This is a genomic window from Desulfonatronum parangueonense (assembly GCF_054656975.1).
This window is the reverse complement of sequence record NZ_BAAHXH010000003.1, coordinates 2,620,028-2,735,370: the sequence shown is the minus strand read 5'-3', so window position 1 is coordinate 2,735,370 and position 115,343 is coordinate 2,620,028. Positions and strand designations below refer to the sequence as shown.

Annotated in this window: 103 protein-coding genes and 4 pseudogenes (2 of these 107 running past the window's edge); 59 read left to right on the top strand and 48 right to left on the bottom strand. The window is 50.1% G+C overall.

Annotation, left to right across the window (positions count from 1 at the left end; all coding sequences use genetic code 11):
• Positions 1–1,655, bottom strand: partial view of an IS1634 family transposase gene (locus ACYQ15_RS12585; protein WP_459937859.1) — the 5' portion only. Its footprint begins 61 nt before the window's first position; only the first 1,655 of its 1,716 coding nucleotides appear in the window; the start codon lies at positions 1,653–1,655; its stop codon lies beyond the left edge, outside the window.
• A 754-nt stretch (positions 1,656–2,409) separates the two neighbouring features.
• Here ACYQ15_RS12585 and ACYQ15_RS12580 point away from each other — a divergent pair.
• The 14 genes from ACYQ15_RS12580 (at position 2,410) to ACYQ15_RS12515 (ending at position 17,402) form a co-directional block, all read left to right on the top strand.
• Positions 2,410–2,727, top strand: a complete 318-nt coding sequence (locus tag ACYQ15_RS12580; RefSeq protein ID WP_459937858.1) for a hypothetical protein — start codon at positions 2,410–2,412, stop codon at positions 2,725–2,727.
• Complete coding sequence (locus ACYQ15_RS12575; RefSeq protein WP_459937857.1) at positions 2,690–3,775, top strand: IS4 family transposase; 1,086 nt, start codon at positions 2,690–2,692, stop codon at positions 3,773–3,775. Before ACYQ15_RS12580 ends, ACYQ15_RS12575 begins: the two co-directional genes overlap by 38 nt.
• Before the next feature lie 601 nt (positions 3,776–4,376).
• Positions 4,377–4,748, top strand: coding sequence for a UDP-glucose 6-dehydrogenase (locus ACYQ15_RS12570; protein WP_459937856.1), 372 nt, complete (start codon positions 4,377–4,379; stop codon positions 4,746–4,748).
• A gap of 90 nt (positions 4,749–4,838) precedes the next feature.
• A complete protein-coding gene (locus ACYQ15_RS12565; protein WP_459937855.1) occupies positions 4,839–6,665 on the top strand; it encodes an IS1634 family transposase in 1,827 nt (608 codons plus the stop codon).
• Between the two features lie 103 nt (positions 6,666–6,768).
• Positions 6,769–7,863: a nucleotide sugar dehydrogenase gene (locus ACYQ15_RS12560; RefSeq protein WP_459937854.1), complete on the top strand. Its 1,095-nt coding sequence runs from the start codon at positions 6,769–6,771 to the stop codon at positions 7,861–7,863.
• Positions 7,864–7,978: 115 nt separating this feature from the next.
• Complete coding sequence (locus ACYQ15_RS12555) at positions 7,979–8,734, top strand: heparin lyase I family protein (protein WP_459937853.1); 756 nt, start codon at positions 7,979–7,981, stop codon at positions 8,732–8,734.
• 62 nt (positions 8,735–8,796) lie between these two features.
• Complete coding sequence (locus ACYQ15_RS12550) at positions 8,797–10,695, top strand: glycosyltransferase (protein ID WP_459937852.1); 1,899 nt, start codon at positions 8,797–8,799, stop codon at positions 10,693–10,695.
• Positions 10,696–10,771: 76 nt separating this feature from the next.
• Entirely contained in the window at positions 10,772–11,746 is a 975-nt protein-coding gene (locus ACYQ15_RS12545; RefSeq protein WP_459937851.1) for an Rpn family recombination-promoting nuclease/putative transposase, read from the top strand.
• 452 nt (positions 11,747–12,198) lie between these two features.
• Positions 12,199–13,350, top strand: coding sequence for a site-specific integrase (locus ACYQ15_RS12540; protein WP_459937850.1), 1,152 nt, complete (start codon positions 12,199–12,201; stop codon positions 13,348–13,350).
• A 295-nt stretch (positions 13,351–13,645) separates the two neighbouring features.
• Positions 13,646–14,710, top strand: coding sequence for a MerR family transcriptional regulator (locus ACYQ15_RS12535; protein WP_459937849.1), 1,065 nt, complete (start codon positions 13,646–13,648; stop codon positions 14,708–14,710).
• A 31-nt stretch (positions 14,711–14,741) separates the two neighbouring features.
• Positions 14,742–14,867, top strand: coding sequence for a hypothetical protein (locus ACYQ15_RS12530; RefSeq protein ID WP_459937848.1), 126 nt, complete (start codon positions 14,742–14,744; stop codon positions 14,865–14,867).
• 204 nt (positions 14,868–15,071) lie between these two features.
• Entirely contained in the window at positions 15,072–15,494 is a 423-nt protein-coding gene (locus ACYQ15_RS12525) for a helix-turn-helix domain-containing protein (protein WP_459937847.1), read from the top strand.
• Positions 15,495–15,520: 26 nt separating this feature from the next.
• Complete coding sequence (locus ACYQ15_RS12520; RefSeq protein ID WP_459937846.1) at positions 15,521–15,907, top strand: hypothetical protein; 387 nt, start codon at positions 15,521–15,523, stop codon at positions 15,905–15,907.
• 166 nt (positions 15,908–16,073) lie between these two features.
• The gene (locus ACYQ15_RS12515) at positions 16,074–17,402 is read left to right on the top strand and encodes a hypothetical protein (RefSeq protein ID WP_459937845.1); all 1,329 of its coding nucleotides are present in this window, start codon (positions 16,074–16,076) and stop codon (positions 17,400–17,402) included.
• A 281-nt stretch (positions 17,403–17,683) separates the two neighbouring features.
• On the opposite strand, the gene ACYQ15_RS12510 is transcribed toward ACYQ15_RS12515, so the two are convergent.
• The 3 genes from ACYQ15_RS12510 to ACYQ15_RS12500 all read right to left on the bottom strand — a co-directional run bounded on the left by ACYQ15_RS12510 (position 17,684) and on the right by ACYQ15_RS12500 (position 19,441).
• Positions 17,684–18,511 (bottom strand): tetratricopeptide repeat protein, encoded by an 828-nt coding sequence (locus tag ACYQ15_RS12510; protein WP_459937844.1) that lies wholly within the window; start codon positions 18,509–18,511, stop codon positions 17,684–17,686.
• Between the two features lie 70 nt (positions 18,512–18,581).
• Positions 18,582–19,214, bottom strand: coding sequence for a hypothetical protein (locus ACYQ15_RS12505; RefSeq protein WP_459937843.1), 633 nt, complete (start codon positions 19,212–19,214; stop codon positions 18,582–18,584).
• Complete coding sequence (locus ACYQ15_RS12500; RefSeq protein WP_459937842.1) at positions 19,211–19,441, bottom strand: hypothetical protein; 231 nt, start codon at positions 19,439–19,441, stop codon at positions 19,211–19,213. The genes ACYQ15_RS12505 and ACYQ15_RS12500 overlap by 4 nt, the downstream gene beginning before the upstream one ends.
• Positions 19,442–20,379: 938 nt before the next feature.
• Here ACYQ15_RS12500 and ACYQ15_RS12495 point away from each other — a divergent pair.
• The 5 genes from ACYQ15_RS12495 to ACYQ15_RS12475 all read left to right on the top strand — a co-directional run bounded on the left by ACYQ15_RS12495 (position 20,380) and on the right by ACYQ15_RS12475 (position 22,579).
• A complete protein-coding gene (locus ACYQ15_RS12495; protein WP_459937841.1) occupies positions 20,380–20,649 on the top strand; it encodes a hypothetical protein in 270 nt (89 codons plus the stop codon).
• A gap of 87 nt (positions 20,650–20,736) precedes the next feature.
• A complete protein-coding gene (locus ACYQ15_RS12490; protein WP_459937840.1) occupies positions 20,737–21,663 on the top strand; it encodes a transposase in 927 nt (308 codons plus the stop codon).
• 123 nt (positions 21,664–21,786) lie between these two features.
• Positions 21,787–21,912, top strand: coding sequence for an Rpn family recombination-promoting nuclease/putative transposase (locus tag ACYQ15_RS12485; protein WP_459937839.1), 126 nt, complete (start codon positions 21,787–21,789; stop codon positions 21,910–21,912).
• Positions 21,913–21,973: 61 nt separating this feature from the next.
• Positions 21,974–22,270, top strand: coding sequence for a type II toxin-antitoxin system RelE/ParE family toxin (locus tag ACYQ15_RS12480; RefSeq protein ID WP_459937838.1), 297 nt, complete (start codon positions 21,974–21,976; stop codon positions 22,268–22,270).
• Between the two features lie 3 nt (positions 22,271–22,273).
• A complete protein-coding gene (locus ACYQ15_RS12475; protein ID WP_459937837.1) occupies positions 22,274–22,579 on the top strand; it encodes an addiction module antidote protein in 306 nt (101 codons plus the stop codon).
• A 208-nt stretch (positions 22,580–22,787) separates the two neighbouring features.
• On the opposite strand, the gene ACYQ15_RS12470 is transcribed toward ACYQ15_RS12475, so the two are convergent.
• Positions 22,788–23,114 carry a helix-turn-helix domain-containing transcriptional regulator gene (locus ACYQ15_RS12470; protein WP_459937836.1) on the bottom strand — a complete coding sequence of 109 codons (327 nt, stop codon included), beginning with the start codon at positions 23,112–23,114 and terminating at the stop codon, positions 22,788–22,790.
• Positions 23,111–23,452: a type II toxin-antitoxin system RelE/ParE family toxin gene (locus tag ACYQ15_RS12465; protein ID WP_459937835.1), complete on the bottom strand. Its 342-nt coding sequence runs from the start codon at positions 23,450–23,452 to the stop codon at positions 23,111–23,113. The genes ACYQ15_RS12470 and ACYQ15_RS12465 overlap by 4 nt, the downstream gene beginning before the upstream one ends.
• A gap of 407 nt (positions 23,453–23,859) precedes the next feature.
• Between ACYQ15_RS12465 and ACYQ15_RS12460 the strand changes: the two genes are divergently transcribed.
• The 7 genes from ACYQ15_RS12460 to ACYQ15_RS12430 all read left to right on the top strand — a co-directional run bounded on the left by ACYQ15_RS12460 (position 23,860) and on the right by ACYQ15_RS12430 (position 28,969).
• The gene (locus ACYQ15_RS12460; protein WP_459937834.1) at positions 23,860–24,105 is read left to right on the top strand and encodes an Arm DNA-binding domain-containing protein; all 246 of its coding nucleotides are present in this window, start codon (positions 23,860–23,862) and stop codon (positions 24,103–24,105) included.
• Positions 24,106–24,108: 3 nt separating this feature from the next.
• The gene (locus ACYQ15_RS12455; RefSeq protein ID WP_459937823.1) at positions 24,109–25,011 is read left to right on the top strand and encodes a tyrosine-type recombinase/integrase; all 903 of its coding nucleotides are present in this window, start codon (positions 24,109–24,111) and stop codon (positions 25,009–25,011) included.
• Positions 25,012–25,305: 294 nt separating this feature from the next.
• Positions 25,306–26,397: a MerR family transcriptional regulator gene (locus ACYQ15_RS12450; RefSeq protein WP_459937833.1), complete on the top strand. Its 1,092-nt coding sequence runs from the start codon at positions 25,306–25,308 to the stop codon at positions 26,395–26,397.
• Positions 26,398–26,883: 486 nt separating this feature from the next.
• Positions 26,884–27,195, top strand: a complete 312-nt coding sequence (locus tag ACYQ15_RS12445) for a transposase (protein ID WP_459937832.1) — start codon at positions 26,884–26,886, stop codon at positions 27,193–27,195.
• A gap of 101 nt (positions 27,196–27,296) precedes the next feature.
• Complete coding sequence (locus ACYQ15_RS12440; RefSeq protein ID WP_459937831.1) at positions 27,297–28,226, top strand: transposase; 930 nt, start codon at positions 27,297–27,299, stop codon at positions 28,224–28,226.
• Positions 28,227–28,434: 208 nt separating this feature from the next.
• Complete coding sequence (locus tag ACYQ15_RS12435) at positions 28,435–28,767, top strand: PIN domain-containing protein (protein ID WP_459937830.1); 333 nt, start codon at positions 28,435–28,437, stop codon at positions 28,765–28,767.
• Positions 28,757–28,969, top strand: a complete 213-nt coding sequence (locus ACYQ15_RS12430) for a hypothetical protein (protein ID WP_459937829.1) — start codon at positions 28,757–28,759, stop codon at positions 28,967–28,969. Before ACYQ15_RS12435 ends, ACYQ15_RS12430 begins: the two co-directional genes overlap by 11 nt.
• An 805-nt stretch (positions 28,970–29,774) precedes the next feature.
• Here ACYQ15_RS12430 and ACYQ15_RS12425 read toward each other — a convergent pair.
• Together ACYQ15_RS12425 and ACYQ15_RS12420 are read right to left on the bottom strand one after the other, a co-directional pair.
• A complete protein-coding gene (locus ACYQ15_RS12425; protein WP_459937828.1) occupies positions 29,775–30,506 on the bottom strand; it encodes a hypothetical protein in 732 nt (243 codons plus the stop codon).
• 1,132 nt (positions 30,507–31,638) lie between these two features.
• Positions 31,639–32,742, bottom strand: a complete 1,104-nt coding sequence (locus tag ACYQ15_RS12420) for an integrase core domain-containing protein (protein ID WP_459937827.1) — start codon at positions 32,740–32,742, stop codon at positions 31,639–31,641.
• Between the two features lie 209 nt (positions 32,743–32,951).
• Here ACYQ15_RS12420 and ACYQ15_RS12415 point away from each other — a divergent pair, with 209 nt between their 5' ends.
• The 6 genes from ACYQ15_RS12415 to ACYQ15_RS12390 all read left to right on the top strand — a co-directional run bounded on the left by ACYQ15_RS12415 (position 32,952) and on the right by ACYQ15_RS12390 (position 39,196).
• Positions 32,952–33,800 carry a hypothetical protein gene (locus ACYQ15_RS12415; protein ID WP_459937826.1) on the top strand — a complete coding sequence of 283 codons (849 nt, stop codon included), beginning with the start codon at positions 32,952–32,954 and terminating at the stop codon, positions 33,798–33,800.
• A gap of 84 nt (positions 33,801–33,884) precedes the next feature.
• Complete coding sequence (locus tag ACYQ15_RS12410) at positions 33,885–34,808, top strand: DUF4351 domain-containing protein (RefSeq protein WP_459937825.1); 924 nt, start codon at positions 33,885–33,887, stop codon at positions 34,806–34,808.
• Positions 34,809–35,263: 455 nt separating this feature from the next.
• Positions 35,264–35,509: an Arm DNA-binding domain-containing protein gene (locus tag ACYQ15_RS12405; RefSeq protein WP_459937824.1), complete on the top strand. Its 246-nt coding sequence runs from the start codon at positions 35,264–35,266 to the stop codon at positions 35,507–35,509.
• A 3-nt stretch (positions 35,510–35,512) separates the two neighbouring features.
• The gene (locus tag ACYQ15_RS12400) at positions 35,513–36,415 is read left to right on the top strand and encodes a tyrosine-type recombinase/integrase (RefSeq protein WP_459937823.1); all 903 of its coding nucleotides are present in this window, start codon (positions 35,513–35,515) and stop codon (positions 36,413–36,415) included.
• 294 nt (positions 36,416–36,709) lie between these two features.
• Positions 36,710–37,795: a MerR family transcriptional regulator gene (locus ACYQ15_RS12395; protein ID WP_459937822.1), complete on the top strand. Its 1,086-nt coding sequence runs from the start codon at positions 36,710–36,712 to the stop codon at positions 37,793–37,795.
• 1,263 nt (positions 37,796–39,058) lie between these two features.
• A complete protein-coding gene (locus ACYQ15_RS12390) occupies positions 39,059–39,196 on the top strand; it encodes a BRO-N domain-containing protein (RefSeq protein WP_459937821.1) in 138 nt (45 codons plus the stop codon).
• A gap of 269 nt (positions 39,197–39,465) precedes the next feature.
• Here the strand turns inward: ACYQ15_RS12390 and ACYQ15_RS12385 are convergent, their stop codons facing one another.
• Positions 39,466–40,755, bottom strand: a complete 1,290-nt coding sequence (locus tag ACYQ15_RS12385) for an IS701 family transposase (RefSeq protein ID WP_459937820.1) — start codon at positions 40,753–40,755, stop codon at positions 39,466–39,468.
• Between the two features lie 1,678 nt (positions 40,756–42,433).
• Positions 42,434–42,841, bottom strand: a complete 408-nt coding sequence (locus ACYQ15_RS12380) for a BRO-N domain-containing protein (RefSeq protein ID WP_459937819.1) — start codon at positions 42,839–42,841, stop codon at positions 42,434–42,436.
• 191 nt (positions 42,842–43,032) lie between these two features.
• Here ACYQ15_RS12380 and ACYQ15_RS12375 point away from each other — a divergent pair, with 191 nt between their 5' ends.
• Positions 43,033–43,590, top strand: a complete 558-nt coding sequence (locus ACYQ15_RS12375; RefSeq protein ID WP_459937818.1) for a MucR family transcriptional regulator — start codon at positions 43,033–43,035, stop codon at positions 43,588–43,590.
• A 254-nt stretch (positions 43,591–43,844) separates the two neighbouring features.
• Here the strand turns inward: ACYQ15_RS12375 and ACYQ15_RS12370 are convergent, their stop codons facing one another.
• The 7 genes and pseudogenes from ACYQ15_RS12370 to ACYQ15_RS12340 all read right to left on the bottom strand — a co-directional run bounded on the left by ACYQ15_RS12370 (position 43,845) and on the right by ACYQ15_RS12340 (position 51,887).
• Entirely contained in the window at positions 43,845–44,492 is a 648-nt protein-coding gene (locus ACYQ15_RS12370; protein ID WP_459937817.1) for a hypothetical protein, read from the bottom strand.
• Complete coding sequence (locus tag ACYQ15_RS12365; RefSeq protein ID WP_459937816.1) at positions 44,492–44,713, bottom strand: hypothetical protein; 222 nt, start codon at positions 44,711–44,713, stop codon at positions 44,492–44,494. The genes ACYQ15_RS12370 and ACYQ15_RS12365 overlap by 1 nt, the downstream gene beginning before the upstream one ends.
• A gap of 253 nt (positions 44,714–44,966) precedes the next feature.
• Positions 44,967–47,435: a DNA polymerase gene (locus tag ACYQ15_RS12360; protein WP_459937815.1), complete on the bottom strand. Its 2,469-nt coding sequence runs from the start codon at positions 47,433–47,435 to the stop codon at positions 44,967–44,969.
• A gap of 313 nt (positions 47,436–47,748) precedes the next feature.
• Positions 47,749–48,393 (bottom strand): hypothetical protein, encoded by a 645-nt coding sequence (locus tag ACYQ15_RS12355; protein WP_459937814.1) that lies wholly within the window; start codon positions 48,391–48,393, stop codon positions 47,749–47,751.
• A gap of 133 nt (positions 48,394–48,526) precedes the next feature.
• Complete coding sequence (locus tag ACYQ15_RS12350) at positions 48,527–49,771, bottom strand: IS4 family transposase (protein WP_459937813.1); 1,245 nt, start codon at positions 49,769–49,771, stop codon at positions 48,527–48,529.
• 125 nt (positions 49,772–49,896) lie between these two features.
• Positions 49,897–50,919, bottom strand: a pseudogene (locus ACYQ15_RS12345) (DUF5906 domain-containing protein); the annotation flags it as partial.
• A gap of 701 nt (positions 50,920–51,620) precedes the next feature.
• Positions 51,621–51,887 (bottom strand): hypothetical protein, encoded by a 267-nt coding sequence (locus ACYQ15_RS12340; protein ID WP_459937812.1) that lies wholly within the window; start codon positions 51,885–51,887, stop codon positions 51,621–51,623.
• 443 nt (positions 51,888–52,330) lie between these two features.
• On the opposite strand from ACYQ15_RS12340, the gene ACYQ15_RS12335 reads away from it, so the two are divergent.
• The 7 genes from ACYQ15_RS12335 to ACYQ15_RS12305 all read left to right on the top strand — a co-directional run bounded on the left by ACYQ15_RS12335 (position 52,331) and on the right by ACYQ15_RS12305 (position 60,068).
• Positions 52,331–53,347 carry a PD-(D/E)XK nuclease family protein gene (locus ACYQ15_RS12335; protein ID WP_459937811.1) on the top strand — a complete coding sequence of 339 codons (1,017 nt, stop codon included), beginning with the start codon at positions 52,331–52,333 and terminating at the stop codon, positions 53,345–53,347.
• A gap of 522 nt (positions 53,348–53,869) precedes the next feature.
• Positions 53,870–54,823, top strand: coding sequence for an AAA family ATPase (locus ACYQ15_RS12330; protein ID WP_459937810.1), 954 nt, complete (start codon positions 53,870–53,872; stop codon positions 54,821–54,823).
• Positions 54,824–54,836: 13 nt separating this feature from the next.
• A complete protein-coding gene (locus tag ACYQ15_RS12325; RefSeq protein ID WP_459937809.1) occupies positions 54,837–55,811 on the top strand; it encodes a DUF3150 domain-containing protein in 975 nt (324 codons plus the stop codon).
• A gap of 12 nt (positions 55,812–55,823) precedes the next feature.
• Complete coding sequence (locus tag ACYQ15_RS12320) at positions 55,824–57,914, top strand: vWA domain-containing protein (protein WP_459937808.1); 2,091 nt, start codon at positions 55,824–55,826, stop codon at positions 57,912–57,914.
• A 5-nt stretch (positions 57,915–57,919) separates the two neighbouring features.
• Positions 57,920–58,522, top strand: coding sequence for a hypothetical protein (locus ACYQ15_RS12315; protein WP_459937807.1), 603 nt, complete (start codon positions 57,920–57,922; stop codon positions 58,520–58,522).
• A 96-nt stretch (positions 58,523–58,618) separates the two neighbouring features.
• Positions 58,619–59,044 (top strand): JAB domain-containing protein, encoded by a 426-nt coding sequence (locus tag ACYQ15_RS12310; protein WP_459937806.1) that lies wholly within the window; start codon positions 58,619–58,621, stop codon positions 59,042–59,044.
• Between the two features lie 22 nt (positions 59,045–59,066).
• Positions 59,067–60,068: an ATP-binding protein gene (locus tag ACYQ15_RS12305; RefSeq protein WP_459937805.1), complete on the top strand. Its 1,002-nt coding sequence runs from the start codon at positions 59,067–59,069 to the stop codon at positions 60,066–60,068.
• 339 nt (positions 60,069–60,407) lie between these two features.
• Here ACYQ15_RS12305 and ACYQ15_RS12300 read toward each other — a convergent pair.
• A pseudogene (locus ACYQ15_RS12300) lies at positions 60,408–61,000 on the bottom strand (site-specific integrase).
• A 235-nt stretch (positions 61,001–61,235) separates the two neighbouring features.
• Between ACYQ15_RS12300 and ACYQ15_RS12295 the strand changes: the two are divergent.
• Positions 61,236–62,291, top strand: coding sequence for an Rpn family recombination-promoting nuclease/putative transposase (locus tag ACYQ15_RS12295; RefSeq protein ID WP_459937804.1), 1,056 nt, complete (start codon positions 61,236–61,238; stop codon positions 62,289–62,291).
• A gap of 307 nt (positions 62,292–62,598) precedes the next feature.
• Positions 62,599–63,408, top strand: a pseudogene (locus ACYQ15_RS12290) (Rpn family recombination-promoting nuclease/putative transposase); the annotation flags it as partial.
• Between the two features lie 229 nt (positions 63,409–63,637).
• Here the strand turns inward: ACYQ15_RS12290 and ACYQ15_RS12285 are convergent.
• Together ACYQ15_RS12285 and ACYQ15_RS12280 are read right to left on the bottom strand one after the other, a co-directional pair.
• Positions 63,638–64,327 carry an integrase core domain-containing protein gene (locus ACYQ15_RS12285; RefSeq protein ID WP_459937803.1) on the bottom strand — a complete coding sequence of 230 codons (690 nt, stop codon included), beginning with the start codon at positions 64,325–64,327 and terminating at the stop codon, positions 63,638–63,640.
• A gap of 11 nt (positions 64,328–64,338) precedes the next feature.
• Positions 64,339–64,740, bottom strand: coding sequence for a hypothetical protein (locus tag ACYQ15_RS12280; protein WP_459937802.1), 402 nt, complete (start codon positions 64,738–64,740; stop codon positions 64,339–64,341).
• Positions 64,741–64,956: 216 nt separating this feature from the next.
• Here ACYQ15_RS12280 and ACYQ15_RS12275 point away from each other — a divergent pair, with 216 nt between their 5' ends.
• On the top strand, positions 64,957–65,181 hold the full coding sequence (locus tag ACYQ15_RS12275) for a hypothetical protein (RefSeq protein ID WP_459937801.1): 225 nt from the start codon (positions 64,957–64,959) through the stop codon (positions 65,179–65,181).
• Between the two features lie 230 nt (positions 65,182–65,411).
• On the opposite strand, the gene istB is transcribed toward ACYQ15_RS12275, so the two are convergent.
• From istB to ACYQ15_RS12245, 6 genes are all read right to left on the bottom strand, one after another.
• The gene (istB, locus tag ACYQ15_RS12270; RefSeq protein WP_459937800.1) at positions 65,412–66,182 is read right to left on the bottom strand and encodes an IS21-like element helper ATPase IstB; all 771 of its coding nucleotides are present in this window, start codon (positions 66,180–66,182) and stop codon (positions 65,412–65,414) included.
• On the bottom strand, positions 66,163–67,671 hold the full coding sequence (gene istA / locus ACYQ15_RS12265; protein ID WP_459937799.1) for an IS21 family transposase: 1,509 nt from the start codon (positions 67,669–67,671) through the stop codon (positions 66,163–66,165). Before istA ends, istB begins: the two co-directional genes overlap by 20 nt.
• Positions 67,668–68,459, bottom strand: coding sequence for a ParB/RepB/Spo0J family partition protein (locus ACYQ15_RS12260; protein ID WP_459937798.1), 792 nt, complete (start codon positions 68,457–68,459; stop codon positions 67,668–67,670). Before ACYQ15_RS12260 ends, istA begins: the two co-directional genes overlap by 4 nt.
• Positions 68,456–68,863, bottom strand: coding sequence for a hypothetical protein (locus tag ACYQ15_RS12255; protein WP_459937797.1), 408 nt, complete (start codon positions 68,861–68,863; stop codon positions 68,456–68,458). The genes ACYQ15_RS12260 and ACYQ15_RS12255 overlap by 4 nt, the downstream gene beginning before the upstream one ends.
• 770 nt (positions 68,864–69,633) lie before the next feature.
• Positions 69,634–70,545, bottom strand: coding sequence for a 7TM-DISM domain-containing protein (locus ACYQ15_RS12250; RefSeq protein ID WP_459937796.1), 912 nt, complete (start codon positions 70,543–70,545; stop codon positions 69,634–69,636).
• Positions 70,542–71,249 (bottom strand): response regulator transcription factor, encoded by a 708-nt coding sequence (locus ACYQ15_RS12245; RefSeq protein ID WP_459937795.1) that lies wholly within the window; start codon positions 71,247–71,249, stop codon positions 70,542–70,544. Before ACYQ15_RS12245 ends, ACYQ15_RS12250 begins: the two co-directional genes overlap by 4 nt.
• A gap of 720 nt (positions 71,250–71,969) precedes the next feature.
• On the opposite strand from ACYQ15_RS12245, the gene alr reads away from it, so the two are divergent.
• The 3 genes from alr to ACYQ15_RS12230 are packed head-to-tail and all read left to right on the top strand — an operon-like array spanning position 71,970 to position 77,051.
• A complete protein-coding gene (gene alr / locus ACYQ15_RS12240; RefSeq protein WP_459937794.1) occupies positions 71,970–73,109 on the top strand; it encodes an alanine racemase in 1,140 nt (379 codons plus the stop codon).
• Positions 73,110–73,116: 7 nt separating this feature from the next.
• Entirely contained in the window at positions 73,117–75,528 is a 2,412-nt protein-coding gene (locus ACYQ15_RS12235) for an MFS transporter (protein ID WP_459937793.1), read from the top strand.
• Positions 75,525–77,051, top strand: coding sequence for a glutamate-cysteine ligase family protein (locus tag ACYQ15_RS12230; RefSeq protein WP_459937792.1), 1,527 nt, complete (start codon positions 75,525–75,527; stop codon positions 77,049–77,051). Before ACYQ15_RS12235 ends, ACYQ15_RS12230 begins: the two co-directional genes overlap by 4 nt.
• 26 nt (positions 77,052–77,077) lie before the next feature.
• Here ACYQ15_RS12230 and ACYQ15_RS12225 read toward each other — a convergent pair whose 3' ends face one another.
• The 11 genes from ACYQ15_RS12225 to ACYQ15_RS12175 all read right to left on the bottom strand — a co-directional run bounded on the left by ACYQ15_RS12225 (position 77,078) and on the right by ACYQ15_RS12175 (position 88,056).
• Entirely contained in the window at positions 77,078–78,232 is a 1,155-nt protein-coding gene (locus ACYQ15_RS12225; protein ID WP_459937791.1) for an ABC transporter substrate binding protein, read from the bottom strand.
• 300 nt (positions 78,233–78,532) lie between these two features.
• Entirely contained in the window at positions 78,533–78,664 is a 132-nt protein-coding gene (locus ACYQ15_RS12220) for a hypothetical protein (protein ID WP_459937790.1), read from the bottom strand.
• 56 nt (positions 78,665–78,720) lie between these two features.
• Positions 78,721–79,344 carry a serine hydrolase domain-containing protein gene (locus tag ACYQ15_RS12215; protein WP_459937789.1) on the bottom strand — a complete coding sequence of 208 codons (624 nt, stop codon included), beginning with the start codon at positions 79,342–79,344 and terminating at the stop codon, positions 78,721–78,723.
• Positions 79,345–79,351: 7 nt separating this feature from the next.
• Positions 79,352–80,170, bottom strand: coding sequence for a GNAT family N-acetyltransferase (locus ACYQ15_RS12210; protein ID WP_459937788.1), 819 nt, complete (start codon positions 80,168–80,170; stop codon positions 79,352–79,354).
• A 119-nt stretch (positions 80,171–80,289) separates the two neighbouring features.
• Positions 80,290–81,036 carry a M15 family metallopeptidase gene (locus ACYQ15_RS12205; RefSeq protein WP_459937787.1) on the bottom strand — a complete coding sequence of 249 codons (747 nt, stop codon included), beginning with the start codon at positions 81,034–81,036 and terminating at the stop codon, positions 80,290–80,292.
• A 161-nt stretch (positions 81,037–81,197) separates the two neighbouring features.
• The gene (locus ACYQ15_RS12200; RefSeq protein WP_459937786.1) at positions 81,198–82,457 is read right to left on the bottom strand and encodes an ABC transporter permease; all 1,260 of its coding nucleotides are present in this window, start codon (positions 82,455–82,457) and stop codon (positions 81,198–81,200) included.
• Positions 82,385–83,083 (bottom strand): ABC transporter ATP-binding protein, encoded by a 699-nt coding sequence (locus ACYQ15_RS12195; protein WP_459937785.1) that lies wholly within the window; start codon positions 83,081–83,083, stop codon positions 82,385–82,387. Before ACYQ15_RS12195 ends, ACYQ15_RS12200 begins: the two co-directional genes overlap by 73 nt.
• Before the next feature lie 2 nt (positions 83,084–83,085).
• Positions 83,086–84,834: a PAS domain-containing protein gene (locus ACYQ15_RS12190; RefSeq protein ID WP_459937784.1), complete on the bottom strand. Its 1,749-nt coding sequence runs from the start codon at positions 84,832–84,834 to the stop codon at positions 83,086–83,088.
• 12 nt (positions 84,835–84,846) lie between these two features.
• Positions 84,847–86,424 (bottom strand): TolC family protein, encoded by a 1,578-nt coding sequence (locus ACYQ15_RS12185; protein WP_459937783.1) that lies wholly within the window; start codon positions 86,422–86,424, stop codon positions 84,847–84,849.
• 719 nt (positions 86,425–87,143) lie between these two features.
• Positions 87,144–87,779, bottom strand: a complete 636-nt coding sequence (locus ACYQ15_RS12180) for an outer membrane protein (RefSeq protein WP_459937782.1) — start codon at positions 87,777–87,779, stop codon at positions 87,144–87,146.
• A 130-nt stretch (positions 87,780–87,909) separates the two neighbouring features.
• Entirely contained in the window at positions 87,910–88,056 is a 147-nt protein-coding gene (locus ACYQ15_RS12175) for a hypothetical protein (RefSeq protein WP_459937781.1), read from the bottom strand.
• Positions 88,057–88,615: 559 nt separating this feature from the next.
• Here ACYQ15_RS12175 and ACYQ15_RS12170 point away from each other — a divergent pair.
• The gene (locus ACYQ15_RS12170; RefSeq protein WP_459937780.1) at positions 88,616–89,101 is read left to right on the top strand and encodes a FlxA-like family protein; all 486 of its coding nucleotides are present in this window, start codon (positions 88,616–88,618) and stop codon (positions 89,099–89,101) included.
• Positions 89,102–89,310: 209 nt separating this feature from the next.
• Here ACYQ15_RS12170 and ACYQ15_RS12165 read toward each other — a convergent pair whose 3' ends face one another.
• The 3 genes from ACYQ15_RS12165 to ACYQ15_RS12155 are packed head-to-tail and all read right to left on the bottom strand — an operon-like array spanning position 89,311 to position 93,238.
• Positions 89,311–91,248 carry a DNA topoisomerase 3 gene (locus tag ACYQ15_RS12165; RefSeq protein WP_459937779.1) on the bottom strand — a complete coding sequence of 646 codons (1,938 nt, stop codon included), beginning with the start codon at positions 91,246–91,248 and terminating at the stop codon, positions 89,311–89,313.
• Positions 91,249–91,261: 13 nt separating this feature from the next.
• Positions 91,262–92,791, bottom strand: a complete 1,530-nt coding sequence (locus ACYQ15_RS12160; protein WP_459937778.1) for a GNAT family N-acetyltransferase — start codon at positions 92,789–92,791, stop codon at positions 91,262–91,264.
• A gap of 42 nt (positions 92,792–92,833) precedes the next feature.
• Entirely contained in the window at positions 92,834–93,238 is a 405-nt protein-coding gene (locus ACYQ15_RS12155) for a DUF4214 domain-containing protein (protein WP_459937777.1), read from the bottom strand.
• A gap of 314 nt (positions 93,239–93,552) precedes the next feature.
• Here ACYQ15_RS12155 and ACYQ15_RS12150 point away from each other — a divergent pair, with 314 nt between their 5' ends.
• Positions 93,553–94,416, top strand: a complete 864-nt coding sequence (locus ACYQ15_RS12150) for a YitT family protein (RefSeq protein ID WP_459937776.1) — start codon at positions 93,553–93,555, stop codon at positions 94,414–94,416.
• 802 nt (positions 94,417–95,218) lie between these two features.
• Positions 95,219–95,617 carry a response regulator gene (locus ACYQ15_RS12145; RefSeq protein ID WP_459937775.1) on the top strand — a complete coding sequence of 133 codons (399 nt, stop codon included), beginning with the start codon at positions 95,219–95,221 and terminating at the stop codon, positions 95,615–95,617.
• 153 nt (positions 95,618–95,770) lie between these two features.
• Here ACYQ15_RS12145 and ACYQ15_RS12140 read toward each other — a convergent pair.
• Positions 95,771–96,451: pseudogene (locus ACYQ15_RS12140) on the bottom strand (ATP-binding protein); the annotation flags it as partial.
• Between the two features lie 231 nt (positions 96,452–96,682).
• On the opposite strand from ACYQ15_RS12140, the gene ACYQ15_RS12135 reads away from it, so the two are divergent.
• The 10 genes from ACYQ15_RS12135 (at position 96,683) to ACYQ15_RS12090 (ending at position 107,697) form a co-directional block, all read left to right on the top strand.
• Positions 96,683–97,297 carry a TnsA endonuclease N-terminal domain-containing protein gene (locus ACYQ15_RS12135; protein ID WP_459937774.1) on the top strand — a complete coding sequence of 205 codons (615 nt, stop codon included), beginning with the start codon at positions 96,683–96,685 and terminating at the stop codon, positions 97,295–97,297.
• Positions 97,290–99,215: a transposase gene (locus ACYQ15_RS12130; RefSeq protein WP_459937773.1), complete on the top strand. Its 1,926-nt coding sequence runs from the start codon at positions 97,290–97,292 to the stop codon at positions 99,213–99,215. The genes ACYQ15_RS12135 and ACYQ15_RS12130 overlap by 8 nt, the downstream gene beginning before the upstream one ends.
• Positions 99,212–100,102, top strand: coding sequence for a TniB family NTP-binding protein (locus ACYQ15_RS12125; RefSeq protein ID WP_459937772.1), 891 nt, complete (start codon positions 99,212–99,214; stop codon positions 100,100–100,102). Before ACYQ15_RS12130 ends, ACYQ15_RS12125 begins: the two co-directional genes overlap by 4 nt.
• Positions 100,102–101,184, top strand: a complete 1,083-nt coding sequence (locus ACYQ15_RS12120) for a TniQ family protein (protein ID WP_459937771.1) — start codon at positions 100,102–100,104, stop codon at positions 101,182–101,184. Before ACYQ15_RS12125 ends, ACYQ15_RS12120 begins: the two co-directional genes overlap by 1 nt.
• Positions 101,185–101,765: 581 nt before the next feature.
• Positions 101,766–102,605 (top strand): hypothetical protein, encoded by an 840-nt coding sequence (locus ACYQ15_RS12115; RefSeq protein WP_459937770.1) that lies wholly within the window; start codon positions 101,766–101,768, stop codon positions 102,603–102,605.
• Positions 102,606–103,401: 796 nt separating this feature from the next.
• Positions 103,402–104,514, top strand: coding sequence for a helix-turn-helix domain-containing protein (locus ACYQ15_RS12110; protein WP_459937769.1), 1,113 nt, complete (start codon positions 103,402–103,404; stop codon positions 104,512–104,514).
• Positions 104,515–104,517: 3 nt separating this feature from the next.
• The gene (locus ACYQ15_RS12105; RefSeq protein ID WP_459937768.1) at positions 104,518–105,099 is read left to right on the top strand and encodes a hypothetical protein; all 582 of its coding nucleotides are present in this window, start codon (positions 104,518–104,520) and stop codon (positions 105,097–105,099) included.
• Between the two features lie 403 nt (positions 105,100–105,502).
• Positions 105,503–106,081: a hypothetical protein gene (locus ACYQ15_RS12100; protein WP_459937767.1), complete on the top strand. Its 579-nt coding sequence runs from the start codon at positions 105,503–105,505 to the stop codon at positions 106,079–106,081.
• A 122-nt stretch (positions 106,082–106,203) separates the two neighbouring features.
• A complete protein-coding gene (locus ACYQ15_RS12095; protein ID WP_459937766.1) occupies positions 106,204–106,926 on the top strand; it encodes an adenylate/guanylate cyclase domain-containing protein in 723 nt (240 codons plus the stop codon).
• 42 nt (positions 106,927–106,968) lie between these two features.
• Entirely contained in the window at positions 106,969–107,697 is a 729-nt protein-coding gene (locus tag ACYQ15_RS12090; protein WP_459937765.1) for an adenylate/guanylate cyclase, read from the top strand.
• 183 nt (positions 107,698–107,880) lie between these two features.
• Here the strand turns inward: ACYQ15_RS12090 and ACYQ15_RS12085 are convergent, their stop codons facing one another.
• From ACYQ15_RS12085 to lepB (ACYQ15_RS12055), 7 genes are all read right to left on the bottom strand, one after another.
• Positions 107,881–108,789 (bottom strand): hypothetical protein, encoded by a 909-nt coding sequence (locus ACYQ15_RS12085; RefSeq protein ID WP_459937764.1) that lies wholly within the window; start codon positions 108,787–108,789, stop codon positions 107,881–107,883.
• 2 nt (positions 108,790–108,791) lie between these two features.
• Positions 108,792–110,390 carry an HsdM family class I SAM-dependent methyltransferase gene (locus ACYQ15_RS12080; RefSeq protein WP_459937763.1) on the bottom strand — a complete coding sequence of 533 codons (1,599 nt, stop codon included), beginning with the start codon at positions 110,388–110,390 and terminating at the stop codon, positions 108,792–108,794.
• 29 nt (positions 110,391–110,419) lie between these two features.
• A complete protein-coding gene (locus tag ACYQ15_RS12075; RefSeq protein WP_459937762.1) occupies positions 110,420–111,478 on the bottom strand; it encodes a DUF4238 domain-containing protein in 1,059 nt (352 codons plus the stop codon).
• A gap of 95 nt (positions 111,479–111,573) precedes the next feature.
• Complete coding sequence (locus ACYQ15_RS12070) at positions 111,574–113,394, bottom strand: hypothetical protein (protein ID WP_459937761.1); 1,821 nt, start codon at positions 113,392–113,394, stop codon at positions 111,574–111,576.
• Positions 113,391–114,338: a YifB family Mg chelatase-like AAA ATPase gene (locus ACYQ15_RS12065; protein WP_459937760.1), complete on the bottom strand. Its 948-nt coding sequence runs from the start codon at positions 114,336–114,338 to the stop codon at positions 113,391–113,393. Before ACYQ15_RS12065 ends, ACYQ15_RS12070 begins: the two co-directional genes overlap by 4 nt.
• An 85-nt stretch (positions 114,339–114,423) precedes the next feature.
• Positions 114,424–115,098 (bottom strand): signal peptidase I, encoded by a 675-nt coding sequence (gene lepB / locus ACYQ15_RS12060; RefSeq protein WP_459937759.1) that lies wholly within the window; start codon positions 115,096–115,098, stop codon positions 114,424–114,426.
• A gap of 82 nt (positions 115,099–115,180) precedes the next feature.
• Positions 115,181–115,343, bottom strand: the end of a protein-coding gene (lepB, locus tag ACYQ15_RS12055; protein WP_459937758.1) for a signal peptidase I. 437 nt of this gene lie beyond the right edge of the window; 163 of the gene's 600 nt are visible here — the last part of the coding sequence; its start codon lies beyond the right edge, outside the window; the stop codon is at positions 115,181–115,183.

Here is a 115,343-nt window from a genome sequence, read left to right as displayed (position 1 = left end):
TGGGCCTGGGCTTGGTTTGGTTCCTCAAGTTTACGGATCGCCTTTCGGGCGCCGGCATTCCAACAAAGACATGAATGGAGTGCGCGCATCTGCTGCATTATCGTGGCCGCGGAGAGCTTCAGTCCGGCTTTTGTCAAGCGCAATTCCAAGAGGCGCAGGTAGGAGAGGGCAACAATGCAGCACAGGATGTGGCAGCGGATCTTGCTGTCTGTCCAGTGCCGCATAGGTCTCATGTTGACCAAGTCATTGTCCTTGGTTTGGCGAAAGCTTTGCTCCACCATGTACCTATCCAGGCTGGCCCTGACAATCTCATCAGTACTCCAATCCATTCTGTCCGTGATCAGCACATTCTTTCCGAACCTATCGATATGTCGCTCGATTCGATAATAGTTTTTGCGAAAGCTCATGACCAAGCCTCCACTTTTCACGGCGAAACTCAGATCGTAAAGACTGTCTGGAAGATACAGATCCCGGCAAATATTTCGGTAGCGCTCCCTGATCGTGTCTTCGTCGCGCCACTGGGCAGCCCTGGAACGAACCTTTGATCGGATTTCGTATAAAGCCGATTGGAGTGTTCGCATTTTCTTTTCGAATTTATACCGTTGCTTGGAGGCGGTCCGGGGGTTGTAGGTCACGATCACCGTGCGCGTCTGACCCCAATACTCCCCGGTGCTTCGCCAAGCAGTCAATTGATCGTCCTCTCTGCCGAGTTCACGAAGTCGCCGATTTTTTTCGGTATCCGCGACGATAAACTTTTTCCTGTCGACATGGATAAGCTCCTCGACAAAGTACGTCGAGTAGCTGGTCACGAAATGCACGCCGTCCATGGCGTCAATGACGTCCATGGCGTCTTCGGAATTCATGCCCTTGTCCAAAACCACAGTCACGTCTTGCCGACCATATTTGCGCATGGCATCCACAACGTTCTCTAGAACGCACTGAAACACCTTGGAATCATGGCAGTTGCCCTGATACTCTCGATAGAAAAAAGGCAGGCCGGTATCCCTGGCCACCAATAAGGCAAGCCCTACCTGGCGAAGCCAGTAGCGGCCCTCTTTGCTTTTCCCCGTCTGAGCGAGATCAGACTCGGTATTGCCGGCCAAGTAAGTGTAGTAGTTGGTGGTGTCGAAAAGAAAGCAGTCGGATTGGGATATCTCAATTTGCGCCAGCTTTGCGAAGAACTTCCTTGCGATAGACTCAATCTGGCCTTGACTGACCCTATCCCATTTCTTCCAGAATTTCTCCGAGGATAATGCCTTGATGTCCACCGGCCTGATCTGCTGGACGGCAGTCTTGTCGTACCAACCCGTCAGAGCTCTTTTGGACTGAGCGTGAATCATCCTGTTGAAGACTGCGTAAAGGAAGTACTCGCCAACAGATGGTCCGGTCTCGTTCTTTGCCCTGGGAACCACCTCGTCCACGATCTTGGCAATCCCGACACCTTGGTCGATCAAATTGGCCAGCCACAGCGATCCATACTCCTGGGTCTGAATTTTTTCTAACGTAGCGCCAGCGCCTTTTGCCAATTCCATGATTCTCTCTGGCGAACCAAGATAGACTTGGTTGGTGACTTTCGGCTTGCCATCGATCCGTGCCATCTCCCGTACATAGTAGTAGGGTCTACCCTTTTTGATCTTTTTGTGCAGGTGAGCCATGCGCAAGGCATATCAGTAGGGTCTAACAATGTCAACACAAAACTCGATAAAACATTAAAATATTGAATCTTATTCATTAAGTTTGGAGAGGGAAGAAGGGTCTTACGCAGACGAGAAGGCTAACAACCTGAAATTACGACAAAAAAAGGTGGGAAGGCGATGATTCGGCTAAAGTCCTGTTAAAGGCGATAACGGCATTTTTTTTGGTGAATTTACACCTAGAAGTGGAAATTATCATAATTTTAACCAAAACACAATTATCTGCTTGGACGTATGTTCAATGATGCAAATGCAAGACTTTATACCGATCTTTTACTCGGAAAAAAATTTTCTAAATTTATGCATCATTGGAGTTAATGATGTTAATCTTGTCATCACTGGTGTCCCAACGTTGCCAACGGAAAGGCATATATTATTATGAAATTAATGAATTAAAGGCCTTGCCCGCTTGTAACGACTTGAAAGGCTTTCGAAAACTCGACAATTTTATTCGTGGTAATAATGTAAAGGGAACACAAAATTGAAGCTTCTCTCTACACAATTCTACATTTTTTGAGTGTGAACAACTTTGAGCGAGTACCATTATTACAGGTGGTTGGATGCACTGTCTACCTCAACTTTCGGGGTTGATAATACAGTTTGGCTAACAGCCAACTATTTGAAAATTAAATAATTTTTTTTCTTGAAAGATCCTTTCTCACTGTTTATACTGTAAATTCTCACGGTAACAATACGAAACAGGAGAAAGGATCAAATGAAAATTAATTATTTTCAAATTGAAGGTCAAGAAGATACACAATATTCAAATCGGATTAAGAATTTTTGCTCAAAATTCAAAATACCAACAATTTTAAACAGATCTCGAATACGTAAAACTAAAGAAATTGCCGCAAAAGATATATTCTTTACATTGCTAACTTTGCCATTCCTTGGAATAGATATTTTTCAAGGTGTTATACAAAACAAGGATGCTCCATATGGAAAAGACGTCGTTTATAATTTTTTAAAGTGCGAAACTTTTAACTGGCGAAAATTTGTTCTCTTTAGCTGTACAACTAACATTGTTCTTTGAAAAGCTGACTAATAAAAATAGAGAAAAGGTCCTGATCATTGATGACTCAAGCATTGAACGTCCCAGATCCAAAATGGTCGAACTCCTAGCTAGGCTATATGATCACAGCGAAAAGAGATACTATAAAGGGTTCAGGCTCCTCTCTGTATGTTGGTCTGATGGAGCAAGTTCTTTGCCATTGGATTTCGCACTCATGTCTTCTGCTAACTCTAAAACTCGGCTGCAAGGCATTACCAAGAACCTGGACAAAAGATCTTCAGGATACAAGAGACGAATGGAAGCTGTGAACAAGTCCACTGAACTTCTGGAGCCCATGGTCAAACGTATATTGAAAATCGGCATTAAGGCCAAGTATGCCCTTATGGACAGCTGGTTCGGAATGCCGAGCATAATTAAGAGTCTAAGCCAGCATATCCATGTGATCTGCATGATCAAAAGAACGCCCACAATCCATTACCTGTTTCGAGACAGGCTATGCTCCGTGGATGACATATATCGCCAAATCAAGAAACGCCCAGGACGAGCCAGGATACTGGCCAGCGCTCTGGTTGGCATGAAGTATGGCGGACAAGCCAAAATTGTATTTGTCAGGAACCGGCACAACAAGGACTGGCTGGCCCTTTTGACCACGGATATCGATTTGCCGGACACAGAAGTTGTGCGCATCTACGGAAAACGCTGGGACATCGAGGTCTTCTTCAAAATGTGCAAACAATACCTTGGCTTGCAAAAAGGCGTACAGACCTGGTATTTTGACAGTCAAATCGCTCATACTTCCATCGTGATGATCAGATACATGTTCGTGTCCTTGGAACAAAGACGCCAGGATGATCCCAGAACCTTTGGGTCATTGTTCAGAGCCTGTTGCGAAGAAATGAAGGACCTGGACTTCATGGCCGTCCTGAAGCGCATACTTGAGCTTGCGGTCGAAAAATTACGCAGAGCTGGAGAGTACGCGGAGCAGATCTACCGCTCCTTGATATCCGCAGTATTCGGGTTAGCAATTGAGTTCTTCGGCTTGGATCGACAATTAGGTAAAAGATCATAGACACTTATTGGATAAATCGTAACTCCGAAAGTTGAGTGACTACGAAAGGGAACAGGCCCCGAACAGCAAAGTGGCTATGTTTATTTGATTAATTGTTGGGACACTAGTGTCTTGTCATATACATTAATATAAAACAAATACTCGCAATGCCCTGTAAAACGTAACACATTTTCAGCTGTCAATCTGCATAATTTCATAAAAAATCATGTTATTGGCTTCCAGTAGACTGCGCTTATTCCCGCTACATGATCAAAGGTCTTCCCGATCCAGAACCGCTTTCAGTTCAAATACCAGCACCCAAGCTATTCAAGCAGGCCATTGGACACAACAAGCCCTCAGCTGCCGTGCGCCGATCCGAAATCCGAAGACTTCCAACCCTTTAGGATTTTGCCTCAAGCACAGGTGTAGCGGTGATGCAGACTTCTTCTTGAAGCGTTCGTTTGAATGCTCTACAATCCCGTTCTGCTAAGGGTAACTTGTGGCCAATGCGCCGAACCTTGACGCCCATGTTTGGAAGAGTTTGGTTGACCACCGAAACGTAACCTCACTGTTCTCAACCCTTACCAAATCAACCACAACATTTTAATTTTACACATTAATTATGACAACACCATCACAAATCAAAAACATTCTTTGCATCGGTGCCGGATATGTCGGCGGGCCGACCATGGCTATGATTGCACTAAAGTGCCCTAATTGTCGTGTTACTGTGGTTGATATCAACCATGAACGTATCGCTGCCTGGAATTCCGACCTGCTGCCTATCTATGAACCAGGCTTGGACGAGGTAGTCAGGGCGGTACGTGGAAAGAATCTTTTCTTCTCCACGGATATCGACCAAGGGATTCGAGAGGCCGACATCATTTTCGTCAGTGTGAACACGCCTACTAACCCAAGTTTACTAATTGCTGGGCCCAAAACCATTTTTTCGGGTCATTTTCAGGCAGACTCCGAATGTAAGCATTTAATATAATTAACATGAGCTTCCAGGAAAGGTCGTTGTAGTGCCCATATGGATAGCCTTGGGGGTTGCCAAGCCTCGTGAGTATGCTACAATGGCCCGATGTTTATCCGCGAAAAAGTCAAACAAAACAAAAACCCGAAGAAAGTTTATCATGCTCACTTTCTCGTAGAGTCCATCAGAACGGTCAATGGCCCAAGGCAGCGAACAATTCTCAAGCTGGGAACGCTCTCGTTGCCCAAGGAGAAATGGAAAGCTCTGGCCAATCGGATCGAGGAGATTTACCTCGGATCCCAAAACTTTTTACAAGTCGATCCTGAGGTTGAACCACTGGCGAGCCACTTTGCCAGGCTCCTGATCCAACAAAAAATCGCCGAGAAACAGCAGGCTCCGCAAGAAGATAAGGGAGGCCCGGATTATTTGACCGTAGATGTCAGTGAACTCTCCTCTTCACCGGCGAAGTCGGTCGGGGCGGAACATGTCGGCGTGCATGCCATGCAACAGCTCGGTTTTTTTGATCTCTTCAAAGAACTTGATTTAACGAGAAGGCAGTCCGACTTGGCGACCCTGTCCATCGTAGGCCGACTTGTTCATCCCTGCAGCGAGAACGAACTCAAACGCTTTGCAAAAGAAAACAGCGCGTTAGACCTGATCCTGAATACCGATTTTTCAAGAATCGGCCAAAATGAACTCTACAATGTTTCGGATCTGCTCTTTGAAAACAAAGAGCACATTGAATCCTTTTTGCGCAATCGCGCCAAGAAAGTGTTCTGTCTTAAGGAAACCATCATCTTATACGACTTGACGAACACGCATTTTGAAGGCGCGGTCAAGCAATGCTCCAAGGCTCATCGAGGACGATCCAAGCAAAAGCAGCATCAAAGGCCGCTGGTGACGCTCGGCCTGGTCATGGATGAACTTGGTTTCCTCAAGTCCAGCAAAACCTTCGACGGTAACGTCGTCGAAGCTCATACTTTCCAGGAAATGATCAAGGATCTTCATCAACAATCCCAAGGACTACGACCGGTTTTACCGCTTTACAAGCCTACGGTGGTCATGGATGCCGGAATCGCCACCGAAGAGAACCTTGCTTTCCTCAAGGAACAAAATTTTGCGTATATTGTCGTATCTCGCAAGAAATACAAAGAAATTCCTGAAGGAGAGGCCGTCTCCGTTAAAGACGGCGTCACGGTCAAATCCTTCACTCAGGATGATGAGGTGATCCTGCATTGTCAAAGTCAATCCAAAGAACAAAAAGAACAGGGTATCGTCACAAAAGCTAAAGACAAGATGGAAGCCGAACTCAAGGCGTTGCGCGAGGGCCTGAGTCAGAAAAACAAGCTCAAAAAATACGTCAAGGTCCTGGAAAAGATCGGTAAGCTTCGCAAACAGTATTCGCGAGTCTCCAAAGCCTTTGAAATCAACGTCACACAAGATGAAGACTTGGCCGTGGATCTCGTATGGACCTATGATCCGAAAAAACTGGGCAAACCCTACGACGGCAGCTACTTTCTGCGTACAAGTCGCACCGACCTCGATCCGGCCCGGATATGGGAGGTCTACATCATGCTGACGATTCTGGAGGGAGCCTTCCGTCACATGAAGAGCGAACTTGGCCTGCGTCCGAACTTCCACCGAAAAGAGGACCGCATCGAGGGTCACATGTTCATAACCGTGCTGGCCTACCACCTCCTGCATTGGATCGGGTACAGGCTCAAAAAGGCGGGCATGTGCAGTTCGTGGACAGGGATCAGGGAAACCCTTGATACCCATCGTCTTCTGACCACCAGCATGCCCGTCAAGGATGGTGGAATTGTGAGTATTCTGCACTGCACAACTCCAACGGTCGAACAAGCGAAAATCTACAACGTCTTGGGCGCTTCGGGGATGCCCATCAAAAAAACGAAGGTGGTCACGAAACAAAAGTAGTGCCTACGAGATGCCGCAAATCCAACGTAACACGCTAAAATAAAATGAATAATCTTCAACGCATTAGTAAACTTGGGCTAAGACTTTCGGGGTAGGCGCGGGCATGGCATCGGACCTTCAATATTGGGAGAAAACCGCGCGGCGCATTTTGGAATGCACTCAAGACGATGATGCGTCGCGGCCTCCAAGAATCATCGTGGAAAAAAGCACGCTTCCAGTGAAAACTGCCTTGGCCATGGAGCGAATTCTCCACTCCAATAACGGTGGCAGCCGCAGTCGGTATCAGGTTCTCTCCAACCCTGAGTTCCTGGCCGAAGGCACGGCCATCAAGGACCTTGAAAACCCGGATCGGGTGGTAATTGGTTCCCGTCTCACCCCGGAAGGGATCAAGGCCCGCAACGAACTGGTGGCTATTTACGCTCAGTGGGTCGAGCCGGAGCGGATTATCACTTCGGACATCTGGAGCAGCGAACTGTCCAAACTTGTGGCCAATGCTTTTCTGGCCCAGCGTATATCTTCCATCAATTCCATTTCGGCTTTATGCGAACAAACCGACGCCGATATCAGCCATGTCGCACGTGCGGTAGGCACGGATACCCGCATCGGCCCCAAATTTCTCAATGCCAGCATCGGTTTTGGCGGCTCCTGCTTCAAGAAGGACATCCTCAATCTGGTCTACATCTGCCGCAGCTATGGTCTGGATGTCGTGGCCGATTACTGGGAAGGGGTTATCCGGATCAATGACTACCAGAAAGACCGTTTCGTCCATAAGATGATAGCCACCATGTTCAACACTTTGGCCGGAAAACGTATCTGCCTGATGGGCTTCGCCTTCAAGGCGGATACCGGCGATACACGTGAAAGCCCGGCCATTCACGTGACCCAAAAACTGGTTGAGGAGCATGCTGAAGTGGTGATCACAGACCCCAAAGCACTGGTCAACGCCAGTCAGGATCTCGCGGATCTGCCCGGAGTCAGCCTAGTCGAAGATGTGTACGAGGCAGTGCAGGGCTGTCACGCCTTGGCCGTGATGACTGAATGGAACCTATACCAGGACCTGGATTATCAGCGAATTCACAAATCCATGGGCCATCCCGCCTTTATCTTCGATGGCCGCAACATTCTGAACCACAATCAGCTCCACTCCATTGGTTTCAATGTGTTCCCGCTGGGCAAACCTGCCTTGACGCATTTGTGAGCGAGGAGGACAAGCATCAAAGTAAGCGTTCCTATCCTGTGCTTGCGCTATATTCCGTCCTGGCTGAATGATGGAAGGCCATCCAATGACGCAATGCTGAGCACACACACACTACATGAGTACTTACCGAGTAATCGTTGGAACGGTATGCCTCCTGGCCCTGCTTTTGGCAGGGCTTTCTTTCGGGGGCACATGGCCGGTTTTCATTGTTGATTTTGAAGACCCGGCACTGGCGAACCGTTTTTTTGAACATCGCCCCCAGGCTGACGACGCCTTGACCATCGACTGTTCCGTATCTCGTATCGGCAACTGTTCCCAGCGCTCCCATGTTGCCCCGAATGCTGAATACGTCAGCGCCAATGCATTTCGCTCGGAGGCGGATGCCATGAACCTTCGCTCCGGACGGTACGGGGAAGGGGACCGGTTCGTATATCGCTTCAGTCTGCGCCTTGAAGAAGACTGGACGTTCGATACTTCGGACCGGATTGACATTGTCTGGCAGTTCAAGCGATTCAGCGCCAGGCCGGACGCGTTTCTCGCGGTGAAGGGAGAAGCCCTGGTTCTGCGTGTCGGGCCAAGCCATCAGCAAACGCTGCTGCCGTCCACCGTCACAGGGGAATGGATGGATATCGAGCTGGACGTGACATGGTCCATGACCCCGAGTGGCCGGATCAACGGTGTTGTCACCCTGTCGGATGACCACCACCCCTTCGAGTACCTTGGCCCCACCATGGGGCAAGCCGAATCCACGGCAGGGTATCTGAAGTGGGGACTGTACAAGCCCGGTTCCACCGACGACACATTTACCTTCGCCCCACGGACTGTCTGGCACGATGAGGTATCCGTCGTGCTGATGGAACACCCTTTTTGAGCATCTGTCGCCGGCTCTTAGCAGCCCCCTGATCTTGAACATTTATCCCACCGGATAAACGCGTGACCGTATCGTTTTTTAAGCAGGCCCATACGGCTTTTGACGCCGGAAACTATGAACGTGCCGCGAACTTGTACGAACAGGCAATGTTCGAGCGACCGGAACTGGCCGCTGCGTACCGCATCAACCTGGAACGCGCCTGGGCCAAAATGGGGCGTACCATCGCCGAGGACATGCCTGCTCCGGTGCGGGAAGGTGCCGTGGTACTCGATGATTTGTACCGCGAGGTGGCCCAAGCCGTTGAACGACTGCCGACTTCCCCTGCTGCCCAGCCAGACATTTTGGCCACCGTGGTGATGACCGCGCACAATGTTGCCCCGTACATTGAGCAATCCGTGACCTCGGTCATGCGGCAGACCCATCACCCCTTGGAAATTATTGTCGTTGACGATGCCAGCACGGACGACACCTATCGGATCTTGCGGCGCTTGGCCTCTGAATATCCTATCGTATTGCGACGCTTGAACGCCAACCTGGGAACGTATTTCGCCAAGAACGTCGGAGTGCGTCTTGCCCAGGGGCAATTCGTATTTTTTCAGGACGGCGACGACCTTTGCCATCCGGAGAGAATCCGGCTGGGTTTGCGTGAACTGCTGCAACCGGGAACAGTCTGCGTACAGGGCAGTTATTCGCGTGTTCTGTTCCCATCGGGCCGGGTTCTCCCGGTAAACGGCCTGGTTAAAAAAGCCGGGTTGATCACCCTGGGTGTCAGCAGAACGGTGTTTGACGAGATCGGCTATTTCAACTGCACGACCAAGGCTTCGGACGATGAGTTCTTCCAACGCCTACAAGCATTCTACGGCAAGCGCCCAGGAGCCGTGCGAGGGCTGGATCTGCCTCTGTATTACAACACATTGCGCGAGGGTTCGCTTTTTGCCGACATGATCGCCAACAATCCCGAGACGGATGGATGCATCGAGCAACGCCCGTCTCCTGTTCGCCAGCAGTATGTTGATACGTTCCAGCGCCTGCACCAGGACAAGCCCAGCCACGAATTTCGGTCTTATTTTCAATTTCCCGTAACCCGGGACCTGATCAAGGTCGCCCCGGAAATGACCCGTCTGGCCAATCCTGACATTCCGGTAGTTGCGAGCCTGTGCTCGATTCCCGAGCGACGCGATAAGCTGGAACGAGTTCTGATAAGCATGGCCCCCCAGGTGGATGAACTGCACGTTTACCTGGACCGCTACGAGTCGCCACCTGATTTTTTGCGTGATTGCCATCCTCGGGTAACGATTCGTCTTTCCAGACAGCTGCCCGGATTGCGTGACAACGGCAAATTCGTGCCGCTTTTGGAGAGAGAGCAGGAATGCTACTTTTTCACCGTTGACGACGATATTGAATACCCACCGGACTATGTGAACGCACTTGTTAAAAAAATCGAGTGGTATGGACGGCTGGCGGTTGTGGGTGTGCATGGGGTTCTGATACCTGAACGCCCAGCAGGCTATTTCTCAGGGTTCAGGCGCGTACACTGGTTCGGTGCTGAACTGGAACAGGACCAGTTGGTGAACAACCTGGGAACCGGGACAACGGCATTCCACTCGTCCCTATTGACAGGACTTGACTATCGCCAGTTCAAGCACGCCGGAATGGTAGATTTGTACCTGGCGGCCTTGTGCAAGACCCGCGCAGTTCCAATGATCGCGGTATCAAGACCACCCAGATGGCTGATGGAAATCGAGACGCCACATGATCCCCAGCATCCCGTAACACCAACCTTGTTCACAGAAGGTTGTTCGAATGACGCAAAACAAGCACAGCTAGTGTGCCAACATGCACCATGGGGATATAAGGCAATCATCCAGGCCGTTGAAAAAGCAACACGCCGGGATGCTTCTGAAGAAGCAAAGGCACGGCTACGTTCTTTGCTTCCTCGACTGCCGCAATGTTTGTGGTAAGGAAAGCCTTGGTTGTTTGGGAGGTGAGTGGGGTGCGATCTTGCAACGGCGCTTTCGATTCAGTACGTAACCTTCCATGAGCGAGATCAACAAAAAGCACGATACCTTCTTCCGGGAAACCATGAGCCACAAGGAAGTTGCCGCCGACTTCCTGGCGAATTACCTTCCGGCCAAGGTGTTGAAGCATGTCAGGTTGGACACGCTGACCATCACCAAGGACAGCTTCGTGGACGCGAAACAGGCCGAGCATTATTCCGACCTGCTCTATCAGGTCATGCTGAGCAACGGCTTGCCCGGATTCGTGTATTTCCTCTTTGAGCACAAAAGCTATCCGGACCGGTTCGTGGTTCTCCAGCTGCTCCGGTATATCATCGAAATCTGGGAACTGTATCTCAGACAGAGGCCGCAAGCCAAAACACTGCCTCTGATCATCCCGATCATTGTCTATCACGGCAAACCCAAGGGCCAGGCCGTACGGCTTTCCGAACTGGTGGACACTCCCGACCCGGAACTGTCCGCCTACGTGCCGGACTTCGACCTCGCCTTCTACGACTTCTCCCCGGAAACCGACGAGGCCATCAAAGGCGTGATTCTTAACAAACTGTTCCTGCTCTGCCTCCAGGTCAAGAACACCCCGGAGGACGTAGAGAAAGTATGGGAGATCATCGCTCTGGTGGCTCAAATGGACGAGAACGCCACGTCCATGCACTGGCTGGAAAAGATTTTCCGATACGTGCTTTCGGTTATGGACATTGAGTACAAAGAAATGCAGGATATGTTCACGAAAAGCCTTTCAGCAGGAAAAGGAGGCATGTTTATGACAGTAGCAGAAAGACTTGAACTACGTGGTGAAACGAGAGGGTTGCAGAAGGGGCAAATCGAAGGTCGCCAAGCCATCCTTCAACGCCTCGTCACCAAACGCTTCGGCCAGAATATCCTTGACAGCCAATTCCAGGATCGACTCCACAAAGCCACGCCGGAGCAGCTCGACCTCTGGGCCGAGAAACTTCTGGACGCCAAGAGCATCGACGAGGTGTTCAGGGACAACTGAACCGTTCGGACATTTGGAACTTTAGGGAAGGGGAGGCCATCTTGGCTTCCCTTTCTTTTTACAGACTAACTGAGAACGCCCATCGCCTTCATTTATGTTCCGGACTTCCAGCCAAGGGGAAGCCATCGAATATTGTTGCCAACAAATACTGCTTTTCCTCGTAAATACATTCCCCAGATTCGCCATTTAAGGCATCCAATCTTCAATTGGCACGCTCAGCATGTCAAAAGGTACAGTTGCCGTAAAACCGATCCTCGAGCCCTCTGCCTGTATGTGACTGATTGCGGCCACTTTCGATCACCAATCTGCCTCACTTCTCTTCACTTTTTCAAAAATACCTGCCTGAAGTTGTTATAAGCTCCAAAGGGACCTCTTTAGCATCCCAAGGAAACCATCCCCAAGCCGCTCTGGAACCATCCAGGGCGGCTTTAACTTTTTCAGGAGGTAATCTCATGCCCAAGGTACACTTGCGTCCGGCATTTGTTGCTGATCCGCCGTTACCGGAAAATAAAGCCAAGATCGATTACTTTGACACTCAACTTCAGGGCTTTCTGCTGGAAGTGCGCAGTACCGGCACGTCCACATTTTATTTGAGGTACAGAGACAATTCCGGAAATCTGAAACAGATCAAAATCGGCACACCGCAAACAATCGGGGTTGAAGATGCTCGCAATATCGCAAAGACAATGAAAAGCCAGTCAGTGATCGGCTTTGATCCCCACCAGGCCCAGACAAAGCTGAAGGCGATCCCGACATTTCGTGACTTCGTGAAGAATAATTACATTCCGTACATCAAAACCTACAAGCGGACCTGGGAGTACGATCAGACTGCCATCGAGCAACGCATGATGAAGCTGTGGGGCCAGAAAAAGCTGAGCGACATCAGCAAACATGACCTGGTGGACCTACAGAACAAGCTTTCCGCTGGAGGCCTGAAACCGGGTTCGGTAAATCGCAACATGGCCATCGTGAAATACATTTTCAGCCTGGCCGAACGCTGGGAGATTATCGACAAGTCCCCGGCCCGGCACATCCCAAAGTTGGCGGAGAACAATCAAAAGGAGCGGTTTCTCACCGTCGAGGAGATGCAGCGCCTTTTGACCGCGCTCAAGGAATGCAACAGTGACGTTGTGCCGGATATTGTTGAGTTACTGATGGTTACCGGGGCCAGAAAATCCGAGGTTGTCGAACTGGAGTGGAAAGAGTTGAACCTGGAGAAGGCCACATGGACGCTTCCCGCATCACGCAACAAAACCAAAAGGCCCAAAACCATTCCCTTGTCAGACAGAGCGGTGGAAGTGCTGACACGGAGGCAAAACAACGGCTCCAAGTATGTTTTCCCGAACCCTAAAACCGGCAAGCCCTTGCTGTACTTCTTCTCCACTTGGAATCGGATCAGAAAGGCAGCCGGAATCCCCGACGTTCGCCTGCATGATCTCCGGCACAGCTACGCTTCTTTTCTGGTGAATAGCGGCAGATCCCTCTACGAAGTGCAGAAGCTACTGGGGCATTCGCAGATATCAACCACGCAAAGATATGCACATCTGACACACGGCACATTGTCCGAAGCAACGAAGATTATGGACACGCTGGTGGGTATATGATGGGTGAAAATTTGGGGTGAACTATACGAGATAATTCACTTTCGTTTGTTAATACCCACCCTACGCTGGTGGGTATATGGTGGGTGGAGATCGTGCTACTGAAAGGGTAGGGTAAATATTATTAAAATCCGATAGGTTATGATTTTGCAGTGAAAGTATGTGCCCATATTTGGTGGGTCGAGCAGAGGGTGATGAAGGTGAATATCTACGATACCAGCCGGCATCACCCTTATTTGTTAACAAATCGATGGCGGGCCGGGTTGTATTTGGGTCCGCTAACAAGGAGGTTGATGATATGAACGAGAAAAGTCTGTTGTCGTTGCGGGAAATTGCCAGGGAGTTGAACCTGAATTATCGAATCGTGGTCAACTACAAGAACCAGATTCAAAGCCTTCTCCCAGGAAGAAACGGAGGCCAGTTCAACAAATACCCGCCCGAGTGCAAGGATTTATTCAGCCTCGTCGCTATGTTGCGTGAGGAAGGGTACACCTTTGAGATGATCAGGAAAATATTGACCGGCCAGGAACCAGTTCCAGATGACGACGATATAAAGGAGTGGGTCGCGTCCTGGGTCAGCAATCTGAGACAGATCAATCCAGATCAATCTGGACTGATCCAGACCGATCCAGACCAATCCAGATTGATCCAAACCAATCTGGAGCAGCTTGGATTAATCCAGATCAATCCAGATCAATCCGAACTAGTTTATGCCGATCCAGACCACTCCAGACCGATCCAGATCAATCCGGATCAATCCGGATCGATCCAGACCGATCCAAACCTTCTCGAAACCATCCAGAACCAGACCGACCAATCCATCTCCCGCCTCGAATCCCGACTCCTCTCCCAGATCTCCGGGATCATCCCTCAGATCAATTCCGCGCTGACGCAGTATTATAAGGTTGCCGTCGAGCTTCAGGCCAGAATCAAGAAGCTGGAGTCAGACCTCGGCGTGGGAGGCGAACACTTTATGGGAACAGAACTGGACCTCGAAAAAATTCAGGTCAAGATGGAGCATGTCGATTTTGACGATGTCGATAATGCCGGCAACGCCGAGCATAATGCCAGGGATGCCGGTCCAAAACGCAAAAGGACCAGAACCTTCAAAGACCCAAAGGACTATTCCGACAGCCCAGACCTGGACCCTGTGAAGAAATCAATCCACGAGGGCAAACCCGAGAGGGAAGCCGTAACTCACTGGATACAGGCCATGCAGGCCAAGCACCCCGAGTTGAGCTTTTCGGATATGGCCAGAATACTCGACCATGCCGGGGTGCCGACGCTGAGTGCCAGGAAAGGCTGGAATCGGGGAACCCTGAGGAGCCTGCTTATGGAGCAACAGCAGTCAGAACCAGACTGACCAGCGGAGTTGGGGCCGGGGACAATAAAGGATGCCCTGGCTTCGGAGTGGTGAGGTGCGGAACGGACTGGAAGGGGATGCCGGGGTGGTTTATCTGCCCCGGCTTTTTTTTAGCAGTCGTCATTACCGCGCCGTGGAAGGGCCTCTCGGGATGTGATGAAAGCAGCCGGGCATCTGATGGGAACGCTCAACTTGGTAATTTTAAAGCATATTGGATGGACAGGGGGGCGGCTCAGCGACAAGTTCTGCCCGACTATCGAAAAAAATACACGAAATTTTTGCCCCCACTCTTGACATCAACCACGAAAGTTCGTAGTTGTTCATCGCTGTGTTGTTCGTACTCACTCCAAGGAGGGCTCTATTGGATCAAGAAGCAAAAGACAAGCACAAAGAAAAGCAAAAAGCGGCAATGGCGTTGAAGATCAAGGAAATACGGGGAAAGCTTGACCATACTCAAGAACAATTCGCAAGACTCCTGCAGGTTCAGACGAGCACCGTTGCGGGATGGGAACAGGAGAGAAATCTTCCAGGCAAGGACTCTATCAAGGCGATCGAAGACATAGAAGAAATGACTCATGACGAAGATTTTGTTCGAGTCGTTCAAGACTCAATTTGGAAGAAAGATGGGTTTGAGGCAGTGGCAGTACTTATCGGAATGATCTTGGGCCTAACGAAGATCACGAAACTGCGGTACGACGTGGCCAAGAACATGCTCCGGCCTGGTTCAACCTACCTTGCAGCGGCGGAAGCCTATTTGGATCGGGCGGGAAATTATTACAGATAGAAACACTCAACCGGAAAAGGAGATTTATGAAAGAAATCGGCGGAGGGACTATTTTTCACGGTGGGTTGGACATCCACTCGACATCTAACAAGGAGGGAAGAGTGCAAATAGTCGCAGAAGAAAGGGAGGTGCTCACAATGGAACACATCTTGTGGAGCTGGCTTATCTATAATCTGCAGGATTTGGCCATGAAGAAACACAGCTTCTACTTTTTCGAATGTTCACCTGACACCGCCGACTTGTATATTACGCGTGCCCTTTTGAAGAATATGCGAGGTATCGATGTCGGTGGTACATTGGACTACTTAAGGGAAAAAGGATGGTACTGCGACTGTGAGTTGTTGAGAGGACAGGGAATTGGTCCATATGGTAGGTTCACAGACTTGATTGATCGCGGAAATATTCGAAAGTAATTCGAGCTCTATGGTGAAGGGGTGGAAGACGGTTTGAGGCTCACTGGACAGCTTTTGCAAAAGACCGGGGGGAGGAAATGCTCCCCCCCACAGAGGGCCTCGGAGTAATGGCCGATTGAGTCGCGTTGAAGAAATCAGATAAACATTAACCATGACAGGAGATTGTATGCTCGAAGAATCGACTAAGGACATCATGCCAATGAACAACTCGCGGGAGGTATGCTTTCAGAAGGCTCTGGAGTTCAACGAAGAAGTAATCAGGTTGGATGGGATCGCGGGTGATCCCAAATTACTGAGGAAGAAGATTGACGTAATCTGTAGTCAGTGCTCTCCCGGCTCGAGAAGGGCAGTTGCTATGTACAACCTCGGAATGGATAGCCGTCTTGTTGATTCCGGAGGGAACCCGCCAGAGAACGTCCATGTGAAGAATTCTGGGGGACCAGGCAAAGGAAAATCGTTTCCCTTGGAGATAACGCTGAAGCTGTACCCGGAAAGTGCCTATTTCCAATTGTACAGCATGTCCCCAAAGGCCCTTATATACATGGGGGACGATCTCAGTTTCCGAGTGCTGATCATTACCGAGGCTGATTATCTGGCCAAGAACAAAGAAGCTGCCGGAATTGTTCGGTCTTTGATCTCGGAAGGTTACTACACCCATATCACCACAGCTGGCTCTAATGGAGAAAGATGCTTGGTCAGGCACACAGTCAGAGGTCCCATTTCCTTCATCACGACAACCACGGCCCCTGAACTTGAGTACCAGCTTGAAGACCGATTGTTCACCATCCACCCGAATGACTCGGTGGAAGCCACCTACGACGCACTGAAGCAAATGGCGGCCTCAGCAACAAATCGGAAAAAGAAGATCAGCGAAGAAAAGTTGAATGAATGGCGGAACTTTCATGCATGGCTAGTACCAAAGCAAGTAGAAATCCCGTTTATCAGCGAAATACTGGAAAAATATTTGGAGTTGAACACTATACCTACTGACGGAGCACTCCGAAACTTCAAACGGATAATATCTTCGATTATGACCATCACTGTCCTCTACCAAGGTCAGCGATGGGAAAATAATGAGGGTGTCCTGACTGCTGAGTTGCCGGACTATGCGATGGCGTACCAACTGATCAACAACTCGGTCATTGAACGGCTTCAGGGCGGTCCCACCAAGCCTGACGTGTACATTGACACTGTCCGCGAGGAAGGTCCGATGTCACTGACGGACTTGGCCAGGAAACTTGGGATTCCCAAGTCAACGGTATCGGACAATGTGATTAAGCGGGTCAAATCCGGCGCTCTGCTCTGGACCGATAAAAATGGGAACCAGTTTAGTAATGAAGCACGTGCCAGACGTGCGAAGCAGGGCAATGGTGGAGGAGCCTATATTCGAGTCCATGAAGCAAAAGGACTTCCAAGTCCTTTCGAGCTTACCGGCGACATGGCTTGGCTACCGGGCGGAGAGCATTTCAACATGTATAACTTGGGGTTGGAATAAGCTGTCCGGGTATCCGGCATTTTTTGGGCATATGCTCCTGCTTGGCAGGGGCTATGCCTGGCAGGGGCCTCACCATGAGTCGCCAGAAAGACAGGGCTGCTAGGCGGGCATCACCTTAAAATCGCCGGATACACGGACAGCTATCTATATCTCCCGTAATTATTGGTGATCTGTGTCCGGATGGTGGCCAGATCAAAGCCATGAAACTGTAAAAGCCATGGCACGTATTCCCATGGTCCAGTCCGGGCACCAAAGGCTGGCGATCACAGCTCCTTGCAGGTCTAAGCCGCCAGTCGCGATGCCTCCTCAACATGCCTCTTCAGAAACGTGGGAACAAACACGCCGTCAATTCTACCCAAGTTGATATTCCTGCTGTTGTTGACTTGGTCGTAAACAAAATCAATGTCGTCAAAGCTGTGAATAGGATGCGAGTTGATGTATAGTTGGTCACATTCCATTCCTCTCGACCTCCTTACGTAACGACACAGGTAAGGCTTGGCTTCAAGAATATCACACTTACGCGCAACCACTTGGCTGAACCTAGCCAAGATTTCAAGTAATTTCGTTTTTTCAGAATACGAATATTCGTGCATTCTAAAGCCAGTTTCGAAACTCTGCCTCCCTCTATAGAAGTCGTTTTGCTCGACAAGAGCCACTGCCCAATCGATATAGATATCCGCTTTTGCGGAACAGTAGCATCCTGAACGAGAAATAATTCTAGCTGCTCGCTCCAACTTCACGGAAGCCAAAGTAAAATTACCCTGATCAATAAGTACTTTCCCCAAATCATACCAAATCATGGCACATTCTTCCGAATCGTTTTCACCACAAGTGCTTTCAATCAATTCGAGAAGTTCGGTGAAGTACGCCCTGGCTTCATTCAGCTTTCCCATTTTATGATAGGTCTTTCCATGCAAATGTATTGCCTCATGAACATAATGATGCCCATTTCCAAAATTTCGAGAAGCGTACCTGGACACCTTTTTAGAGATGTACAGAGCATCTTCATATTTTCCGGTCTCTATTTTCTGCCGAACTTTATCAAGCACTTTAGAGCAGTCTATCTGATTTTGCTGCTTATCTGATGCAACGGTCTCTTTGTCGGACATTTCGCCAACCCTCATGAACGCGTTAAATGTGCTTTGAATCTGCCACTGTGGCGTTAAACCTTAGTCTAGATTACCGTACAACGTCACCTACGATGGCTTGGTTCGCCATCACGTTCACGTGCTTAACGATAACCTCCTGTTTCCCATGCTGTCCTTTCAGCCTCTGCAAGGACTTCAAGGTATCCGAAAACTGCTTCAGCAGCCTCTGTCCGGCCTTGTTGTACCTATCCGCACTTTCCTGAGACGAGACACTATTGGCGCTTCTGAACTGCTGCATTGCCTGTAAGTGAAGCACAAGCAGCTGAGCGACTACAATGCCCTCCAACGCCGATTCCGGAGCAACCTCCTTCACAAAAGCAAAATACTGGCTTTGTTTATCGTCTGCCGTCTGGTGAGAAGCCGCAGAGAAAACCGGCCACGCTGAATTCAAAATGAACATATCGACAAGGTTAGACTTTGCTCCAGCCAAGCTTGACCTTGTATTTCCAGCGAGGTTTGCCGATGGCGTTTGCTGCTGCGGCACTACACGCGGGATGTATTCCACAAGCTCACCGTCTTCGGGCTCTTCCACGCCTAAAGCCTTGGCCAGAGATTCCTCCGGTTCGGGCGATTCGGGGAAGGCCGGAGCAAATCGCGGCTGAGTAAAATAGTCGAACAGCGCACCGAGCGAAAGCGAACCATCGAACGCGGCTTCGGTACTCATGACGTGTGCGCCTGTCCGGAAAACTGCAATTCACCAGACTCAATTTTCTGCAGCAGCCGGTGACACTCCCGTATCAGGGAATCCATCTCCTCCCAGTCTTTTTTAGCCCCCTTGCTATAGAAGCCATGCTTCTTTGCGTTGGTATTGCCGGCGGGCGCACCCACCTTCCGCATCCCACGGTGCTCTCTCGTAGCGCCAACTTGGTTGTCCAACTCCTGAATTTCCATAGCTGTGTCCTTTGACTTGTGTGTGTTTCATTTCTTTCCCTAACCTATAGTAAATAATGCGCCCAAAAAACGTATTTGTTAACTAGATTCAAAAAATTATTTTTAGGATTCAATGATGCAGATATGCTGATGACTTCCGTAAGGCACCTTTGCAAAGGTTTGCACTGTATGTACGGCATGGCCCTATTTGGCCCTATGATACCCCTGCAACGCGTTTTTCTTGTTTGTATGCATTAATCCAGGTGACAAAGATACAGCTGCGCGTAATGGCTATATTACACGGTAGTAATGCAAAGAAGTATAAGACGAGGGTATATAGCTGTAGCAGAGAACTAACACTTCCTGAATAAGTCGTACATGACCGAAAAATAATTACCCCCCGTCATCATTGCTGTAACGGCACCGAGAGTCGAAGTAACACTCACTGTAACATAAGCGCACGCGAGTATCAGCATTTTCTACTTAGGTGTGCTCAAACCAGTGGTAGCGCAAACTATTTTTTCGTAAAATTAAACATAATATCAAATAGTTACTTCACATAAAAATACAAAATCAAAAAAACTTTCGCCAAGACAGTTAAATTCCGCATTCAACTTGAGCATTGTTTAATATGAACAATTTGCTGCGGGAAAAAACTGGCCATAGAAGCCCCCACTCCATCACTCACTCCGTAAGGCCGTCCCAATCCGCGAATTCTATTCAGCATCGCTGCCAACAAGTTTTGTGCGCAGGACGGTTCTGCATTCAAAATTCCTCTTCTTTCAGCTTTGCCGAGCAAGGGCAAAGCAGAGACGTATCACTATTGAATGGAGTACAGATTAAAATTCGCAAGGCTTTAAAGCCATGGTACTTTTTCGGACATGTGTAACTACGTCGGCTCAGTTTATCGTGTTAAGAAAATTCCTACCAACATTCAAAATAATTGAGGTTTAAAACATATGAACACTACGGCAAAGGCTACAATCATAACGGCTATAATCCCCACTCGTCTTTCCAAGATGTTTTATATTGATGATGAGAATATGCTGGCCAAAGATTCTGGCGGTGTGTTGTGCAAGGGCCACTTTGAAGTCAAAGAGGTGTCTACCCCGGAAGCTTTGGCTCAATTGCTTTCTGGTCTTGAACCAAGTCAGGCTGTGACATGGGGATTACCAGTTGGTGACGACACGCAGGGTACGATCGCCAGCAGCGGAAATGGGGACAGTTAAATTATTGACAACTTCCTCAAACTTCGGCAATCATCCTTCCCATCACCCTCAGCTCAACCTCTTCGCCCTTCACCACGGAGGTAAATCATGGCCCGAACATCCCGCATGCTCCGACCCGACAAGCCAACCGTTTACCATGTAATCTCCCGTTCGACACTGCCCGGCTTTCCTCTGTCCGACGCGGACAAGGACCACCTTGTACACTTGCTGCAAAAATACGCGGCCATGTTCTTCGTGGACATCCTCGGCTACTGTATGATGGGCAACCACATTCACTTGGCCTTGCGGGTGCATCCGGAAACCGGCGTTGATGATCACGATGTGCGAGAACGCTATCATGCTGAACGCGGCGAAGCGGCTCATCTTTCCGAAGCCGACCTACCGGCTTATCGCAAGCGGCTGTGCTCGCTTTCTGAATTCATGCGTATGTTCAAGCAAAGCTTTGGCCGATACTACAACAAGAAGCACAGGAGAAAAGGCTATTTCTGGGGAGACCGCTACAAGAGCGTAATCGTGCAGCAGGGTGAGACGCTGGTAAACCTGTTGGCCTACATCGACCTGAATCCGGTTCGAGCCGGCATCGTGGACAAGCCCGAGAACTACCGATGGTCCGGCCTTGGGTATCTGGTGCAGACCGGCAACAGGCATGGGCTGCTTGATCTGGACCTGGGCCTGAAGGAGTGGAACGAACTTGATCCGAAAGAGATCATCCGGAAGTACCGGGAGTTCGTCTATGAAACTGGAGCCATGGACACCGGCAAAGGCAAGCAGATGAAGAAGGAAGTGGTCGAAAAGGAGCGTAAGAAAGGCTATCGCCTCAGCCGTGTGGACGTTTTCCGCCACCGCTGCCGGTATTTTACTGATTCAGGGATTATCGGCTCTAAGGAGTTCGTGGCCGAGGTGTTCGACGGCGTGAAGCACTTGCTGGATTCAAAGGATGAGCGGAGGTTTACGCCGGTTGGGGGAGTGGAGGGTGTGTATTCGATGAAACGCCTATCGGCTGTTATTGGTTAATTGTTATTTGTTATCAGGTTGTTATGGCCTCTCGCTCGCTCGAAGACTCGCTAGAGTCCGTTGTGCGTATTCCGGTGAGTGGCGATCTTGCATCGGCTCTTTTGATCCACTACGTTGCCTCCCATGAGCGAGATAAACAAAAAGCACGACACCTTCTTCCGGGAAACCATGAGCCACAAGGAGGTCGCTGCCGACTTCCTGGCCAACTACCTTCCGGCCAAGGTATTGAAGCATGTCCTGTCCGCCTAGTTACGTGAACGTGTTTCCGGTCCTTCTTGCTTTGGTGTAGCTAATTGACTACACTTTCGTCATGTATTTGATCAAATGCACCGATGCCTTTTCTGCTTGGCTCGAAGGTTTGAAAGATCGTACAACCCGGCAACGCCTCAGTGCTCGCTTGCGCAAGGTATCCTTGGGCAACCTTGGAGATGTCAAGCAACTGAGTGAAGGTGTTTTTGAGTTGCGGGAACATTTCGGCCCTGGATGGCGAATGTACGCTGTGCAGCGTGGCCAGATGATAATTGTGATGCTCGGCGGCGGCGACAAATCAACTCAAGCAGCCGACATTGCCAAGGCGATAAAACTCGCCGCGAGACTGGAGGATTGAGCCATGACCGAACGAATTAAGGTGTCGGAACTGCCGGATTTCGACCCAGCCGAGTATTTGCGGGACGAAGAGGACATTGCGGCGTACTTGACGGCTATACTTGAAGAGAACGACCCAGGTTTGTTGGCCGCTGCCTTGGGAGACGTAGCCCGTGCTCGTGGAATGACCGAGATCGCCAAGACAGCAGGATTATCTCGGGAGGCGCTATATAAGTCGCTGCGGCCCAATGCCCATCCGCGCTTCGAGACTGTGGCCAAGGTCTGCTCGGCCCTTGGGGTGAAGCTGGTGGCGCAACCGATGCATACGTGAAGACTTGAAAAGTTGAATTAGTGAATAGGGGAGCCATTGAGCTTCCCTTTCTTTTTGGTGAGAACCTGAAAAAGGCAATCACCATCACCTTTCATTTTGCCTTTCTCACTGGCCACTGAAAAATCTGACCAGAAATCAGCCTTCACTAATTCCCTATCCGCTCAGAACCTTGTCCCATGTTTGCTCTGCCAAACCATATCTGCATCGCCTACGCGTGATGAATTGTATTTGTCTGAAATCGCACGTTCAGGACTTTTCGGGTGGCGGCAAAAACTGCAGAAAGGCTTTCCATCGTAGGATTGCCACGCGCCGATAGCATTCGATGAACGCTTTTGCTAGGGCGCTTTGTTTCTGCCGCGATTTGCTCGAACCCCACAGTTGCGCTGACCACCTCCCGCAACAGCAGTCTGGCAGCTTCGGCTTCACCATTGAGGAACATGTCGGCGGCTTCTCGCAACAAGGCTTCGGCAAAGGCACGATCTTTCTTGATCCGCGCCTGGACGGTTTCAGCTGAATCAACGGTTATCTGGATCATGGTGTTCTCTTTTGTTGCTGTTTGAATTCGGCTTTGCGCCTCGCGTATTCATCTCTCAGTCTTTTGGCCTTTTGGATATCCGCGTTTTGCCCTGACTTCACACCACCGCATAACAGAACAATCAATGTATTTCTCTCCTGCACAAGATAGATACGAATTCCCGGTCCCCAGTCAATTTTGAACTCCTTGAGGGAGCCATCAACTGTTTTCAGGTTCGACAGATTTCCAGCCATCATCCGGGAGCGAGCAGCTGTGACTTTTGCCGCATATTCGACCGCCAAGTCATCGAACCATTCCCTGAAGTGATTTCGGCCAGTCTCGTCTACGTATTCCCGCACTACTATTGCCATGCCAAACAAGTAACATATATGGTACCATCAGGCAAGCCCTAGTCCGCTTCAAGCCACGACTTCCTGATGCTTATTACTATCCATAAATACTGCTTTTCCTCGTAAAAACGTTCCTCAGATTTGCCATTTACAGCCTTCAGGCCTCTCTCGGCACAGATCGGTATGCCAGATGGTATAGGTTGCTGTAAAATCGATCCTCGAGCCCTCTGCCTGCATGTGACTGATTGCGGCCACTTTCGATCACCAATCTGCCTCACTTCTCTTCTCTTTTTCAAAAATACCTGCCTGAAGTTGTTATAAGCTCCAAAGGGACCTCTCTAGCATCCCAAGGAAACCATCACCAAGCCGCTCTGGAAGCATCCAGGGTGGCTTTAACTTTTTCAGGAGGTTATTTTATGCCCAAGGTACACTTGCGTCCGGCGTTTGTTGCTGATCCGCCGTTGCCGGAAAATAAAGCCAAGATCGATTACTTTGACACTCAACTTCAGGGCTTTCTGCTGGAAGTGCGTAGTACAGGCACGTCCACATTCTATCTGAGGTACAGAGACAATTCCGGGAATCTGAAACAGATCAAGATTGGCACACCGCAAACCATCGGTGTTGAAGATGCTCGCAATATCGCAAAAACAATGAAAAGCTAGTCAGTGATCGGCTTTGATCCCCACCAGGCCCAGACAAAGCTGAAGGCGATCCCGACATTTCGTGACTTCGTGAAGAATAATTACATCCCATACATCAAAACCTACAAGCGGACCTGGGAGTACGATCAGACTGCCATTGAGCAACGCATGATGAAGCTGTGGGGCCAGAAGAAGCTCAGCGACATCAGCAAACATGACCTGGTGGACCTACAGAACAAGCTTTCCGCTGGAGGTCTGAAACCGGGTTCGGTAAATCGCAACATGGCCATAGTGAAATACATTTTCAGCCTGGCCGAACGCTGGGAGATTATCGACAAGTCACCGGCCCGGCACATCCCAAAGTTGGCGGACAACAATCAAAAGGAGCGGTTTCTTACCGTCGAGGAGATGCAGCGCCTGCTGACCGCGCTCAAGGAATGTAGCAGTGACGTTGTGCCGGACATTGTTGAGTTACTCATGGTTACTGGGGCCAGAAAATCCGAAGTTGTCGAACTGGAATGGAAGGAGCTGAACCTGGAAAAAGCCACATGGACGCTTCCCGCATCACGCAACAAAGCCAAAAGACCCAAAACCATTCCCTTGTCAGACAGAGCGGTGGAAGTGCTGACACGGAGGCAAAACAACGGCTCCAAGTATGTTTTCCCGAACCCCAAAACGGGCAAGCCCTTGCTGTACTTCTTCTCCACCTGGAATCGGATCAGAAAGGCAGCTGGAATCCCAGACGTTCGCCTGCACGATCTCCGGCACAGCTACGCATCTTTTCTGGTGAACAGTGGCAGATCCCTCTACGAAGTGCAGAAGCTACTGGGGCATTCGCAGATATCAACTACGCAAAGATATGCACATCTGACACACGGCACCTTGTCTGAAGCAACGAAGATTATGGACACGCTGGTGGGTATATGATGGGTGAAAATTTGGGGTGAACTATACGAGATAATTCACTTTCGTTTGTTAATACCCACCCTGCGCTGGTGGGTATATAGTGGGTGGAGATCGTGCCACTGAAGAGGCAGAATAAATATTATTAAATTCCGATAGGTTATGATTTTGCAGTGAAAGTATGTGCCCATATTTGGTGGGTCGAGCAGTGGGTGATGAAGGTGGATATCTACGATACCAGCCGACATCACCCTTATTTGTTAACAAATTGATGGCGGGCCGGTTGTAAATGGGTCCGTTAACAAGGAGGTTGATGATATGAACGAGAAGCAGTTGTATACGCTCACTGATATTGCCCAGAAATTGGGCGTCAATTACAAGACGCTCTACAACTATAAAGACGTTTTCAAGGAATTCTTGGTCGTTCAAGACCAAGGCAGACAGACACGATATTTGCCAATCAACATTGAAATATTTAACAAAATTCTTGAGTTGAAATCCGATGGCGTCGCCAATGAAGATGTCTATAGCCTCCTAGACAATTGGCGCAGGCAGCATCCGGAGCATTACACAAGAGATGTTCCTTCTTTCTCTCCTTCCGTCTTTCCTTCTGTCGGTCCTTCTTTCTCTCGTTCTTTCGGTTCTTCTTTCTTACCTTCCTTCGATCTTTCTATCTTTCCTTCTGTCCTTCTTGATGTACTTCCTTCTGGCTTTCCTTCTTTCTCTCCTTCTTTCCTTCTTTCAGGCACAGACACTCCGACCGTAGGAACGGAAAAGATAGATAATACGGCCAGACCTAGTCACCCTGCGGTAGCCGAGAAGACGAAAGACTTACATGAATTAGAGGGTCAAGCCTTGAAAAATCTTGAGAACAGACTGCGCGACGAGGTAGACCAATCCCTCTCACACCTCGAATCCCGACTCCTCTCCCAAATTTCCGGGATCATCCCGCAGATCAACTCCGCGCTGACGCAGTACTATAAGGTTGCCGTCGAGCTACAGGCCCGAACTGCGAAGCTGGAATCCGATCTCGGTATCGAGGCCCCGGCTGCGGGAACGGAGCTGGACCTCGAAAAGATCCAGGTGAAACTGGAGCATGTCAATTTTGACGACGCCGGTGATGCTGGTGATGCCGTTCCAAAACGCAAAAGGATCAGAACCTTCAAAGACCCAAAGGAATATTCCGATAGCCCTGACCTGGACCTTGTGAAAAAATCAATCCACGAGGGCAAGCCCGAAAAGGAAGCCATAACGCTCTGGATACAGACCATGCAGGCCAAGCACCCCGAACTGACCTTTGCCGACATGGTCAGGATTCTCGACAGTGCGGGGGTGCCGACATTGACTGCCAGGAAAGGTTGGAATCGAGGAACCTTGCGCAGCTTTATTCAGGACAGCGGCTCACCTTGAGGTTAGAATTTGGACACCGGAAGTCGCCCTGGAAATGGAAAGTCAACCAAGGGCTGCTGAGCTCGGCCTGTGGACTTCCAGTCCAGGTCAAAATGAGACCGGCCTAGTCCCGTGCCAGTTTGGGATTTGTGTGGAACGCAATGCGAGAGGTTCAGACAGGATCGAGAAGGCTGTTCGGTAATAGGTGCCGGGGTGGCTCAGCTGCCCCGGTTTTTTCTTTTTTAGGTTGACGCGAGGGCACAGCTTGAAGGTCCAGCGAACCGACGTGGCCAGACCCTCCGAAACCACTTAAATGCTTAACATGATCCATATCCATCGGAATCATTGGCTTTGTTGCCAGAGATCATGTTAAGGAGCAGCGAAACGCGGCCCGAAATCTATAGAATTGGGGACAGTTAAATTATTGACAACTTTCTCATGCTCCGACAATCATCCTTCCTGTCATCCTCAGCTCAACCTCTTCGCCCTTCACCACGGAGGTAAACCATGGCCCGAACATCCCGCATGCTCCGACCCGACAAGCCCACCGTTTACCATGTAATCTCCCGCTCCACACTGCCCGGCTTCCCTCTGTCCGATGCGGACAAGGACCATCTTGTTCACCTGCTGCAAAAATATGCGGCCATGTTCTTCGTGGACATTCTCGGCTATTGCATGATGGGCAACCACATCCATCTGGCATTGCGGGTGCATCCGGAAACCGGCGTGGATGATCACGATGTGCGAGAACGCTATCATGCTGAACGCGGCGAAGCGGCGCATCTTTCGGAAGCCGATTTGCCTGCGTACCACTACTAATTGGGGACAGTTAAATTATTGACAACTTTCTCAAGCTCCGGCAATCATCCTTCTCATCACCCTCAGCTCAACTTCTTCGCCCTTCACCACGGAGGTAAACCATGGCTCGAACATCCCGCATGCTCCGACCCGATAAGCCCACCGTTTACCATGTAATCTCCCGTTCCACCTTGCCCGGCTTCCCTTTGTCCGATGCGGACAAGGACTACCTTGTTCACTTGCTGCAAAAATACGCGGTCATGTTCTTCGTGGACATTCTCGGCTATTGCATGATGGGCAACCACATTCACTTGGCCTTGCGTGTACATCCGGAAACCGGCGTTGATGATCACGATGTGCGGGAGCGTTATCATGCCGAGCGCGGCGAAGCGGCGCATCTTTCGGAAGCCGATTTGCCTGCGTACCGCAAGCGTTTGTGTTCGCTGTCGGAATTCATGCGGATGTTCAAGCAGAGCTTTGGCAGGTACTACAACAAGAAGCACCGGAGAAAGGGCTATTTCTGGGGAGACCGCTATAAGAGCGTAATCGTGCAGCAGGGTGAAACGCTGGTGAATCTCTTAGCTTACATCGATCTGAATCCAGTTCGGGCCGGCATCGTGGACAAGCCCGAGAACTACCGCTGGTCCGGCCTGGGCTATCTGGTACAGACCGGAAACCGACACGGCTTCTTGGATCTGGACCTTGGCCTGAAGGAGTGGAACGAACTTGATCCGAAAGAGATCATCCGCAAGTACCGACAATTCGTGTATGAAACCGGCGCAATGGACACCGGGAAGGGCAAACAGATGAAGAAGGAAGTGGTCGAAAAGGAGCGCAAGAAGAACTACCGCCTGAGCCGAGTAGATGTTTTCCGCCACCGCTGCCGGTATTTTACTGATTCAGGGATCATCGGCTCAAAAGAATTCGTATCCGAGGTGTTCAACGGCGTGAAGCACCTGCTGGATTCCAAGGATGAGCGGAGGTTTACGCCGGTTGGGGGAGTGGAGGGGGTGTATTCGATGAAAAGGCTTGCGGGTGCGGTTGGCGGATAGCTTGCCGATCTTGCCTTGGCTCCGATACTTCCTTACGATCTAATCTTATGTCCAAACGTAAAACACAAGATTTCCTGAAAGAGGTTAGTGAAACATGCTGGTATACTTGGACATGTGTTGTTTTAACCGGCCTTACGATGCACAGACGCAGCTTCGGATACGCCTAGAAACAGAAGCCAAGTTGCGTATCCAGGAGTTGATCAGAAATATGGAGATTTCTCTGGTTTGGTCGTACATTTTGGATTATGAAGCATCTTTCAACCCTTTTGAAGAACGTAGGCAAGTAATTGAATCATGGAGATATTTCTCGAAAGTTCGTATTATGGAAGATGATTCAGTTATTGCCCTTGCCGAACCTTACATTCAACGCGGAGTCAAATCATTCGACGCTCTCCATGTTGCTTGTGCCAAGTTCGCAAATGCAACACAATTTATCACAACTGACGACAGACTTTTGAGCAAGATCAGAGATGATAAAACAATAAGGGCAGTTAATCCTCTGGATGCACTGGCTTACTTGGAGAAATGGTATGAGGACTGAAACCGAAATTCGCATAGCCGGATTACAGACCCTCGTGGCAAACTTGGGTCTCGTTGAGGCTGAACGATTTATCGCATTACTTTCCCGCGAGCCATTCGATTACACAGAATGGCGCAAAACAGGGCTGCCTGATATGGACCTGCGAGAGTTAAGCAAAGCCGCTAATCAATACGCTCGCCTCCATGGAAATATAAAAACATAATTTTTGATCACACTACAACAGTAATTGAAAAGACGCAGGCACGGTTCGCGTCACTGACATAGCTGATCACATCATGAATGCAAAATGCGATCAGTCTCGCAACTGATTGAAACCTGTCACAGGCGTCCATGCCTATGCTCATCAACCGAATACTTGTTCCAGAAAATCTGCAAAACGTATATTTACGTTCTAATCCTCCCGGCAATAATATTTCCGGCTGACCTGGTATCTCAAAGAATCCAACAACTGCGGCACTATCCAAAGATGGTGGCACATGCTGAAAGGCGCTAAGCCCTGGATGATTGCGTATTTTGCAGTCAAGATAGGGTTTCCTTATGAAGATATCATTCGCAGAAAGTACAGCCTTCCTCTTTTGAATCTCAAAAATAAAGGTTGATTTCCCAAAAGTATTTGACTGACTATTGGTTCTATTGAAATACGACAAAGACCGACCGAAATACGGAAACTCAGTGAAGGGGAAGCCATCGAGCTTCCCTTTCTTTTTGGTGAGAACCTGAGAAGGGGAGTCATCCTATCCCGGCATCCTTCAGCTCCGGCTTCAAAATCTCATCTCTTAGCTTTATTTTCTATCTCCGAAGATGGTGACTGAGAAATTTCTTGGCTCTGGTCCTCTGTAAAGAAATACCGAACATAACTGAACATGATAAACCAAAAACTGGACCTGTTGCTGAACAAAAAAAGAAAAGCTCGCCAACCATATTGACGAGCTTTTCAACCAAAGTGTGGTGGTGCAACGTTTATCCAGTTTTTGGAATTTTATTCATTTTGTTGCAACGCTATAGCATTAATAACAAATATAAGGCTGCATAAAATCCATAAACCTCTCAAGTTCTTCATATTCAAAAGGACCTTTATCAGCAATACTTTGAAGCCTTGTAATTTGATCATCTGTTAAATGAATTACATCATTTCCACTTTCTATATGGTAGATAAAATTATTAATCACATCCTCAACAACAAATCTGTCACCAGGGTATTCGTGACTTCCATTCACAACATACATGGCTTTACTATAGCTCAATAATAATTTTAAACTATTTTCAATATCACAATTGAAACCACTGATAAAAGTTTTGATCTTGTAGTTACGATTAGAAACGACTTCAGCAATTTCAATCAAATCTTCTATTGTTGGGTAGTTCTGGTAAATATCTGAAGTATAAAATTTGACATAACCAGCAAAAATTTGAACATCAACTTCATTATCACCATTATAGTAATCTATCGCTGCTTTAAGCTGATTCTTAACAGTTTCGTTAAGAGTATCGTAAGCTTGTACGCATTTAGTATTCAAGATAAAATCAAAATCGTCATAAGCTTTTTCGTTTTCATAAGTACATTCTCCAAAAAGTTCTGTTAAAATATCAAATTTTAAACTTTCGAACACATCTTTTTGTTTTTCATCCGAAAATAATTTTCTAAAATCGACCAAAGAGAAGGAATCATCGGATTCAAAATAATTCATAAAATACTTATCAACCTCAACATTGCCAATAAAACTTGTGATCGTTGTCATCAATCTTTTCCTCCATGTTAATTGTTTAAACAACAGGTTAAGTATAGGCTAAAATTTTAGACTCACTAAATATTCAAAAAAAAAATCACTTATAGAGTAAAATCATACAGCCATTGTCTCTCATATAAAAATAATCATCAAAAAAACATAAATATCCTTCCTGAAATGTGTTGCTTATTTTATTAACCATATTTTCCCAATGTTACAGTTGATTTTTGTTCGCCTAAGATGTCCATTACCTGCTCTCCTGGTTGAATTGTTAGAAACTTTTATTGTCTACATGCCGATATCCTTATCCAGAATTTGATAATTCTGCGATAATTATTGTGACTGAGAAGACATCTTGTGTTCACATTTCAAAAAAAATTAAAAAAAATTGATTCGCCAGAATTTTATCTTATCATATGTGTATACCTTTGTCAAGCTAATTTTGGGAATTTATTTTCTTAGTAAAAAATTGTTTGGAACTGCTTTGAGCAACGCTCTCCGTGATACGCATAAGATATGCAATTTCGCTACTCACTGGATTGAAAAGCGACAATATACACGCCTTGTAAACCCCTTCGGCTTGATTGCAATATGTTCTTCGACGCATTCCATATTCGATTGTAGCTCTCACGCGAGAAGTTTTCCGAAAGCGTAATTCTCGTTTTGAAATGAAATCCTGCAAACTGGCCAGAAGGGTAGTTAGTGGCGTGGGAGGTATGTAGCACATATTGTATTTGCACATAGAGCGACAACGCATCCTGCTTCCTAAATATTTGCCCACTGTAATGTCCAATAAAACGCCACACTATTTCCAGTGACCAATTCACATAATTTTTTAAAAATAATGACACTTAGGCCAGCATATCGCGCTCATTATCCCTGTTCGGTCACAGATTTTTCCTGTAATGTCCAATAAAACGCCGCACCCTTTCCGGCGACCAGGCCACATAACTTTTTAAAAATCATGTAATCTAAAGCCAGAATTTTGCGTTCACTTTCCCTGCTCGGTCACAGATTTTTTCCGATCCGGGATGCGCTCAGCTCAAAACCCAGCTCTCAAGCTATCCAACCCAGCCATTGGACACAACAAACCCTCGGCTGCCGTGCGCCGATCCGAAGTCTTCAAACAATTTCAGGCGTTGCCCTACGCCCAAGCGTAGCTATGGTGCAGGCCGTTCAGCCAGGAATACGACACCAGCTTGCGGCCAGCAAAGCCTTGCGGCAGAAAGCGACTCGGGCATTTCTCCTGGGCACGTGACTTTACCGGAGGGAAGCCACTCTTGGCCATATGGGGCCGAGCCGTATTGTAGTACACCTTGAAATCGTTCAGAAGCCGGTTGAGATGCGTCTCGCCCAGCGGGATAATGTAATCCAGCAAATCTTCTTGCAGCGTTCGGTTGAAACGCTCCACGATCCCGTTCTGCCACGGACATTTGTAGTCGATGCGCAGAACCTTGACGCCCATGTTTGGAAGGGTTTGGTTGACCACAGGCACGAAGATGCTGTCCCGGTCCACAACCATGAACTTCGGAGCCTTGTCGAACGGAAAGGCTTCCCGTAGCTGCTGAGCAACCCATTCCGCCGTTGGATGGTAGGTTGCAGCCATCCAGATCAACTCGCGTGTGCCATGGTTGATGATGTTCAAAATATACATCGGCTTACAGCAGATATTGAATACCTGCTTGAAATCCATGCCGCACGTGAAATGACAATGCAGGAAGGTTTCCCAGCCTGGGTCTTGCTGGCATTTGGGCGGCTTCCCCAGCGGATTCGGCTTATAGCCTGCTTTTTTCAGGATTTTCCTGACAGTATTTGGGTGAACTGATACTTTCAACTGGCTTTTGATTATATTTGCGATTCTGCGTGGAGAATAGCCAGGATCTTCCTTCTTGAGGCAAAGCACCAGGTTCTTGATATCTTCCGGCACTTCTGGCCTGCCACGCTTGGCGATTGGCTTTGCCGACTTTCGTGCCCAGATCAAAGCTTGGCGTTTCTTCCACCAACTGACCAAGGTCTTGGGCCTGACCTGGATGAACTGCGTCAAACGAGATGATATTCTGTGCAGGAAGGCAAGGATCAGCTTCTGAAAACCAGAGAACGCGGGACGTATTTTCGACAGCTTCACGCTCCACGGTGGCTTGGTTTTCTTGGGGTTCTGGTTCGAAAATAGACGGTTCGTGAAGCCTGCCAGAGCAATCCGCAAGGCATACTTCTCGTATTTCAACCGAACACGCGCAGCCACGTCCATCCGATACCGCCGAGAATGGCACAAGCCAGCAAAATAGCCGCACAGAAATACCACTACCCAGACAATAGACTCCACAGATGCTCCGGAAGGTCAGGTTGATCTTGAAACGCGGTCTTGCGTTGCCCAAAATGCTGGCCTAGTATCGGTATTTATGAGCGAGATCAACAAAAAGCATGACTGCAAATATTGAAACTAAGGAGAGAGTTACAGTGGGCATCCCTCAGGAACGGATAGATGAATTGATTAAGGAAGGTTTTGCCTCAGGCGATGATGAGGTAAAGGAAATAAACTATGAAAACGGTAAGCAGGCTGGCATCATTAAAGTTTTACAAAAAATGCTCGTCGAATCCATTGAAAACATCTATGGTGAAATAGACAGTTTAGCTTCGAAGAAGATAAGATTTATACAAGATAGATATTATTTGAGAACCTTGATTAGTTATGCACACCAGAAGGAAGAATTGCATTTTTTATACAAATCCATAAACACTACTTTACGCGATGAAGACTTTTACAAACTGATAGGGTATCAAAAATCAATAAACAATGCCAAATCTTATTACGAAAATGGTGAGTATTCTGGATATCACACAGAAAAACTTTCGATGGTCTATGATATATTCGAGCAAAGATTCGGCAAGCTTGAATTAGAGATAGAGGCAATTATTAAAACAAGAACTTTTGATGACAAAATAGATGATCTATACAAAATAACGTTCGAGATAAATGACAAGCAAGATTTAATCAAATACCTCAATAGTACTATGAGTTTACATAATAGAATAGCAGCAGCTGGATTCGTTATAGCGCGCAAATCAATTTTACTGAAAAAACTTGTTAAAGATTCATTTTCTTTGACTGATAATTTGATTAAAGATAAAATTGATAAAATTAAATTTATTAAATCAATAGATTATTTAATTGATGTAGTAAATAAATCAAATAACGTAATAGATTTCACTGAAAATCTTGACCGAATTGTAGAACAGGATTTGAATCAGGAAAGGACATTCGAAAATATTGATGTAGTGCACCTCGAAGACCTATTGCAAGAATAAAATAAACATCAAATTAGGCCTAAAATTGTCTCAGTTTCTTTTTGAGATAACTGATAAAATTACTTTCAACCACACAGCCTCACCATGCCCAAAGAATCCCACGACCATAATTTCAAAAACGTCTTCCTGGACTTTCCCCGCGAGTCCCTGGAATTGTTCTACCCGCAGGCTCTGGAACAGTACGGCGAACTCCAGGAGATCACCTTTGTCCGCCAGGAGCCGCGCAAACATCGCTTGGCCGATTCCGCGCTGGCCCTGGACATGCCGATCCTGTTCCGCTTTGCCCGAGGTTCATTGCTTCTATGGCTTGTTGAATTCCAGGAGGACAAGGAAAAATTCTCCATCTACAAGCTGCTGCGCTACGCCACGGACCTGATGGAAGCCCATCCTGACGCAGTGGTCATTCCCACGGTTTTGTTCACTGACCGCAAGGCTTGGCGCAAGGACGTTCCAAGACAATTGGAAAGCAGCTTTGCCGGAACCACCTTTCTCCACTTCGAGTACGTCCACCTGAAACTGTTTGCCCTCCATGCCAAAGACTACTACAATGTGAACAACCCGGTGGCCAAAATCCTTATGCCCAAGATGCAATATCCACAATCTGAACGCCTTGAAGTTTTGCGCCACGCCTACCTGGGCCTCTACCAACTGGCATCACGGGTACATTTTGAAAAATATGTCGATTTCATCGACGTTTACGCCGATGTTCAGCCGGAAGAGCAAAAAGCCCTTTACGACGACATCATCGAACACAAGGAGACAGCCATGCTCGCACAATACATCAAAAATCTTGGTCGTGATGAAGGCCGTGTCGAAGGCGAATTTGTAGGCGAAGTTAAAGGCCGACAAGCCGTTATTCAACGCCAACTCACCAAACGTTTCGGCCAAAACACCCTCGATAGCCAATTCCAGGATCGACTCCACAAAGCCACGCCGGAACAACTCGACCTCTGGGCCGAGAAACTTCTGGACGCCAAGAGCATCGACGAGGTGTTCAGGGACAACTGAACCGTTCGGACATTTGGAAATTTAGGGAAGGGGAGGCCATCTTGGCTTCCCTTTCTTTTTACAGAATAACTGAGAACGCTCATCGTCTTCATTTGTGAGATGGGCTTCAATCCAAGGGGAGGCCCTCGAATATTGTTGCCAACAAATACTGCTTTTTCTCGTAAATACGTTCCTCAGATTTGCCTTTTACGGCATCCAGGCATCTCTTGGCACAGATTGGCATGTCAAATGGTGTGGGTGGCCGTAAAATCGATCCTCCAGCCCTCTGCCTGTATGTGACTGATTGTGGCCACTTTCGATCACCAATCTGCCTCACTTCTCTTCTCTTTTTCGAAAACACCTCCTGTACTTTGTTATAAGTTTCAAAGGGACCTCTCTAGCATCCCAAGGAAACCATCACCAAGCCGCTCTGGAACCATCCAGGGCGGCTTTAACTTTTTCAGGAGGTAACTCTCATGCCCAAGGTACACTTGCGTCCGGCGTTTGTTGCTGTTCCGCCGTTGCCGGAAAATAAAGCCAAGATCGATTACTTTGACACTCAACTTCAGGGCTTTCTGCTGGAAGTGCGTAGTACAGGCACGTCCACATTCTATCTGAGGTACAGAGACAATTCCGGGAATCTGAAACAGATCAAGATTGGCACACCGCAAACCATCGGTGTTGAAGATGCTCGCAATATCGCAAAAACAATGAAAAGCTAGTCAGTGATCGGCTTTGATCCCCACCAGGCCCAGACAAAGCTGAAGGCGATCCCGACATTTCGTGACTTCGTGAAGAATAATTACATCCCATACATCAAAACCTACAAGCGGACCTGGGAGTACGATCAGACTGCCATTGAGCAACGCATGATGAAGCTGTGGGGCCAGAAGAAGCTCAGCGACATCAGCAAACATGACCTGGTGGACCTACAGAACAAGCTTTCCGCTGGAGGTCTGAAACCGGGTTCGGTAAATCGCAACATGGCCATAGTGAAATACATTTTCAGCCTGGCCGAACGCTGGGAGATTATCGACAAGTCACCGGCCCGGCACATCCCAAAGTTGGCGGACAACAATCAAAAGGAGCGGTTTCTTACCGTCGAGGAGATGCAGCGCCTGCTGACCGCGCTCAAGGAATGTAGCAGTGACGTTGTGCCGGACATTGTTGAGTTACTCATGGTTACTGGGGCCAGAAAATCCGAAGTTGTCGAACTGGAATGGAAGGAGCTGAACCTGGAAAAAGCCACATGGACGCTTCCCGCATCACGCAACAAAGCCAAAAGACCCAAAACCATTCCCTTGTCAGACAGAGCGGTGGAAGTGCTGACACGGAGGCAAAACAACGGCTCCAAGTATGTTTTCCCGAACCCCAAAACGGGCAAGCCCTTGCTGTACTTCTTCTCCACCTGGAATCGGATCAGAAAGGCAGCTGGAATCCCAGACGTTCGCCTGCACGATCTCCGGCACAGCTACGCATCTTTTCTGGTGAACAGTGGCAGATCCCTCTACGAAGTGCAGAAGCTACTGGGGCATTCGCAGATATCAACTACGCAAAGATATGCACATCTGACACACGGCACCTTGTCTGAAGCAACGAAGATTATGGACACGCTGGTGGGTATATGATGGGTGAAAATTTGGGGTGAACTATACGAGATAATTCACTTTCGTTTGTTAATACCCACCCTGCGCTGGTGGGTATATAGTGGGTGGAGATCGTGCCACTGAAGAGGCAGAATAAATATTATTAAATTCCGATAGGTTATGATTTTGCAGTGAAAGTATGTGCCCATATTTGGTGGGTCGAGCAGTGGGTGATGAAGGTGGATATCTACGATACCAGCCGACATCACCCTTATTTGTTAACAAATTGATGGCGGGCCGGTTGTAAATGGGTCCGTTAACAAGGAGGTTGATGATATGAACGAGAAGCAGTTGTATAGGCTCACTGATATTGCCCAGAAATTGGGCGTCAATTACAAGACGCTCTACAACTATAAAGACGTTTTCAAGGAATTCTTGGTCGTTCAAGACCAAGGCAGACAGACACGATATTTGCCAATCAACATTGAAATATTTAACAAAATTCTTGAGTTGAAATCCGATGGCGTCGCCAATGAAGATGTCTATAGCCTCCTAGACAATTGGCGCAGGCAGCATCCGGAGCATTACACAAGAGATGTTCCTTCTTTCTCTCCTTCCGTCTTTCCTTCTGTCGGTCCTTCTTTCTCTCGTTCTTTCGGTTCTTCTTTCTTACCTTCCTTCGATCTTTCTATCTTTCCTTCTGTCCTTCTTGATGTACTTCCTTCTGGCTTTCCTTCTTTCTCTCCTTCTTTCCTTCTTTCAGGCACAGACACTCCGACCGTAGGAACGGAAAAGATAGATAATACGGCCAGACCTAGTCACCCTGCGGTAGCCGAGAAGACGAAAGACTTACATGAATTAGAGGGTCAAGCCTTGAAAAATCTTGAGAACAGACTGCGCGACGAGGTAGACCAATCCCTCTCACACCTCGAATCCCGACTCCTCTCCCAAATTTCCGGGATCATCCCGCAGATCAACTCCGCGCTGACGCAGTACTATAAGGTTGCCGTCGAGCTACAGGCCCGAACTGCGAAGCTGGAATCCGATCTCGGTATCGAGGCCCCGGCTGCGGGAACGGAGCTGGACCTCGAAAAGATCCAGGTGAAACTGGAGCATGTCGATTTTGACGACGCCGGTGAAGCTTTTGGTGCCGGCCCAAAACGCAAAAGGACCAGAACCTTCAAAGACCCAATGTACTATTCCGATAGCCCTGACCTGGACCTTGTGAAAAAATCAATCCACGAGGGCAAACCCGAGAAGGAAGCAGTAACGCACTGGATACAGACCATGCAGGCCAAACACCCCGAACTGACCTTTGCCGACTTGGTCAGGATTCTCGACAGTGCCGGGGTGCCGACATTGACTGCCAGGAAAGGCTGGAATCGGGGGACTTTGCGCAGCTTTATTCAGGACAGCGGCTGAACTTGAGGTTTGAAATGGATACTGGGGAGCCGACCTGGAAATGGAAAGCCGACTAATGGCCGCTGAGAAATATTGTTGCTGAGCGGTAGTACTCCGATCAGGCATTTGGTAAAAACAACAGATGGATAGGATAGGCTGTTCGGGTATCCGGCTGTTTTTTAATGTATAGGCACCCAACCCGTGGCACTGAGAGGCAATCGGCATTGCCTGATACCTCTGAAAAGTGCCGGATACCCGGACAGATGTCGATATCCCCCCGTGATTATTACTGATCTATGTTCGTTGGTTGTCCGGAAAGAAGCCTTGCAGTGTAAAAGCAACGGCAAGTATTCCAATCTTCCCCGCCGTCATCAAACCAAGGAGGATTCTTGAAAGTGACCGGGGAGATCTGGGAAGATTCCGGCCTCTCACCAAGCACAACCATGCTGCTTACGCTCCGATTTTAAATCCGATTGTTTTTAGGGGATAACCGAAAGTACTGCTTTCCGTGGTCACCAAAGTATCTTGCAACCGGCCAAGCGCTTCCAGGATTGGGTGCATTGTATGCACCCAATCGGTATCTCCTGAACCGGCCAAACGAATCCGGGAGGGGGTAGATTAAATCTACCCCCTACACAACCATCTTATTTTTATGTACTTCTTCGGAAATCTATTCGGCATGGCTTTTATAGGCGGATTTCTCTTCCGGCTATGAATGAGATGCTGGCATCTGATCTCTATTTTTGTGAGCATCTATGGCCTGCATCCGGGGAGGTAAATACCTGCCCCAAGAAGCCGATCTCTAAACAGACAAGACCGGATTTGCCGGTCGCAACAGAAAGTTCTTGTATATCTATGACATATGCAGGGGGTTTGTTTTAAACACCCCCCTACAGGACAGCAAAGGCGTGATGCTGGAGTCTAAAACCATCCAGGGCAGCTCCTTCTTTTACCTAATCATGCAGATGTCGGAAACGAATCGGGTTCGACTCTCGCTTGAGGGCCTGGCGAGACAAGGTCCTTCGGAGCAGGGGAAACGGTGACTGCTGTTTGGGAAATCTCAGGGTTCTGAAGAAAGATCCGGACTTTTTTTCTGTCTCAAGGATGCCGGGCGTATGTTGGGATTGAAGAAACCAAAAACCTCGTTTAACGCTCTTGTTGAAAAAAATATGAAGAAAATGGGGCAGATACCGATGGTGTACATACTATGTACCCCATCCAGGATGCTATGGGGCGTGACCAAGACACCCTGATGGTCCGCGAAGATGTATTTTACGACTTCCTTTGCAATCAGACAAGCCCATCGGATTCAAGGCAAAGCTGTGGATCAGCAGGGACATCATCCCGGCAATCAGGAAGCATGGCCTCTATACCCCGGAGGGAATGTCCGTCCATATCCTGAGCATTCGGATGTACACCTGACATCGTACCCTGCTCAAAAAATTAGTACGCCTGCCCGACAAAACGAATATGAACTTCTGCCACTGGATGCGATTATTTCGCGCTGCCCGAACCTGAACACAATCCATGATTATCCCTACAACGCAACTTATTCAATTTGGTCTATGCCTTGCTTCTTTCGCCTGTGTGATAGTCGAGCCCTATGGTTCCTTTTTTGGATCCAGGCAACCTGATCCAGCAAGGCTTGTAAATCAAGTCTCCTCAATTTCAGTAGGCCTTTGAACAAAAACCTAAGCAACGAGAGCGTAATGGATGGTGCTTTTTTTTTCCAAAATGAGTTTAAGATGCCAGAGAAAGAAATGCCCCAACATGCAAGTTATTATATGGTGGTGCCACCCTGGAAATTTTCTGACCTCATAGTGGTCCATTCCAAGGTCGGACTTGGCTTCTTCAAAACACTGTTCGATAGCCCAGCGTAATCCACTCAGCCATACAAATGTTGACAACCTTACGCTGATGGACGCATTGCTGATATAGTAGCTATAAATGGGATTGTTCCCGAGTGATCTTCGGATCACCAGCCAAACATTTTTTTTGGGCAAGCTTGAATTAGCGATTGTGACCTTGCACCTGGAAAATTCATATATGATTGGCCCTTTTGTCCCTTCAGAAACTGTACGCCTATACCAATGGTAGGGGTTGATGCTCTTTGCTAAATCGGAAAGTTTGATTGGTTTATTTTTCTCATCAGCAAGTTTTAATTTAGTTTTGATTTCACCTTTGTATTTGTATTGTTTTTTAATTGTTATCGGAACCTTTGGCCAGCACAGCGTGTCTTCTGGAACTGATACAAAATATGTGACTCCGGGCAAATCTGAAACGGTCTCAATAAATACAGGGCTATTTCCGTAAACGGAATCACCTAGAACATATTTAAACGGCAGGATCTGTTCAGCTGTCAACTTGTTCAACATATCAGCGGCAAGCTGAGGTTTGGTTTTGAAGGATATCTCATCTGGGAGATTACATTTTTTTCTGCGCTCAGCGTACTCTTCTGTGAACCACTTTTCCGGAATAAAAAGACGTTTATCTACCAGTGAATATCCGATATCAGAGGCATAAGCGGCAAAAACACCAACCTGGCAGCTGTCTACCTTGCCGATAGACCCGCAATATTGCCTCGCAACACCTACGGAATCCTCCCCTTTTTTGGGAAAGCTGGTTTCATCAAAAATTAAGGCTCCGTTAGGACTGCCAAGATCAGATTTTAACAAACTACGATACTTGAGCATTATTTTTTCGTCATCCCAGGGGGCATCACTTACAAAGCGCTGCATTGCTCGAACATTCCCGTCTTCGACGCTTAAGGCAATGGGTTCAATTGATTTACGCTCAAGTCCACTGAACTGGCCGCTCATATAGCGAAAAAAATTGGCTCTGGACTCGCTCCTGAGAAAGCAGTCATGAAAATGTTCGTGGAAGCCTTCGAGCTTATCCTTGAAACCTTCAATCTCTGCAAGGCTTAAATCAAATTTTGGAACTGGGTAACAATGTTCATTTCTTCGACAATCTGGTAGCATAGCCTGCCTCCTTTGCTGATGTAAGGTAAATGGCATAGTGGCAGACTTTGATTGAACAATCAAGCTTTTTTATCTAAATTGCGTTGTAGGGTTATAATTCCAGGCAAATTTATAGGGGGTGCATTCAATGCAGCCCCTCCAGGATGCGCTTGAGTGCTTAATAGGACACCATGATGATCCTGAGTCTTTGTTCTTTCAATGACCGATACTGGGCGGGTATTGGGAATTATGTTCCCAAAGAACGCAGTGTACGACTTGATCACAATAGTGCTATTATTTCATTTGGATATGGAAGGGGTTGTTTTAACCAACCCCTTGCCTGACAACCATGGGATCATTCGGACTCGAAAAATGATCCGGGATGGATAGATATCGATTGGATAAATACTATTTACCCAATCAAAGATACGCTTGGGCGTATGCGGGACACCCTGATATCCGGGAAGACAGATTCTACGACTTCCTGTCGTAGTCATCCAGAGTGCCGGAGAGCTACAGGTTATGATCCGCAGGGATCAGACATCTTCTTCCGGGCAGTAAGATTGCTTGGGCTGAATGCTTGGGCTGAAAATTCAGGACAAGATGCTAGCGAGGGCTGAAAAATTATGTGCAAATTCAAGAGGATCAATGTACGTTTTTAAAACGTACATTAAATGACGCCAACGGACGCCCCGTTAAATCAATTACCCACTCAAAGATGGTCGTGGTCTGCTCAGAGACACATTGATGATCCCAGATGACCTGTTCTTCGATATCTTGTTGTACAATCCGGAGCTTGGGGGAGCTTCAGGTTATGAATGACGAGTCAGACATTTTTCTTCATGGTCGCGGACATGATCAGAATGCTCGGGATAGAATTCACCGACGACGCATTGAAAAATTGCAGAAAAGCATCAATTCAAATCAGAAGGATCAATGTGTCACTTCAAGTTACACCTTGAATGATGCTAATGGGCGTGCCCAAACTTGGGTTCGATAAATTCTCAAGATATAAAGGGGGTACAAATTTTGTACACCCTTGAGGAGTAGGAGGTCTGCGATCAAGCATTCGGGACAACCTTGCTCCGTAAGAAACAGAGCAATGTGAGGAGTAGGTGCGGGTCAAGGACGTGTAGAAAAACTACGAAAAAATTCAGCTGGATCAAGGTATACGTTCAACGAACACCTTAAATGTTGCCAATGGGCGTGCTCAGACTTGGGTTTGTTTTTTCGCTTAAGAGACGCTGGCAATGCAGTCGGATTGAAGAACATCCACGCGTCGAAACCTTCTCGCAAATAGTACGAATAATTTTCGATTGTTACGATGGGGTAGAAATTTTCTACCCCATCGAGGAGGAGGGTAGCCTGCTCTTATGCTTTCGGGACAACCTTGCCCCGTAAGAAACAGAGCAATGTGAGAATAGAAACCACGTCCTGCCAACTTGGACGGGATGATCCAGTCCCCAAAACGTTTGCCTTCGTCATTCCCGAGTTTTTTACCAGCCGGAAAAGATCTGAACGATTATGAGATTGTCCCTAAGCGAGGAATTTTAAAGCACGGCGTATCGCCGTCCTTACTATATAACCTCTCGATATGTTATGGCTTATGCAACACTCGGTTCTTACGATAATCAATATTCGCAGTAGTTGGATCTTTGTATCGCCATCGATCAAGAGAATGGTCAGATCGCCAAACTGCTTATGCCAGAAATTCTGGACAATGTGTTCGGCGTCGCTCTGCTCCTTGGACGGTGTCGGCGGAGCCACGTGGTTGTGCTGGTTGATAATTGCAGGGGCATGGTTCTGGGTCCTCGATGGCAGGAAGAACATGGCGATTCAGCCATTCTTTCATAACTTTGGCTTCCGGCTTGGTTGATCCGTCAATAAGCGCGAACACATCTGCCCTGGAAATAATCAGGCAACCCTTCTTGAATCTGGAAATATCTAGAACCGGGTTTGATGCGGTTCTAGTCAGTAACCCATTTAAATACTTATGAGTTACCTTTCTGCGATCAGGACAAAGAGTCTTGATTGCATCGTGGGCTTCTGGGTACTCAAGCTTGTCGGTCAGCTCTTTGGCGATGAACCAAGGCTCATTATCAATCATCAGAACTGTCAGATCTCCAAACAGGTCGTTGGAAAAACTGTGGACTTTGTTTTCGGCTTGGATCTGGGCCTATAAAGTGTGATGTGTCGGAAACAGCTAAATGCCTCTCTCTTACAATCCATTGACAGCCTTTCATTTGTCTCATATCGGTCATACCATTACTTCGAAATTCATTAACAGGAGACAAGCAAATGGATGTGGAAAAGCTGTTGATAACGGTAATGGATAAGTACCCAGGCAAAGATCCAGATGAGATTCTCACCATCGTTGAAAGGCTGAGGTTGGGCATCAAGGCCATTGAAAAGAAAGCCATGAATCTTGGCGAGCGGGAGATTATTGACGTAGAGGTGAAGCAAACACCAGCCTTAACGGCGTCTGCTCCAACTGAAGAACTTGCCCCCAAAGAAGTAGACAGGATGGCTGATCTGAAAGCTCAGTACAAAGGCAACTGGGCCAAGGCTCCCAAAAAATGTATTGATGAAGAAAAGATTTACTGCGCTATTTGCGGAAAAGGTTACGATATCTTGACGAAGACGCATATCAACACCCATAGCAACATGAGCGTCGATGAGTACAAGCAGCTTTGCGGATACAAGCCTGGGGACAAACTTATGTCCAAAGACTATCTTGAGAGATCAAGGCACAAGATGAGAAAAGGCGGGGAAGTATACGAGAAGCGGCAGGAAGCTATGGCCGAAAAGAAAAAGCAGAAAGAAGATGCTTCTTCTGGAGCTGGTTCAGAAGCCTAGGCAGCCGATCTAACATCGGATCAAAATTCCAGGCTGCGAAAATAATCATGCCTGGAATCCCATAGAAAAAATACATGTTCAAAGTGTTGAAAAACAGCAGTCCTATGCGTTCTCTTATCATTTCCTCATATTGAAAAATCGTACCTTGATAACGTGAAAGCCAGTTGTTTTTGTTTTTCATTGAAATACCTCATTATGATAAAGCCTCGCTGGTCGAGGCTTTTTATTGTTGATGAGAATTCCGTACCCTGTCATTACCGAACAACGTCACCCACGATGGCTTGGTTCGCCATCACGTTCACATGTTTCACCGTAACCTCCTGTTTCCCATGCTGTCCTTTCAACCGCTGCAAGGACTTCAAGGTATCCGAAAACTGCTTCAGCAGCCCCTGTCCGGCCTTGTTGTACCTGTCCGCACTTTCCTGAGACGAGACACTATTGGCGCTTCTGAATTGCTGCATTGCCTGTAAGTGCAAAACGAGCAACTGGACGACAACGATCCCTTCCAGCGGCGACTCCGGAGCAACCTCCTCAACAAAAGCAAAATACTGGCTTTGTTTGTCGTCCGCAGTCTGATGAGAAGCCGCAGAGAAAACCGGCCATGCTGAATTCAAAATAAACATATCAACAAGATCAGACTTTGCTCCGGCCAAGCTTGACCTTGTATTTCCAGCGAGGTTTGCCAAAGGCGTCTGCTGCTGCGGCACAACACGCGGGATGTATTCCACAAGCTCACCGTCTTCGGGCTCTTCCACGCCTAAAGCCTTGGCCAGAGATTCCTCCGGTTCGAGTGGTGGGTCAGCATTAAAAGCAGCATTTCGTGGCTGTCGCGGTTCACTGAAAAACTCCAGCAATGAACCCAGCGAAAACGGTGAATCCTGGTGTGCGTCTATCGTATTCATTACGACTTCACCTGATCAGTAATATGTAGTTCGCCTGACTCGATTTTTTTTAAAAGCCGATGGCAGTCACGAATCAATGAATCCATAGCCTCCCAGTCCTTTTTAGCGCCTTGACTATAAAATCCATGCTTCTTCGCGTTAGTATTGCCAACTGGTGCCCCTGCTTTCCGAATACCACAAGTTTCGATTTCTGCTGTCTCTAACTGTGAACAAGTCATCATATCTCTCCTTGACTATAATTATTCTGACAAAACATTTTAATTTAAACCTATATTATATAATGCATTCAATTACTTTATTTGTTAACTAATTCAATTTTTTCACTGGGCATAAACATAAGTCATACTTTATATCAAAAACAACTTATCGATTGAAATAATTACCCCCCCCTCCTGTCAGCATCTACGGCGGTTTGAAGTTGGGAGTATTCTGCTTCATCAAAAGCTTATCCAGTGTTAACATGGTTACCTCTGATTATTTCTGCCAGTCTTTTCGAATGCGAATATCGACTAGGCCTGTGGTATCTGCCGAAGGGAATATTCTCAGCATGCCGGCAATCATAGACTGCTCAAGAATGTCTTTAGCCTTTTCGGCATCCTTTTCGGCAGCTTCCAGAATTATCTCATCATGAATTACATGCACCAGCTTGGCATCCACTCCATCCAAGCGGGAATATAGCTCAATAAGAGTTGCCAGAAGAACTTCGGCCTCGCCACCCTGGATGGGCGTATTCAATATCAGGCTGCTACGGTCTCCTCCGTACCATCCGAGGTTGCGTATGCGGCCTGACGGAGTTTTCACAAGAGTCGGACGAATGCTGAGCAAGGCCTGACGTTTGGTATCGGCCATCCACTTCGCAAGGCCAGCATAATGTTCTTGAAACGACATCTGGTGTTCCGCTGCTTCCTCGACTGATGTTTCGATTCCATAATCTTCGGTAAGACATTTCGCCAATCCCATCGCAGTTTGTTGAAAAACAAATCCAAAATTAGTCGCCTTTCCAATGCCTCGATAAGGCATAGCCTGTTCAGGCCCTTTACCTGATACTGCCATGGCAGTTTGTAAATGCAGGTCCTGCCCCTCAGCAAACACACGCTTCATCACTTCGTCTCCGCTGATTTCAGCTGCAATGCGCAACTGGACCTGATTTGCATCGCCAATTACAAACTTACGGCCTTGTGGAGCGTAGAACCTGCTACGAGTCACGGCGTCCTTGGGTACCGAGTGCAAGCCTGGTTTGGAACACGAGAAGCGACCAGTGACAGTGCCTGCAATATGGTATTGCGGGTGAAGCCGTTTTGTTTCCGGATCTCGGAACGAGACATACGAATCATAGCCTTTGGTGTTTTCACGGTAGAGTATACCGTTTTTCTGCATCTCGCTTACGGCAAATTGCGCATCCCTCATGAGTTCATATAAGTTTTCCCTGCCGCTGAGTGTCAGTTGGGAGTGCAGGTACCCATATAGTTTGTGAACTATCTGAACCTTCTCCAGCTCTGAAAATATAACCTCCTGCGAATTTGAAATCGACGGAATTCTTAATGGTTTCAAGCCTAATAAAGGGACCAGCTTGTCTAAGGTTATGGCTTTTGTAGGTATATTGTGGAGAGCGTTGTACATGAGCTGAATAGACTCTATATTCCGCGCAACATTCTGTTTCACATTAATTCGAGCAAGTACATCTACACCGTTAAAGCAAACTACCGTTTTTGATAAAATCGGTTTTAAGACCTTCATTGGCAGATAGTTCATATTAAAAAGAGCCAATTGATTATTATCAAAACACATGGCAGCATATTTATCTTTAAAGCCTACCTTGCTCGAGGGATTAGTAAAAATATTAAGAGCAACGAGTGCGCATTGAGATACTGATTCTAAGTATGCTTTTGCACTCTCCTCTGAACGGATAACTTGCACCTGACTTTTAGATGTAGAGGTTGATTCACAAGGCGAACCATGTAAAATTGATTGTACCCAGTCACGAATATTGCCACCCATTGAAAAGTAATCGCCTGGGTCTTTGCCAAAAGGCGGGATAATAATCCTGCTTTGATCATAAACCTTGGCGTGAAATTGAGCAGCTTGTTGCCCTGGCTCATCGTTATCAAGGCATAAAAGAACTAGGTCTGAATTCTTGAGAAGATCGTGAACATGTTTGTCAATGAGATTGTTTGTACTTCCAAGAGCTATCGGTCTGATCAAATCGCCAGCATGCTGATACATCATGATCGCATCCAAGGCACTTTCGACAATCATGAACTTGTTTAAAGAAGCATTATTGTTTGGCAATAGATATGGATGAGCATTGCCTCCTGAAAGATTGGAATATTTCTTGCCGTCTTCCTCAAAGAAGTGCCTGACCTGCACATGATAGAGCTGATTGTCACGAAAATAGGGGATGATGATGCCGGGTTCCAACACCTGACTGTTTTCAACAGATTCATAGTTGAAGAACCTGGTGTTATTCTTACAATTAATTCCGATCTTGAATAGCTTGGCTGTTTGCTCGTTGATGCCACGATGTTCAAATATAGCCTTGTTGAAACCATTAACTGCTTCGAGACCATTTTCGAGGTAGAACAGTGCCTTTTTCTGCCACTGAGGATCGATGGCTTTAAATATAGGAATAGGTGGGGCTTTCTTGGATATGGCCTGAATAGGTCTAGCCTCTTGGGACTTGCTTGGAGATTTTTGACCCCTGAGAATATCGAATAAATAGTTTCCGTGACCTTTAAAGCCGCATTGACGGCAGTAAAATAGCCCATTCACTTGTATCGCATCCGGTTTATTATCAGGAGTTGGGCTATAACAGAACCTGTCAGTCCCACCACAAAGTGGACATGGGCACACATATGAGTTGGAACTATTGATATGCCTGACATCGGAAATCTGATTCAGCATTTGAACGATGGCTTCGCTCTTATCGGCAACTTCGACTAACATGATTATATTTCCTCCGGTTAAGTTATGAAAATGAGTATTAGTAGCCTGGCCCTGGATGGCGGCCTGTATGTTTCTGCAGAGTTGCAGGGTGCAGGGTAGTTTATAATTTCCGCCGAAATTTCGTTAAGGCTATATAGCCTTTTTTAAAAAATTAAATTAATTATAAGATAACTATGCAGACCCTGCAGAATGGCCTCAGAGGCCCCTGGATTTCGTTGATAATACTCGGTTTATAGGTTCTGCAGGGTAGAGGGACGATCCTGCAATGTCCCTGCATACCCTGCAAAAACAATGTTGATATTAAGATGATTTCCTAAAAATCAGGTATAGATTTCTCATCTTCCTCCATACATTTTGCAAATTCCTCAAGACCACTTACACATTCCTGTTTGACTTGCTCTCGAGGAATTTCTTCATGATCATTGTGATTGTTGATTGCACATTTAAAACGATCAAAAAAAGACCATTGTTCAAGTGAATCTGCCTTTAAAGGTGCTAAATCATATATAATAGACTCTTCAGCCATGATATTTACATAACAAAAACAATTTCTAATTCTTTTGTCATGTTTTTCCAAGCCAAGCCTTTTCATGTTTGTCGCAAATATCTTTTCAGATGCTCCTTTATATCCATGATATCTGCTCCACAGAGTATATAACTCATATAACTTTCGAGCAGGATAATATACCCTTTTCTCGACACGCACTAGCTGAACACAATCCTCAACGAATAACTTGTAGTTATCAGTAGACTCCTTATATTCACGAACGTTATCGTAAATACAATCAGGAATATCAAGGGTGTTAATCCTCTGGTACTCCAGCGCTCCCTCAACTAGCCATTTCAAAATTTCAGGCAACTCCTTAAGCAGACGATCCCCGAGATTTTTGTCAATAGGCTTTTCATGAGGCTTTTGGGGATTTTCGACATAGCTCCACTTAAAGTCAATACTGTTCATTTAAACAATTTTAATGCAACTATTATAACTTGGTACGGGCACAGGCTTAGAATTTCTCGGTCTCACTAAGTAGCTGCTCATCTTACGTTTTACGCCCCGTGGACATTTACAATTTCGACTCGAGACAACACGTTCATCCAAGATTTCCCTCAGCATTGGCTTGTGAAACTCCATCCACTGTTGAGGGGGGAAAAGCGCCGAAAAGCGGAAGCTTCCGGCGCACAACCTTTACTGAATGAGCAAACGACAATTGATCAGGATCAATGTCCTCGCTCAAAGCCGCTTCATGCATCAAGCCACGAATTGCAAAATGAGTCATCAAGAGCCCGTAAAATTCTTGTCTGCACAAATCCGGAGTCTTGCTCCGAAGAACCACCCTGGCTCCTCTCAAATGTGTCTTGAGTTCATCAAGGGCCGTCTCAATCTCCCAACGTTCATGGTACAGTGCTGCCAATTCTTGCGCCGGTGCCTTGGCCGGATCCAAAATCGTGGTCATGAGTCGATACAATGGCTCCGCATCCGTAATTCCGACAAGTTGATATTCAATTACTCTCACCTTCGTTCCAACCCCATGACGGCGGTCCTTGGCGGTTTTGAATACCATGCTGAGGTAGGAACCGTCGGACAAGCGTTCCAAGATGGGCAAATCCAAGTTCTTCTTTACTCGCCACAGCAAGTCAGCCCCGGTGGCATGGGAAGAATTCCAGAGATCATATCCAAAGAAACCACGGTCGGCCAAGCAGAGCATCCCTGGCTGCAAGTGCTCTATCACCTGCGCCGCCAGCTTTCGTTCACTCGTTCCGTAGGAACCCATCTTCGTGCCAAACAACACGTGCGTTCCGTTTTCCACAAGCGAAACAAATCGCATTTGTGGAAAGCCGCTTACGCCTTTCTTCGAGGCAGGACGACCAAACTCCTCAGCATTCACGCTTTCGTCCGCTACGTCCATGCAGCTCCCATCGATGCTGACCACGCGCCACGATCGATACCAAGCCCCGCGGGTCGCTTCGGTTGCAATCGGCTTGACCAGTTCGTCATGCAACCGCATCATTGGCTCCACTCCCAGGCGAGTACGTGCTTGGGATATGCCCGACTTCCCTGTAATCTTCAGGTTGACGTCTTCTCCCCTCAACCATTGAACTCCCTCAAGCAAACACCGAAGAACTTCTCGGTAAGAGGACTGCATATACAAAGCCAGGGCCATGACATAGTAAATAACAACATGAGCCGGAAGCTCCCTTTCGCGGATGCTTTTCTTTCCGGTATCGGAAAGAATCTGCTTGACCTTGTCCAGGGGGAAAGTAGTGGCCAATACTCCAAATCCAATATAATCTGTAATCCGACTCCCCTTGGGAAGTTCTGCAACCGTGCGTGCCATCTCGCCACCTCCTCTGGTTGAGATGGCTCATTGTAGACATTTTTTTGATCAAAGTGAACAGTATTGCACTTAAAGTGGATTGGTATAATCCTGTTCCAAGTAGCTGGGTCCTGAGCTACGTGGGGAAGATTGTTGGTCAGAAGAAATATTGTAAAAGTAGGATAGAATCGTATGTGGTTAGCCGAGTGAGCAGCCCTTGCGGAAATTTGTCCATTTCCAGTGAGCCTTTTAACTGTGCCACTATCCAGCTTCTTACCCTCTTCAATCTCATCAGCGATAGCCAACAGTTTTTCACATAAGTCAACCAAGTGACTACTATGCCCTGATGCTGTGCTGTCGGCCCTCGAACTCAACAATATTTTTGGGTCGATATTTCCTGCATACTCTTGAAGCAGTTTAACAAGTAACGTCATTAACGTAGTTTTGCCATTAGCTCCTTCCGGGCCATAAAGAATGATGAACTTCCTTTCTTTGCAGGTACCAAGCAAGACATATCCGAGAAGTCTCTGGATAAACTTGACCATGGTCCTCTCATGAATCTTCTTGGCCTTCACATAATTCCTGTAATTTCTTCTGAACGTTATGATTAGCTTTTTATAATCAGGAGAAGACTTATCTGGCAAAGTTGGTTTCTCGCCATCATACTCAAAGATATCTTTGAGAAACTTCAGAAACTCCTTTGGTGTGCCAGCATTAGGATCATAATCCATATCGCAGTACTTGAAGATATAGTCTTCCGGCCTCCCTTCTCGGAACTCTCCAGTTCTTAAGTCTATAACACCATTTCTACAGGCGAACACACTTTTCCAGACATTATCCTTATCTATGAATGTCAATCCATTTCTACCTGTTGCAGCCAACTCTAAAATTCTCTTCATTGAAGTTGATATGTTGAGCTTCCTTTTCTTTTTCAAAAGGAGGTCTCCTGTCTTATCAAATCCACCATAATTGTTATGGTGATTTTCATACTGCTGATACAAATCTGAAACAGCAGACAGAGCTTCATTTTTTTCATCAACTTCCCAATGAGGCCCTACGTACCTGTACCATTTTCTATGCAAGGCTCGATAAACAAACATATCTGCATAAAGATGCTTGTATAAATTTGCATCACCAACATCATCATTGAAAAACGACTCTTGAATCATTTCATTTACCGCTTGAGCGATCAAGTCTTTGGAATCATAATCACTCAGTTCAAATTCAACGTTTCCATTATTAACAGTAGTAGTATTCATGACAAGCTCCAAATGGTTAAAGTGTTAAAGGTTAAAATTTTAATTTCTGGTCAATAAGGTCATTCACGATAAATGACGGCTCCACATCCAAGGCATTTCCTATTCGTATAGCTTTGAGTATCTTCTCCTGGTCGAGGTTCATATAAATGCTCATAGCGTTCTTAATGAATTTTGAAGTAGACATATTCGAACGCACGGCTGCCTTAGTAATTTTGTCCTTAAGTTCCTTGTTGGCAACAAAAGTATGTAAATGTTGAGACGGCATTATTTACTCCTATGATATATAACTGGTTACAACTTTTTCTCCTGTTAAAAGGCGCTAGAGCCAATCCCTAGCACCTTCTAACGGGAGATTTTCATGAACCTATACCTACTAATAAATAATGCGCCTGTTTCCGGATTTTGTTAACTGCACCAGGACATATTTATAACATCGGCCAATTCTTCATGTCCTCTAGTAACTCTGAGTCCTGTTCGTCGTTTGGCTTTACGTGCTCAAGCCTACTATCACCTTCAATTATGTATTCAGGACGATGTAAAAACTCTAAATCTTCTTTCTCGTACATCTCAAAGCACAATATGAACTTTTCGCACATAATCATCTCCTATGGTTAATTGTTAACAACATAGTATCTTCGTGATTGAATCGCATCCAACTTCCTCTTGTACATATCGTTGATCAAGTCAGTTGGCTTAAAATCCATCAGCTCTCCAAATTGCCTCAGTTCATTATGCTTCTCCCAATCGACCTCCATGAATGTTTGAATGAAGTCAGATGTGAACTTGGAAACACTTTTCCCTTCCAATGAAGCTAGCTCTTTCAATCTTCTTTCGGTATCTTTGTCAGTGACAAATGTAACCCTATAGCTCTCAGACATCGTCGATCTCTCCTTGAAAAAGTTTACGATTGAATAACTACTATTATATAATGCTCGCCATTTTTCACTTTGTTAATAACTCGATGCAAATTTTTTGAAACTTTTTTTCCATAGATCAACCGGAGCATTCTTCTACCCATTATTAGATCATGCAATTCTGAATCTGGTTTGTTAACTAAATTTGTGGATAATTTTTAAATTTCTTTTTATGCTGAATATTATTCAAATATCACAGTCATTTATTGTTATAAGAAGGTACTATGCTCTCCCCAGCTATCATTGTTGGCCAACGGAATAGCAAGGAAGTGTTTTGAAGGGGGTTCTATGGCAGGAGGGATATGGAAGGTAATAACCCTTGGATGTTCCAAGAGCTGATCATGAAGTTGGCAGGAGCACACACAATTTCACTGGTGCTATAAGCAACCATATAAAGGAGGCATACCGTGCTGATGACATCGCAGGAATTTCAAGCTGGCCTTGAAGAGGCAAGACAGGCCCAAACAGTTTCAACATTGGGCAATCGGGCGGAATATGTAGGATCGTCAGATATTGGCGGCTGCCCAAGACAGGCAGTTCTCCGGAAAGTGATCCCGCAGAAACATGATCTCCAAACGTTGATCCGTTTCAAGCGAGGTCACCTTGCTGAAGACATTGTGGCAGAGGCTTTGAGGGACTTTCGGCCTCAGAGGCAAGCAGAGCTGAACTACTATCTGCCTTATTGTACTTTGTGCGAATGGTTGGCCCCATCCGGCAAGGTTTCCCATTGTTCACGTTGCCAGGAGCCATTGGTCGTGGTTCCTCTACGTGCCCACCTGGACTTTTTATTGCCAGGCAACAGAATTCTGGAGGTGAAGTCCTCGAATCAGCTGGAGATTCGGGAGGCCTGGGAGCACCAAGTACACTTTCAAATGCTGCTGCTCCACAAAAGCACTGGCAAACATGTCGAAGCGGCAATCATGGTTCTGGACGTGAATAAGGGCCTGATGAACATGCAAAATGACTACGTCTACGATCCCGAAAGATCATATGGGTTGCTGCTTCGGGCAATCAAGATCTGGGAAGGAGTAAAGACGGCTTCCCAATCAGAAGCTCCAGAAAACCTGCCCCTCACATGCGAGCCCTCAGCTCTCTGTGGCTACTGCCCGTACTTAGCTACATGCCCAGCACACTCAGGCCCGGAGCTTCCTCAAGAAGTATCGGCCTTGCTTGAACAGTATCACCAGGCCTCGGAAGCAGAGAAGGCCGCCAAAGCCAGGAAAGAAACCTTGCGCGACTACGTTTTAAAGCTGATCAAACCGGGAACCTACCAATCCGGCAACTTACGCATACGCCTTTCAGAACGCTCCCGGACCACCACCGATCTGAAGCAGTTGGAGTTGCTGCTCGGTGAACTCGGACAAGATATTTCCGAGTACCAGAAAACCTCGAAATACGCCGTACTGGATGTAAAAGCCGCCTAAGCCCGCCTCGCCTATTGCTGAGTATCACGGGATCAGCCCGTAATACGCTACTCAGCCTCTCTCTCATTCCCACAATCATTTCAGACAAGCCTGGCTCTGAACCCGACTCAGAGACACGGCACAGCTGCGTCCAAAGGAGGCAATCAGCATGAATGCGCCTGCAAACATTCTGCACCTGCGCCATTCAAACAGCGGCAGGCCGAAGGATTGGATCGCGATCCCTGGCAGTAACCATTTAGACATCTACTTCGGCAGAACCGGCAGAGGAATAACCGGCCCGAGAGAGTTCGGGATATTGCCGGCCTGACCAAGAAAACTATCCAGACAATCCGCCCTATCAGAGAAGCCAACAGCAGGGCCAAGGCAAAGTTGGCCAGGGGCTATAGGCAACTTTTCCCGGACAGGTCACAGGCCCCAACTCAACAGCCCTCACAGCCAGACCCGGTACCTGATCCGGTTGCGATTTGGCAGGAAGGCATAATCGAATTCAATAACAGTCACGAAAATGGAGGCATAATCACCATGAATATCCAAGCACCGCCTTCAAACGCTCCAACAGTTCAGTCACTGTTCCACCCATCATTCCCGCCTGTTCCCTGGCCAATAAGGGAGCAGCATGAATGGCAGGCATACGTTCCCGCACCGACCAACTATCATTTCCGACCAGAAGTAACGGCTGACTTCCTGGGCTGGTGGCAGTTCGGCGGCTTGTCCTGCTTGATTTCAGGTCCCACTGGTTCAGGAAAGTCCTCTCTGGTTAACGAGGTAGCCGCAAGGAGCAATCAGCCTGTCTTCTCTGCCACGGGCCACAACCGGCTGGAGCTGATCGATCTGATCGGCCAGTACATCCCCAACGCTGGCGGAGGGTTCACGTTTGAGTACGGACCATTGCCCATGGCCATGAAGTCTGGCGGCGTATTCCTGTTCGACGAGATCGATTTGGTGGACCCTTCAACCCTGGTCGGTCTGAACTCGATCCTGGATGGCAGCCCCCTCACCCTTTCGGCCAACGGTGGCGAAGTGATTCATCCTGAACCTGGCTTCAGATTCATCGCCACGGCCAACACCACGGGCCAAGGCGACGGAGAAGCCAACGGTTATTCCGGCACCTTGAAAATGTCCAAAGCGTTCATGAATCGGCTGAAGTGGACGTTCCTTCTGGATTATCCTGAGCCCAACGTGGAAATTGATATTTTGGAGCAGCTGCTGGGCAACCGAGACATCTCCGAAAAGATGGTTTCCTTCGCCGGAGAGATCAGAAAAATCCACACGGCTGAAGAGAACCCCATTCAGGATACGCTCTCAACTCGCGAGCTGGTGGAATGGGCGAAGGCCGCGCTCTTCTTCAGGCAAGTACCCCGCGTAAAGCACCCCATCGCGCACGCCCTTAAGTACACGGTCCTCAACAGGGCTTCCCAGGACGGCAAGCCGATCCTCCGGGAAGTGTACCAACGTATTTTCAATCAAGAACTGTAAAGGAGACACCAACATGACTACTACTCAATCCCACATTTTCGAGCATTCAACCGGCCTGATCTTGGACATCTCCATCTGGTCCGGTTCCAAGAATCTGAAGCCTGAAGACTTCGCCGGGATCGATCTTCCTCCAGATACTCTCGTAAGTTTGGGCTCCAAGCGCATCCACAACAAGGAAGCGTTTAAGCCCATCCAGGCGGTGCGGACCAAGGCAGTCACATATCTCGAAGGCGTGGCCGTATCGTTGTACGGCGGAAAAATCTGGATCGCTCCAGAAATCAGAAAGGACGAAATCGACGCCACCCTGATGGACCTGGCTCGCGAGTTTCATGCCGAAAAGGACAAGTTTCTGGCTGACTTTTACCAGCAGCAGGAAGCGTGGCTTGAACAAAATGCCCGCTGGGCCAGCATCCTGCGTCCGTACCTGGAAACCCCGAACAGCATCGAGAAGAAGTTCGGCTTCAAGTGGAGAGCTTTCCGAATGTCCTCTTCAGACAACGATCCCGGCTTTGCCCAGACGCTTACCAATGATCTGACCGGCACCATGCTCCGGGAGATCAGCATCCTGGCCGGTGAGACATACAACAGCCTCAAGGACCGGGACCGGGCCACCTTCAAGAACCTGAACCGTTTAGACAGGCTTGCCGACAAGCTGCGCGGGTTGTCCTTCGTAAATCCCGGTGTGAGCATAATAGAGGCCGAGCTTCAGACCTTCCTGGACCAAAGAGATGCAGGCGGAGCACTGACCGGCGCGGCGCTCTTCAATCTGACCCGGCTACTGGTTCAACTGAAAAGCCCGGATGTGCTGCAAGATATCCTTGCCGCAGCCGAAGCGGGAGACGCATATCAGTTCGTTTACCCCCCGATCCCGCAACCAACCACAATCGCGGTACCAGCCCAGCCATCACAACCCCCGACCACATCCAATGGCTTCGTACCGCCAACCCCATCCAATCCTCAGCCCAGGTTGCCTACAGCCTGGTTCTGACAGGAGAACAATGTGATCCCACACCAATCAATTCAATCAGAATTGAAAAATATGGCCGCCTCACAAACGGCCATTTCTGTTTATGGAACCTTGCCGAAGCTGACTCCGGCACAGATGGCAGCCCTGGCAAGCGGCCTTGGCCGGAAGAACGGCGTGAAGGTGATCTTCGATAACCACTCGACCGCCAGCACAGATGGGAATGTGATCATCATGCCCCTTACTTCAAGGGAAAACTCCTGGATATGCAGAGGCTATTTGGATCACGAGTTGGGCCATGTCCGGTTTACAGACTTGGACCTGATTCCCAAATCAACTCCGTTCGAACGATCCTTATGGAACATCATTGAGGACATTCGGATCGAAAAAGCCCTCGGAGACGCCTATCCAGGAATGGTAACGAACCTCAGCACCCTCGTATCGGAGTTACGCAGAACGAAGGCTGGAGTTTTTGAAATTCAGCCCGACAGTCAGCCCGAAGCCGTAATATGCGGGTATGTCGGCCTGACCCTTCGGACTCTGTATCTGAAGCAGCACATGCTGGCAGACTTGGCGCTGAAAACTCGGGATCAGTTCCTGAATACGTTCAGCCCTGAACTGGAACGAGACCTGTTCGAGATCATAACCCAGATTGGCTCGGTGTCAGATACGGCAGGAGTAGTTGCCATGGTTAAAGAAATCGTAGCCCTGCTGGAGAAGCATAGGGACGCTGCCGATAACTCTGAGTCGGATTCGAAGGATGAGCAGGAAGAGGAACAGCTAAGTTCTGACGATCAGGATACTCCGGATAATCCCGGACAATCACAGCAAGGCCCTGACCAGCCAGATAATCCCATCCAATCACAACCCGACCCCGCAGATCAGGACGATCCAGATAATCCAGATAATCCTGGATCATCTGAACAAGTCCCTGCTGATCGAGATCAGAACTCAAACTGCTCTGCCGATCCTGATCAGCACGAACAGAGCCAGACCAAAGATCCAACCAACCAACCTTTCGATCAACAAGGAGCACAAGACGATGCAAATCTTCCAATTAATACTGACTCTGATCCAGCAGATAATGACGATCACCCAACCGGTTCAGAAGCCGGAGAACAAGCAGATCAGTCCGAAGCCGAGGCCGAAGTCGAAGTATCCGACACTGCATCCGTGGGCATAGGTGGCAACGCATCTACAGATCCCACCCCGCTGCAAGCAGCAATAACCCAGGCCCTGGAATCCCAGGAGGAGATCAGCGACTTCGGCCAACAACTCAAAGAGATGGCCCTGAAGTCGGAGGTACTCAGCGGCAATAATACCAGAGCATTCGGGATAGCCGAGGCAACTCCACAATCCCAATTGCAGAGTTACGGCTATATCCCACAGCAGATCACGGCTTCTTCCGGCGTGGTGGCAAAACTATCTGCCAATCTCAAAGGCTTACTACAGGCTCAAGGGTTAGCCAGGATCAGACCCAGCGCAGCAGGAACCCGCATAGCCAGGTCTCGCTTACACCGGATCAGAACCGGTGAGAGCAAACTGTTCCTCAGAAACGCCAGCCACAAGCAAGTTAACACTGCCATTCACATTCTACTCGACATTTCTGGGAGTATGGATGGGCGGCGTCTGGCAATCGCAAAGGACGTAGTTTTCGCCCTGGTAAAAGCCCTGGCAAACCAACGCGGCATCAATCTGGCTTTAACGCTCTTCCCGGCATTTTATCCCTATAACGCCAATCCTTCAAAGGACCACGCAGTTTATCCTGTGGCTCCGCTAATCGCTCACGGGCAACAGCCAACCAGCACGTTGCCATGGCCTTCCAGTAACTATGGCTGCACGCCAGTAGCCGAGTCTCTGCGATACGTGCTTTCGGCAATGGTGCCTCTTACGGAACCCAGGAAGCTGGTTGTCCTTATCACTGACGGTGAACCCAATGATTCCAGAACCACAAAGACCGGCCTGGACGAGGCCGAAACCCTGGGAATCGAAGTAGCCACAATCGGCATTGAAGGGCTCGCTTACGCGGACCTGTTCCCCATCTGTGAAGTGGTCAACCGGGTTGAGGACCTGCCACAAAAAGCCTTCAAGCTGCTTGAATCGTTATTAACCCCGAACAAGGAGTAACTGCCATGACAACCACTATCAGAACATCCACGATCCGTACCTATCTGAAGAAGAAACCAGGCCCCGTAATGGTAATCAACAATTGGGGTCTTATCATTGCTGGAACCGTGGCCGTTCACTTGAGCCTACTGGAACCTGACCTGGCCATGATGTTCAACCTGACAGACGAGGATTTGCGGAAACAAGTGATCAACGCGGCCCTGAAGGTTGAAACCCATTCCATCACCTTTCACGACGAGATTCCCAAAGCCATCGCCACCATGGACCACCCGGCGAACGTAGTGCCCTGCACCAAAACTCCGCTGCTGTTCCAGATCGGTGAGAGCAAGAAATCACCGACCAATCTGCACGTATTCAAGAGCGAGTCGGCACCGGACGAATCACGGCGTGTACTGTTGATCGACCAGACGGACATGGACCTGCTGGGATTTCCATCCAACGTGACGGCACCCAGAAACGGTATGATGCCACTAATTGCCGATTCCACGCCAGCCCCCAAGCGGATAGCCGCTGTTTACTCACAAGAGGCCGTTGAGGAAATGGCCCAGCACCTTGGTAGCCTGCTTTCGCTGATCCCAAAGCAGAACGGAATGGGCTTGGCGGCGTAGGGCTGATTACTGACCAATCAAAAAGAACCACGGAAGATAGAAGCCGGTTCCTCAAAGAGAGGGATCGGCTTTTCCATTTTCAAAAGGGGAAAATCAATGAATCGAGTGAAAGAGCTGCTTTCGGAGCTGTACGAGGCAAGACAGAACTGCACGAATCTGAGTCATCCTGAGTACGTGGCTGCTCACATGCTGCCATATCGGAACAAAAAAATTGAGTATTTCATACTGTTCCTGCTCGACAACAAGAACAACGTCATGGCCAGGAAAACCATCTCACGAGGCACCGTCGATCAGACGCCCGTCTACATTCGTGAGATCATGCGCCAAATCCTAATCAAGCAGGCCAGCGGGATCATCGTGGCCCATAACCATCCTGGTGGCGACCCAAAGCCTTCGGTTCAGGACCAGGAGCTGACCACCAGAATTCAAAAAGCTGCCGATACTCTGGACGTGCGTTTCTTGGACCACGTTATCGTTGCTCGTGACGGGCATTATTCATTTCAGGCTCAGGGTCTGCTGTAACCGCAAAACCAAAGGAGGAACCATGTTCCAACCAGCACAAAGAACACAGTCAAAACTACGTCTGGGTTTAATTGGTCCCAGCGGCTCTGGGAAAACATACTCAGCCTTACGGATCGCCCGAGGCCTGGGAGGGAAGATCGCCCTTTTAGATTCAGAGCGCGGCAGCGGCTCCCTGTACGCGGACCTCTGCCACTATGACGTAGCCGAGTTGGTCCCGCCATTCACGCCTGAGAAATACGTTCAGGCAATCAAGCAGGCAGCCCAAGCCGGATACGAAGTTCTGATTATCGACAGCCTGACTCACGCCTGGGCAGGCGAAGGCGGCATCCTGGAATTTGTAGACAAGGCTTCGCAGGCAACCAAGAACAACTTCGCGGCATGGCGGGAGGCCAGCCCCAAACACAACGCCCTGGTGGACGCGCTGCTCGGAGCGCCCCTGCACATCATTGCGACCATCCGAAGTAAGACGGCCTGGGATGTCCAGAAGGATGAACGCACGGGCAAGACCCGGCCCGTCAAGATCGGACTGGCCCCGGTCCAGAGGGACGGGCTCGAGTATGAATTCACGACGGTTCTGGAGCTGTCCGTTGACGGTCACATCGCAACAGCTACGAAAGACCGAACCGGACTGTTTGATGGATCGTATTTCACGCCATCAGAGGAAACCGGCAAGATGCTCAAAGACTGGCTGTCGGGCAGCCAGACAATTCCAGACGTATCTCCACAGCAGACTCAGCAGGAAATCTCCGAGCCCAGCAAACCGTCAGCCGCCACCAGACCCCGAAAGCCCAATGGCGATGGTCGCGCTGGGGCGTCACAGTCATTCTTCCAGCCCGACGAGAACGAAACTCAACCGCGGCTCACTGACCCTCAGAGACAGGCAATCTTCAGCCTCGCAAAACGCCAGGGCTACGACGAGGACTACCTGGACGTGATCTCCATAAATACGTTCGGCAAGGGCGTGAACTCGCTGACGGTAAAAGACGCAAGCTCATTCATCCAGCAATTGCAGAAAGCGGCATAGAATTTTTCGCGCCAGCAATTTCAACCCGACGCGGCAACCTCAACCCAGGAGAAGTCATGAGCATAGACAGCGGAAAGGATCAGTCCGGTGAAAACTGGCCAGTTCTGATTGGTAACTTGATTGGCATCGGCATCGTGTTGCTGATCGAGTTTTTATCGAAATCCAAACGGTAACCACACCAAAACCAAAGAGGCCGCATTATGCGACCTCTTTTTTAGCTATTCGTGAAAGGCCCACAGCAATTTCCGGCATAGTAAACCCTGCCGAACAGAGTTTAAAGGCCTTAAAAGGCAAATATGAGCGCCAATATTTTCGAAATACGCAAGCCATCAAAGCAAATCATATATCGTTCATCAAAATCCCGTTAATTTCTTTGTCCTCGATGCCCAGGTAATGCATGGTCACAGCTGGGCTGGAGTGGTTGAACCGTTTGCAAAGCAGTTCGAAACCGATTCCGTAATGAACACGCTGAACATAGCCAAAGGTTTTACGCAATGTGTGCGTACCGTAGTTGCCACGCAGATTGATCAGTGCACACCAGCTTTGATAAGCCGGTTGGCAGCGCTTACGGTCAGGGGCTTTCCTTTGGCCTTATGACTCTGGAACAGAAAGGCTTCCGGCTCTGGCTGCAAGATTCGGATGTACTCCTGCAAAACCTTGTGCGTTGTCTTGTTGATCAGAAGCACGTTTGTCTTGCCTGTTTTCTGCTCTTTCACGCTGACAACTTCGCCAGGCTGTAAATGCTGAACGTCTTTTACTCGCAGCTGCAGCAGATCACCGATCCGAAGACCATTGTTGATACCCATGGTGAAAAGCAGCAGGTCTCTGGGCTTGTCTGCCAGCAGCTTCTTGATGGCCTTGATGTCTTCCAGACGACGGATGGGCTCGACCTTGGTTGATGATCCCTTCTTGGGGTGGTTGGTATTGGGCATGGAGACAATATATCAAGTATAGAGAGTTTTAGTCAATAAAATTGGCAATCACCTGCTGAAGTGAAGGTGTCGTTGCGTGTGGCATGCTTTAACTGCTTGTTTTAGTGAAATATTTTTGAAGCCAAGAGCAGAATGTCAACTTTTACGGAAAAGTTGGCATTGTCGAAGGGGCTACCAGCAGCACTCTCTCATCTGCCCCTTGCTTGCCTGCCCCGGCTCCCCTATACTGACCGCCATGAGTGAAAAGGATCAAGACTCCGGCCAGGGCCGCGCAAAGCACGACGAGCTGTTCAAGAAGGTGATCGGAGACCCGGTCAATGCACGCGACTTACTCCAAGCTCACCTACCTCCGGAAGTGTTGGCCAAGTTGGACATGAACACGCTTCAGCGCATACCAGCCACGTTCATCGACGAGAAGCTGAAGAAGCACTATGCCGACCTTGTGTATACGGTGAAAACCGTCAGCCCGGAATGCCCGGAAATACGGTTTTACCTGCTGTTTGAGCACAAGGCCTGGCCGGATGAGTTCGTCGGTGTTCAAGTGCTCAGATATATGGCCCTTGTCTGGACAAGCATACTGGAAGACCCACAATACAAGCACCCGAAGCTGCCGCCGATCCTGCCCATCGTATTCTACCAGAGCAATGACGGCTGGGTGCCCAAAACCTCTTTCAGAGACTTGATTTACTCGCCGTCCGAGGCTTTCGATAAGTTCATCCCGGATTTTACGTTTGATTTCATAGCCGCCAGCAAGATTGACCCTAAAGCCGTCCAAGACAATATTATTCTCACGTTCTACTTCGCTATCCTCCAGGCTTTGGATAGTCCACGGCTGGTCCATCTGCTGCCTTTGTTGGCCAAAGGGCTTATGGAAGTCCGGGAGCCCAGGGAGGCTATGGAGTATATGCTCATCTTTTGCAGATACTTGGTGAAAGCCTCGGAATATTTGAAAGAGGAAGACTACAGGCAAGCCCTAGCTATACTTCCCCAAGGAGGTCAGGAAATTATGGATACGCTCGCAGATCAATGGATGAGACAAGGTGAGTCGGTCGGTGAAGTAAGAGGTGAGAAGAGAGGAAGAGAAGAAGGCAAACTTGAAGGCATCCGCTCAACCATTGTTGACCTAATGCTCGCCAAGTTCGAGCAAATCCCTATGGGCTTCACAAGTAAGCTCAACGCTATCAACGACATTGGCACACTTAAGGGCCTTTCCGTCAAACTATTTAAAGCCGAATCTATCGAAGCCTTCCTGGCCCAGGTAGATAAGGTCACTAAATCCACAACCCACTAACCCGGCTACTACAATGTTGGTCTTTTCCGTCTTCTTGAATCCCATTATCTTCTCTTTCGGCTCGCCAATAGATTAGATTTCTCTCCCAATACAGCCTTTCTTATTTAGGCCTTCTGTTTCGTACTGAAGCAGGGGGCTTTTTTGTACCATTCTCAGCCTTTGTCCGCTGTAGAGGCTATAACAATTCTTCAAAGTTGGCATTACTCATCCACGGACTTCTCTTGGTCTATGAGCACGCTTGCTCATCTGACCCGGAACCCTTATTGTCCACCCTATGTAAGACAGGACCAACAGTGCCCACGACAGGTTCATCGTGGAACTGATCTCCAATGAAGAGGTCACTCGGGAACTGATCGCCAAGCACGTTCCCCAGGAGATCACTCAGCACCTGGACCTGGACACCCTGGAGATCAGATCAGAGTCCTATACCGACGAGATGAAGCGGGCTTTTACCGATATCGTCCTCAAGCTCCAACTGAAGGACAGGCCAGACCGTGAGGCGGAAATCTACATCCTGATCGAACATAAAAACCGCCCAGAGAAGTTCGCTCGGCTCCAGATACTGAAATACAAGCTGCGCAAGTGGCTGGAAACCCTCAAGGCCGAAGAAACTCCGCAATACTTGCCAATCATCATTTCGATGGTTTTCACGCACGGAAAACATCCCTGGTACTACAGCCCGGACTTCGCTGATCTTTTTGACTGCCCTTCGGACTACTTTCGGCAATTTATTCCCAACTTCCGGCATTTGGTTCACGATCTGAACGAACTGGATAAAGAACAACTCAAAGAGCAGACTTTGCTGAACGTGGTTCAGCTGGCCATGAAGTTCTTCCATTCCCTGGAATTAAAAGAGCATCTTGGCGACATCTACTCCCCGCTGGCCAAGATCGAAGACCCCGAAAAGCGGAAACTGTTTACGATTCTAGTGAGCCTGTACCTCATGTCGCCCGCAACGCACATAGAGATGGACGATATAATCGCGGTTATTACGAATTTCGAGCATAAGGAGGAAATTGTGCAAACCGTTACCAAAAAAATCAGGGCTGAAGAGAGAGAGATTTCCTTGAAGAAGGGACGCGAGGAAGGCGAACTCAAAGCCTGTAATGTCCAATAAAACACCGCACCCTTTCCGGCGAATAAACCACATAATTTTGTAATAATCATGCCACCCAAAGTCAGTAGATCGCTCTCAATTCTTCTGCTCAGTCACAGATTTTTCCCGATCCGGGATCGCGCCCAGCTCAAAAAACAGTATCCGAGCTATCCCTTCCAGTCATTGGACGCAACAATCCCTCGGCTGCCGTGCGCCGATCCGAGACTTCGAACAATTTCAGGTTTTTGCCCTATGCCCAGGCGTAGCTGTGATGCAGGCCGTTCAGCCAAGAATACGACACCAGCTTGCGGCCAGCAAAGCCTTGCGGCAGAATTTCACTCGGGCATTTCTCTTGAGCACGTGACTTCACCGGAGGGAAGCCAGCCTTGGCCATATGGGGCCGAGCCGTATTGTTGTACACCTTGAAATCGTTCAGCAGCCGATTGAGATGCGTCTCGCCCAGAGGAATAATGTAGTCCAACAAGTCTTCTTGAAGCGTTCGATTGAAACGCTCCACGATCCCGTTCTGCCACGGACATTTGTAGTCGATCCGCCGAACCTTGACGCCCATGTTTGGAAGAGTTTGGTTGACCACAGGCACGAAGATGCTGTCCCGGTCCACCACCATGAACTTCGGGGCCGTGTCGAACGGAAAGGCTTCCCGTAACTGCTGGGCAACCCATTCCGCCGTTGGATGGTAGGTTGCAGCCATCCAGATCAACTCGCGTGTGCCATGGTTGATGATGTTCAAAATATACATCGGCTTACAGCAGATATTGAATACCTGCTTGAAATCCATGCCGCACGTGAAATGACAATGCAGGAAGGTTCCCCAGCCTGGGTCTTGCTGGCGCTTGGGCGGCTTCCCTGGCGGATCCGACTTGTAGCCTGCTTTCTTCAGGATTTTCCTGACAGTATTTGGGTGGATCGATTTATTCAACTGACTTTTGATTATATTGCGATTCTGCGTGGAGAATAGCCAGGATCTTCCTTCTTGAGGCAAAGCACCAGGTTCTTGATATCTTCCGGCACTTCTGGCCTGCCACGCTTGGCGATTGGCTTTGCCGACTTTCGTGCCCAGATCAAAGCTTGGCGTTTTTTCCACCAACTGACCAAGGTATTGGGCCTGATCTGGATGAACTGCGTCAAACGAGATGATATTCTGTGCAGGAAGGCAAGGATCAGTTTCTGAAAACCAGAGAGCGCGGGACGTATTTTCGACAGCTTCACGTTCCACGGCGGCTTGGTTTTCTTGGCGTTCTGGTTCGAAAATAGACGGTTCGTGAAGCCAGCCAGAGCAATCCGCATGGCATACTTCTCATATTTCAACCGAACACGCGCAGCCACGTCCATCCGATACCGCCGAGAATGGCACAAGCCAGCAAAATAGCCGCACAGAAATACCACTACCCAGACAATAGACTCCACAGATGCTCCGGAAGGTCAGGTTGATCTTGAAACGCGGTCTTGCGTTGCCCAAAATGCTGGCCTAGTAGCTCGTTTCAATAATATATTTACATTTTGAAGTTTTTCGGCTATCTCTGAATCGAAATCAAAAAGGAGGTAGTCATGGCCAGAAAAACCTGCCTTCCAAAAGTCAACATGACTGAGGAGCATCGCAAAAAACTTGAATCCATCTGTCACCGCCGGTCTGCACCGGACCCTTGCCTGCCGGTTTCCAATCGAACCCACCTTCCAGCATTCTGCTACATATCTTTTTTTATTTTGTGCTTGGTTGATATTCGATTTTATGGATATGATTCACAGGAATTTGCAACAATTTTCTTGCATTGATGATATTTCACCTGAATTGCGCTTTCGCAGTGATTTTTAATGCACTATGAAGGTCAACAACCAGGCCCGGTGTTGTCTGTAGCCAGGTACAGCGAGATCGCAATCTGGCCACGTCTTGTTCGACCTGTGCATTGCAGGGATAAGGTTGAATGCGGGTGGATAACGTAAAAAAAGGGTCAGGCTTTCGATGGAAAGCCTGACCCTTTTTCGAAGACGGATGAGAGTATTGCTTACTCGATTCTAGTCGGGATTTTAGGGGCGTGTGGGCCGTGAGTGCGATAGCTTACGGCTGGGTGGATGTGCAGGATTTCGGCGCGGTGGAAGAGTCTATCGACCACGGCGTTGATCACGGAGGGGTTTCCCAGGGCCGTGCCCCAGTCTTCGATGCTGAGGTAGGAGGTCACGACTAGGCAGGCCTTGTCCTGGCATGCGTTGACCAAGTCCAGGAACAGGCTGGGATATTCGTGCTTGGTGCGGATATAACTGACGTCGTCGAGGATTAGAAGGTCCAGTTTGGACAATCCGACCAGGAGTTCGTCGGTGGAGTCGTCGGCCAGACTGGCATAAAGCTGGGCCAGGATTTCCTGCAACCTGGCGAACCTGACCTTGATGCCGAGTTCACAAGCCTTGATGCCGAGAGCCGCAGCGATATGGGTTTTGCCGCACCCGGAAGCGCCGAGGATCAGCAAGGGGCTTTTGTCGCGCACAAAGGCGAGCTGGCGCAAGTTTTTGAGGTGCTCGACATTGAGCCCAGGCTGGAAGTTCCAGTCGAAGTTTTCAAAGGTCATGTGCCTGGGAAAGCAGGCCTTGTCGATGCGGCGCTGCACGGCACGTTGCCGCCTTCCGGTGATCTGAGCGTCCAGCAGGTGGCTGATGAACTCCAAATGGCCTTGCCTTTCCTGCACGGCGTGGTGCAGGCTGGCCACCAGGGACTCAGCCATATCCTTGAGCAGGAGGGTTTTCAGATCCTTTTGGACTTTCTCAAGCAGGATTTGGTCCATCCTGTACCTCCTGGCCTTGAATCAGTTTGTCGTAACGCCCCAGGTCATGCTGTTGTACGGCCTGGGCCTTGAGCCATTGGCGGACGTTGTCGGGCATGGCCGCGGCTTGCCCAGACCGCAACTTTTGGCCACTAATGACGCGTAACACGGTTTGCGCGTCGTAGGCGCCGTACTTGGCAGCGTAGTTGAGGGCGCCGAGTACGACCTCTTGGCCGTGGCGGTCGGCGAGCTTGAGGATGCGCTGCATGTGATAGCCGGCAGCTCCTTTTTTTTCGTTGAGCAGCCCCTGGTAGTACATCCTGGCCGTTTCTCCCAGGCGCAGGAAAGCCTGCTCCAGGAGATGCTTTTGCCCGGACATGCTCTTGTAGCGCTGTTGATGCTCGGGCAGGATCTGTCTTTGATCCTGGCCCGTTGCATAGACATGCCGGCATTGCATTTGGTTGTGCAGCCAGATTTCCAGATGCTCCTTGTAGAGGCGGACCTGGACATGCTCGCCGATGAGGCTTGGGTCCGTGCTGTAGCGGTTGCGGTCCACTGCGATGCAGAAATCGGCGTGGACCAGGCGCTGGACTTCCTTGTAGACTTGGTCGGACAGGTTGCGGGACAGGGGCTTGAGAAACGACCGTTCCCGTTCCAGGCGGGCCATGGGTTTTTCCCTGAGCGTACCGTGGATGCGGACGTTGGCTTTGCTCGTCCTCCAGTGATCCATGCGCTGGTTGAGGTCTTCCAAATCCCTGAACTCCCTGCCTTTGAGGAAGTTGTTCTCGATGTAGTGGAAGGGGCGTTCCACCATGCCGTGGCGCTCTTTTTTGCCCGGTGGCAGGATGACGATCTTGAACCCGTACTCCTGGGCAAAGCGTTCGAAGCTCAGATTGATCTCAACCTTTCCCGGCCCGACATGCCTTCCCACCGTGGTCATGTTGTCGTAGGTCATGATTTCAGGCACGGCCCCCAGTTCCTGGAAAGCCTGCTCGTGCAGGGCGATGACGCTCTCCAGGGTCTGGTCCAGAAAGATGCGGGTGAAGATCCACCGGCTGAAGCACAAAACGATGGAGCCCGTCTGTACGCTCAGAACGCGACCGCCCATGGCGACCTTATGCTCGCTCCAGTCCATCTGGCCCTCGTGTCCCGGCGGATGGTCGATGGGCGCTGTGGCTCTTTTGCGGGGCTTGGGCCGGACCTTGCGCAGATACTCCTTGAGGATGGAGTATCCGCCTTTGTAGCCGAGTTCCTGAATCTCCTCCAGGATGCGCACCCCGGAAAGATCTTTCTCCCGGGCCAGATACTCGATCTTGCTTTTGAACGGAGTCAGCTTGCCGTTCCTGAACGAGGCCTTTTTGACGGCGTGTGCCGGCGAGCTGCTTCTTTTGAGCTCGCGCCGCACGGCATTGCGGCTGACCCCGGTCTGTTTTGCCGTGGCGCGTAACGAGCCCGTTTCCTGAAAGACTCGGCGCACCATGGTTCTTTGTTCTTCACTGATGCGGCTCATGTTTCCTCCAGTATCGTGTTGAGGGTTTGTAGGGATTTTTTGACCAGTTCCAGGGCAGACCGGCAGTGTTCCTGGTGAGCAAGGTTTTTTTCCAAGGATGCGAATATCTTCCAGAGACGGTTCAAGACTTTTTGCACGCTCTGCTGTTCTTGATGCACAGCAAGGGCCTGCCTGGGATCGTGGAGCAGGTATTTTTTGAGTTCCTGGTCTTTGGCCTTGGACCACAGATCAACCAGAGTCCGGACCTCGCCGACGTTGAGCCGATGGCCCTGAATGGCCGCGGAGAAGTCCGGCTGGTTGCAGGTGTGCAACCGCGCCAGATGCACACCGGACCCTGGGGGCAGCAGTTCCAGCTGGATGTCCTTGATGATCTCCGGCCCCAGGGAATTGATGAACAGCAGCCGCCGACTGACCCAGCTCTTGTGTCTGTCCAGGAGTGAGGCGGCCTCGGTCTGGCTCAATCCGTCGACCTCCACCAGTTCCTTGACCAGCAGGGCCTCCTGGACAAGGCTTGGGGATCTTCCGAGATTCAAGAGCAAGGTCATGGCCTTGGCCCGCACTAGGTCCGCATCAATGGTCATGGCCTCGATGCGGTCACGTCCCAGAGCCTGGGACGCGGCATACCGCTTGAAGCCGTCCACCAGCACCTTGTCCGCGACAATGGCCGGAGTCAGTTGCCCTTGCTTCCTAAGGGCGTCGGTCATGCGCCCAACCGCGACCTGAGGCGGCCTGCGCAAGGGAAGCAGGCGCATGTCGATCTGGTCCAGAGACAGGGAAAAGCTTTTCATCTGCCCTGAACCGCCTGCCGGATGCGCCGAGCCCCGGCTAGGTTCTTCGCGTACTGTTCTTCCTGAATGGACACATGACGAGACTCTCGACCCACCGGTTTCACCGGCAAGGAGAGGATCTGGAACAGGCGTCCGTCAAAGGCCAGCAGATCCTTGTCGATTAGCCCGTCCCTGGCTTGAATGTACTCATCCAGGTTCAGCCCCGTGATGGCGAGGATTTTCTCGTAGCTGTAGTACGACAGGCCTTTGTCGTTCGCGACGAGGATCAGAAAAAAATACAAAACCAGCTCCTGCACGGACAGCTTCTGCCAGAAGCCGTCGCGCAGGAAACGATGCTGGATGAAGGCAAAGCTGCCTTGAATGCTCCGCTGACGCTGCGCATTGATCACTCTCTTTTCCACCATGGTCCCCTCCTGTGGTTTTCAGGACGCATCCTGCCGCCCCTGACCCAAAACCCCTTCACTATCTCTCCGGCAGCACCGCAAAATCGGCAACGATGCGGGAGATAGCCCGCCCTCGGTCCGCTGTTTTCGGTTCCCGGACCAAGGTTGCAAGGGAGATTAACGCAACCGCCCAAAGGTGGTGAACCTTGATCATCCATGCCTTTTGATTTTTTTTTCAACCGGCGACGTCTCTCGCCAAGACAGTGCTGCGCCTTACCCTTGCGCGTCTTGCGGTATCGCCTCTGATAACGATTGAGCGATTCGCGCCTGGCCTCGGATCGGCAACGTGCGCAGCAAAAGGCCTGCCCTCGCCAGCAAGACCGGCAAACGCAAAATTTCACCCGACAACGTCGGCATGGTACAGTGATGAGCGGGACGATGGTGACGACCTCCGGCCTTGCAAGGAAACGACAGCCGGAGTATCAAAGGAAGTGGAAAGTGTGGGCTGCCGTCATCAGCGGTTGACCACGACGAAGGCTCGGAGGGTTCAGACTCCGAGCCTTTTTTATGCCTCACCATGTGTGCGGCGAAGTCAGATGGTCAGGGGCAAGCAACCCGAACCGTCATATCAACCGGAAGAAAAACAGGAAGTAAATCGAGTGTGTTTGCACACACAAGAGAAAAAAGAAGATACGGAAGAAAAAAAAGGAAGGAAATACACAAGCACCACTTCCGCCACACCAGGATTTCATACAAACTGACTCACATGGGTCCGGTCTGGGGTGGCGGTGTCACGCCATGTCCAGAATGGAGATGGAAAAGGCAATCAGGCACAGAACGGCCATGAAGATGAACGTTCCGGCCGCGGCGACCAGCGTCTGGGGCGGAATCCCCGGGTCAACAAGCCGGGCGCCGCCGTGAATGATGAGCATGTAGAGCAGAAAACACAGGGCGTAGCCGGCCAGGATCAGGAACCACGGCTTGCGGTAGGTCTGCCAGAAGAACAGCATCTGGCCCATCAGGGCCAGCATGATGCCGCAGTACAGCCCCAGGATCATCAATTCCCGCTGCGATTTGCGGGCAAAGGCGGCCTCGGAGGAGGCGATCCAGTCCGCCTCCATCAAGCCTCTGGTGTCCAGGCGGGCGAGAATGGTCCGGGATTCCCCAGGGGCCAGGGTGACGGGCATGTTGGACAGGCGGTGGATGGTGTCCCGTCGCGGATCCCTCGGCTCGAAAAAGCCCAGCTCCCGTTGTTCCAGGAGTTCGTCTTCGGCCAGGACGAACACGGTCAGGTGCGCGAGCAGCGGCCGCTGGTTGTACAGGATGACCGTCCTGGGCAGCGGGCTGGAATTGACCACCTCCACCCGGGTCCAGATTGGATGCCGGAGATACCCCAGCCGGGGCAAGGTCAACGGCTGCCAGCCCTCGACGGCCAAGGCGGTTTGCCAGGTCAGGTTGGATTCGGAATCCGGCAGGTAGTCCATCATGCCAAGCAAAGGGGCCTTCTCCTCCAGACTGGCCAGGTCAAAGCCGCCGGATGCTCCCAGGGCCGTGCCCCGAGCCATGACAATGACAAGGAAAACTGTTGCGGCAATGGCCATGAAGCGGGCCCCGGAAAAGGTTCCAAGACTCCCCAGGCAGTACGGCGGACGGACAAAGAGCGGTAGCAGGGCGTTGCAGGGAGGCGCGGACCGTTCAATCATGCCGATTCTTCGTCCGCTTGCGGCATCATGTAGCCCAAATCACGGGTGCAGTGCACGACTTCATGGCCAATCTTGGCCCGCAGTCGACTGACCAGGTTGCGCAAAGCCTCCAGGCTGAACTCCTCGCCGGGAGACATTTCCAGGCAAATCCGATAGGGCTCCACGAAACTGCCCCGGCGGCGCGCCAGGTAGTTAAGGAATTGTCGCTCCTTGGCCGTCAATTGCACGGGGTGGCCTTGGACCAGGGCAATGCCGGTGGCTGGGTTGAGAACAACGCCTCCGGCCAGCCGCACCTCCAGCCGATCCCGGTTGCGCATCTCCTTCACGCACTGGATCAGCGCCTCCTGCAAGGCGTCCAGTTCCACCGGCTTGATCAGATAGTCCATCAGTCGCAATTGCACGGCCTGGCGCATCAAGGCCGGTTCCGCGTGGCCGGTCAGGATCAGCACGGGCAGGTCCGGGTCGGTCTCTCGGATCAGAGCTGCCACTTCCAGGCCGCTCGGCCCGGGCATGGTGATGTCCAGGATGGCCAAATGGATGGTCTGGGCCTCGAACAGGGCGAGGGCCTGGCTGCCGTCACCGGCTTCCAGCACCTGCCTGAAGAACATGCGCAAGGTTCGAGCCAGCGAAGCCCGCGCTTGCGCATCATCCTCGGCCAGGAGAACGGTCATCTCGCGCAAGAGGAAAAGGTGGTCGGCGTTCATGGAAAAACCCGCAAACTCATCCTTGCCTGACAACATCACCCGGCTTGACGCACTACACGAACATGGTACTTGTTGCCACGAAGTTGCCACATAGTCCCGCCTGAAAAATGTACGGCAAGTGCATGGTTCTCCTCCAGATCGAAAACAGTAGATGACCAATACCATCAGGTTTTACCGTCATCATATGCTTGCACGGTGAATCGTACAGGTCCAGCAATTCCTGCCTGTCCGGCAGGCGCCACCCGGTGTGCCCGTCCGGCGCAAGCCAGAGGCAGTCATGTTGGTTCGATCAGTCTTGGGTTTGTCCGACCATGTCATTTTATCAGACAAGTCTCGTGTCGTCGTCCGTCACAGTCCCATTTTTATTGTCCATGCAACGCTGGGCGAAAGCCGTGCCGGACATGACCAGCCCGACAATACAGAGCGTCAATGTGAAGTCCACGATTTTCGTGTATGTTTGATGCCGCGGTGCATGGTCGTTTTTTCCTGTTTGAGTGCGGTCCAGATGATATCAATCACCATTGCTTGACGCTTGCAAATTCACCATGATCTTCAATTGCGGCCCAGCCATATACATGACATACGCTTTGCTTTGAACATTGGCCTGCTCCATGTCCTGATCGCGGTATGCCGTAGATAAACAAAGGCATTTCACGGAATTGACCATCGATACAACATGAACGCCCAAAAACACAAGTGGTCTCTCTTACACCATATTCAATGCCACAGTCTGCTTCCTGCCCGGACTTGACCGCCGTCATTCACCTGGACCGTCTTCGGGCCAACATGGCAATGGTCCGCGCCCGGGTCCCGGCTCATGTTCAGCTGATGGGCGTGATCAAATGCGACGCGTACGGCCACGGCGCGATCCCCGTCGCCCGGGCGCTCAAGCAGTGCGGGGTCGAACAGCTGGTGGTCGGCTCGATCACGGAAGGCATTGTCCTGCGTCAAGCCGGTCTATCCGGCCCGATCCTCGTACTCAGCGACCCCCTGTACCCGGATTTGCACGACGCATTGACCCATGACCTGACCCTGACCGTGCCGGATGAGGAGTTCGCGGCCCGGCTGGCCGGCTTGCGGTCTTGTCCCGGCCGGGTCGTCACGGTGCACCTCAAGGTGGATACCGGCCTGTTCCGGTTCGGGGTGGATCCGGGCCGAGCCGGACAGGTGATGGCCGACCTCGCCAAAATGCCCCATGTGCGGGTCGATGGCGTATACAGCCATCTGTCCTCCACCTTTCATGACGACGCGGCGAGCAACGCCGCCACCCGTTGCCAGATCATCATCTTCGCCATGTTCTGCGAATACCTGGAGGAACAGGGCCTTTTGCCGCCGATGGTCCATCTTGGCAGCTCCACCGGCCTGCTGGGATTTCCCGACGAACTTTGTTCCGGCCGATTCAACGCCCTGCGGGTGGGCACGCTGTTCTACGGCTTCCTGGAGCGGCCCAACACCTGGACGGACCGCCTCCGGCCCATTGCCGAGCTGACCACGCGGATCTTGCAGGTCCGCTCGGTCCAAGCCGGCGTCCATGTCGGGTATCACCGCGCCCACCGGATGGCCCATGACGGACGGATAGCGGTGATCCACGGCGGCTACGCCCAGGGCCTGCACGGCGATCTGGCCGGGAATTTCCAGCCCCTGGTTCAGGGTCGGCCCGCCATGATGATCGGCAAACCGGCCCTGGCCCAATCCCTGCTTGACGTCAGCCATGCACCCCGGGTTAAACCCGGCGACGAAGTGCTCCTGGCCGGAGAAGCGGTGAACATGCACGCCGTCGGCCAGGCCCTGGGCCGGTCCACCTGGGAGCTGCTCACCCCGATGCTCCAGGCCGCCCGTAAAGTCTATCCACGGTCCTGAACAAGCCATGCGCGACACCCAGAAAATCACCCTCATCGCGATCTTGATTCTGCTCCTTTCCCAGGCCTTCATGGTCGTGCTGGTGGCCAATTCCTTCGAAAAGATTCACGTGGCCTCGGAGCTGGCCCGGTACGTCGTGCCCCAGAAGGATTTCAAGCGCCAGGTGGAGGGCGCGTTGCGCTTCGGCAAGCCCCTGGACAACCTGCTGGGCATGGACAAGCTCATCGCCCGGGCCGCGGAGAATTACGAAGATTTGAAGAATATCGCGGTCTATGCGGAACACGGTGATTTTCTGTACAGCCTGCGGCCCATTGATCAATTCCCGACGTTTCTGGATTTACCCCCTGGCGAGCAAGGAAAGACCATTTCCCTGGCCGATCCACTGCTGGATGTCCGGGAGACGCCGGAAACCTATCAGATCGCCATGCCGCTGTTCGGACCGGGACAATCCTGGATGGGCGGCGAAAGTCCCGTTGTTTCGGCCGGCACCGTGGTCTTCGTCTTTTCCAGGCAGAACATTCGCGATGGCGTGCGTCTGTTTTGGCAACAGCGTCTGCTTTACGGACTGGCCATCTCCGCCGTCGCGGCCCTGGCGCTGTTCCTGCTCCTGCGCCACGTCCGGGAGGCGGATATGACCGCCCTGCGCCGCAAGATTTTCTTCCGCGTGCTGCTGGTTACGATTCTGGCCCAAATCGCTTTTTCCGGGCTGAACGCCCACCAATTCCACCATGACCATGTCCGCGTGCTCACGGAACGGGTTCAGGCCCAACTGGACCTGCTGCGCCAGGAAGTGGAGCGGGTTCTGGCTCGAGGGATCAGCCTGGAACGGGTCAGCCGGATGGACGAATACCTGTTGGAAATACTGGAGAACAACCCAGAGGTGGCGAGGTTGGATCTGCAAGACGCTCAAGGCGCTCCCCTGGCCCAGGCCCAAGTGCAGGCTCATGCCGCCGGGGAAGCGGAAAGACCATCCTTGTTCTTGTCCGCCGCCGACTTGACCATAGTCCTGCCCGTGACGGGACCGGACCCGGATATTCCGGTCGGCAGCCTGCGGGCCACCTTGAACGCGACGGTCCTGCATGCGGTGCTTTGGAAAATCCTGGTGGACTCGTTGACCGTGGCCCTGATCGCCTCGCTGTTCATCGTGGAGCAGCTGTATTTTCTGATCAGCCGGATCAAGGCGCGTCCAGAGGAAAACCAACCGCTCAACACGGACCGGGAGAACCTGGACACCCTGCTTCTGGCCCGATTCGCGGCCTTCGCGTTCCTGTTCGCCTTTGCGCTGCCCGTCTCCTTCGTGCCGCTGCAAATGCGCGAGCTGTACACTCCGATGTGGGGTCTACCCATGGACCTGGTACTCGGGCTGCCAATTTCCCTGGAGATGCTTTGCGCCCTGCTGGCCTCCCTGCTTGCCGGGGCCGCAGCGGACAAACGGGGCTGGCGGCCGCCGTTTCTGGCCGGGGTGCTGGTCACGGCCGCTGGGCTCTTCTTCTGTTCCCAGGCCGGCAACGGCCTGCAGTATATTCTGGCCCGCGGGGTCTGCGGCCTGGGTTACGGCCTGTCCTGGATGTCCCTGCAAACCTTTCTCTTCACCCAATCCACCCCCTCCACCCGGGCCCAGGGCAGTTCCCATTTCGTGGCCGGAATTTTTTCCGGACATATCTGCGGTACGGCTCTGGGCGGAATGCTGGCTGAACGGGTGGGTTTCAGCACGGTTTTTCTGGTCGGGGCGATACTGATGGCCTGCTCGCTGATCCTCTTTTTCCTGTTCATGCGCCGGATTCCGGTCCAGGTCGCAAAAGGCCCCGCGGTTCTGGTCGAACCGCGCGCCCTGCTGCGCTACCTGACCAATCGGAACACCTTTGCCCTGATTTTTTGCTGCGTCATCCCGTTTTCCATTTGCCAGGTGGGGCTGCTGTTCTTCGCCACGCCGCTGTACCTGGACCAACTGGGCGTGAACCAATCGGACATTGGCCGGGTGTTGATGATTTACGGTCTGTCCGTGGTGTATCTGGCCCCGCAGATCAGCAAGATCGTGGACCGCCAGGAGCGGAAAACGCCGTTCATCGTCGCGGGCGGCCTGGTGGGGGGGCTTGGGCTGGCCCTGCTCTACACGCACCAGGGCTTCACGGCGGTGATGGCGGCCATTTTCCTGCTCGGCGTGGCCAGCAGCATCGGCTCCTCGGCCCAGACCGCCTTTGCCCTCAAGTCGCGCGCCACCCAGGAGCTGGGGCCGGGCAAGGCCATGGCCATCCAACGGGCCATGGACAAGCTGGGGCAGATGCTTGGTCCGATCCTGCTGGGTCTGCTCATGTCCGGCGTCAGCATTGCCCAGGGGCTCGTGGTCCTGGGCCTGGGCTACATGGTGCTGTCCGGACTGTTTCTGTTGCTGGCCCGGGAGCGGGGGGCCGACGGATGACGAACAAAAAGGGTGACTCCATGGCCGCCATGGGCACTGACCAATTCAGCCTGGGCGTGGAGCTGGAAATGCCCACGGCCAGTGCCGCCAGCGGCGCGACCCATCCGGTGCGCGGCTATTTCGCCAACCTGTCCCAAATTCTCGCGGAACAGGGCCTGACCACGCGGCTTCTGCAAAACAGCGGGCGGGAATACGGCCTGCGCAGTCAGCGCGGTTTGCACTCCGTGGACAACGGCTTCAACAACCTGGAAAGTTCCCTGGGCCCGGTGGCCGGCGGTGCAAACAGCCTCTTCGACCTAGCCGCGATGATTCGCCAGGAAATCCGGGACGTCAGCGCGGCCCTGGACCGGGAAGGGGCCATGCTGGTGAATTTCAGCGAGCATCCCGCCGTTTCGGTGGACGAGGACTTCTACTTCGCGCACCGGGCGCCCAAGGCCATCTACGACTACCAGATCCTGCACCGCGGCTGGAACCACATGTCCGGGTTCGACGCCAAGGCCCAGAACAGCCCCAGCACCGGGATTGAGTTCAGCCGGGCCGTCAGCGGCCTGAACTGCCTGCTGGCCCTGGCCCCGGCCTTCATTGCCCTGTATGCCAACAGCCCCTTCGAGGCCGGCGCTCTCGCTCCGAACAAGGAAAACAGGCTGACCATCTGGCCGCGCCAGCTGGACTGCTCCCGGATGCCCGGCGATTGCAAGCTGCACCGCGCTCCCAGGCAGCCGTTCCGGAATCTGGCCGACTATCTGACGTGGATGTTCGGCCCGGACACCCAGATGTGGTTCGCCGAGAACCATGGCCAGGGCAAAAGCATCAGCCAAATCCTGCTCGCGCCCGGCGATCCGCCCCTCTTGGACTTTTTGCGCGGCGGCCCACGCTGGGCCGCGCCCTATGGACCGGGAAACCCCAAGATCGTGGCGCCCTCCATCCGCCACCTGGAAGACCATCAGTTCGCCCAGTACAGCGACTGCCGGTTGCGTTACGCTTTTGCCGATCCACCGCCGGACCTGGAGCGCTTCCTGGCCCTGCTCGAGGAACAACCGGACCGGTTGGAAGCCTTTTTTCAGGACCACGCGGCGTTCTGCTACCTGGAAGGGCGAGCCGCCGGGGCCACCTTCGCGGACCAGGAACTGCTGGACCTGGCCGGAGAGGAGGTCGGCGCCTCGGCCACAGTATCGCCCAGTGCGCTGCAATATGGATTGTTGCGGGATTTGGACCGGACTAGGCGATTGGTGGCCGGTCATGCCTGGTCGGATTGGATCAGCCTGCGGGAGCAGGCCGTGCGGAGTGCCCTGGACGGCGAGTCTGGCGGGGTCACGCTGCGCCGAGTCTGTGCCGCTGTCCTGGACATCGCCGGCAATGCCTTGGCCGCGGACCAGGCCTGGACCCTGGCCTACCCGCTCTGGGTGCTGCGGACCGGAAAAACCGGAGCGGACCGAGCCCTGGCCCGCTTTGCGCAATCCAGCGGCCCACCGGAGCAACGCCTGCGCGAACTGATTCTCGCCCGCCGGGTGATTCCGGTCTGAAAACCGTCCCTCCGCGTCGCTTCGCCCTAATCCCCGCCAACCGGTTCGATCCGGTCGTAGATCTCGTCCGCCGCGGCCAGAATGTCGAAGGGCGGGTCAAAGCCGATCATTCCCGCCGTGGACAGATTGATGGCGATCTTGGGGGGTGCGTTCCAGCGTTGCGGCAGGTCGCGGGGCGTGGCGCCGTTGAAAATCTGGGCCATGGTTACGGCATGGAATCGGCCGACATAGGCGAATCCGGCCTGGGCAATGCTCAGCAGGACACCATGCCTGACAAACTCCGAACCGGCCATGGCGAACGTGGCCACGTTATATTCCAGGAGAGAAGGCAGCAGGTTGGGCAGATTGTGCAGGCCTTCACCCCGGTGGACCGTGATGTACATGGCCTCCACCTGGGGGGCCAACTCCTCGTAGCAGGCCTGAACTTCGGAGGAGGCCTGTTCCAGACTGACGTTGTTGTTGTTGGCGAAACAGTGGTGCAAGGTCAAGCCGCGTTCCTGGGCCACCAATTCGGCCTCGTCCAGGGCCGCGAAGGTTCGGCCTTCAACGCTGTCTTCGTAGACCAGCCCCAAACTGGTGAAGCCGATGATGTCGTGGAACAGACGCAACTGCAGGGCGTAGCGTTCCGGTTCGACCTTGGCGTGGAGATGATCAAAGCCGGAATCGTCCATGCTCTTGATGATCCCCGAGCCCAGCGGATTGCTGGTGGAGGCGACCACCGTGGCCGTGGCGTGTTGATCATTGGCCAGATCCAGTCCGGCCCAGGTGCCCATGGCCAGGATCAAATCCAGATCCTTGTCCTGTTGTAGCCGGCCGAGCAATTCGGCTTTGGTGGCCTGGCGCAGGTCTGCATCAAACCCGGAAGTGTAAAAGGCGTCCTTGACGAACTCAAGGTAGTCGGACTGGAGGTTGTCCGCCGCCCACTCCCAGGTCTGCCGATGATCCGGGTTATACTCCGTTGGCAGCGCCGCGGGCTTGATCCAGCCCAAATCCATCAATCCGGCGACGATCTTCAGAAAAATCACTTCATAATCCGGAAATGAACCTCCCTCCAGATAGCCGATCCGCCACTTTTGCCCGTCATTGTCCCGAGGCGCGATGGACGTGTTCTGGGCCCAGGACAAGGACGTCATAAGGCAGATCATGCCAATGCAAACCAGAATTCTACGCGTCAATCGCATGTGCCAACCTCCGGAAAATGTAGTTGATAATGAAAGAGGGCGGGACGAACGGATTGTCGGCCGGCTGTCGTTCCGATCGGATGCTTTGGATCAGATGTCCTGGGTCAGTTTCGTGGACTGATACCTGGAATGTGAGGTCGAATCAAGAAGTGCCTTTACATCGCTGTATTCTTCGTGCCCGTCGTGGTCAAACAGAATTGTCTGGATGGTTGCCACTACGGCGACACTTCCATTTCCTCGCCTGGTCAGGTTTAATTTGCCACGGTGGTCATCACCGGCGGGATCCGCTGACGAATGTCATCAGTCGGCGTAGATCCGGAACAAGTCCCCCGGTGCGCCGGCAAAGAAAACGAAGTGGCCTGCCGGAACATAAACGGGACCGGAATCCACCACGCTGTCATACAGCGTGTCCGCAAGGCTGGCTGGCGGCACGTTCTTCTATTCAACCAACTTGAATGTCCTTCCTCATGAAAGACTGATTCTCGCTTTCAGTTTGTCACGCCCGTTTCCGGCGCAAAATACTCGGCCACATTCATTCCGCCGCTCTCTCCGACACTGGCTCCGGTGTTCACCATGCCCAGTGGAGTGAAAATGCGATGCGCCAAAAATTCAAGATACGACAGACCCGAAACACGCTCCACGATCATTTCAGCCAGGGTGAACCCGTCGTTGCAGTAGATGGACATGGCGCCGGGAGCATGCTTCAGGCGACTCAGCCGCATGGTTTCCAGCAGGATGTGATGCATGTGGGAGTCCGGCTCATATCCGAAGTAAAACGATGAGCCCGGCAGGCCGGAGGAGTGGTTAAAGAGCATCCGCACGGTGATGTCCCGATAGCGCTCATCCTGCATGACGAACTCGGGAATGTACGTCGTGACCCTTTCGTCCAAGATCACCTTGCCCTCGTCCACCAGCAACAGGATGGCCACGGCCGCGAACATCTTGCTCGTGGAACCGATGTTGAAGCGGGTGTTCGCGTCCACGGGCCGGTTCGTGGAACGATCGGCCACGCCGAATCCCTCGGAATAAACAATTCGTCCCTGATCCATGATGGCAATGGTCGCTCCGCTGCCCATGCCCGTGTTGTTAGCAGTACCAATTCGAGTCGGCAACGACGATTTACCGCTCAGGCGTCCACAGATACTGACTGATGGTGCAGTATTCCTGAAATCCCAATTGCCGATAAACATTGAGCCCCATCTTGGAGGTGTGCAGAATCCCGATCCGGACACCCGCGTCCAGGGCCTCGCGCAACAGGGCCAGGGTGATCAGAGCGCCAATGCCTTGCCGGCGCGCCTCCGGGAGGGTGACGACATTGTACACGCCGGCCGCGCCCGCTCCCAGATACACCGATCCGGCGGCCACCGGCTCGCCATGCAGACGACCGAGATAGTGGTGAAGCGGCGGTCGCCGGCCGAAGCTGCTTCGCTCGAAGAGATCCATCAGGGCATTCGTCGCAAACTCAGGCATGCCGAAACCCACGGCAAACGGATGTCGCCACTGCCGCAGGGCCTCGACGTCGTTGACCTTCTCCAGAGTGAAGCCGGATGGCATCGGGAGGTCTCCAGGCAGGGCCCGCAAGTCCATGGCCATCCCGGGCACGTCCTCCTGGCGGGCGAAACCATGGGCTTCCAGAACCTCCCCCAGATTCGCCGGTCGCGTGGCCGGTCCGGTCCACCACAGCAGGGGCACGTTCCTGGCCCTGCCGCGGGCCATTGCCGCCGCAATGGCCCCATCCACGTCTTCAGAAGGCAGATTGGCCCGAAGGATGCTGTTGCACAGCGGGAAAGGTATACTGGTCAGCGACCAGAGCAGATCCGGACCGTCATGGACCTCGGCATGGGGCAAAAGGCCGAACAGCGGCAGAAAAGCGAACAGATTGTTTTCAATGGCCGTCACGAAAGACGGCGCGGAGATGTCTTGCGGAAGATCATTCATCTCGGTTCTCCCTCAAATGAGGTCCGGTTGAACAGATTTCGATGCACATGAGATTCCAGGGAGTGGAAGGCTGTTCAGCTCCCTGCTGAACAGCCGGTCCGTACGGTCAGGACTCGTCGCTACTGCACAACGAAATCAAAATAGGTGTCCGGAAACGGTTCGTCGGCCAAAGTGAAATGCCACCATTCCTTGTCGTAGTACTTGAAGCCGTGCTTTTCCATGAGGGTCTTGAGCAGCAGGCGGTTGAGGCGTTGCCGGGTGTTCAGGTTGGGATTTTCCGTGTGGGAGAGTTCATGGAAGCAGTCAAAGCCCGTGCCCATGTCGATACTGTTGTCCGGGAAGCGCTGGTTCGCGGGCAGAAAGCATTCTCTCTGCCCCGTCCGGCCCAGGATGAACGGGGGCTGGTCCGCGGGCGGCAATTCCACGATGGTCAGGTCCACGGTGCTGCCCCGGCTGTGTCCGGATCTTTCGGCAATGTAGCCGTCCCGGAACAGGTTTCTTTTGTCCACTGTTGGATAGAATTCCGTCCTGGTAGCCGTATCGTCAACGTCATTGGCCCAGCGCACAAAATGGTCCACCGCCCGCTGGGGCCGGAAGCAGTCGTAAATCTTGATCCCAAAGCCGAACGGCGCGAGATCCGCCTGCACCCCGGCCAGGGCCAGGGCCGCCTCACGGGTCAGATAGCACTTGGGGGCCTCGTAGCCGTCCACCCGTGCCCCGACAAAATTATGCTCGGTGAAATACCGGATATCCATAACCGCATCCGGCACCACCTCCCTGATTTCCACGAATCCATCCGGCCGCTCCGAAGCGTGAACCCAACCCGTGACAACCACCGCAAGCAGCAGCGTGAGCACTTTCTTCATGACCTTCCCCTCTTAAAATTGTGAGTGACTTGTTTCTGATAACTTATAAATACTTGTAAGTGAGCAATTCTGATTGAACTTGCGCATATCCTGTCGGTCCCCTGAATCGCCTGGGGGACGCCCTGCCGGCGGGGCAAGCCCGTTGTGTGGCGAGAGAATGTTTACTCGGACCGCAGGGCCTGGATAGGGTTGAGAGCCGCGGCTTGGCGGGCCGGGTAGTAGCCGAAGAAGATGCCCACGGCCGCGGACACGCCAACACCCAGGACCAAAGCCCCATGGACCAGCTCGAACTGCCAGCCGGAGTAGTGGGCGATGCCGTAGGAGGCGCCCACGCCGATCAGGATGCCCAGAACCCCGCCCACCAGGGAGAGCAGCACGGACTCGATCAGGAATTGCCACTGGATGTCGCGCTTCTGGGCGCCCAGGGCCCGGCGGATGCCGATTTCCCGGCGGCGTTCGCTGACCGAGACCAGCATCACATTCATCACGCCCACGCCGCCCACGACCAGGGAAATGCTGCCGATGGCTCCGAGAAGCAGGGTGAACATTCGGGACTGGCGTTCCATGTGTTCGATGATCTGCTCCGGGCTGGTCACCCGGATCTGCCTGGGCCGGGGCGGACCGGCAAAGTGGGCCTGGACTTCCACGGTCGCCTGACTGGCCGTGATCCCCGGTTCCAGCCGGGCCATGATCGTGCGAATGTTGTTTTGCGGCGAGATGCGCAAGACCGTGGTCACGGGCAGCATCATCCCCTCGCCGGCTTCATAGGGCCGCATCGCGCCCATGGCCGCCGGGCGCAGAATCCCGGTCACGATCAGTTTGCGGTTGTCGAAGTAGACGTGCTCCCCGACATCAAGGATCATGCCCTGCCCGTGCAGCCGTCTGGCCAGGTTGCCGCCCAGCACGGCGTGGGACATGAGCACGTCCAGATCCGAGATGAACCGGCCCTGGTCCAGCTCCAGCTTGTTCATCTCGAAAAAAGCTTCGGTCACGCCCAGCAGCGGAATGGAAATCCGCTGACCCTCCCGGCGCAGCTCGCCGAAGGCCGAGGCATACGGGGCCACGGCTCGAATGGTGGGCAACAGCTCCGGCAATGCCAGGGCTTCCTCCAGGCTGAAGCTGGGAGGGGTGCTGCCCCGATCTCCCCGGCTCTGCTCCACCTGGATGGTCATGAGGTCCGTGCCCATCTCCATGAACTGGCGCAGGGTTTCGCGCTGGGCCAGGGCCCCGGTGGAAACCAGGGCGATCACCGAGCCGATGCCGATGACAATGCCCAACAGGGCCAGAATGGAACGCTGCTTGGCGGCGATCAGGGACCGGGCGGCTTCCCGAAGGTTGGCCTTGAGCATCATGGCGTGCACCTCGCTGGAGCGGAGCTTTCCACGACGACCCCGTCCTTCATCCGGACCACCCGCCGGCATTGGGCTGCAATGTGCGGATCATGAGTGATCAGGATTGTGGTAATGTTCTGGCTGGCGTTGAGTTCCAGAAACAGGTTCATGATGTCCTGGCCCACCCGGGTGTCCAGAGCGCCGGTGGGTTCGTCGGCCAGAATAATGGACGGCGACCCGGCCAGGGCCCGGGCAATGGCCACCCGCTGCTGCTGGCCGCCGGACAGTTCCGTGGGCTTGTGCCCGGCCCGCTCGGCCATGCCCACCTGTTCCAGCATTTCCCGGGCTATCCCCCGCTGCTCCCGCTCTCCCATGCCCCGGTAGATCAGGGGCAGGCAGACGTTTTCCAGGGCAGTGAGCCGTCCCAGCAGGTTGAACTGCTGAAAGACGAAGCCGATCTTCCGGTTGCGGATGGTGGACAGCTCCCGGTCCGACAGGGACGACGTTTCCCGGCCCTCGATCAGGTAGCGGCCCGAGGTCGGCTGATCCAGGAAGCCGATCACGTTCATCAGGGTGGATTTGCCGCACCCGGACGTGCCCATGATGGATACCAGCTCCCCGGTCCCCACTTCCAGGTCAACCCCCTTGAGCACTTCGACCTGCACCGGTCCCAGGGTGAAGGACTTGCGGATGTTTTCCAGTTTGAACAGGGTCATCCTCACCACCCCGCCAACTGGTCCCCGGCCTGGATGCCGGAGAGGATTTCCACCGCGTTCAAGGTGGTCATTCCTGTCTGAACCTGGCGTTCCTCGATCTGGTCGTTGTCCAGAAGCACCCGGACCAGTGCCTGACCGCGCTGGGTGCGGACGAGGTGCAGGGGCACGAGCAGGGCTTCGGGGTTGTCGTGGACCAGGATCTCCATATCAGCGCTCATGCCCACGCGAACCACTTCCGAGGCTTCCGGAGTCAACTCCGGGATGGTGATCTGGACGTCGAAGGTCGGGGCCTGATGGCCGCTGCCGCCGGTGGCCTGGGCCGAGATATGGGAAACCACTCCGGACAGGGTCACGCCTGGGAAGGCATCTCCCCGGGCCGTCACCTTCTGGCCCACGACGAGTTTGCCGATATCCACCTCGTCCACCTTGGACAGCACCCGCAGCCCGCTCAGATCGCCCAAGGCCAGCAGAGCGGCTCCGGACGCAACCCGCGCCCCCCGGTCCAGGGAGACCTTCTTGTCATCCTCCACCGTGGGCCGGACCACCACGCCGGAGGCCGGGGCCAGGACCCGGGCCTGGGCCAGCTGGTTTTCCAACTCCGCGAGGCGCATCTCGGCGTTGTCCAGTTCCATGCGGGCGATCATCACGTTGTCCGGGTTGGCCTTGTCCCGGGTGGAGGCCAGATCTTCCCGGCTGGCCTCGAGATCCGTGGTCGAGGACTGGACCTGCTGCCTGACTGTGTCCAGTTCGTTGGCCGGAATCAGTCCACGGGAAAAGAGCAGCTCGCTCTCCTCCAGCTTGCGGCGGTCGGTCTCCAGCTTGTTTTCGGCCCGTTCCACGCTGCGCCGGGCCCGTGCCATTTCCTGGCCGTTGTCCCAGTCCCGCAGCTCGGCGTACTTTTGCGCGGCCTTGATCCTGGCTCCCCTGGCATCGCGCAGCTTGGCCTTCAGTTCGCCGGCGTCCAGGACCAGCAGCAGATCCCCCTGACGCACCCGCTGGCCGAAAATGAAGTGGTTTTCCAGAATCCGGGCGTCAAAGGGCGCGGTGACCACGATCTCCTCCACCGGCTGCAGCCGGCCGGACAGGGATATGCTGGCCGACAGGGGCTGGGTGCGCACCGGATGCGCCTGGAGGACCGAAGCCTCGGCGATCGGAGCCTGGGACGTCGTGATTCCGGGCAGGGACTTGAGGGGGCTCAAGCCCTGGAAATGAACAAACCCCAGGCCGACAAAGAAGAGGATCACGGCCAGGGTGGCCAGGATGCGCACCACATGGGCCCTCTTCAGGGCCTGGGTCAGGCGGGTGTTGGATTCTTCCAGATCGGCGTAGGCCCGGGCCAGCTTTTGGTTGTTTTCCCGTTCCTGCTCCTGGAGGGTCTTCAGGATTGTAATATCCGAAAAGACCAGAATTACGCCCCGGGCCTGATCGTCTTCCTCGCCGCGCAGATAGGACGAGGTCAGGGAAAGGGTGACCCGGACCCCGCCGGAACGGACGAAATCAACGGTTTCCCGGCGGCCGACGGCTTTTTCGAAAATCGCGTCCAGCACCACCTGGTTGAACTCGTCGTTGGCCTCGTCCAGGCACAGAAAGACCTCGGCAAAAGTCCGTCCGCGCACCCGGTCCCGGTCCAGGGCGAGGATTTCAGCCGCCGCATGGTTGAACAGGCTGATCCGGCCCTGAAAATCCAGGGCCATCACCCCGTCGCGCATGTTTTCCAGAATATTTTGATGCAAATGGTCCGGGGGGGTCATGTCGGATCCTTATTAGCGGTCCAGCAACCAGACGTTGCCTCCGAGATATTGTTCTTCCATGTCCGCCCGCTCCGTGACAAAAGCAATGCCCCAGGTGTCCAGGGTTGTGGCCAGGAGGGCGTCCAGGTCGGTCAGGGCGTTCTGATAATTGATGATGGAGTTGTTGAGGCTGTTACGGGCGTTGCGCAGCCGGTCCTGCTCGATGATGAAGCTGGTGTGAGACATCTGGCCCAACTGGAATTTCAATTCGCTGAATTGAAAGGTCTGTTCAGACAGCTCAAAGGTGCGCCGGGCCAGTTCGACCTGCTTCAGGCTGGATTCCACGGCCAGGACCCGCTGCCGCACGGAATTTTCCAGATTTTCCCGATTCGTGATCAGGGCCATTTCCGCCCGCCGCAGGGCGATGCGCGCCGCAAGCAGGGGCTGCTCCCGATCGTATTTGGGGTCGCCGTAGATGGGCAGGGGGATCTTCAGTGACACGCCAACACGCCATTCGTCCTGTCGGAAATCCGGCTCCGGATGCCTATGCCGCCAACCGTCGGCATAGGCGCCTTCCAGGTCCAGATCCCAGAGCCGCTGGTTGATGACGTCGTCCAGGTTCATCCGGGCCAGCTCCAGGGCGTTCTGGGCCGCCAGGTAGCCCTGATTTCGCTCCAGGGCCAGCTCCAGGCTGTTCTCGAAGTCAGGGGTTACGACATGCAGTTCGATGGGTTCGGTCAGGACGATGGCCGTGCCACTGTCCAGTTCCAGGCGGCGGACCAGGTTCAATTGCGCATTCTCCAGCTCCTGCCGCGCCATTTCCAGGTCCAGCTCCTTCTGGGCCAGATCGGCCTCGGCTTGCAAGCTTTCGTTGGCAGCGCGGCGGCCGGCGGCAATGAGCACCCGGGTATCCTCCAGGTGCTTGCGGGCCTTGGCCAGGGCGTCCTCGGCCAATTCCACCCGCTGCCTGGCCCGCATCATGGCCCGGTAGTCCATGATCACCCCGTTTACCGTGCCGATCAACGTGTCCCGCAAAGCGCGGACGTTGTCCTCTTCCTGCATCGCGGCCCGGACAATGGATGCCGTGTTGAACCGGGTTCCGCCGCCCCTGAGCAGGGGCTGACGAAAACCCACGGACCATCCGGTCAGGCCGGCCTCACGGCTGCCGATTTCGTCGTGGCGGTTCCGGGTTCCGGTGATGCTGTTGTCCCAGGCAAAGAACATCTCCGCGCCGGTGGGCACCTTCTGGGTCACGGAGGTCACAACCCCGGCGTTCACGGTTTCGGTCCGGGAGCGTTCCGCATCCGGACCATCCGCGACATACCGGGTGGAAGAACCGATGACGGAGGCTTCCGTTCTGGGTGAAATTTCCAGGTTCGGCCGGAACTTGGACAAGTCCCTGCCCAGCGTGAATTTCTGGAGAATTCGCCCCAGATAAGCGCTTTCGATCTCCCGGTTGCGCCGCAGAGCCAGGTGCACGGCCTCGGTCAGGTTCAGCTCCAGGACCTCGGGCAGGCCGGGTGGGCCGGACAATGGCAGCACGTATTCGGTGGATTCGGTTGGAAAGTTCTGCTCGTGGAGCCGGTCGTAGGACTCGTGTGGGGCCTGCAACTGTGCTTGCAACTGTGCCTGTAACAGCTCAAGTCCATGAGCCAAAGCCGGCGCAGGGCAGAGCGCAAGCAACAGCATCAATGGCAAAGTTGCCGCATTTGCTCGAGAAAAAGAATCCGGCATGTACAAACCGTTGTATTGCGTTGTTGAATCGCTGATCTACTGAGGAAGTGGTCTGTTTACCTGTACACGCCAGTGGAGTCCAGTCCGCAGGCCCTGCAGACCGTCAAGACGCCCGGAAATAAATCCCTTCTCTCCTGCTTGTTTTGCGAAGGTTGTGGCCTTTGTGTTTATTATCTCAAATAATGGGAAATAGCCATTCCCATCAGTAGGCTTTAAAGCTACGAAATGCAACGCAGATGTGATTGTAAACCGGTGTTTCTCACTGCAAACACCCTGTAACAACTTAGCAGTGCCGGAGAAAGACCTGGATACCGGCCTTCGTCGGTATGACTAACAAGAAACGGTTTGCTCCGATTCGTCATTTCGGCGAAAGCCGGAGTCCAGTTCTGAATAATGGTCATACGCCGTATGTGCTGAATAGTTACAATACCCTGAACCAAAATCTTCATACTATACCGCAGTTTTCGGCTTGAGTGTGAAAAAGGTTCTTCTCAAGATAAAAAAATGCGGGATGGCCATGACCATCCCGCATTCAATTACCCAAAGACTTGTACGTCTGACGCTTCAGGTGCTCAAGCGACGTGTTCAATATCGCATCAGAACATGTACCCCACCTGCACGCCAAGTCTGAAGTTGTTCATGTCGACATCGGATCGAAAATTGGTCCCGCTGAGATGGACGTTCATGTCTTCGGTCCACTGGTACTTGACGTTGACGCCGGCGAACAGGTTCGGGGTGAACCGGTAGTTGACGTCCGCGAAGAGCTGAGCGCCGAAGACCCAGTCCTCACTGACATCAGCGCTACGACCGCCGATATCGACATCCAGATCCAGCCAGCTGTAGGAAAGCCCGCCGCCGAAACCAAGAACGACGTTCGGGACGACTTCCGCCGCATACTTCAGGTTCAACTCCAGAGGGACGAAATGAACCCTGGTGTCAATGGTGTGGATGTTGACCCCGTCAAGAGAAACAATTCTATCGTTGGTGGCCCGTGCCCAGCCGATCTCGCCGCCGAGATACAGATTTGGAAAGATTTGGTGATATGCTTCAACACCCAGATAAACCCCGTCCGACAGATCCACGTCGAACACGCTGTCTTGAAAGGAGATCCAATCAACCTTGAATGCCGCATTACTTTGACCCAGGGCAAATCCCTCGAGCCTTGGTTGAGCGACGGATGTCGATGCGGACAGCAAGACCGCCAGAAATACCGCGATGATAACCTTCTTCATGATCCTTTCCTCCTTTTGAAAAGTTCTTTCCGACTTGCCCGTGTTTCAAACTGCCATTCATTGCCCCCAATATTTCCTCCTTTGTTTGTGAGGCAATGGGGATTGCTTATATCAGACGGCGGACTTCCATTCATTCATGGAAATCTTCCGTGGCCTGGATCGGCATACGGTTGTAACGGTCCTGTAACTCCTCAGCTTGAGCAGGAAAAAGGTGGCTGTTCAAACTTGCGCCAAGCATGGCCTGGATTCCCACCTTCGCAGGAATGACTTTTTTCAATGCCCTCTCTTGAGTCAGTCATACCGGCAAAGGCCGGTATCCAGTCAGTTTTTCTCGACTGAGCGGAATGGTTACACGGTCCAGTTGCATCCCGAGGCGGGGGTAGACATGTTGAATGACCACCATCGGCGGACATGATGCCTGGCTTCCTGGATTCATTCGAAAATTGGTGCATGGCGCAAGAAATAGGTATTGCCAAGCGTAAGTCAAGGATATTGTTATGTTATGTAGTAATCCGGGCAGTTGGTTTTGGAGTGGAGCTTTCTGGATACGGAACCAATTTACAGTGGGGTATGTCCATTCATCGGCATGCCGCCTGGAATGGTGCGGGATCAGGACAAAAAAATCGCATTGGCCCTGATCGGTGAAAAAGATGCTCCTCCGGGAGAGGAAGCCAACTGGTGCGGTCGTTTTGTGGAATTGGATGTTGATCCTGCATTGACGCGCAGGGCGAGTGATGCCCCGCATGAAACATCAAGCTTTCCGCGGCGGCACATTGAAAAATGCGAGGGATCATTTCATAGTATCGTAATATGGGAACATTTATTGCTATAATGGAATGCCTGGCAACTTTTTCCCAATGGAGGACGCTATGCGAGTAGGGGATTATCCAACATTCCTGTGGACAGAAGAAATCGCCAGTCGGGCTTTGCATGGCAAAGCCAATGCAGCACAGGAGCAAAGCGGCGGCCCGACCTCCTGGGGTTCTGATACGGTAACGATATCTCCCGAAGCCAGAGGTGTTCAGAGAACCCAAAAAACAGATGACGAAACGGATGACGACAATACAGCCGTGAAAGCATTCAAGGCATATATGGACAAGGCAAGGGGGGTGGGCGATTCGTCCGGGAATTCGCCCATCGAGGCGTTGAAGGCCAGGTTGAAGGACCTGGAGAATAAGCTGGATTCCATCGCCGCCAGTCCCACAATGCAGGAACAGACAAAGAACAGCATGATACAGGCAATTCAGGCTGAAATAACGCAGGTTACGGCGCAAATCGCCGAACTTGAAGCGCAAGCCGCGGAAGGTTCGGGCACAAAGTAGCCCCGGTACAGCGGGGTGTGGATGATCAACGCCTGAAGCCTAACAGTCCGTTGAATAATCCCCCATTGCTGCGTCACCGCTCCCGCACCTACTTGGGATAACAAATCTTGCAAGAGCCAAAGTGTTCCCGACCCAAGTAGGTGCGGGATTGCTTCTTGCACTTGGGTTTTTTGAACGAACTGCCGGAAAAGGACTTTTTCAAGACCCAGCTAAGGCGTGGGAGCTTGCCGGGTTCCGGTTGAACCGGAATTTGCGTTTTGCGGCTGCGCTTCCGCGGGGCGGACGCGGGGTTTGGCGGGTTGCCGGGACAGGATCGTAATTCCGTCCCGGGTGAACTGCTTGATTTTGGTGATGAAGGCGCGGGGATCGTCCTTCCCCTGGGCGATGTCCTCCAGGTTTTTCTCCCAGAGATGGGTGATCTTGGCAGAGGTCAGCTGGGGCACGGTGGATTCCACGAAGTCGATCAGGGTGATCCCGGTGTCCGTGGCGATCAGCCGCTTTTTATCACGGCGCACATAACCGCGCTCCACAAGAAGCTCGATGATCGCCGCCCGGGTTGACGGCCGCCCGATGCCCACCGTAGGCGCGGGTTGAGACTGGTCCTCCAGTCCCATGATATTTTCGTTCTCCATACCGCTCACGTCAAATTCGCCTTTTTCCATGGCCGCGAGCAATGTCTTTTCCGTGAAATGCGCCGGAGGCTTGGTCTTGCTGGCCTTGACCTCGGTCTTGTCCACGCGGATCGCGTCGCCCTGCCGCAACAGCGGCAGGACCACGTCGTCCCCCTTGCGCCAGGGCTCGGCCACCAGCCAGCCCGTTTCCACGAAGATTTTGCCGCCGGCGTGCAGCTTTTCACCTTCCACATCCAGGACCACCTTGGTATTGCGCACCTTGGCCGCGGGCAGAAACGCAGCCAGAAGACGCCGGGCCACCAGGTCATAAAGCTGCTTCAGGGGCTGGGCCATGGCCGAGGAGGGCGTCTTGCCCGTGGGCAGGATGGCGTAGTGGTCCGTGACCTTGGCGTCGTTGACGCAGGCAAAGGACTGCTCGCTTTGCAACCGGTCCAGGGCCAGATCGATCAGGGGCTTGTAGCCCTGGGGCAGGGCGGCTAGGCGCTGGGGCATTTCCTTGAAGATTTCCTGGGTAATGTACTGGCTGTCCGTCCGGGGGTAGGTGATCACCTTTTCCACTTCATACAGCTTCTGGGCCATGTCCAGGGTCTGCTTGGCGGAAAAGCCGTATCTGGCGTTGGCCTCTTTCTGGAGCGCGGTCAGGTCGTAGAGCAGGGGCGGGGCGATGACGGCCTCTTTCTGGTCCAAAGCGGCCACGATTCCATTCCGTCCGTCCACCTTGGCGGCCTGGTCCACGGCGTCCTGTTTGGTCGCGAACCTGTCGCTGGTGTAGTCCGGCGGAGCCATGACCTGGGCCGGGAACTGCTCGCCGGACTCGGCGGCTTCGGCTGAGGGAGTGGAAACCGTGGCCGTGCAGGTGAAGAACGGTTCGGAAACAAAGGCGTCAATGGCTTTGCGGCGGTGTACCAGAAGCGCCAGGACCGGGGTCTGGACCCGGCCGATGCTGAACTTGTCGCCGCCCTTGATGGTGTAGGCCCGGGAGAAGTTCATGCCCACCAGCCAGTCCGATTCGGAGCGGGCCCGGGCCGAGGCCGCCAGGTTGTCGAATTTTTGCCCGGGCTGCAGTTCGGCAAAGGCCTTGCGGATGCCCGCGTCCGTGTTGTCCAGGATCCACAAGCGGCGAAAGGGCTTGCCGCATTGCAGATAGTCGTAGAGGTGCCGAAAGATCAGTTCCCCTTCCCGCCCCGCGTCCGTGGCCACGATGATTTCGCCGATGTCCTCGCGTGCCAACAGACCGCGCAAGACGCCGAGTTGGCTCACGGTGCCGGGCATTTCCTTGAGTCGAAACTGTTCCGGAAACATGGGCAGATTCGCGAAGGTCCACTTCACCCAGGCCGGATTCTGCTCCCCGGGAAAGGCATAGCCCAGCAAATGGCCGATCATCCAGGAGATGACGTACTGCTCGTTTTCCAGGTAACCGGCAAAGCGGCCGGAGCCCGCCTTCGGCCCCACCTTGAGCACCCGGGCCAGGTCGCGTCCGGCGGAGGGCTTCTCGGCCAGAATCAGGGATTTCATAGGGATCCGGCCGTCATTTTCCCGTCCACTTCAGCCTGTACAGGTCCCGACGGCGGCTTTTCATGTTCTGGACGCTGCCCTGGCGGCGTAGTTCCTTGAGCAGGTCCAGGTCCACGTCGGTGATCAGCGTGGTTTCGGTGTTCGGGGTGGTTTCCGCGGCAATGGCGTCATGGGGAAAGGCGAAATCCGACGGCGTGAAGATGGCGGACTGGGAATACTGGATGCCCATGGTTTCGACCTTGGGAATGTTGCCCACGCTGCCGGAGATGACCACGTAGCACTCGTTCTCGATGGCCCGGGCCTGGGCGCACATTCGGACCCGCAGGTAGGCGTTCTTGGTGTCCGTCCAGAAAGGGACCAGGAGGATGTTTGCCCCGCGTTCCACCAGCAGTCTGGCCAGCTCCGGGAACTCGATATCGTAGCAGATCAGAATCCCGATCCGGCCGATGTCCGTATCAAACGTCTTGAGCACCTCGCCGCCGGTCAGTCCCCAGGCGCGGTCCTCGTCCGGCGTGATGTGCAGCTTGTACTGGGCGTCCCAGGTGCCGTCCCGGCGGCAGAGAAAGGAGACGTTGTACAGCTTGTGATCCCGGTACTCCGGCACCGAGCCGCTGACGATGTTGATGTTGTAGGCCAGGGCCAGGCGCATCAGTTCCTCGCGCAGCACCTCGGTGTACTCGCCCAGGCGGCGCATGGCCTCCGGCGGACTTTCCTCCTCGTACTGGGCGATCAGCGGCGCATTGAACAGTTCCGGGAACAGGACCAGGTCCGTGCCGTAATCGGATACCGTGTCCACGAAGAATTCAACCTGCTGCTGAAAATCGTCGAAGGAGGCGAAGCGCCGCATCTGCCACTGCACCGTGCCCAAACGAACCACGGTCTTGCGCCCGCCGATGAGCCGGGTTCTGGCCTCATAGTAGATGTTGTTCCATTCCAGAAGGACGGCATTGCCTTCGGACTGGTGGTCCGAAGGGTAATAGTTCTTGAGCAGGCGTTTGACGTGGAAATCGTTGGAGAGTTGGAACGACAGCACCGGGTCGTAGATTTCCTTGCGTTTGACCCGGTTGATATATTCCTGGGGCTGGATCTCGTCCTTGTATTTGCGGTAGCCGGGAATCCGGCCGCCGACGATGATCCCGCGCAGATTCAGCTTTTCGCAAAGTTCCTTGCGGGCGTCGTACAGCCTGCGGCCCAGGCGCATGCCCTGGTATTCGGGATCAACGATGATCTCGATGCCGTAGAGGTAGTCGCCTTCAGGTTCATGATTGGCCAGGGTGCCGTCGCCGACCACCTGCAGATAGGTGTGCCGGCCGACATACCCGGCATAATCGATCATCATGGTCAGGGCCACGGCAACGACCCGGCCCTTGTCCTCAATGCAGATCTGGCCTTCGGGAAACCGGGAGATCATGGCCTCGATCTGGGACTTGTCCCAGGGAGAATCCACGGTGCGGTAGACCCGTTGCATGATGGCCTGAAGGTCGTCGTAATCATCGATGCGCAGATTGCGCAGATGCAGTTTGTGCGAGATGCTTGCGTTCATGATTCCTGTGTCAGTGAAACGTTGAATGTGGAAGAGGCTGGATCAGTGTCGGCGCCGGAACTCCTCGCTGTCCATGATGTCCCGCCGTACGCGTTGTTCGTCCCAGCCGTTGCTCAGCATGCGGTTGCGGTATGTTTCCCGACCCTCGGGGTCGGGCTTGCGGCGCAAGAGGTCTTCGTAGGCTCGATTGAGCACGATGTCGATCTGGCGAAGGCGGAATTCTTCGCTTTCCCGCAAGGCGGCCCGGACTCGGGTTTCATCCCATTGCTCATCAATCATCCGGCTCAGGAAATGGCGCATGCCGTTCGGGTCCGGCTTGCGCCCCAGAATATCTTCATAGGCCCTGGTGATGATCCGCTCGTAATCCTGGGCATGACCGGGGACCGAATGCAGCAATGAGAACACGCCGAAAAGGAATAAGCCGAACCAGACATTGCGCCTGAACATTGTCCCCCCAATGATCGATGGTGAAAACCAGCAGTGCAGTTTCTTACAAAAGGAGCGGCGCCAGGGCAAGGAAGGCCCGCTGCCTTGAATATTGGGCAGTCCTTGCCATCGAAAAGAGATCGAGTTACCCATGGGCAGCGGGTTCATCGCCGGGTCGGGTATGGCCCCGAGATCCGGGAGTTCCGTTTTGAAGCCGTCTTCAAATCGCCTTTTGCAAGGCGGAGCGGCAGTGTCTTTCAGGGTTGCGATGGTTGCGTCGCGGCCCTTTTGTTTTTGACGTACGTAGACCAACGAAACAACATCAGGCAGGAGTCATGACGAAACGATACGAGAAGTTCACCTTTTCAATCTGGTGGAATCTTATATTGATTACCGTGGGTACGATCATCTATTCGGTGGGACTGAAGGGGATCGTTGTGCACCACGGTTTTATCCCCGGAGGCATCTTCGGAGTGGGTTTGCTCATTTATTATCAGTATCCGATTCTTTCCGCGGGCATTCTCTTCTTTCTGCTGAACATTCCGCTTTTCGCCGCGGGTTGGGTCAGCGTGAGCAAGCGCTTTTTCTACTACAGCCTGTATGCCATGATCGTGGCCACCGTGACCTATGAGCTGGTTCACCTGGATTTCGGAGTTCAGGATCAACTTTACGCGGCCATAGCCGCGGGAGGGATCTGCGGCTTCGGGGTGGGCATTGTCTTGCGTTCCCTTGGTTCCAACGGCGGGTTGGACGTCGTGGCCGTGATCTTGAATCAAAAGTACAATATCGGCATCGGCAAGACGTATTTCGTCTTCAACTTCATCCTGTTCGGCATCAGCGCATTCATGCTGGAAATCGACCTGATTATCGCTTCGTTGATTTTCGTCTTCATCACGTCCGTTGTACTGGAGTACACCCTGGCCCTTTTCAACCAGCGCAAGCTGGTGTTGATCATTTCCGACCAGAGCAAGGAAATCGCCGATGAAATGATCAATCATCTGAAGATGGGGGCGACGTTCATCCGGGGACGTGGTGCGTATTCCGGTCAGGACAAGAACATCATCATGGCCATCACAAATAATATTGTCCTGAAGCGGCTGGAGGAACTCGTATTTTCCAAGGACGAATACGCCATATTCATCGTCGAGAATACCTTCAACGTTCTCGGTTCAAGTTTTGCCAAACGCAAAATTTATTGAGCGCTTGATCGTAACTGCTCCATAACTTGCGGCAATCAGCGGGGGCAAATCCTGGGAGCGCCACACCCCAGTGCGGCAGCGGTGTAACGCACTCAGGACAAAGTTCCGGCTGGAGCGTGGCCCTCAGTAGCTGAATCACGAAACTCCACCCCTGAGACACTCCTTGCACGGTAAACCTCATCGCCCGATCTTTTTGAGCAGTTACGCTTGATCGTAGCTGAAAAACACAACTGGGCAACGCATAGGAACACTGAAGCTTGAGTGCTGGAAAAGAGTGAGTTTCAAATTTGCGTATCTATTCAGCACATGCGGTGCATGACCATTTCCCAGCATTGGATTCCGGCTTTCGCCGGAGTGACATCGGAGTAAGCCAGTTCAATATTGGTCATACCGGCGAAGGCCGGTATCCAGATCTTTTTCTGGACCTGCTGAATAGTTACAAAATTTTGGCAAACGTGACCTGATTCCCGCTATCACGGGAAGGACTTGTGTATCAATTTTTTCACTGATTTCGCCATGCCCGCGAAGGCGGTGTATCCAGTATGCCTTGCAACTGATGAACTGCGTAATGAACTTCTTGCCAGAGTTTCCAGACTGAAGTAACTGCAAATCAGCTTTTGTTGCCACGGATAAGCGTATGATGACCACTGCAAACAGTCCAAGGGCTGTCGCCGAAACCTTGCGAGCTTCCGGCAAATGTTGATTTTACTGACCACCAACCACTGATCGCTGACCACTGATTGGTGCAAAATGACTTTTTGCGCCAAACCCCATGATGACTATCCTGCAAATGAGGTGAAATATGCGGTTCTTGATTGTTGAAGATGATTTTACCAGCCGATTGATGCTGCAGCGTATCGTCAAGCCCTATGCACAGTGCGATCTTGCGGTGAACGGCGAGGAAGCTTTGGAGGCGTTCAAGCTCGCGCATGAGGAAAATCAGCCGTACGATCTGATTCTGATGGACATCATGATGCCGGTCAAGGACGGCCAGCAAGCGCTGCTGGACATTCGGGAGCATGAACGTGCCATGGGTCTGGGCCACAAGGAAGAGGTTCGCGTGATCATGCTCACGGCCCTGGGGGATCCAAAGAACGTCGTCGATGCCTACTACAAGGGCGGCGCCAGTTCTTACCTGGTCAAACCCATCGACAAGGGACTCCTGCTGGAGGTTATCCGCAATACAGGATTGCGGATTTGAATCATTTCGTTCACGTGCTGAAGCACGTGAACGGCTTTCATCCTGAATGCCGTTGTCTCGGCTTTTGCGTGCGTAAAAAAAGCGTCCCGCCCGCAACCAAGGCCGAATTCCTCCCAAATGTCCGCCGATCCAGGAAAGCGGCCATGTTCCCGCTCAAGCCCAGGTCTGGGCCTGACGATCCAACGTTCTGTAGTTGATGGCCTCGGCCAAGTGGTCTGAAGTCAAGCTGTCCGTGCCTTCCAAATCCGCGATGGTCCGGGCGATACGCAGCACCCGGGTGTATGCCCTGGCGCTGAGACTCAATCGACGCACGGCAGCGCCGAGAAAATCATGCTCGGCATCTCCCAGAAAGCAAAATTTGTTCAGCCAGCGCCCGTCCAGGTCGCTGTTGGTCAGCAAAGGCGTGTCCTTATAGCGCCTGGTCTGGATTGCCCTGGCTCGTTCAATGTTCGTCAGCATGGTCGTGGAATCACGGCTGCCGCTTTTCTGGCGCAGTTCCTTGTAGGGAACGGCCGGGACCTCCACATGCAGGTCGATTCGGTCCAGAAGCGGTCCGGAAAGACGGGAGCGATAGCGTTGGATCTGCTGGGGTGAACAGGTGCACTGGTGATTCTCGTCCGTCAGGTAGCCGCAGGGGCAGGGATTCATGGCCGCCACGAGCATGAGGTCCGCGGGGTAGGTCAGGGAGACGGCGGCCCGGGAAATGGTGACCACGCCGTCCTCCAGGGGCTGACGGAGCACTTCCAGAACGTGTTTCTTGAATTCCGGCAACTCGTCCAGAAAAAGCACCCCTCTGTGGGCCAGCGAAACTTCGCCGGGACGGGGATAATGCCCTCTGTCGCTTGCAAAAATTAATGCGACGGCGTATACATAATTTCAAGGGGTTAGGTGGTATTTATGCAAAATAAAATGCGACAAAATTGGAAGAAATAGCTGCGACAGGATTTAATTTTTATCAAAATAGATGCGACTGAATCTAATCTTATCAAAAATAGCTGCGACATTATTATGATCACTCAAGTTCGTAAAATCCGTCCAACGCGCCGAAGTGTATCAGGTGTATACATGTTCAGGGGTGAAACCGCTATTGAGTTTGAATCAACCCTCGAACGCGATTTTCTTGTTCGCAAAGAATTCTCGTTAGCAGTACTCGATGTCGTCCCTCAACCCTGCCAGATCCGTTACCATGACGCGGGAACTAATCGACATCGTTTTTATACACCTGATTTTCTTGTATATTACCGGCTTGGGAATCGCCATTACGAGGACTATCCCAAACCCGTTCTCGTCGAAGTCAAGCCGGAAGCGGAATGGCGCAATCACTGGCGAAAATGGCTGCCGAAGTGGAAGGCAGCTTACCGGTATGCTAAAGAACAGGGGTGGATTTTCCATATTCATGATGAGACGCGGATTCGGGACCAAACCTATGACAATATTAGATTTCTCAGCCGTTATAAGCGCATGATTTATGAACCAATCGAAAGTCAGACTGTCCTTACGACCGTAAATCAGATGGGTTTTGCAACTGTTGATTATCTGCTCGCAAGGCACTTCATGGGTATTTATAGAACCGAAGGCCTTGCACATATTTGGCATCTGCTGTCCGCAAGAAGGTTAGACTGTGACATGTCCCGGCCCTTGAATAATTTCACTGAAGTTTGGGTACCCACCGATGAGTAACCAAAAGAAACAACTCGCTCTTCCCCAAAATGAGGCTCATGAGCCGTCAAGGCTTGGTGTTGTAGCCAACGTAGGCAACTACGTCCGAAAAGGTGATTTCATTTACCGTATACTCCAAGTCTTAGATTATAATACTGTTATTGGAGTCGAGGTAGAGTCAGGACGAAGCTTCCCGCTTTCTGTTGCTGAATTACTGCCCATTGAGGAAGATGCCTCGATATCTCAGCAAGATCTGGTCGAGATTGCGGACGCTGAGTGGCAAGAGGCAGAGCGGCGTTTGGCTGCAATTCGTCCACTTGTCGATCGATTTGTTGTCGGCAGGGGCGAAGCTCAAAAAAGAGCCGAAGAGGTTGGCATCGATACTGCCACGTTATACCGCTGGTTGAAGCGCTACAAGGCAACAAATTCCCTTTTGTCATTGATTCCAAAGAAACCTGGTTGGAAGGCTGGGAAACTTCGTATACCGGCTTTTGCCGAAGCCGTAGTTGAAGAAGTTATTCAAGACTTTTACCTGACCTCTCAACGCACAACAGGGACAAAGGCGGTGAATGAAGTCATTATTCGCTGTCAGAAGCGTGGCATTGAACCTCCAAGCTCTAGAACAATTCGAAATAGATTGAACAGTATCCCCGAGCGTAATCTGTTGCGAGGACGTGGTTTCAAGGAAAAAGCGAAAAATAAATTTATGCCAGCTGCCGGAAGCTTCCCTAACGCAGACTATCCGCTTGCTGTCTTGCAAATCGACCACACCCCTGCCGATATTATTCTGGTCGATGACGTATATCGCAAGCCCGTAGGCAGACCATGGATTACCTTGGCAATCGATGTATACAGTCGCATGATCGCTGGGTACTACCTCTCCTTCGATCCCCCCTCAGAAACTTCTGTGGCTATGTGCGTAGCACACGCCATCTTGCCAAAAGATGAATGGCTGTTGCTGCACAAGGTAGATGCAGAATGGCCGGTCTGGGGTGTACCTAGGACCATTCATGTCGACAATGGTGCCGATTTTCGATCGGACAATTTTCGACATTCATGCTTTGCTTATGGCATCAACCTTGAGTTCAGACCTGTCAAGCAGCCTCGTTACGGCGGTCACATCGAGAGGGCTCTTGGAACGTTTCTTAAAGAAATTCATGATTTGCCTGGAACCACATTTTCTTCGGTAAAGGACAAAGAAGGTTACGATCCAGAGAAGCATGCTACAATGACTAAGTCTGAGTTTGAGGAATGGTTGGTCACTCTCATTTGCAAGGTCTATCATGAACGATTGCATTCTGGCATAGGAATGTCGCCAAAGAAAAAGTATGAGATCGGTATTTTTGGCAATGCTGAAGTACCCGGTGTTGGTTTACCGCAACGTCCGGCTGATAGATTAACATTATTGCTTGATTTTCTGCCATCTTTTCGACGAACGATCCAAACTTACGGAGTCACCCTTGACATGAAGTATTATGCCGAAGCGTTACGTCCTTGGATTAATGCAGAAGATCCTGATGATCGGAAAAAAAAGCGCATGTTTATTTTTAGGCGTGATCCAAGGGATATTAGCGCTATATGGTTTAAAGACCCCAAGCTCAACCAGTATTTCAAAATTCCCTTTGCAGACCAGTCATTACCTTCCATGAGTATATGGGAATACAGACAGGTCAAGGAAAAATTGCGAAAAGAAGGAATAAAGTCTGTGAACGAGCTGCAAATATTGCGTGCCCTCACTGAATTGCGATGCAAGGTGGATGAATCCAAGAACAAATCAAAAAAGGCGAGACGCCAAGCACAACGTCGAACGGAGCATGAGAAAAAAGTATCCCCCGCAATGCCTGTTCAGAAAATGTCTGAGCCAAAAGCGACCGAAAAAAAGTTTATACTGGAAGACTTAGTGGATGGCGATCTTGAAGGTTTTGGAGACATCGCATGAAAGGTTACGAGCATATTCATCCTGATTTCCGACACGTTCTTGGATTGTCCGCAAGAGATCGCATCGCCTTCATGGACCAGCCTCGATGGGTCGGCTATCCGAGAGCCAATCGAATAATTGAAACGATGCGAGGTCTAATGGAAAAGCCGACTCGTCCTCGTATGCCGAACCTTCTGATCGTGGGGGAGTCCAATAACGGCAAAACCACGATTGTTCGACGATTTCTGGACCTTCATGGAAAGGGTTATGTGAACGAGGACGCCGAACCAGTAAAACCGGTAATTGTGACTGAGGCCCCCCCTAGCGCAGATGAAAAAGGTTTCTACATAGCAGTATTGGAACGATTTTGGGCTCCTTATCGGGCTACAGATCCAATTCCGAAGTTGCGCTATCAAGTCATTCATCAACTTCGCCAATGCTACACACGCCTCCTCATCATTGACGAGTTCCATTCTCTCTTAACTGGAAGCGCTATTAAACAACGTGAACTGATGAATGCAATCAAGAACTTATGTAACGAGCTGATGATTCCCATAGTTGGAGTTGGAACCCGAGAGGCAGTGCGTATACTGCATACCGACCCTCAGCACGCAAGTCGGTTTGATGTTGTTTCCTTGCCGCTGTGGGAGCTAAACAAAGATTTTCAGAGGATACTGGCTTCATTTGAGGTTTTGTTGCCACTCAAAGAGCCTTCACTCCTTAAACAGCCGGAATTGGCTTCCTCTCTTTATGAAATTTGTGGTGGCAATCTGGGGGACATGCATCGTCTTCTAGTAGAATGTGCAACCAAAGCGATTACTTCTGGCACTGAGTGCATCAATATTGATATTATTAAAAACATGGAGTGGTTACGTCCAACACGAGGTATTCGAGAGGTTTCTTTCTAATGCCTGCATGGACGATCCAAGTTCCTCTGTTGCCGGAAGAGACCCTTTCATCGTGGCTTGTTCGCGCAGCGCTTTCCCAGGGCTGTGATCCTATTGTTCTTACAGGAGTTGTTTGGCCGAAGTGGCGTGTGTGGGCGCTTGACCCAGATAGAGGAATTCCCCGCGAATTCCTTACCGTACTTGCGAAAAAAGCCAACATTTGCGCAACTGCTTTTGAAGCAGCTTCTATAAAAACTGTTGCTGAGCGAATCACGGATCAGGCATTGCCAAGGACTGGTGTGTGGCCGTGGATATTAACATTGGGGGCGAGAAATCGTTTACGCAGTGGCGGACAACAGTTTTGCCCAGTCTGTATGGCGCAGGATGCAAAGCCATATTACCGTCGACAGTGGAGGTTTGTATGGCATACAGGTTGCTTAATTCACAAGAATCAGCTTTTGGATCGCTGCCCAGCATGCATGTCGCCAATCGAACCTCACCGTCTTCTTGCTGAGGATAGACACTTGGCACTTTGTGCACGTTGCAAGTCTGACTTGAGAGATGCAGCTTTGCTCCCTGTATCTGAAGAAATGTTGGTTTTTCAGAGACTTGCGGACACGGTTTTAGAAAACAACAAGGAACTTGCCCGGAATATACCTGTTGCTGACTGGTTTGCGACAGCTCATTTTCTTGCTGGATTAATCCGACTTGCAAGCCGAAGGGGATCATCAAAACTCGCCAATTCTCTCAGATCACTTGGAATTTCTGTCGGCGAAGGCATGTTGCCTGCAACTGGATTGCCATTGGAATTGTTGCCTGTGGCAGAACGACAAGCAATGCTAATGGCAACTTATCGTTTGCTCGACCTGGGGCTTGATTCAATGAATATGGTTTTCAAAGAAGCTGATATTTCAGTTGCAGCCTTTCACGGTCTTCGACGTCAATTTCCTATTTCTGCGGCGGAAATGATCGACTCCCTCCCAAATTGCAATCGTGCGCCTCGAAAGAATTCAACAAAAACAGTGACACGACCGCGATCAAAACGGGCTGTTATGTCTGCTTGGGCAAGACTTCAGCGCAAAATGCTTGCGGAGGCTGGATGAGCAAAACTTGCAAGTACTTTTGTGATGAGTGTGAACGAGAAGTAGGAAAAATTCATCGTGTTCACAAAGGCCATCGTTATTGCACAACATGCTACGCACGGGTTTTTAAGCGTCGCTTATGTCCAAAATGTGGCGAACTTGCGAGGTTGCCAAGAACCGAACCCGAGGCAGTTTGCCGTCAATGTGAAAAAGATAAGCCATGCACCCGGTGCGGCAAGATAGAGTATGAAATCGGCAAAATCACGCCTTACGGGCCGGTATGTAATGCTTGTGCACCGCATTTCCGTGAACCTGAGCCATGCGAACTCTGCGGAAATTCTTCGCCAAAGCTGAGCAGGGTGCTGCGCTTAGGGCATGATATGCGCTTGTGTCCCAAATGTGCTCGTGCTGATCACGGTACATGCACGGCTTGTCATCGGTATAGGCTATTGTTCAAGGCCCAAGATGGACGGATGCTTTGTAAAAATTGTCTGGGGAGAGGTGAGGTGCCCTGCTCCTCTTGTGGAAAGACAATGCCTGCCGGTTGCGGCAAAAGTTGCGAGTCATGCTACTGGACGAAGACCTGTCGAAAACGCATCCAAATGGATCAGACGGCTTTCTCTACTGCCGAAATGAGTTTAAAGTTTGGCGAATTCGGACAATGGTTGATCGGCATGACAGGGCCGAAAAAAGCAGCGTTGCGTATCCATCGCTATCTTTTATTCTTCATGGAAATGGAGCGACAATGGAAACACATCCCGTCTTATAGCAAGCTGCTTGAACATTTTGGAGCTGAAGGGCTACGCCGCGTAAGATTGCCGATGCGTTGGCTTCGTGAGGCGTTAGCCGTCGAACCGGATTCAGTTGCGCGGGAAGAGAATTCTGAGCGGCGGCGAATCGCCGTCATCTTGGGATCAATTCATCAGGCTACCCCTGCCGGTCAGGCTTTGGCTATTTATGGCGCAAGCGTTATGGAACGTGTGAAAGAAGGGAAATCTTCACTTCGATCCGTCCGATTAGCGCTACGACCAGCAGCATCGTTGTTGTTAACTAAAGACTTGGCGGGTAGCAGATTGCCAGACCAAGCTGCACTTGACTGTTACCTGTGCGAAGCGCCAGGCCAGATGTCTGCTATAACCGGATTCATTAACTTTCTTAACAAAACTTATAATTTGGGACTTGTAAATCGTGTTGATGAGAAGAAGGTGCGCAAGGTGCGTCATCGCATAGTTGAAAAGGAGATCATGGAGATGGCAAAGAATCCTGAAGAGGGAGAGGATTTTAAGAAGCGTTGGATCACTGCTGGTCTGGAGTATTTTCATGGCATTAATGCCAGCAAAAAAAAAATTAACTCGGCCTCGATCACTGAAGATGCTGAAGGATTTCAAGTCGATTTAGATGGGATAATATATTCAATGCCCAAATGTGTGCATCGCGATTAATATAAGAATTCATATTGTAAGTAAATATGAGTGGCAAAAAAATTAATACCTGGTCTGAGAGATCAGTATAGCAAGTGGCGGTTGGATTTTAAACAGCTCGTGACTCGACTGAGACCCTAATATGAAGTTGCTGCCACGTTACATTCATGCCACGAGTATGCCCATATATTATTCAAATTCCATCGAGATTAAAATTTAAATTAATAATTAATGTAATCTTGCTGCTGGTTGCAACCCCTTCCACTTTTTTTCCTGCTTTTTCTGAGTCAATATTATAGAAAACAGATGGGAGCATTGCGCGTTACTGAAAACTATCTTTGCTAATGCTAATGGTCATTGGCATAACGAACAAGTTCAAATTGGCGAACATTGCCATAAAATACAGGCTCTCCCTGGATTCGGATCTTTCCAAACCTGATTTTCAAGCGCGTAACGCTCCCATACAAGACTCTAGTCTATAAAGATGAGGATCTGTGTCAGGGATTTGGCTAAGGAATGGATAAATAAGCTGATTTCTGAGGATAAATATACTCTAAATCGCCCCTTCGGTCCGGCCACCCTCTAAGGGACGGGAGGTGCCGGGTAATTTTTATTTCTGGGAGTCGCCTAATTGGGAGAAATAACTCCTTAAGGAAATTCCTGGTACATATAAAGTTTATTATTTTAAAATAAATAGTTACATCGTTTTGTGGTGTTTGAGAGTTTTAGGGTTGTAAAGTTTTTGCTTGACAAATGTATTTTAGAATTGACTTTTTACTTAATATTTGTAAAGAAAAGTTTACACGGAGGTGACGAGATGAGCTGGCAAGGACAACACATAAAGACCCTGGCAAAGGAAAAAAAGCTTACGTTGAAAAACGTGGCTGATCAGGTAGGTGTCTCTAGGCAGGCTCTTAATGAATGGGCTAAGGGGCTCACTCCAAAGGGTGGACATCTCTTGCGGTTGTGCAAAACTCTTGGTGTTGATCCAGAGATATTTTTTGAGTCAGAAGTTGATTCTCGCGTTACGATTCCTATGCATCGTGCTCGTAGAACAGCAAAGATTAATGACTCAATGCAAAGCGAGGCTAAGAACCTAGCATTTTCATATGACTTATTTTTTAGAGAAGCTTCTGATCCTGGGCTCGTCCAAAGCCTTAGAATTTATAAGAAGACTGAGGATGAAATCAAAAAGGCTTCGTTGGCTTTGAGAAAACTAGCGGGTATTGAGAATCATGCCCCAATGGCTTTCACTCATGTTTTTACTTTATTAAAACATCTAGGCGTAAATCTTATTTTCTCACACTTTCATGAGAATATAAAAGCATATGCTTTTTATACAAAAATTAACAAACATAGGGTGGTGTTTGTTAATTTTGAAACAAAAATATTAGATTTAATTTTTGCTATATTGCATGAGTCTATACACTCTATTAGAGATGAAAGCCAAGCCTACGATGCGTCTTATATTTATGATAAGGAGGAAGAAAGTTTTTGCGACTCGGTTGCAAGCTATGCCCAGCTAACGGATGATTATTATTCATTTGTAGCTGATTCTATAAAAGAATTGCCTGGAAAAAGGCAGATTTCTCAATTGGCTAAATTTTCCAGGAGGCATAACCATTCCATGCATGCAATTAAAGTCAGGATTGAAAAGTTTATCCCAGACTTTAAACACAATGTTTATCCCTTCGAGGCAAAGATCAGAGCGGAATCTCCAACTGTCCGCGAACACTTTTTTGGTGCTAAAGACGCTAGGGAATATGTTGAATGCTGGAAGAATGTGAGCCCAATTTTCATTAACCACGTAATTGAGAAAAGCGACAAATTAAGCACGAGGAGAATTTGCGAACTACTCTCGATTGATAGCGAACTGGATGCAGTAGATGCCAAAGATGAATTAATCCGAATTAAATCTGAAGGATATTAATTCATGATCATCTTATGCGACACATGTTCAGTTTTAATGCTCATAAGAATTGCACCAGAGATGTTTACTGACCCAAAGTATAAAGCCACTACTATACCTGGAGTTGCTAAAGAGATCATCCGAACACAAAAGTTCAAGTCTAAATATCCTTGGAGAAAAGACTATAGAGAATGCATCAAGCCATCTTCAGAATCTAGATTTGAAAATCAAGAATATAAAATGATATTTAATATTACGAATGAACTGTTAAGATCAGGAGTTACCAACAACAAAAACAACAAGCTTTTTGATCTAAGTTTTGTTGATAAGCAGGTGGTTTCTTTCGCTCTTGCTTATCGTCACGCTATCTCAACTGGAGATCAGGGAATTGTTGATTTCGCAACACAAGAATTTCCTGAATATTTTCTCGGAAATGTTCATCCTTTAGATCTAATTAATGAATGGCTAACAGCAAATCTTATCGAATGGGATGATGTTAAGCACAAGATACTAGAAGAATGGACAATCGTAGGAGAGCGACCTCAACCTGAACAAGCAAAAATATCCTTCCAAACCAAAACTGGCAAAGACTATCCCGGACCTTGAAAGTGTCAGTTTTTATATAAACTCAAGCTTCTAAAAATAATTCGACTTTAACAGACCAGCTTGCCAATGTAAAGGTTATGTGATCCGGAGTTATATCATATCTGATATTTATACTATATCGCACTTGATATAATAAATGATGCCATTATTTACAATTAAAAGGATGGTTTCACTGCGTTAACCCTGGCCTGCTTGTCGGCAGAAAGATCGGCAGGCAGAGCATACCCTGGCAGAAATAACAGGCTTAATTTGTAAAGCCCGAATAAGTCAAGCAGACAGAATGCCACTCCTTTATTCATTGCGAGATTAATTATTAATTTGCATTTGCCCGCAGAGGATGTTCATGCCCAGGATAGCTCAGTGGATACCATTTTAATTAATAAAGTCGAAATGAAAAAAGATAATGCAAAAACTAACATTTGATTTTTTAATTGCATCAATCCAGGACATGCAATCAACTATTCGTTCTATAGATACAAAGCTTGTTGCAATTATTATTTTTCTTATTTTGCCCTTAACACAACCTCAAGTGTATCCTTTGTTTTGGTTGGTGTGGAGTAATTCTGAAACAAATTCTAAGATATTATTGGCAATATTAGTTATTATTTTTTTTCTATTCTGGATTAGCGCTTTGATTTCATCACTATTAGGACTCGGATCTATAAGTAATCCGGCAATGGTAACTTCAGGAACAGATAAGTTAAAAGGAAGTTTTTATCTTGGAGGAATGTATTCATTCAAGTTGCGGAATAGATTCTTTTCGTCATTTCCATTAAAATCAAATCTAACAATAGATCAATGCATAGAGAATTTAAATGATGACGATCTTTTAATTAAAGAAGTTGTTTTCGAACAAATGAAGCTTGCTTATATAAGAGACAGGAAGATTTTACATCAAAAAACAGCGTATGCTTGCATTGCAGGCAAACTTATTATTGGATTTTTTATAATCATAATCCTTATTAAAGGTTATATTTCGTGACAGAAAATTTTTCTTTCGATATACTGCATAACTATACGAACAGAAATATCAATAGATGTCTTGATCAAGCAAAAAAAATCCGATCTAAGTATTCGAATACTGCTTATCCAGGTTGCTATAGAATGCCCCCTGGTGCATACAAATCAGGTTATTTTGCAACATTGTTTCTAGATATTAGAAGGTCTACAGAAAGAACAGTTGCTCTTGGACCTTTAAAAACATTATTAACAATGCAGGCATTGTTGCCTTCATTGGCTCGTATTGTATGTGAGTTGGATGGTTTCGTTGTAGAATATCCAGGTGATGGCATCATGGCCCACTGGGACGGAGATAAAATTGGCGACTCCATAGCCCTGATTAAAGCAATTCAAGCCGCTGGCTGGATGGATGATTGTGTCAAAAGAATTGTGAATCCTATATTAAATACGTATCAAATTGAATCAATAGAATGCGGTATTGGCGTTGATGCTGGAAATATAATCATAACAAAAATAGGAAATCCTGATTTTATTGCATCAAAATCTTTTGGTCCATCCATTAATCATGCAGCAAAACTTTCTGCAAATAAATTTAACTTGGGCGTACTTGTCGGGAGAAATACTCTGGGAGTAATCCAGGCTCAAGGTTATTCGGGAAGCCTCTACGATCATTTTAATTCGCTACAATCTGAATCAGGTGATTTTTATCATCTAGATACTCTATCGTCTTTTTTTCTTCTGCCAAGTCCAAGATCCAAAGAACTTGAGTATGATATCGAAAAAAGAATTGAACAGAGTTTTGGATTGAGATCTTATATGAATTATACATATGAATTTCAAGGTTGGGTTAGACTTGGTTTATATTAATTCTAACATTAATTCTAACATTAATTCTAACATTAATTCAAAATGAATGATATAGAGTTATTGGTACGGAACGAGCTTGATAAAGCGGAAACCATTTGGAATAAGGTTGAGCACCATTTCGCCAAGAAAGCATTATTAGAGATGGCGGTTCCGACCCAAATTCCAGGTCATCCTTTCCTGGAGGATATGCAACCGAAGGTGGACACCTTTATTGCCTTGGTTGCGGATATGCGAGATTCAAGTAACCATCTGTTGCAAGCGATTAGTGATAAAAAAGCAAAAGTTAGCCAGTTACAACGAGTTTTCTACGAAACATCAGCTTTACTTCCTGCACTAGCTAAAACGGTAGCCGATCATAATGGAAAAGTAACTGAGTATCTTGGTGACGGCATTTTAGCGCTTTTTAAAGTGAATGAAAAAGATCGAAGAAATTCAATAACTTCAAGTTACTATGCGGCAAAAAAATGCATGGAAGTGAATCAAGATGTTGTAAATAAGGTAATTCTTGAAAGATATAAATTACCTCCATTATCTATTGGAATTGGATTAGCTATGAGCAAAGCTGTAATAACTCTAGTCGGACTTAAAAACTTCTCACAGCCTAAAGTGCTCGGTGAATGTGTCTACAGAGCTTCAAAGCTTTCCTCTGGGCAAAATAAGATTTATGTTGACACATTTTTGCATGAATCATGGCCAACATCAAAAGGTGGTAAGTTGAAATTTCAACGTGTTAAAAGGTCGGACGTAGATGGATACATGATAACATATTAATGATAATTTTTGTATCGATATGTCCAGCCTTGGCCTTTTTTAGTATTAAGAATATATAATGTCCAGATAGATAGACCTTGTTTGATAATTATATATCGCCTTTGTCTCAATCAAAGTTTAAATATCGCCATCAATAGGCAAACTCCGTATGCCTACTTTGCAAGCGATTTCCATGTTTGGCGATCACTCTCCAAGATGTATATGATGTGAATAGTTGCTACATTTTATAGAATCTATGAAATTGCGGCGTATCTTTTCCAGGCCAAGATAATAATTTTTAAAATTCTGAGAAAGTTCATCAGCTATTTCTCTTGAGGCAGGTATGGGGATCATTATTTCGTACATTCTTTTACCAACATCCTCTCTGTTGGTCTGCATAAAAATTACCCTATCCCATTGAGCTACAACTTCTTTTAAGGTTAACGCCCAGAGAAGATAAAATTGATCGAATAGATCAGTATTTGCTCTGACCACGATTACCTCTTTTGTAAGAACCGCGATCTCCTGACCTGGCATGAGTATGCAAAATTCGCCGATATTTTTTGATGCTCTTTCTGGTGATATTAAATCATATGCTTTTAAGCCAGACGTTTCATCATTCCAAAACTCTTTGGCCAAAGCTATAGGAATCATATTTGTTGGGTTGATATTTACATGACCAGCGCGCAGATCAGAAACCTTTATATACGGAATGTCTCCGACTCTTTGGTCTGAGCTTGGACTACCATGCCCTCGAAATATAAGTATTTGGTTTGCAGAAAATAAATTTCCCAATGATTTTAATGACAAGCCAGGATTGCAAGATATGAAATCACTTAGCTTTTCTAAACTTTTATTGTCATAATATTTCGGAACATAGACATCATTTGAAACAATATGCTTAGTATCGCAATAAAAAACTTCTTTTCGTGAAAAATTTCCAGAAACTATAAGATCAGAACACTCAGCAAGATCATCATCTATGTCAGATATTGAACGAATACCAGTCTCAGGATTGACAAGATACTGTTCGTGTCCATCTTTATTAATGCCACACGTATTTGCATTTACAATTAGCGTTTGTTTGTCACGGAACCAACTTGGTTTGTGCATTGTTAAGCGCTCACCTTTTCAAAGATATAGAAGTTAGTCTTTGCCCTACAAAATCCTTGAAAAGCTTCCATAGCAATGTTTAACATTCCTTTAAGCTCGAACTTATTCTTTAGCCATACTCGAAGCCAAGCATACGATGAAGAGAACATATATGTTTCAGGTAAAATAATGCCAAGTCGTCCACCATCAATTAAAAGATCGTAGCAACGTTCAAGGAACAGTATCCCGATTTCACGTTCTTCATAATAAATCTTTGAGAACCTGAAACCATGTTTTGAATCTTTTATAGGTTTTCTAGAAATTGTGAACCCTGCTGCTTTAGAATCTACTTTAGAAACTTTTAAACCTTTTCCGAAAGGTGGATTTGTAACAATACATGTGAACGATTTTGGTACAAGCACTGATTGTAAATCTTTAAAATATGTAGCCCATAAGTGTTTTCTAATTGAATCTCCAAGGTAGGTGTTAGTGCTTCCATCTCCAATAGTCAACATTATAGCTTTTGTTAGTTTTACATTTATACGATCTTTATCGATGCCATACAAATGTCTGTTGGCCCAACTTTTCGTGTCACTATCAGACATTGATGGATGATTTTCAATTAGTTGTCTAAAACTTTCAAGCAAAAAACCACCTGTTCCACATGCTGGATCAAGAACTTTGTCAGATGGTCTAATCTCCATTAATTTTATTGCACTGCGTATAACTGGATAAGGTGTGTAATATTGTCCCTCTTCAGATTTTAGGCTTGAAGTTCGAAATATTTGAAATGCCTCTGAGATTACATTTATAGATGTATCTCTCAATTTATATTTTGATAATTCATAAGCACATGCATGAATTGTATGGTTGTCAAGATTGATGTCTTTGTCGCTGTCTGTTAAGAATAAATCAGAATGAGCTAATCGCATCCCTAAAAAAATATTTTTTATCTTTTGAGCCGTAGAATCTTCATTATCCCAGACTTGAAAAGGAGCTGGCTCAGATGGAGAAAATTTTGCTATCTTGTCTCCTTCAAGCTTTGCCAACAAGACATTGCATATATTGTTCAGTTGATCATCACGTCGAGTGCTAAGTGTATCTCGGCTTACAACCACATTTAATAGGCGCTCAAAAACATTTTTTAATACAGCTGTAGACGGAATTTCAAGATCGTTCCAAGTTAAACGACGTTCAGTAGCTTTGATTAAACTGTCTGTGGGTTTTGGAAGACGACCATGTTTCTCAATGTTAAACTTTCCATCTGGAGTACGATAGACAAGACTAATATCTGTTCCATTTGTCCAAACCCCTAGTAAAACATGAGGCTCTAAACTCATATAAATTTCTAATTGATTCAAACCTTCATTTATTGTCGGAGCTTTAGTCTCAAAGATAATCTGCAAATGGTGGTACTCACCCACATGAGAGGGGTGATCAAAGATCGCAAGGTCTATAGGAAATGACTTAAAGCTTTGCCCTTTCTCTCGTCGACTGGCCTCACTTGGGTTCTTAGGTATCCTCCATTCCGGGGCAAAAAGAATTTGATTTTTATCCCATCCCAATTTTATAAGTTTTTCGACCAGAGGCAGTCGCACATTTGAGTGTTCACTCATATACATTGACCATCCTTCGCTGTTGAGAGACTTTCTTATTTGTATTGATTTTCTATTTCAATTATTTCGTTGTTCCACCAGGAATAATTCATTGCTAGATTGGAATGGTAATTCATTTCACGATGACTTTTGGTAGATGAAATAAAAAATTCGGCACTCAATTTTGATGAGTTCATGTTAATTGTTTCAGCATCAGGAACCGGGTTGCGTTTCGAATGCGACCCAAATAGTAAAATATTATGAGCGATTGGAATAATTATAAGTGACTCTTTGTCTCTTTGAAAAAATGAAGGCAAAAAAGTTTGATATTGTACATCCATCTCAAGAACACAAATATCACCTAATATTAATGAATTTTTGTTATAAAGTAATAAATCCCAATACATATTATTATACTTGGCAATTCTTAAAGACATATCCTCTTTTAAAAACTTACTTAGATTGTCGTTATGCAATAAATCCGCATTGACATCTATATGTTCTATCATGTCTCGCATGAGTTGAGATGTTGTATTAGAAAAAATGTCTATACATGAATTGGCAATAAATGGGAACATTTCCATTGATTGTTTTATTATAATATTTTGCATTTTTTGATTCGATTTTCCGCAGATGCTTTCTAACTCTTTGCGTATTTTATATTCAAGTTTGATATTAATTAGGTTACGATTTTTGTTTATGTGATCATTGATAATGCTAGAACACTTTTCATGGTCAGATAATACTCTTTCACCCATTTGAAATAAACTTGTAATGGCATCTTTAGATACTAAGCGTGTATATCTTGTTCGAATTATCATGTGTTCAACAAATCTAAGAATGCTTGGCAAATCATGAGACGTAATTTTTTTATTAAATTTTATTTTGTTGATACTTGAACTAAGTTCTCCTTCTAGCTTTGTTATAGTCTCATCAAGGGTACCAATGCCAGGTTCTCCATAAAATTTCTTAGAAAAACCTATTGTCGATATATTTCTTTCAATTGGTTCTTTGTGTTTTAAAAATTGCCACGAAAAGAATAATTTCTTTTTTACTTTAGAAGAAAATCCTTTAAGTAGGAACTTAGGGATATAATGTTGTCTAATTCCAGCCATACAATAATTAAGTCTGAATTGCTAATAGATGCGGTAATCGGTATCCAAATAAAGTTTAGTCGATAAACACATAATTTCTTGTCTTCCTAACAGCGTCATTTTAAACGCTTTTCCACATTTTCACAACAGGGTTTAATGTGAGATAAGTTTACACCTAATTTCTTCAACGCATTCCTCACTGCTGCTTCGCAGGCGACTGTCTCATTCTTCGCGGGTTTATGCTTGAAAGTGTAAGCGACTCCTGGGCATTTCCTGGTCAACCTCCGGACCACCCCTTTAACCTCACGTAGATCAGCTAAAAGAGTATGAAGCCATTCAACAAGTTTTTGTTGGTCATTTAACGTAAACACAAGGCCTTTGTATGATTCCTTTGACTCACTAACGTCACTATCATTTTGTTTAGCATAAGTTCGGCGTTGGACCTCTAATAGATATACAATTTTTCCATATAATGTTAACCTAATAACAAGTACACCCCTAGGTATTCGGGAATTCACATCATAGTATATCCAATTTTTTGTACTAACATTGATTCTTTCGTCATCTTCGCTGAAGGGTTCCAAAGCAATAAGTTTTGGTTCTGGATTATTTTTAAATTCGTCCTCGAATGTGAACCATTCGGCTGCCTGAATAACATCTGATTGGCTTTCTTTCATGTGGAGAACGGCGTTCCACATATCTCGCAATATTCCTTGAGAATCCATAATGCTAGCACGGGCATAGATTAACGCTACGCCGATGCCTTTGCCTGAGCCATATGATTCTCCTGTCGAAAATAAAGTCTCATCGCCTTTCTTTACAGAGTAGGTTGCAGATCTATCTTTCCTATTGTGCCGTACATCAATAACTTTCCGAGGTTCACCTAAAACTTTAAAATCCTCATCTTCAATTTCAATTGAAGATGACGCATGATCCGGCTCGTCATTGCTGGTTAAATCTATGATATGGGGTAGATTGCGCAGATTTTTGAAAGATACTGTCTTCTTGTCATATTTGTCGGCATCAGAGTTAGCCGTTTCTGTTACCTTGTTAGAATTTTCCCTATCACGAAGAATAGTATCGCCTTTTGGATGGCTGCAACCTAATACTCGAAGGCCAAGAAAGGTGTTTCCTCCATTGATACGAATTCCAGCAACGTATAGCTGCGCATTTCCCGTAAACCAAGGAGTAACCTGAATGAAAGCTAAGGGATTATTAGCTTGGAATACCGCCTCAAATTGGGCATAGATGCTCTTTGCTGCTTGTTGAGCATAATGATCGTACAGGGCATGAGCGAGAAATACCACGTCATCGTTACGCAGTCGCATAGCCAGCTTAACAGGCCATGTATTGGGCTGTGCAGGCTCTTCGATCGGTTTAAACAAACGTTCTTTTGCTTGTTCCCATGGGTATGTTGCCAAGATCCGCTTAACTTCGGCAGAATGTCCATAGCAGCGGAAGAAAAACTCTGTGCATGGTATCAACAAATTACGACGGCTGGGAAGGCTGAAATCTAGCAGATAGTTTTGGTCAGGAGAGTAAGTGAGAGGATATTCGTTTTTCGGAATGGGATTTATGCGATTTTCGTTATGAACTAAATTATACGGAGATACAATTTTCCACCCATGGTCTGGATAGAATGAGACATCGAATATTTCCGTATGATAATCTACATCTGCAATATTAATCCCATCTTGCCAAACCGAACCGATACGAAACAGTCCGAGATGGGTAAGCGCAACTTTTTGGACGATGGTGTTGCGTAAATTATCATTATCATCGAGCCAACGAAAAAAGATAGTAACCATCGGAACGGAACTTGCTTTAGGATTTTTGGTGATCCCCCCGTACCACCAGACTACCATTCTCCTCCCTGGAAACTTATTTAAGGTTGTTTCTTTGATGATCGTCTTGGGCTCGCGGAGATTCAATCTCATGTTGCACTTCCTGAGAGGCGTCTATCTCCATGTCTGTCGCAGCAATTTCTGCAATGTCGCAGCAATTTCTGCAAATGACACCCTCCGCCGATCAGTCCGGCGTCGGAGATGGTGTGGTGGGGTGAACGGAAAGGCCGGGTGACCACCAAGGGCTGGTTTTTGGTGAGCATCCCGGCGACGCTGTAGACCTTGGTCACCTCGAGGGCTTCCTCGAATTCGAGGGCCGGCAGAATGGAGGGCAGTCGCTTGGCCAACATGGTCTTGCCGCTGCCCGGCGGTCCGAGAAAAAGCAGATTGTGGTTGCCCGCCGCGGCGATTTCAATGGCCCGCTTGGCGTGTTCCTGCCCTTTGACCTCGCTGAAGTCCAAGGGTGACAGATGACGATTTTTCCAGAGTTCGTCCAGATCGCAGGCAGCCGGAGGGATTGCTTCCTCGTCCAGCAGAAAACGTACGGCCTGGGACAGGCTTTGCGCTCCGTAGACGGAAAGTTCCTTGACCACCGATGCTTCCTGGGCATTGTCCGCGGGAACGATCAAGCCGCGCGCTCCCATGGATCTGGCCTTCAGGGCCAGCGGCAGGATTCCGGGAACCGGCTTGAGTTCCCCGGTGAGGGACAGCTCCCCGGCCAGAAAATAGCCCTGAACCTGTTCCTGGCGGAGGACTTCGATGCCGGCGAGAAGTCCCACGGCCAGGGGCAGATCGTAGGCGCTGCCTTCCTTGCGCATGTCCGCGGGAGCAAGGTTGATGGTGACTCTGGCCGGCGGCAGCTTGTAGCCGGTATTCTTCAGGGCGGCAAATACGCGCTCCTTGCTTTCCCGAACCGCTCCCTCTGCAAGCCCGACCATGGTGAAGGAAGGCAGACCCTGGCGGGCAAAATCCACTTCCAGTTCCACATGGAACGCTTCGATGCCCATGAGCGCGGTGGTGGCGATTTTGGCCAGCATGCGACTCCTTGGATAGGGTTGATAAGAGCTGGAAGGGTGCGAACCTTCTCTGCGGCGTCGGCGGCTCGCGACGTGAATCCGAAGTCTATTCCAGAAGTTTCCCGATGCGATTCAGGCGGGGACCGCCGTCCGCTTCCCAGGACCAGTAGATCCGCCAGGCCTTGCCTCGAATCCGGTCCCGATCCACGAAGCCCCAAAATCTGGAGTCCAAGGATTCGTCGCGATTATCGCCCAGAACAAAGTACTTGTCCTCCGGCACCTTGATCGGACCGAAGCTGTCCCGCGGCTTGATGATCCGGTGCGGATCGCTGTGCTGAACGTACGGCTCGTACAATTCGCGTCCGTTCACCAGGACATCCTTGTTGCGCACCTCCACGATATCGCCGGGAAGTGCGATGATTCGTTTAATGAAGTCCTTGGGACAGCTTTCGTCGGCATATCCCTGAAATGGGAGATTGCAGTCCAGCCATCTCCCGGGTTCATCCGTCAGACTCGGGACATCCTGACCATAAAGAAAGACGATGATGTCGCCGCGTTCGGGATCGTTCAGGTCGATTGCGGTTCCGACAAAGGGAATCTTGACGTCATAGGCGAACTTGGTAACCAGAAGATGGTCGCCGATGAGCAGCGTGTCCATCATTGATCCGGAAGGGATCTTGAATGCCTGAACCACGAAAAAGCGGATCAGCAGGGCCAGAACCAGGGCAAACAGGATGGCTTTGAGGTATTCACCCACCGTGGCCATCAGGGATTTGGGCATGAAGAATTACCTGTTGCAGCGGCTGATTCGCAAATCAGCCTGAAAATTCGGAGAAGACCGGTATCTTGGCATGGCGCGAGTTCTACTCGATCTGCTTGCCGAAGCGGTCCCAGCGCACATCGCTCAGGAACCAGCGCGGGCTGGCGGACCAGTAGATCCTCCAGGCCTTGCCCCTGATTTGCGATCGGGGGACGAATCCCCAGAATCTGGAATCATGGGAATTGAAACGGTTGTCGCCCAGGGTG

What these genes read in the sequence shown, in the direction of transcription:
- ACYQ15_RS12580 (WP_459937858.1), top strand. Translation starts at nt 2,410, where the DNA reads ATGAAAATTAATTATTTTCAAATTGAAGGTCAAGAAGATACACAATAT.
- ACYQ15_RS12570 (WP_459937856.1), top strand. Translation starts at nt 4,377, where the DNA reads ATGACAACACCATCACAAATCAAAAACATTCTTTGCATCGGTGCCGGA.
- ACYQ15_RS12565 (WP_459937855.1), top strand. Translation starts at nt 4,839, where the DNA reads ATGTTTATCCGCGAAAAAGTCAAACAAAACAAAAACCCGAAGAAAGTT.
- ACYQ15_RS12560 (WP_459937854.1), top strand. Translation starts at nt 6,769, where the DNA reads ATGGCATCGGACCTTCAATATTGGGAGAAAACCGCGCGGCGCATTTTG.
- ACYQ15_RS12555 (WP_459937853.1), top strand. Translation starts at nt 7,979, where the DNA reads ATGAGTACTTACCGAGTAATCGTTGGAACGGTATGCCTCCTGGCCCTG.
- ACYQ15_RS12545 (WP_459937851.1), top strand. Translation starts at nt 10,772, where the DNA reads ATGAGCGAGATCAACAAAAAGCACGATACCTTCTTCCGGGAAACCATG.
- ACYQ15_RS12540 (WP_459937850.1), top strand. Translation starts at nt 12,199, where the DNA reads ATGCCCAAGGTACACTTGCGTCCGGCATTTGTTGCTGATCCGCCGTTA.
- ACYQ15_RS12535 (WP_459937849.1), top strand. Translation starts at nt 13,646, where the DNA reads ATGAACGAGAAAAGTCTGTTGTCGTTGCGGGAAATTGCCAGGGAGTTG.
- ACYQ15_RS12530 (WP_459937848.1), top strand. Translation starts at nt 14,742, where the DNA reads ATGCCCTGGCTTCGGAGTGGTGAGGTGCGGAACGGACTGGAAGGGGAT.
- ACYQ15_RS12520 (WP_459937846.1), top strand. Translation starts at nt 15,521, where the DNA reads ATGAAAGAAATCGGCGGAGGGACTATTTTTCACGGTGGGTTGGACATC.
- ACYQ15_RS12515 (WP_459937845.1), top strand. Translation starts at nt 16,074, where the DNA reads ATGCTCGAAGAATCGACTAAGGACATCATGCCAATGAACAACTCGCGG.
- ACYQ15_RS12510 (WP_459937844.1), bottom strand. Translation starts at nt 18,511, where the DNA reads ATGTCCGACAAAGAGACCGTTGCATCAGATAAGCAGCAAAATCAGATA.
- ACYQ15_RS12505 (WP_459937843.1), bottom strand. Translation starts at nt 19,214, where the DNA reads ATGAGTACCGAAGCCGCGTTCGATGGTTCGCTTTCGCTCGGTGCGCTG.
- ACYQ15_RS12500 (WP_459937842.1), bottom strand. Translation starts at nt 19,441, where the DNA reads ATGGAAATTCAGGAGTTGGACAACCAAGTTGGCGCTACGAGAGAGCAC.
- ACYQ15_RS12495 (WP_459937841.1), top strand. Translation starts at nt 20,380, where the DNA reads ATGAACACTACGGCAAAGGCTACAATCATAACGGCTATAATCCCCACT.
- ACYQ15_RS12490 (WP_459937840.1), top strand. Translation starts at nt 20,737, where the DNA reads ATGGCCCGAACATCCCGCATGCTCCGACCCGACAAGCCAACCGTTTAC.
- ACYQ15_RS12485 (WP_459937839.1), top strand. Translation starts at nt 21,787, where the DNA reads ATGAGCGAGATAAACAAAAAGCACGACACCTTCTTCCGGGAAACCATG.
- ACYQ15_RS12480 (WP_459937838.1), top strand. Translation starts at nt 21,974, where the DNA reads ATGTATTTGATCAAATGCACCGATGCCTTTTCTGCTTGGCTCGAAGGT.
- ACYQ15_RS12475 (WP_459937837.1), top strand. Translation starts at nt 22,274, where the DNA reads ATGACCGAACGAATTAAGGTGTCGGAACTGCCGGATTTCGACCCAGCC.
- ACYQ15_RS12470 (WP_459937836.1), bottom strand. Translation starts at nt 23,114, where the DNA reads ATGATCCAGATAACCGTTGATTCAGCTGAAACCGTCCAGGCGCGGATC.
- ACYQ15_RS12460 (WP_459937834.1), top strand. Translation starts at nt 23,860, where the DNA reads ATGCCCAAGGTACACTTGCGTCCGGCGTTTGTTGCTGATCCGCCGTTG.
- ACYQ15_RS12450 (WP_459937833.1), top strand. Translation starts at nt 25,306, where the DNA reads ATGAACGAGAAGCAGTTGTATACGCTCACTGATATTGCCCAGAAATTG.
- ACYQ15_RS12445 (WP_459937832.1), top strand. Translation starts at nt 26,884, where the DNA reads ATGGCCCGAACATCCCGCATGCTCCGACCCGACAAGCCCACCGTTTAC.
- ACYQ15_RS12440 (WP_459937831.1), top strand. Translation starts at nt 27,297, where the DNA reads ATGGCTCGAACATCCCGCATGCTCCGACCCGATAAGCCCACCGTTTAC.
- ACYQ15_RS12435 (WP_459937830.1), top strand. Translation starts at nt 28,435, where the DNA reads ATGGAGATTTCTCTGGTTTGGTCGTACATTTTGGATTATGAAGCATCT.
- ACYQ15_RS12430 (WP_459937829.1), top strand. Translation starts at nt 28,757, where the DNA reads ATGAGGACTGAAACCGAAATTCGCATAGCCGGATTACAGACCCTCGTG.
- ACYQ15_RS12425 (WP_459937828.1), bottom strand. Translation starts at nt 30,506, where the DNA reads ATGACAACGATCACAAGTTTTATTGGCAATGTTGAGGTTGATAAGTAT.
- ACYQ15_RS12420 (WP_459937827.1), bottom strand. Translation starts at nt 32,742, where the DNA reads ATGGACGTGGCTGCGCGTGTTCGGTTGAAATACGAGAAGTATGCCTTG.
- ACYQ15_RS12410 (WP_459937825.1), top strand. Translation starts at nt 33,885, where the DNA reads ATGCCCAAAGAATCCCACGACCATAATTTCAAAAACGTCTTCCTGGAC.
- ACYQ15_RS12405 (WP_459937824.1), top strand. Translation starts at nt 35,264, where the DNA reads ATGCCCAAGGTACACTTGCGTCCGGCGTTTGTTGCTGTTCCGCCGTTG.
- ACYQ15_RS12395 (WP_459937822.1), top strand. Translation starts at nt 36,710, where the DNA reads ATGAACGAGAAGCAGTTGTATAGGCTCACTGATATTGCCCAGAAATTG.
- ACYQ15_RS12385 (WP_459937820.1), bottom strand. Translation starts at nt 40,755, where the DNA reads ATGCTACCAGATTGTCGAAGAAATGAACATTGTTACCCAGTTCCAAAA.
- ACYQ15_RS12380 (WP_459937819.1), bottom strand. Translation starts at nt 42,841, where the DNA reads ATGATTGATAATGAGCCTTGGTTCATCGCCAAAGAGCTGACCGACAAG.
- ACYQ15_RS12375 (WP_459937818.1), top strand. Translation starts at nt 43,033, where the DNA reads ATGGATGTGGAAAAGCTGTTGATAACGGTAATGGATAAGTACCCAGGC.
- ACYQ15_RS12370 (WP_459937817.1), bottom strand. Translation starts at nt 44,492, where the DNA reads ATGAATACGATAGACGCACACCAGGATTCACCGTTTTCGCTGGGTTCA.
- ACYQ15_RS12365 (WP_459937816.1), bottom strand. Translation starts at nt 44,713, where the DNA reads ATGATGACTTGTTCACAGTTAGAGACAGCAGAAATCGAAACTTGTGGT.
- ACYQ15_RS12360 (WP_459937815.1), bottom strand. Translation starts at nt 47,435, where the DNA reads ATGTTAGTCGAAGTTGCCGATAAGAGCGAAGCCATCGTTCAAATGCTG.
- ACYQ15_RS12355 (WP_459937814.1), bottom strand. Translation starts at nt 48,393, where the DNA reads ATGAACAGTATTGACTTTAAGTGGAGCTATGTCGAAAATCCCCAAAAG.
- ACYQ15_RS12350 (WP_459937813.1), bottom strand. Translation starts at nt 49,771, where the DNA reads ATGGCACGCACGGTTGCAGAACTTCCCAAGGGGAGTCGGATTACAGAT.
- ACYQ15_RS12340 (WP_459937812.1), bottom strand. Translation starts at nt 51,887, where the DNA reads ATGTCTGAGAGCTATAGGGTTACATTTGTCACTGACAAAGATACCGAA.
- ACYQ15_RS12330 (WP_459937810.1), top strand. Translation starts at nt 53,870, where the DNA reads ATGAATATCCAAGCACCGCCTTCAAACGCTCCAACAGTTCAGTCACTG.
- ACYQ15_RS12325 (WP_459937809.1), top strand. Translation starts at nt 54,837, where the DNA reads ATGACTACTACTCAATCCCACATTTTCGAGCATTCAACCGGCCTGATC.
- ACYQ15_RS12315 (WP_459937807.1), top strand. Translation starts at nt 57,920, where the DNA reads ATGACAACCACTATCAGAACATCCACGATCCGTACCTATCTGAAGAAG.
- ACYQ15_RS12310 (WP_459937806.1), top strand. Translation starts at nt 58,619, where the DNA reads ATGAATCGAGTGAAAGAGCTGCTTTCGGAGCTGTACGAGGCAAGACAG.
- ACYQ15_RS12305 (WP_459937805.1), top strand. Translation starts at nt 59,067, where the DNA reads ATGTTCCAACCAGCACAAAGAACACAGTCAAAACTACGTCTGGGTTTA.
- ACYQ15_RS12295 (WP_459937804.1), top strand. Translation starts at nt 61,236, where the DNA reads ATGAGTGAAAAGGATCAAGACTCCGGCCAGGGCCGCGCAAAGCACGAC.
- ACYQ15_RS12280 (WP_459937802.1), bottom strand. Translation starts at nt 64,740, where the DNA reads ATGGACGTGGCTGCGCGTGTTCGGTTGAAATATGAGAAGTATGCCATG.
- ACYQ15_RS12275 (WP_459937801.1), top strand. Translation starts at nt 64,957, where the DNA reads ATGGCCAGAAAAACCTGCCTTCCAAAAGTCAACATGACTGAGGAGCAT.
- istB (WP_459937800.1), bottom strand. Translation starts at nt 66,182, where the DNA reads ATGGACCAAATCCTGCTTGAGAAAGTCCAAAAGGATCTGAAAACCCTC.
- istA (WP_459937799.1), bottom strand. Translation starts at nt 67,671, where the DNA reads ATGAGCCGCATCAGTGAAGAACAAAGAACCATGGTGCGCCGAGTCTTT.
- ACYQ15_RS12260 (WP_459937798.1), bottom strand. Translation starts at nt 68,459, where the DNA reads ATGAAAAGCTTTTCCCTGTCTCTGGACCAGATCGACATGCGCCTGCTT.
- ACYQ15_RS12255 (WP_459937797.1), bottom strand. Translation starts at nt 68,863, where the DNA reads ATGGTGGAAAAGAGAGTGATCAATGCGCAGCGTCAGCGGAGCATTCAA.
- ACYQ15_RS12250 (WP_459937796.1), bottom strand. Translation starts at nt 70,545, where the DNA reads ATGATTGAACGGTCCGCGCCTCCCTGCAACGCCCTGCTACCGCTCTTT.
- ACYQ15_RS12245 (WP_459937795.1), bottom strand. Translation starts at nt 71,249, where the DNA reads ATGAACGCCGACCACCTTTTCCTCTTGCGCGAGATGACCGTTCTCCTG.
- alr (WP_459937794.1), top strand. Translation starts at nt 71,970, where the DNA reads ATGCCACAGTCTGCTTCCTGCCCGGACTTGACCGCCGTCATTCACCTG.
- ACYQ15_RS12235 (WP_459937793.1), top strand. Translation starts at nt 73,117, where the DNA reads ATGCGCGACACCCAGAAAATCACCCTCATCGCGATCTTGATTCTGCTC.
- ACYQ15_RS12230 (WP_459937792.1), top strand. Translation starts at nt 75,525, where the DNA reads ATGACGAACAAAAAGGGTGACTCCATGGCCGCCATGGGCACTGACCAA.
- ACYQ15_RS12225 (WP_459937791.1), bottom strand. Translation starts at nt 78,232, where the DNA reads ATGCGATTGACGCGTAGAATTCTGGTTTGCATTGGCATGATCTGCCTT.
- ACYQ15_RS12210 (WP_459937788.1), bottom strand. Translation starts at nt 80,170, where the DNA reads ATGAATGATCTTCCGCAAGACATCTCCGCGCCGTCTTTCGTGACGGCC.
- ACYQ15_RS12205 (WP_459937787.1), bottom strand. Translation starts at nt 81,036, where the DNA reads ATGAAGAAAGTGCTCACGCTGCTGCTTGCGGTGGTTGTCACGGGTTGG.
- ACYQ15_RS12200 (WP_459937786.1), bottom strand. Translation starts at nt 82,457, where the DNA reads ATGCCGGCGGGTGGTCCGGATGAAGGACGGGGTCGTCGTGGAAAGCTC.
- ACYQ15_RS12195 (WP_459937785.1), bottom strand. Translation starts at nt 83,083, where the DNA reads ATGACCCTGTTCAAACTGGAAAACATCCGCAAGTCCTTCACCCTGGGA.
- ACYQ15_RS12190 (WP_459937784.1), bottom strand. Translation starts at nt 84,834, where the DNA reads ATGACCCCCCCGGACCATTTGCATCAAAATATTCTGGAAAACATGCGC.
- ACYQ15_RS12180 (WP_459937782.1), bottom strand. Translation starts at nt 87,779, where the DNA reads ATGAAGAAGGTTATCATCGCGGTATTTCTGGCGGTCTTGCTGTCCGCA.
- ACYQ15_RS12170 (WP_459937780.1), top strand. Translation starts at nt 88,616, where the DNA reads ATGCCTGGCAACTTTTTCCCAATGGAGGACGCTATGCGAGTAGGGGAT.
- ACYQ15_RS12165 (WP_459937779.1), bottom strand. Translation starts at nt 91,248, where the DNA reads ATGAAATCCCTGATTCTGGCCGAGAAGCCCTCCGCCGGACGCGACCTG.
- ACYQ15_RS12160 (WP_459937778.1), bottom strand. Translation starts at nt 92,791, where the DNA reads ATGAACGCAAGCATCTCGCACAAACTGCATCTGCGCAATCTGCGCATC.
- ACYQ15_RS12155 (WP_459937777.1), bottom strand. Translation starts at nt 93,238, where the DNA reads ATGTTCAGGCGCAATGTCTGGTTCGGCTTATTCCTTTTCGGCGTGTTC.
- ACYQ15_RS12150 (WP_459937776.1), top strand. Translation starts at nt 93,553, where the DNA reads ATGACGAAACGATACGAGAAGTTCACCTTTTCAATCTGGTGGAATCTT.
- ACYQ15_RS12145 (WP_459937775.1), top strand. Translation starts at nt 95,219, where the DNA reads ATGCGGTTCTTGATTGTTGAAGATGATTTTACCAGCCGATTGATGCTG.
- ACYQ15_RS12135 (WP_459937774.1), top strand. Translation starts at nt 96,683, where the DNA reads ATGTTCAGGGGTGAAACCGCTATTGAGTTTGAATCAACCCTCGAACGC.
- ACYQ15_RS12130 (WP_459937773.1), top strand. Translation starts at nt 97,290, where the DNA reads ATGAGTAACCAAAAGAAACAACTCGCTCTTCCCCAAAATGAGGCTCAT.
- ACYQ15_RS12125 (WP_459937772.1), top strand. Translation starts at nt 99,212, where the DNA reads ATGAAAGGTTACGAGCATATTCATCCTGATTTCCGACACGTTCTTGGA.
- ACYQ15_RS12120 (WP_459937771.1), top strand. Translation starts at nt 100,102, where the DNA reads ATGCCTGCATGGACGATCCAAGTTCCTCTGTTGCCGGAAGAGACCCTT.
- ACYQ15_RS12115 (WP_459937770.1), top strand. Translation starts at nt 101,766, where the DNA reads ATGGATCAGACGGCTTTCTCTACTGCCGAAATGAGTTTAAAGTTTGGC.
- ACYQ15_RS12110 (WP_459937769.1), top strand. Translation starts at nt 103,402, where the DNA reads ATGAGCTGGCAAGGACAACACATAAAGACCCTGGCAAAGGAAAAAAAG.
- ACYQ15_RS12105 (WP_459937768.1), top strand. Translation starts at nt 104,518, where the DNA reads ATGATCATCTTATGCGACACATGTTCAGTTTTAATGCTCATAAGAATT.
- ACYQ15_RS12100 (WP_459937767.1), top strand. Translation starts at nt 105,503, where the DNA reads ATGCAAAAACTAACATTTGATTTTTTAATTGCATCAATCCAGGACATG.
- ACYQ15_RS12095 (WP_459937766.1), top strand. Translation starts at nt 106,204, where the DNA reads ATGCCCCCTGGTGCATACAAATCAGGTTATTTTGCAACATTGTTTCTA.
- ACYQ15_RS12090 (WP_459937765.1), top strand. Translation starts at nt 106,969, where the DNA reads ATGAATGATATAGAGTTATTGGTACGGAACGAGCTTGATAAAGCGGAA.
- ACYQ15_RS12085 (WP_459937764.1), bottom strand. Translation starts at nt 108,789, where the DNA reads ATGCACAAACCAAGTTGGTTCCGTGACAAACAAACGCTAATTGTAAAT.
- ACYQ15_RS12080 (WP_459937763.1), bottom strand. Translation starts at nt 110,390, where the DNA reads ATGTATATGAGTGAACACTCAAATGTGCGACTGCCTCTGGTCGAAAAA.
- ACYQ15_RS12075 (WP_459937762.1), bottom strand. Translation starts at nt 111,478, where the DNA reads ATGGCTGGAATTAGACAACATTATATCCCTAAGTTCCTACTTAAAGGA.
- ACYQ15_RS12070 (WP_459937761.1), bottom strand. Translation starts at nt 113,394, where the DNA reads ATGAGATTGAATCTCCGCGAGCCCAAGACGATCATCAAAGAAACAACC.
- ACYQ15_RS12065 (WP_459937760.1), bottom strand. Translation starts at nt 114,338, where the DNA reads ATGCTGGCCAAAATCGCCACCACCGCGCTCATGGGCATCGAAGCGTTC.
- lepB (WP_459937759.1), bottom strand. Translation starts at nt 115,098, where the DNA reads ATGCCCAAATCCCTGATGGCCACGGTGGGTGAATACCTCAAAGCCATC.